Source organism: Paenibacillus sp. W2I17 (genome assembly GCF_030815985.1).
Taxonomy (GTDB): domain Bacteria; phylum Bacillota; class Bacilli; order Paenibacillales; family Paenibacillaceae; genus Paenibacillus.
On sequence record NZ_JAUSXM010000001.1, the window covers coordinates 5,188,267 to 5,303,609 of the forward strand.

At 45.7% G+C, this 115,343-nt stretch carries 99 protein-coding genes, 1 pseudogene, 1 CRISPR repeat array and 1 riboswitch (2 of these 102 only partly in view); of the genes and pseudogenes, 87 read left to right on the top strand and 13 right to left on the bottom strand.

Features of this window, described 5'->3' with window-relative positions; genetic code table 11:
- The 9 genes from QF041_RS23205 to QF041_RS23245 form a co-directional block, all read right to left on the bottom strand.
- Positions 1-1,131: the 5' portion of a PucR family transcriptional regulator gene (locus QF041_RS23205; RefSeq protein WP_307415852.1), read on the bottom strand. Its footprint begins 546 nt before the window's first position; only the first 1,131 of its 1,677 coding nucleotides appear in the window; its start codon is at positions 1,129-1,131; its stop codon lies beyond the left edge, outside the window.
- Positions 1,132-1,416: 285 nt separating this feature from the next.
- On the bottom strand, positions 1,417-3,009 hold the full coding sequence (locus QF041_RS23210) for a hypothetical protein (protein WP_307415853.1): 1,593 nt from the start codon (positions 3,007-3,009) through the stop codon (positions 1,417-1,419).
- A gap of 171 nt (positions 3,010-3,180) precedes the next feature.
- Entirely contained in the window at positions 3,181-6,417 is a 3,237-nt protein-coding gene (locus QF041_RS23215) for an efflux RND transporter permease subunit (protein ID WP_307415854.1), read from the bottom strand.
- A gap of 33 nt (positions 6,418-6,450) precedes the next feature.
- The gene (locus QF041_RS23220) at positions 6,451-7,398 is read right to left on the bottom strand and encodes a TetR/AcrR family transcriptional regulator (RefSeq protein WP_249912686.1); all 948 of its coding nucleotides are present in this window, start codon (positions 7,396-7,398) and stop codon (positions 6,451-6,453) included.
- A gap of 213 nt (positions 7,399-7,611) precedes the next feature.
- A complete protein-coding gene (locus QF041_RS23225; protein ID WP_256721316.1) occupies positions 7,612-7,743 on the bottom strand; it encodes a hypothetical protein in 132 nt (43 codons plus the stop codon).
- Positions 7,744-7,948: 205 nt separating this feature from the next.
- The gene (locus QF041_RS23230) at positions 7,949-8,263 is read right to left on the bottom strand and encodes a DMT family transporter (RefSeq protein WP_017691901.1); all 315 of its coding nucleotides are present in this window, start codon (positions 8,261-8,263) and stop codon (positions 7,949-7,951) included.
- The gene (locus QF041_RS23235) at positions 8,263-8,604 is read right to left on the bottom strand and encodes a DMT family transporter (protein ID WP_221825442.1); all 342 of its coding nucleotides are present in this window, start codon (positions 8,602-8,604) and stop codon (positions 8,263-8,265) included. The genes QF041_RS23230 and QF041_RS23235 overlap by 1 nt, the downstream gene beginning before the upstream one ends.
- Positions 8,601-9,224 (bottom strand): TetR/AcrR family transcriptional regulator, encoded by a 624-nt coding sequence (locus QF041_RS23240; protein WP_307415856.1) that lies wholly within the window; start codon positions 9,222-9,224, stop codon positions 8,601-8,603. The genes QF041_RS23235 and QF041_RS23240 overlap by 4 nt, the downstream gene beginning before the upstream one ends.
- 126 nt (positions 9,225-9,350) lie before the next feature.
- A complete protein-coding gene (locus QF041_RS23245) occupies positions 9,351-10,826 on the bottom strand; it encodes a phospholipase D family protein (protein ID WP_307415857.1) in 1,476 nt (491 codons plus the stop codon).
- A gap of 267 nt (positions 10,827-11,093) precedes the next feature.
- On the opposite strand from QF041_RS23245, the gene QF041_RS23250 reads away from it, so the two are divergent.
- From QF041_RS23250 to QF041_RS23320, 15 genes are all read left to right on the top strand, one after another.
- Positions 11,094-12,038 carry a MerR family transcriptional regulator gene (locus QF041_RS23250; protein ID WP_307415858.1) on the top strand — a complete coding sequence of 315 codons (945 nt, stop codon included), beginning with the start codon at positions 11,094-11,096 and terminating at the stop codon, positions 12,036-12,038.
- Between the two features lie 265 nt (positions 12,039-12,303).
- Positions 12,304-13,854 carry a phytoene desaturase family protein gene (locus QF041_RS23255; protein ID WP_307415859.1) on the top strand — a complete coding sequence of 517 codons (1,551 nt, stop codon included), beginning with the start codon at positions 12,304-12,306 and terminating at the stop codon, positions 13,852-13,854.
- Positions 13,851-15,314, top strand: coding sequence for a phytoene desaturase family protein (locus QF041_RS23260; protein WP_307415860.1), 1,464 nt, complete (start codon positions 13,851-13,853; stop codon positions 15,312-15,314). The genes QF041_RS23255 and QF041_RS23260 overlap by 4 nt, the downstream gene beginning before the upstream one ends.
- Complete coding sequence (locus QF041_RS23265) at positions 15,311-16,183, top strand: phytoene/squalene synthase family protein (RefSeq protein ID WP_307415861.1); 873 nt, start codon at positions 15,311-15,313, stop codon at positions 16,181-16,183. The genes QF041_RS23260 and QF041_RS23265 overlap by 4 nt, the downstream gene beginning before the upstream one ends.
- Complete coding sequence (locus QF041_RS23270) at positions 16,183-16,950, top strand: carotenoid biosynthesis protein (RefSeq protein ID WP_307415862.1); 768 nt, start codon at positions 16,183-16,185, stop codon at positions 16,948-16,950. The genes QF041_RS23265 and QF041_RS23270 overlap by 1 nt, the downstream gene beginning before the upstream one ends.
- Positions 16,919-17,680, top strand: coding sequence for a lysophospholipid acyltransferase family protein (locus QF041_RS23275; protein WP_307415863.1), 762 nt, complete (start codon positions 16,919-16,921; stop codon positions 17,678-17,680). The genes QF041_RS23270 and QF041_RS23275 overlap by 32 nt, the downstream gene beginning before the upstream one ends.
- A gap of 1 nt (position 17,681) precedes the next feature.
- Positions 17,682-18,830, top strand: coding sequence for a glycosyltransferase family 2 protein (locus QF041_RS23280; RefSeq protein WP_307415864.1), 1,149 nt, complete (start codon positions 17,682-17,684; stop codon positions 18,828-18,830).
- On the top strand, positions 18,827-20,308 hold the full coding sequence (locus QF041_RS23285) for a phytoene desaturase family protein (RefSeq protein WP_307415865.1): 1,482 nt from the start codon (positions 18,827-18,829) through the stop codon (positions 20,306-20,308). The genes QF041_RS23280 and QF041_RS23285 overlap by 4 nt, the downstream gene beginning before the upstream one ends.
- A 333-nt stretch (positions 20,309-20,641) precedes the next feature.
- Positions 20,642-21,709: a type 2 isopentenyl-diphosphate Delta-isomerase gene (gene fni / locus QF041_RS23290; protein ID WP_307415866.1), complete on the top strand. Its 1,068-nt coding sequence runs from the start codon at positions 20,642-20,644 to the stop codon at positions 21,707-21,709.
- A 785-nt stretch (positions 21,710-22,494) separates the two neighbouring features.
- Positions 22,495-23,376 carry a CRISPR system precrRNA processing endoribonuclease RAMP protein Cas6 gene (cas6, locus tag QF041_RS23295; protein ID WP_307415867.1) on the top strand — a complete coding sequence of 294 codons (882 nt, stop codon included), beginning with the start codon at positions 22,495-22,497 and terminating at the stop codon, positions 23,374-23,376.
- A gap of 705 nt (positions 23,377-24,081) precedes the next feature.
- Positions 24,082-24,957, top strand: coding sequence for a DUF6602 domain-containing protein (locus tag QF041_RS23300; RefSeq protein ID WP_307415868.1), 876 nt, complete (start codon positions 24,082-24,084; stop codon positions 24,955-24,957).
- A gap of 6 nt (positions 24,958-24,963) precedes the next feature.
- Positions 24,964-27,141 carry a Cas10/Cmr2 second palm domain-containing protein gene (locus tag QF041_RS23305; protein WP_307415869.1) on the top strand — a complete coding sequence of 726 codons (2,178 nt, stop codon included), beginning with the start codon at positions 24,964-24,966 and terminating at the stop codon, positions 27,139-27,141.
- Positions 27,117-27,890 (top strand): RAMP superfamily CRISPR-associated protein, encoded by a 774-nt coding sequence (locus QF041_RS23310; protein ID WP_307415870.1) that lies wholly within the window; start codon positions 27,117-27,119, stop codon positions 27,888-27,890. The genes QF041_RS23305 and QF041_RS23310 overlap by 25 nt, the downstream gene beginning before the upstream one ends.
- Positions 27,883-28,851 carry a hypothetical protein gene (locus QF041_RS23315; protein WP_307415871.1) on the top strand — a complete coding sequence of 323 codons (969 nt, stop codon included), beginning with the start codon at positions 27,883-27,885 and terminating at the stop codon, positions 28,849-28,851. The genes QF041_RS23310 and QF041_RS23315 overlap by 8 nt, the downstream gene beginning before the upstream one ends.
- 1 nt (position 28,852) lies before the next feature.
- Positions 28,853-29,701, top strand: a complete 849-nt coding sequence (locus tag QF041_RS23320; protein WP_307415872.1) for a hypothetical protein — start codon at positions 28,853-28,855, stop codon at positions 29,699-29,701.
- 179 nt (positions 29,702-29,880) lie between these two features.
- A CRISPR array of direct repeats spans positions 29,881-30,250; the repeat unit is 33 nt; unit sequence GTCGCACTCCGTTTGGAGTGCGTGGATTGAAAT.
- Positions 30,251-30,483: 233 nt separating this feature from the next.
- Here QF041_RS23320 and QF041_RS23325 read toward each other — a convergent pair.
- On the bottom strand, positions 30,484-30,720 hold the full coding sequence (locus tag QF041_RS23325; protein WP_105406827.1) for a helix-turn-helix domain-containing protein: 237 nt from the start codon (positions 30,718-30,720) through the stop codon (positions 30,484-30,486).
- A 243-nt stretch (positions 30,721-30,963) separates the two neighbouring features.
- On the opposite strand from QF041_RS23325, the gene QF041_RS23330 reads away from it, so the two are divergent.
- From QF041_RS23330 to QF041_RS23345, 4 genes are all read left to right on the top strand, one after another.
- Positions 30,964-31,320: a hypothetical protein gene (locus tag QF041_RS23330; RefSeq protein ID WP_307415874.1), complete on the top strand. Its 357-nt coding sequence runs from the start codon at positions 30,964-30,966 to the stop codon at positions 31,318-31,320.
- Between the two features lie 173 nt (positions 31,321-31,493).
- Entirely contained in the window at positions 31,494-32,837 is a 1,344-nt protein-coding gene (locus QF041_RS23335; RefSeq protein WP_307415875.1) for a transcriptional regulator, read from the top strand.
- A 6-nt stretch (positions 32,838-32,843) separates the two neighbouring features.
- On the top strand, positions 32,844-32,981 hold the full coding sequence (locus QF041_RS23340; protein WP_307415876.1) for a hypothetical protein: 138 nt from the start codon (positions 32,844-32,846) through the stop codon (positions 32,979-32,981).
- Positions 32,982-33,128: 147 nt separating this feature from the next.
- Complete coding sequence (locus tag QF041_RS23345) at positions 33,129-33,299, top strand: aspartyl-phosphate phosphatase Spo0E family protein (RefSeq protein ID WP_101313549.1); 171 nt, start codon at positions 33,129-33,131, stop codon at positions 33,297-33,299.
- An 82-nt stretch (positions 33,300-33,381) separates the two neighbouring features.
- Here the strand turns inward: QF041_RS23345 and QF041_RS23350 are convergent, their stop codons facing one another.
- Complete coding sequence (locus QF041_RS23350; protein WP_307415877.1) at positions 33,382-33,816, bottom strand: hypothetical protein; 435 nt, start codon at positions 33,814-33,816, stop codon at positions 33,382-33,384.
- 213 nt (positions 33,817-34,029) lie between these two features.
- Between QF041_RS23350 and QF041_RS23355 the strand changes: the two genes are divergently transcribed.
- From QF041_RS23355 to QF041_RS23615, 53 genes and pseudogenes are all read left to right on the top strand, one after another.
- Entirely contained in the window at positions 34,030-34,500 is a 471-nt protein-coding gene (locus tag QF041_RS23355; protein WP_307415878.1) for a GNAT family N-acetyltransferase, read from the top strand.
- A 192-nt stretch (positions 34,501-34,692) separates the two neighbouring features.
- Positions 34,693-35,793, top strand: a complete 1,101-nt coding sequence (ychF, locus tag QF041_RS23360; protein WP_017691917.1) for a redox-regulated ATPase YchF — start codon at positions 34,693-34,695, stop codon at positions 35,791-35,793.
- A 638-nt stretch (positions 35,794-36,431) separates the two neighbouring features.
- A complete protein-coding gene (prfA, locus tag QF041_RS23365; protein WP_017691918.1) occupies positions 36,432-37,499 on the top strand; it encodes a peptide chain release factor 1 in 1,068 nt (355 codons plus the stop codon).
- Positions 37,500-37,523: 24 nt separating this feature from the next.
- The gene (gene prmC, locus QF041_RS23370; protein ID WP_307417041.1) at positions 37,524-38,408 is read left to right on the top strand and encodes a peptide chain release factor N(5)-glutamine methyltransferase; all 885 of its coding nucleotides are present in this window, start codon (positions 37,524-37,526) and stop codon (positions 38,406-38,408) included.
- Positions 38,409-38,493: 85 nt separating this feature from the next.
- The gene (locus QF041_RS23375) at positions 38,494-39,714 is read left to right on the top strand and encodes an FtsW/RodA/SpoVE family cell cycle protein (RefSeq protein ID WP_076254008.1); all 1,221 of its coding nucleotides are present in this window, start codon (positions 38,494-38,496) and stop codon (positions 39,712-39,714) included.
- Positions 39,715-39,984: 270 nt separating this feature from the next.
- Positions 39,985-41,205 (top strand): FtsW/RodA/SpoVE family cell cycle protein, encoded by a 1,221-nt coding sequence (locus tag QF041_RS23380; protein WP_307415879.1) that lies wholly within the window; start codon positions 39,985-39,987, stop codon positions 41,203-41,205.
- A gap of 899 nt (positions 41,206-42,104) precedes the next feature.
- Positions 42,105-42,764 carry a stage II sporulation protein R gene (spoIIR, locus tag QF041_RS23385; protein WP_076254010.1) on the top strand — a complete coding sequence of 220 codons (660 nt, stop codon included), beginning with the start codon at positions 42,105-42,107 and terminating at the stop codon, positions 42,762-42,764.
- Positions 42,765-43,028: 264 nt separating this feature from the next.
- A complete protein-coding gene (locus QF041_RS23390) occupies positions 43,029-44,201 on the top strand; it encodes an L-threonylcarbamoyladenylate synthase (protein ID WP_373461358.1) in 1,173 nt (390 codons plus the stop codon).
- A 174-nt stretch (positions 44,202-44,375) separates the two neighbouring features.
- Entirely contained in the window at positions 44,376-44,936 is a 561-nt protein-coding gene (locus QF041_RS23395) for a manganese efflux pump MntP (protein WP_017691925.1), read from the top strand.
- Positions 44,937-44,994: 58 nt separating this feature from the next.
- Positions 44,995-45,567 (top strand): low molecular weight protein arginine phosphatase, encoded by a 573-nt coding sequence (locus tag QF041_RS23400; RefSeq protein ID WP_036612575.1) that lies wholly within the window; start codon positions 44,995-44,997, stop codon positions 45,565-45,567.
- A gap of 96 nt (positions 45,568-45,663) precedes the next feature.
- Positions 45,664-45,745, top strand: a riboswitch (ZMP/ZTP riboswitch).
- 141 nt (positions 45,746-45,886) lie between these two features.
- A complete protein-coding gene (locus QF041_RS23405) occupies positions 45,887-46,480 on the top strand; it encodes a TIGR01440 family protein (RefSeq protein WP_307415880.1) in 594 nt (197 codons plus the stop codon).
- A gap of 218 nt (positions 46,481-46,698) precedes the next feature.
- Entirely contained in the window at positions 46,699-47,946 is a 1,248-nt protein-coding gene (locus QF041_RS23410) for a serine hydroxymethyltransferase (protein ID WP_165980299.1), read from the top strand.
- 428 nt (positions 47,947-48,374) lie between these two features.
- Complete coding sequence (upp, locus tag QF041_RS23415) at positions 48,375-49,004, top strand: uracil phosphoribosyltransferase (protein ID WP_017691929.1); 630 nt, start codon at positions 48,375-48,377, stop codon at positions 49,002-49,004.
- Positions 49,005-49,228: 224 nt separating this feature from the next.
- Positions 49,229-50,386 carry a non-hydrolyzing UDP-N-acetylglucosamine 2-epimerase gene (wecB, locus tag QF041_RS23420; RefSeq protein ID WP_100528400.1) on the top strand — a complete coding sequence of 386 codons (1,158 nt, stop codon included), beginning with the start codon at positions 49,229-49,231 and terminating at the stop codon, positions 50,384-50,386.
- Positions 50,387-50,571: 185 nt separating this feature from the next.
- Positions 50,572-50,826 carry an AtpZ/AtpI family protein gene (locus QF041_RS23425; protein ID WP_024632723.1) on the top strand — a complete coding sequence of 85 codons (255 nt, stop codon included), beginning with the start codon at positions 50,572-50,574 and terminating at the stop codon, positions 50,824-50,826.
- Entirely contained in the window at positions 50,819-51,196 is a 378-nt protein-coding gene (locus tag QF041_RS23430) for an ATP synthase subunit I (RefSeq protein WP_062836961.1), read from the top strand. Before QF041_RS23425 ends, QF041_RS23430 begins: the two co-directional genes overlap by 8 nt.
- 45 nt (positions 51,197-51,241) lie before the next feature.
- Complete coding sequence (gene atpB, locus QF041_RS23435) at positions 51,242-52,060, top strand: F0F1 ATP synthase subunit A (RefSeq protein WP_221821822.1); 819 nt, start codon at positions 51,242-51,244, stop codon at positions 52,058-52,060.
- A 79-nt stretch (positions 52,061-52,139) separates the two neighbouring features.
- Entirely contained in the window at positions 52,140-52,364 is a 225-nt protein-coding gene (gene atpE, locus QF041_RS23440) for a F0F1 ATP synthase subunit C (RefSeq protein WP_017691934.1), read from the top strand.
- A gap of 113 nt (positions 52,365-52,477) precedes the next feature.
- Positions 52,478-52,966, top strand: coding sequence for a F0F1 ATP synthase subunit B (gene atpF, locus QF041_RS23445; protein ID WP_036612568.1), 489 nt, complete (start codon positions 52,478-52,480; stop codon positions 52,964-52,966).
- Positions 52,963-53,511: a F0F1 ATP synthase subunit delta gene (locus QF041_RS23450; RefSeq protein WP_036612565.1), complete on the top strand. Its 549-nt coding sequence runs from the start codon at positions 52,963-52,965 to the stop codon at positions 53,509-53,511. The genes atpF and QF041_RS23450 overlap by 4 nt, the downstream gene beginning before the upstream one ends.
- A gap of 16 nt (positions 53,512-53,527) precedes the next feature.
- Positions 53,528-55,042, top strand: coding sequence for a F0F1 ATP synthase subunit alpha (atpA, locus tag QF041_RS23455; protein ID WP_047840700.1), 1,515 nt, complete (start codon positions 53,528-53,530; stop codon positions 55,040-55,042).
- Between the two features lie 170 nt (positions 55,043-55,212).
- The gene (atpG, locus tag QF041_RS23460) at positions 55,213-56,085 is read left to right on the top strand and encodes an ATP synthase F1 subunit gamma (RefSeq protein ID WP_036612560.1); all 873 of its coding nucleotides are present in this window, start codon (positions 55,213-55,215) and stop codon (positions 56,083-56,085) included.
- 95 nt (positions 56,086-56,180) lie between these two features.
- On the top strand, positions 56,181-57,584 hold the full coding sequence (gene atpD, locus QF041_RS23465; protein WP_047840699.1) for a F0F1 ATP synthase subunit beta: 1,404 nt from the start codon (positions 56,181-56,183) through the stop codon (positions 57,582-57,584).
- A 62-nt stretch (positions 57,585-57,646) separates the two neighbouring features.
- Positions 57,647-58,051, top strand: a complete 405-nt coding sequence (locus QF041_RS23470; protein ID WP_091036299.1) for a F0F1 ATP synthase subunit epsilon — start codon at positions 57,647-57,649, stop codon at positions 58,049-58,051.
- Between the two features lie 607 nt (positions 58,052-58,658).
- Positions 58,659-58,916: a DUF1146 family protein gene (locus tag QF041_RS23475; protein WP_017691941.1), complete on the top strand. Its 258-nt coding sequence runs from the start codon at positions 58,659-58,661 to the stop codon at positions 58,914-58,916.
- 521 nt (positions 58,917-59,437) lie between these two features.
- The gene (gene murA / locus QF041_RS23480; RefSeq protein WP_017691942.1) at positions 59,438-60,784 is read left to right on the top strand and encodes a UDP-N-acetylglucosamine 1-carboxyvinyltransferase; all 1,347 of its coding nucleotides are present in this window, start codon (positions 59,438-59,440) and stop codon (positions 60,782-60,784) included.
- Positions 60,785-61,253: 469 nt separating this feature from the next.
- On the top strand, positions 61,254-62,594 hold the full coding sequence (gene spoIID / locus QF041_RS23485; RefSeq protein WP_307415881.1) for a stage II sporulation protein D: 1,341 nt from the start codon (positions 61,254-61,256) through the stop codon (positions 62,592-62,594).
- Positions 62,595-63,626: 1,032 nt separating this feature from the next.
- Positions 63,627-64,368: pseudogene (locus QF041_RS23490) on the top strand (peptidoglycan DD-metalloendopeptidase family protein).
- 170 nt (positions 64,369-64,538) lie between these two features.
- Positions 64,539-64,826, top strand: a complete 288-nt coding sequence (spoIIID, locus tag QF041_RS23495; RefSeq protein ID WP_024632710.1) for a sporulation transcriptional regulator SpoIIID — start codon at positions 64,539-64,541, stop codon at positions 64,824-64,826.
- Positions 64,827-65,045: 219 nt separating this feature from the next.
- Positions 65,046-66,044 carry a rod shape-determining protein gene (gene mreB / locus QF041_RS23500; RefSeq protein WP_076209800.1) on the top strand — a complete coding sequence of 333 codons (999 nt, stop codon included), beginning with the start codon at positions 65,046-65,048 and terminating at the stop codon, positions 66,042-66,044.
- Positions 66,045-66,144: 100 nt separating this feature from the next.
- The gene (locus QF041_RS23505; protein WP_105600129.1) at positions 66,145-67,029 is read left to right on the top strand and encodes a flagellar hook-basal body protein; all 885 of its coding nucleotides are present in this window, start codon (positions 66,145-66,147) and stop codon (positions 67,027-67,029) included.
- A 531-nt stretch (positions 67,030-67,560) separates the two neighbouring features.
- Positions 67,561-68,400, top strand: coding sequence for a flagellar hook-basal body protein (locus QF041_RS23510; RefSeq protein WP_307415882.1), 840 nt, complete (start codon positions 67,561-67,563; stop codon positions 68,398-68,400).
- A 12-nt stretch (positions 68,401-68,412) separates the two neighbouring features.
- Positions 68,413-68,637 (top strand): DNA-directed RNA polymerase subunit beta, encoded by a 225-nt coding sequence (locus tag QF041_RS23515; RefSeq protein ID WP_017691949.1) that lies wholly within the window; start codon positions 68,413-68,415, stop codon positions 68,635-68,637.
- A gap of 488 nt (positions 68,638-69,125) precedes the next feature.
- On the top strand, positions 69,126-69,557 hold the full coding sequence (gene fabZ / locus QF041_RS23520; RefSeq protein WP_036613058.1) for a 3-hydroxyacyl-ACP dehydratase FabZ: 432 nt from the start codon (positions 69,126-69,128) through the stop codon (positions 69,555-69,557).
- A 111-nt stretch (positions 69,558-69,668) separates the two neighbouring features.
- A complete protein-coding gene (locus QF041_RS23525; RefSeq protein WP_307415883.1) occupies positions 69,669-71,390 on the top strand; it encodes a phospho-sugar mutase in 1,722 nt (573 codons plus the stop codon).
- Positions 71,391-71,607: 217 nt separating this feature from the next.
- On the top strand, positions 71,608-73,629 hold the full coding sequence (locus tag QF041_RS23530; RefSeq protein ID WP_307415884.1) for a DUF5693 family protein: 2,022 nt from the start codon (positions 71,608-71,610) through the stop codon (positions 73,627-73,629).
- The gene (gene csaB, locus QF041_RS23535) at positions 73,605-74,786 is read left to right on the top strand and encodes a polysaccharide pyruvyl transferase CsaB (RefSeq protein WP_307415885.1); all 1,182 of its coding nucleotides are present in this window, start codon (positions 73,605-73,607) and stop codon (positions 74,784-74,786) included. The genes QF041_RS23530 and csaB overlap by 25 nt, the downstream gene beginning before the upstream one ends.
- A 7-nt stretch (positions 74,787-74,793) precedes the next feature.
- Positions 74,794-75,555 (top strand): WecB/TagA/CpsF family glycosyltransferase, encoded by a 762-nt coding sequence (locus QF041_RS23540; RefSeq protein ID WP_076319213.1) that lies wholly within the window; start codon positions 74,794-74,796, stop codon positions 75,553-75,555.
- 376 nt (positions 75,556-75,931) lie between these two features.
- On the top strand, positions 75,932-77,059 hold the full coding sequence (locus tag QF041_RS23545) for a glycosyltransferase family 4 protein (protein WP_036667762.1): 1,128 nt from the start codon (positions 75,932-75,934) through the stop codon (positions 77,057-77,059).
- A gap of 162 nt (positions 77,060-77,221) precedes the next feature.
- The gene (locus QF041_RS23550) at positions 77,222-81,121 is read left to right on the top strand and encodes an S-layer homology domain-containing protein (RefSeq protein WP_307415886.1); all 3,900 of its coding nucleotides are present in this window, start codon (positions 77,222-77,224) and stop codon (positions 81,119-81,121) included.
- A gap of 206 nt (positions 81,122-81,327) precedes the next feature.
- Entirely contained in the window at positions 81,328-81,669 is a 342-nt protein-coding gene (locus QF041_RS23555) for a hypothetical protein (RefSeq protein WP_047840687.1), read from the top strand.
- Positions 81,670-82,272: 603 nt separating this feature from the next.
- Positions 82,273-85,245, top strand: coding sequence for an S-layer homology domain-containing protein (locus tag QF041_RS23560; protein WP_307415887.1), 2,973 nt, complete (start codon positions 82,273-82,275; stop codon positions 85,243-85,245).
- A gap of 159 nt (positions 85,246-85,404) precedes the next feature.
- Positions 85,405-88,002, top strand: a complete 2,598-nt coding sequence (locus QF041_RS23565; protein WP_307415888.1) for a hypothetical protein — start codon at positions 85,405-85,407, stop codon at positions 88,000-88,002.
- 140 nt (positions 88,003-88,142) lie between these two features.
- A complete protein-coding gene (locus tag QF041_RS23570; RefSeq protein ID WP_307415890.1) occupies positions 88,143-88,736 on the top strand; it encodes a hypothetical protein in 594 nt (197 codons plus the stop codon).
- A 148-nt stretch (positions 88,737-88,884) separates the two neighbouring features.
- Entirely contained in the window at positions 88,885-89,157 is a 273-nt protein-coding gene (locus tag QF041_RS23575) for an alpha/beta-type small acid-soluble spore protein (RefSeq protein WP_017691962.1), read from the top strand.
- A gap of 255 nt (positions 89,158-89,412) precedes the next feature.
- Positions 89,413-90,615 carry a methionine adenosyltransferase gene (gene metK, locus QF041_RS23580; protein WP_036612510.1) on the top strand — a complete coding sequence of 401 codons (1,203 nt, stop codon included), beginning with the start codon at positions 89,413-89,415 and terminating at the stop codon, positions 90,613-90,615.
- Between the two features lie 216 nt (positions 90,616-90,831).
- The gene (locus tag QF041_RS23585) at positions 90,832-91,176 is read left to right on the top strand and encodes a hypothetical protein (protein WP_307415891.1); all 345 of its coding nucleotides are present in this window, start codon (positions 90,832-90,834) and stop codon (positions 91,174-91,176) included.
- 20 nt (positions 91,177-91,196) lie between these two features.
- On the top strand, positions 91,197-94,559 hold the full coding sequence (locus QF041_RS23590; protein WP_307415892.1) for a SwmB domain-containing protein: 3,363 nt from the start codon (positions 91,197-91,199) through the stop codon (positions 94,557-94,559).
- Between the two features lie 302 nt (positions 94,560-94,861).
- Positions 94,862-97,585: a stalk domain-containing protein gene (locus QF041_RS23595; protein ID WP_307415893.1), complete on the top strand. Its 2,724-nt coding sequence runs from the start codon at positions 94,862-94,864 to the stop codon at positions 97,583-97,585.
- Positions 97,586-97,632: 47 nt separating this feature from the next.
- Positions 97,633-98,793 carry a sensor histidine kinase gene (locus QF041_RS23600; RefSeq protein ID WP_074092506.1) on the top strand — a complete coding sequence of 387 codons (1,161 nt, stop codon included), beginning with the start codon at positions 97,633-97,635 and terminating at the stop codon, positions 98,791-98,793.
- Between the two features lie 7 nt (positions 98,794-98,800).
- Positions 98,801-99,523 carry a response regulator transcription factor gene (locus QF041_RS23605; RefSeq protein WP_026081439.1) on the top strand — a complete coding sequence of 241 codons (723 nt, stop codon included), beginning with the start codon at positions 98,801-98,803 and terminating at the stop codon, positions 99,521-99,523.
- Between the two features lie 357 nt (positions 99,524-99,880).
- Positions 99,881-100,258, top strand: a complete 378-nt coding sequence (locus tag QF041_RS23610) for a hypothetical protein (RefSeq protein ID WP_307415896.1) — start codon at positions 99,881-99,883, stop codon at positions 100,256-100,258.
- A 455-nt stretch (positions 100,259-100,713) separates the two neighbouring features.
- A complete protein-coding gene (locus QF041_RS23615) occupies positions 100,714-102,603 on the top strand; it encodes a helicase-related protein (RefSeq protein ID WP_483874694.1) in 1,890 nt (629 codons plus the stop codon).
- A 38-nt stretch (positions 102,604-102,641) separates the two neighbouring features.
- Here the strand turns inward: QF041_RS23615 and QF041_RS23620 are convergent, their stop codons facing one another.
- Complete coding sequence (locus tag QF041_RS23620) at positions 102,642-103,040, bottom strand: hypothetical protein (RefSeq protein WP_307415898.1); 399 nt, start codon at positions 103,038-103,040, stop codon at positions 102,642-102,644.
- A gap of 99 nt (positions 103,041-103,139) precedes the next feature.
- Between QF041_RS23620 and QF041_RS23625 the strand changes: the two genes are divergently transcribed.
- The 15 genes from QF041_RS23625 (at position 103,140) to fliT (ending at position 114,270) form a co-directional block, all read left to right on the top strand.
- Positions 103,140-103,610, top strand: a complete 471-nt coding sequence (locus QF041_RS23625) for a ComF family protein (protein WP_307415899.1) — start codon at positions 103,140-103,142, stop codon at positions 103,608-103,610.
- 243 nt (positions 103,611-103,853) lie between these two features.
- Entirely contained in the window at positions 103,854-104,261 is a 408-nt protein-coding gene (locus QF041_RS23630; protein WP_307415900.1) for a TIGR03826 family flagellar region protein, read from the top strand.
- A 174-nt stretch (positions 104,262-104,435) separates the two neighbouring features.
- Positions 104,436-104,720: a flagellar biosynthesis anti-sigma factor FlgM gene (gene flgM / locus QF041_RS23635; RefSeq protein WP_047840678.1), complete on the top strand. Its 285-nt coding sequence runs from the start codon at positions 104,436-104,438 to the stop codon at positions 104,718-104,720.
- Positions 104,721-104,731: 11 nt separating this feature from the next.
- Entirely contained in the window at positions 104,732-105,235 is a 504-nt protein-coding gene (locus tag QF041_RS23640; protein WP_211085529.1) for a flagellar protein FlgN, read from the top strand.
- Positions 105,236-105,254: 19 nt separating this feature from the next.
- Positions 105,255-106,811, top strand: a complete 1,557-nt coding sequence (gene flgK, locus QF041_RS23645; RefSeq protein WP_307415901.1) for a flagellar hook-associated protein FlgK — start codon at positions 105,255-105,257, stop codon at positions 106,809-106,811.
- 23 nt (positions 106,812-106,834) lie between these two features.
- Positions 106,835-107,755: a flagellar hook-associated protein FlgL gene (gene flgL, locus QF041_RS23650; protein ID WP_307415902.1), complete on the top strand. Its 921-nt coding sequence runs from the start codon at positions 106,835-106,837 to the stop codon at positions 107,753-107,755.
- Between the two features lie 18 nt (positions 107,756-107,773).
- Positions 107,774-108,343: a DUF6470 family protein gene (locus QF041_RS23655; protein ID WP_307415903.1), complete on the top strand. Its 570-nt coding sequence runs from the start codon at positions 107,774-107,776 to the stop codon at positions 108,341-108,343.
- 84 nt (positions 108,344-108,427) lie between these two features.
- On the top strand, positions 108,428-108,877 hold the full coding sequence (locus QF041_RS23660; protein ID WP_307415904.1) for a flagellar assembly protein FliW: 450 nt from the start codon (positions 108,428-108,430) through the stop codon (positions 108,875-108,877).
- A complete protein-coding gene (gene csrA / locus QF041_RS23665; RefSeq protein ID WP_145324363.1) occupies positions 108,878-109,123 on the top strand; it encodes a carbon storage regulator CsrA in 246 nt (81 codons plus the stop codon). It begins immediately after the preceding gene.
- Positions 109,124-109,268: 145 nt separating this feature from the next.
- Positions 109,269-110,102: a flagellin N-terminal helical domain-containing protein gene (locus tag QF041_RS23670; RefSeq protein ID WP_307415905.1), complete on the top strand. Its 834-nt coding sequence runs from the start codon at positions 109,269-109,271 to the stop codon at positions 110,100-110,102.
- 138 nt (positions 110,103-110,240) lie between these two features.
- Positions 110,241-111,470 carry a flagellin lysine-N-methylase gene (fliB, locus tag QF041_RS23675; RefSeq protein ID WP_307415906.1) on the top strand — a complete coding sequence of 410 codons (1,230 nt, stop codon included), beginning with the start codon at positions 110,241-110,243 and terminating at the stop codon, positions 111,468-111,470.
- A gap of 97 nt (positions 111,471-111,567) precedes the next feature.
- Positions 111,568-111,945 carry a flagellar protein FlaG gene (locus tag QF041_RS23680; RefSeq protein WP_307415907.1) on the top strand — a complete coding sequence of 126 codons (378 nt, stop codon included), beginning with the start codon at positions 111,568-111,570 and terminating at the stop codon, positions 111,943-111,945.
- A 15-nt stretch (positions 111,946-111,960) separates the two neighbouring features.
- Positions 111,961-113,496, top strand: coding sequence for a flagellar filament capping protein FliD (fliD, locus tag QF041_RS23685; RefSeq protein WP_145324355.1), 1,536 nt, complete (start codon positions 111,961-111,963; stop codon positions 113,494-113,496).
- Between the two features lie 41 nt (positions 113,497-113,537).
- The gene (gene fliS, locus QF041_RS23690) at positions 113,538-113,942 is read left to right on the top strand and encodes a flagellar export chaperone FliS (RefSeq protein WP_145324353.1); all 405 of its coding nucleotides are present in this window, start codon (positions 113,538-113,540) and stop codon (positions 113,940-113,942) included.
- On the top strand, positions 113,935-114,270 hold the full coding sequence (gene fliT, locus QF041_RS23695; protein ID WP_307415909.1) for a flagellar protein FliT: 336 nt from the start codon (positions 113,935-113,937) through the stop codon (positions 114,268-114,270). The genes fliS and fliT overlap by 8 nt, the downstream gene beginning before the upstream one ends.
- A 733-nt stretch (positions 114,271-115,003) precedes the next feature.
- On the opposite strand, the gene QF041_RS23700 is transcribed toward fliT, so the two are convergent.
- Positions 115,004-115,343, bottom strand: the 3' portion of a protein-coding gene (locus QF041_RS23700; RefSeq protein WP_307415910.1) for a hypothetical protein. It continues 221 nt past the right edge of the window; 340 of the gene's 561 nt are visible here — the last part of the coding sequence; the start codon falls outside the window, past its right edge; the stop codon is at positions 115,004-115,006.

Below are 115,343 nucleotides of genomic sequence, written 5' to 3' on the forward strand. Positions count from 1 at the left end.
GATAAGAATGATCTGGTGGTTCAGAACGGTGCTGTAGAGGGTGAAGTTCTCCCGAGCGAACACGGAACGGGCAACGATGTTGCGTTGGATCAATAATTTCTGAAGTTTGAGGCTGTCTGTGTACGCGGGGTTGCTGTCGAATAAGATTATGGTAGCTTTGCTCGTTGCGAGAAGGGGATTAACGGTGGATACATATTCATGGATTTCCTTCGTGGAGTGATGTCCGTTAAGCCAGTCAATGACCCACATATCTTCCTTGTAGCGGCGTTTCTCTTCCATGTATTTGGTTCGCATCCAGTCCTGGGCAATCGCGGCCGCGCATCGTTCCAGTGCCTGAATGACGAATTCATCCGAGGGTTTGATTGGTATGCTTGAATCTTGATCCGGCAGTTTTTGATGCCTCAGCACAAGGTCGGCAAAGGTGTAGTCTAACGCCTGAACAGGTATGCTGAGTGCATGCAATGTGTTATCTGACAGCTGCATTAAATTCGGAATATCCTCCCCCGCCAAATGTTCCCGCTGCAAAAACCAATCCTGCCGACGAGTCTCCAGCTGCTCTGGAGGGCAGTAGGGAACGGCACTTGCTTCCCCTTCAAGTGGATATAACGCCACGGCACATCCGGTTGTTCGTGACAATAATCGAAGCAGGGGTTGTACCCCGTCTCCATTCAGAAGAAGTTGGTTAAAGGAAGTGGTGAGACTATCGAGTTCAGCGATCATCCGCTGATGACTGCGAATCAAGGTGAAATGCAAGTCTTGCGTAATATCAATATAACGGACTTGTTCGTGGAACCAGATCAGCGGGAAATCCGCGGCGACTGCAATTTCTTTCATCGCACCGAGTTGCGATTTGGTGTGATCCCCCAGCTCCATGCAGAGTCCGGCAGCCCCGCGTGCAATTAACTGACGCAGAAAAGACAGACCTTGCTGCTCACCTTCCTGCCAGCCAATGCCTGTCGTCAGCACCAATTCCCCGCCATTGAGTAAGTCCCCTACCTCAGGAACTTCCATGATATGAACCCAGCGAACATACCGCTCCAGCGCACGATCACTGGCCAGAACTTCCGCCTTGCGAAACACAGGACGTTTTAACATGTCTCTGACTTGAATATGAAGCGTTGTCTCCCCCACACAACCACCGTCCTTCTCCAATAACATGTGATCTATCTGGAGTCTGGAATCCGTCAACTTGCATAATTAACCCATATTATAAGTCTATTTACAGCCGATGGGCTGAAATCTAACGTTACTTTGTTTCAAATGACAAATGGATCTCTACTTTTTGTGATTTTGATTAAAATGAAGAATTTATATGTCAGTCTATATGACGCTTATTTAATGATGAGTTCGCTATCATGAACGAAAAGTACTTCCGGACGATGCTTCATGGGTATCCGGAAGTACAAGTGAATGTAGTTATTCTGTTTGAAGGTTAGAACTTGAGTCGTTAAATTCAAATCCGTGTGCACCAGCATACGTAAATTTGAAACCAAGCTTTCGAAGATCTCCGGTAGACATATATAAATTACCAAAGGATTTCGGAAGATCCTTTTTGAATAGAGTCACAGCGTTATTGTTTTTTGTTAAAATGACATGCGTAGCATCTGTTGTCAGGGTTACCCCGGTTTGTTCGGCAAATGCTTTAATCGGAAAGTACGTTTTTCCTTTTAGCGAGAAGGGTCCCTGTCCTTTAAAAACAAGATATTTGCCATTGTAGATAAAAGGTACAGGATCGTTAAGTGAATTTAATTGTTCATAGCTGAAATTGTCCCAATAATTCTCTGGATGATTATAGGAGTTATAAAGGATGAACGTCTGATCATCTGCAGGTATGGCATAATCACTTGTTACTGAATAGAATACAGGTGGAAATGTGTTTGGCATGCCAGTGCTGTAATTAATCATCATTAAATCATCGGAGAACCATACTACGTCGCGACTTCCCAAACCATAATGAGGTTTGATTTCACGTACCAATTTGGGTTCGCCGGACAGGTCATATAGATACATTCTTAATTGCTGGAGTTTTCCCTTTTCCACGATTTCCTGGGAGAGCAACAGGTATTTTTGATTCGGTGACATAAAGGTCATCAGATATCCTTTGCCTTTGAACAGGATCTTTTTCTTTTTCCCCTTAGTGTAGCTGAGAGTTGTTGTGTTTTCAGAAAAAGGAGTGTATGTATGAGGCATGTATAGCTCCAATTGCTCTTTCTTAAAAGGAATGATTCTGCGTGTATATCCAATGCCAGACTCATCGGTAGAGGCCTGAATTGCCAGCTTCTTTAGTTGACCATCAATCAAGGTGAACATGGCTGGATTCTTTGAATCAGTACCACTAATAATGTGAGTTCCATAACTTGGATATTTTTCGAACCAGGGCATGAACCTCTCACCAACACCACTAAATCGGTTTGGATAACGTGTGGCTGTAGGAATGGGTTTGCTATCCGTAATGCGATACAAGTAGGATACCGGATTGCGAATAGAGTTACTTTCTAGCATATATGCACCTGCTGAAGGATATACGAACACCGTAGCGTCAGTGGGCAGATCCACAACTTTTCTCAATGTCTCAGTTTTGAGATTAAACTCAAACAGTACTCCACCGACACCATCCTCAGGATCGAGAATTCCATAGGCCTTCAATCCGGCAGGTGTCATCGTAAGTTCGCCTTGCCCCTGATTCCTCCAATTCATATCCATTGATGATTTCTTCATATTTTTGATTGGCGGCAGATTAAATGTAAACTTCTCATTCATTCGTTCACCCGTGTCAAAGCTGGTCGTACTCATTTTCACGGTCACAACCATTTGACCATTCTGTACATCTCCACTAAATATAGCCCGAAACCGTAAATGTTCCTTGGATGAGACCTGGGGGAGTTCCTTTTCTTCAATAGGTAAAGCGAGTGCTGTGCCTGGAATACCCACAACTGTGATAGAAATAAGAAAGATAACAAGTAAACAACAGGTGTAAAGTCTTGTTCTGGACCTAAGTAACATATACAACTATGACCTCCTATAGTTTGTTAAAATTAGAGCTCTCATTCAAAAAAAGCCCCTTAGCTTTATATCGGAATTGTTAACCATTCCAATATGCGCTAAGGGGCGAGAAGCTAAATATTATAGTCTGTATTTAAGTTGTACTTGAACCGTTAGATGAGAACGACTCTCTATTTCTTAATCTTCGATTCTTTTCTTTTTAAACTTCATCAGGAACTCATACACAATCGGTACGATAACCAGTGTGAGCAGCGTGGAGCTGATCAGACCGCCGATTACGGTGATTCCGAGTCCTTTGGAGATGATACCCGCACTCTCTTCGAGACCCGTAACCAGTGGCAACAGGGCACCGATGGTCGCGAGAGCGGTCATCAGAATTGGACGCAGACGAGTTGCACCGGCTTCCAGCAAGGCTTCACGGGTAGGTATACCCTCTTTTTCCTTGTGAATAACACGGTCGATCAACACGATGGCGTTGGTTACCACGATCCCGATGAGCATCAGTCCACCCATCATGGCGGAGACGTCAAGCGTACCACCAGCGATGAACAGACCTACCATAATACCAATAACCGTAAATGGCAGGGAGAACAGGATTGCGAATGGTGCCAATCCGCCGCCGAAGGTAACAACGAGCACGAAGTATACAATGGCGATGGCTGCCAGCATGGCGAGACCCAGTTGAGTAAAGGTATCATTAATCTGTTCGGTTGTACCGCCGAACTTCACTTCAACGCCATCAGGCAGATCCAGTTTGTCGATCTCAGCCTGTAAATTGCTCGAAGCTTTCTGTACATCGGAAGCCAGGATGTTGGCTGTGACTTGTACGACAACTTTACCATCAATTTGCATGATGGAGTTCGGGGACGTACCTTCTTCTACTTTGGCAACATCTTTGATTGGTACTTCGATGCCAAGCGGTGAAGTGACGGTTTCATCCTCAATTTCTTTAATGCTGCTGAATGTTTTGTTGTCTGTTTCTACATATACTTTGTACGTTTTGTTATCAATATCGACTTCCGTAAGCACAGGACGTTCCCGTGCCGGGCTGAGCGTCATAGCCAGTTGACCTGCAGTCAGGCCTAGGGAACTCAATTTCTCTTGATCTGCCACGAGCGTATACTGTCCGTAGGTGTCAGCGAGTGTTGTATCTGCTTTTTCAAAATTATCCTTATCCGCTTCAACCAGTTTCAGAATTTCATCCGATACAGGTTTGAGTTGCTCTACATTATCGCCATAGATGGACAGGCTCAGGCCGCTGCCACCCAGACCGCCAGACATGTCGAGCTCATTCCAGGTTCCTACGGTAACTTCCTTCTTCAGACCTTCGACAAGCTGTTCCTTCACTTGAGTAAAGTCTTTCGTATCTTCGTTATATTCAATATAGAATAGAGCCGAGTTGGAACCACCGCCACCCATACTGCTCAGTGGGTTACTTCCGCCGATGGAATATTGCATTTTCTCCAGACCCGGTTGTTCCAGCAACCACTTCTCGGCAACAAGTGCTTCTTTTTCGACATCTTCACGCAAAGCTCCTGTTTGTGGACTGTACGTAATGGTCACATATTTATCCTGTTGTTCCGGCAAGAAGCTTGCACCGATGAACGGGTACAGGAACAAACTGCCGACCAGCAGGATCACTGCAATACTGACTGTGATGAGTTTGTGTGACAGAGTCCAGTTCAGCAGGCGTTTGTAACCTTCCGCCATCTTGCCTGGTTTTTCTTCGTGATTCTGTTTGTTCTTCAACCCTCCACGGAACAGGGTGTGCGCAAGCATCGGCACAATGGTAATGGCCACGATCAGGGATGCCAGCAAAGCGAATACCATGGTCAGTGCAAATGGCGTGAATAACTCACCGACCATACCGCTTACCAAAGCCAGTGGCAGGAATACGGCAATTGTTACGATCGTGGAAGAAAGGATAGGAACAAACATCTCCCGCGTTGCTTCACGAACCAGTTCACGGCCTTTCAGTTTCTCACCTTTGAGTGTTAACCTGCGGTAGATGTTCTCGATAACAACGATGGAGTCATCGACAACCCGTCCGATGGCAACCGTCATCGCACCCAGCGTCATCATGTTTAAGGTAATATCCATCATATTGAGCGCAGTCAATGCCATGAGCAAGGAGAGCGGGATCGAGATAATGGAGATAATGGTTGAACGAATATTACGCAGGAAGAGCAGGATGATCAGGATGGCAAACAAGGCGCCAAAAACGGCTTTGCCTAGCATCGTGTTCACCGAGTCCTGAATCGGCTTACCTTGGTCGAGCAGGACAGTCAAATCAGCATTTTTGAACTGCGATTGCAACTCTTCCGCTTTATCTTTGACTGCGTTAACAACATCAACCGTGTTGGCATCGTTGGATTTTACAATGGAAATACCGATCGATTCCTTGCCGTCTGTCCGGGAAATGGATTCCGCTTGACCGATGACTTCGATCTTGGCAATTTCACTTAATTTTACTGTAGGGATACCAGCTACGTTGGCAGCACCTGAAGGGCTACCCACACCGGCATTACCGCCAGCAGCCTGGCCTGCAGTCTGGTCCGTTCCTTGTGAAGCACTTGGAGCGGTACCTTGACCAGCTTCACCAGTTGGTGCTCCAGAGCCTTGTGGAGCTGCGTTTGCACCATTGCCTGCGGAAGCACCGGCACCGCCGGGTACGACTGGAATGGCAAGGTTTTTCAGATCATCGATGTCGATGATGTTTCCATCTACGACAACGGCTTTCTGGGATTTATCCAGTTCAAACAGTCCAAGGGGCACACGAATGGATGAACCTTGAACGATGCCATTTACCGTATCTTCGGTCAGGCCCAGCTCGGCCATTTTGGCTTGATCAAACTTCAATTGAACTTCTTTCACAAATTGACCGGACACCTGAACCTGAGCTACACCGTCAATATCTTCGAGTGCAGGCTGAATATCCGATTCAACCAGTCTTGTCAATTGTTCCAGGTCACCGCCGTCCTTGTCGGACAGGCTCAGAGATACAACCGGGAAAGAGTTAATGCTGAACTTGGAAATGGTCGGCTTCTGCACGCTGTCAGGCAATTGAACTTCATTCAGTGCCTCACGAACGGTTGCGGTTGCGTTGGTCAGATCTGTTCCATAATCAAATTCGAGTGTAATAGATGCTGCATTTTCCATGGAAGTGGAGGTAACTGTCTTCACGCCATCTACATTACGTAGTTTTACTTCCAGCGGCTTCGTGACATCTTCAACAATTCCCTCCGGTGCAGCCCCCGGATCAATGGCAGTGACATTCAGAAACGGTACGTTGATGTTCGGGATTGTCTCTTGTTTCATCGTCAATCCGCTGTACAAACCTGCGAAAGAGATGATAATCGTCAGAATCCAAATCGCAAACTTGTTGTTCAGTGAAAAATTAATGATACCTTTCATACGATGGTTTCTTCTCCTCTCTGTTTCTCCTGTTTATGTGTGTGACGAGTCAGCCTGGATGAACCGGCTATACATGGCATCCAGAATATGCTGAAGCTCGGAGTGCAAAGGTTGAATGGCAGTTATGTTCTCCAGATTGTGCATCATACCCAGAATAATGGCACGCCGCGGCGTGAATTCCATCATCTCCTGCCGGAGAATGGCAATGGTCTCAAGTACATCATTCTTCGGTTGCCCAGCAGGCAATTCGGAGGCAGCAATATCCTGCATTTGCTTGATAATATGAATAGGATGCCGCATTACCGTGGAATCCGGATGAGGTTCGGTAATCCAGGCAGGCCAGTCCTCCAAAGGAATCAAAGGCAAAGGTCTCTGCTTAAGGAATCCGTGCGCTGCATAGTCCATCATTTGCAGTAAATTTGTTGCCATTTTGGTAACAGTAAGGGACGGCATCTCTGTAAACCAGATCTTGACGTAGGAGAGGAACAGCCCCTGTGTCAGCAAAATAAGGTCAATCGTATAAGGTTCAATCTCCGACCCGTACTGCTCCTCCAGCTTATCCTTAAACCAATGTAAGGTACGGACCTCCAGATCTCTTTGCAGCGGATGGCATTGTTCCTTGCGTTGCTGTTCATCATCCATCATCATGCTGCGCATCTGTACTCGCAGAAACTCCTTAAGTTCGGCAACATGGATGAGCAGTGTCTCAATCTGCTTTTGCAGACGTTCTCGAGAGGTAAGACTTGTTTCATGCTCAATCTGTGTCATCTCATCCATGAGTGTGTACATGCAATACTCCAGAGTACTGGCTTCTAATTCCTCTTTGGATTTGAACATGATGTAAAGACTGCCTTTGGACATCCCGCATAATTCTGCAATCTCTTGCATGGATGTTGCAGCACTGCCTTTGGATGAGAATAACTTGAGTGCTGTAGTAATGATGAGCTTTTTCTTCTCATTCATCTCATGTATAGGGTTCATTAACGATGCATTCACCTCATCAGGGAACTTGTGAGTTCTTGAATTGACTTTAAGGTCAAAATAAGTATAAACGATCTGGTTGAAGGAATTCAAATGGGAGTAAATTGGAAAATGTATATGGGGAAAAGTGGCTGATCAAAGGGAAGTAGAGACGGCAAGTAACAAGGTCCAGCTTGTATGTACGATAGGGATAAGGTATCAAGAGCGTTTGAGTTAGTTTCCTCCAGTGAAGGCGTACAAGGCGAGTATAATAATGGCGACTAGAGCGATGAGATAGAAGATGGCCATGCCGATCAGAAGGGTATACCCAGTATAAGAACCCATGCGTGCCAATAATTTTCTCATGACGACAACATCCTTTCTTACGTAGCAAAGTATAAAGAGGTTCCCTATTTATATCATTCCCCAAAAAAGACGACTTCCTGATCGAAGTCGTCTTTTTTTATATTACAGAATTTAATAGTGTTCGCCTTAAAGCTTTCTGTAAGAAAGCTTCTTCGGAAGCATATGCTATCACCGGAGATATAGAGTGTAACTTCATTTCGTTCCATTATGTGATCAGTTTCAGACCAACGGCTGCCACCAAAATCATCGCGATAAAAAGGATACGCTTTGCTTCTTTCCGTTCACCGAACAGGAACATGCCTGTTAACGTACTGCCGACCGTCCCGATCCCCGTCCACACGGCATACGCTGTGCCCATGGGAATGGACGTCATGGCGTAGGACAACAACGAGAAGCTGAACACAAACGACACCAGCATAAGTACGATGTATGGCCATCCTTTCTTGGTGGAAGCACCATTAATACCGATTACGCCGAAAATTTCACATATCCCTGCACCTACAATTGCCATCCAAGCCATTATACTGCACCTCCTTTGGCTTCTTGCTGATCCGTAACCAGCTTCAGTCCGATTACGCCGCAGAGCAGCAGCCCGATGAGCAATACTTTGGCCAAGCGGAACGGCTCACCGAACAATACCATTTCCGTAAGGACGGTACCCGCCGTACCAATTCCCGTAAAGACCGCATACACCGTACCCACAGGTAGCCTTTTGGAAGCGGCAATGATCAGTCCAAAGCTGATCACGATGGCAATCCCCGTTAAAGACCACTCCCAGGCATTCGAGGCATGTTTCAGCCCGCTTACCCAGACAATCTCAATAATTCCACCGATAAATACATATAACCAGTTGCGGTTCATGTTGTTAAATCTCCTTCCGGCACAACGCTTTGTGCCTCTTCGTTCAAATGATGAATGCCATGCCAAAATACAGGCCAGGCTGCTTCCAACCGTCTCTTGTACCGACGGGAACTTCCATAGATAATCTCCACGGTAATACCGTCGAGGAACGTCATAAATGCAATAGCGGCTTGTTCCGCGGGAAGAGGCGGTATATCTTCATTACGCATTGCCCTTTGCAGCAGACGAGTCAGTGCACGTTCCATACCATCGATAAACGGATACACCTGATCCATCACTTCGCCATACAGAGAAAGGGGTGGGTAAAAACAATTACGCAACATCAATCGAGCCGAAGCATGGGCATTGTATTCTTGTTCGAACCAGACCAGCAAGCCTTTCAGCCTCTGCTCCAATGGCAGATCCGCATGATCGCGGAAATATTCCAGTGTGTGCCGTTTCACCTCGTGAAAGGCAAAGGCCAGGGTGTGTAAAAACAAGTCATCCTTGCAGCTAAAATGTGCATATATGGACGGTTTTTTAATCCCGACTTCATCAGCAATAGCTCTCAGAGAAGCTCCCTCATAGCCATCTCTGGCAAAATGGAACAGGGCTGCATCCCGAATGGATTGTGCAGTCATTCAATCACCTTCCTAACGGTCGTTAGGTAATTATATTTTCACACTTCACATTCCCTGTCAAGATGAAAATATCCGCCTGCACAGTAGAGTACAGACGGACATAACAGTTATGAATGTGGTTTTTGATCAGAAGGTTGTAAAACCCAGAATCAGTTGCAGCTTATATAGGATACCTTTCAAAAACGTAGTCTTCTCCTGGAACTCATCCAGGTCTAACGTGAATTCGGCATCATTATTATTCCAAATACGCTCGAAATAATTCGCGATATCAAGCGTGAACTTATTGTCTGGAGGAGCAGCAATCCATAAATCATTCTCCAGATTGTAATCATTCAGGTTTCGAGGTGTGAAGTTGGTTGAACCCCCCAGGACAATATGATCTCCGGTTGCTTTGGCAAGATAGATCATCTTGGTATGGTATTGCTCTTTGGTGGTGTTATACCAGCGGATCTGAATTTTACCGTCGGATTTATCATGCAATTCAGCCGCGACAGGACGGTTCGGAATGCCGATCTTTTCCTGACCAAAGGCATTTTCATTTGGATCCAGTACAAGCCGGATCTCGGTTCCTCGTTTTGCGGCTTCCAGCAGGGCTTCCAATACTTTCGGCGAGGCCACATAGAACATGCCCATCCATAAGGTGTCACCTTTGCCAGCCTGATTGATCTCATGGAGTACAGCGTCATTCACTTTGCCTTCAGTTAAATAACGTATTCGCAAATCTCCCGTGTTTGAATCCGGGGAAGGCGCAGTATAGGACGGAACCTGACCTCCGCCTGAGATGTCGAGAATAGCTTGCTCTGACTGAAGAATATCGCCAATGATTGGGCCTGTTACTTCAAATGCAATGTTCGAGTGGTAGGCACTCGCATCATGAATATTGCCAGAAGAGACAATCGCCGTCTTCTCACTAACAACAACTTTGCGATGATTTGCTTTCACATTGAGCAGCTTGAGATAGGAACGGACCGTTACATCTGGACCATCCGTGGCCATCAGGTTTTTGATCCAGCCATCTCCGGATTGGCCGAACCATTGGAAGAAGGTACGCCAGACCGCAGAGTATACCGGAGTTGAATCACGCAAAGGGTCCACATCCGTGATGACCACATGAATGCCTGCTTGTTTCATTTGTTCCAGCAACGGATTGGGTGCTGAGTTATAGTTGGTATTTACTTCATCTGTAATGAACCAAATGTCCATATCAGGATGCTGATTTTTTTTGGCGACCAGCGCCTCGGTGAATTCAGTACTCACGGGAGGAAAGTTCTGTCCCTTGTGCTGATAATTATTGAACAGGAACATATCCACCAGGACAAACTGCTCTGCTTCCTCCACAATCTGCATCATGCGCTGGAAAATCTGCTGTTCATGCTCCATCTGTCCGTCGGAGGAAGGATAAGTGAGGTCATGCAGGAACTCGACTTGATCCACACGATACTCCGGACTTTCGTAGGAAATGCCCGTTGGTAATGGTTTGTAGGTCTGATAGAACATGACGGCGATGAGCCATAGGACCAATAGGACGAGTCCTGTTCGTATGTATGGAAATTTGCCGCGTGAAGACTTGCGGTCTGATGTATGGCGGCGTAATGAGACCAACGGTGGACTCCCCCTTCTGTACTTGCTGACTTCTATTACCACACGGGTGATAACGTTGACGCAGGAGAACCCGCTAGCATAACGAATGTAGCGGTAAAATGCATATGGCAAAATTGACATTATGCAATCGACAGGTGTCTGAGCGTTGTGTATAATGGGTGTATTATTTTTGTAGAATGTTAGGGTTTTTATATGCCTGACAAGGACGGGGAACCAATGATATAACCTTTGAAATCTGGACATTTAGGAAAGAAAGTGGGTAATAAGGTGTATTCCATCAAACAAGTCGCTGCCATGCTCGGTATCCCGACGGTGACGCTCCGGGCTTGGGAGAATCGGTATAGTGCGGTCACCCCTGAGCGGACGGAATCGGGTTATCGAATGTATACCGAAGAGAATGTTGCGGATCTGCGCTGGTTGAAAGAACAGGTTGAGCTACATCAGACCAATATTTCGGAAGCGGTACGGATGTTGAAAGTAAACAAATTAAATCCGCCCGAGGCTGTGCCCACGCCGATCATGGCTCCGGTGCCTACGATGGAAGAAGCCTACGCACGCATGGCAGATCAGATCTATGACTCGCTCTACAACTTTCAGGGTGAACGTGCCAATGGTTTGATTGATTTTGGGTTCACCATGTATGGGTATGACTCGATGTTCTATCATGTGTTGGTGCCCATTCTGGTTCGGGTTGGAGATGCATGGGAGCAAGGCAGGGCTTCGGTGGCTCAGGAACACTTCATGACACAGCTGATTTCACAGCGGTTTTATCAGTTTTTCCATCTGTTCCCGATCTATCCGCATCTGCCCAAAGTTCTGGCGTTGTGCCCGGAAGGGGAGCATCATCAGGTCGGGTTACTGTTGTTCTCTTTGTTTATGCGCAAAAATGGAGCGGAAGTACTGTATCTCGGTGCGAACACACCAGAAGAAGGTATCTTCCCGATTATCCGGGAGCAAAAGATCAAGTTGGTCTGCCTTTCGATCACAAGCCCAGGGCTTCTTGAACGGTGTGATCAGCTTATAGAGCGGATTAAAAACGAGTTTCCACATATTCGCTTCGTACTTGGTGGAAAGGGCTATGAGCGTGCAGAACATGCTCGTTACCCGCAATGGATTATGCCAGGGGATTCAGGGGATTGGCAGTCATGGATAGAACGTGAGTATCTCGCAGATCGACCACCTGGTGCGAGGTTTGGACAGGCACATAACTAAACATATCTTATCATTCAATGAATAGGTTAGAGTATAAGGGACATCCTTTGACGAAAGTGATCAAAGGGTGTTTTTTGTGTTTATATATGGATTAGTAGAGTGTTTTGACCGACGGGTCATTTTTTGGTTTACAAGGTCGTATAATATTTGTATTATATTTGTATAATGTTTTTGCTAGTTACCGCTTGAAGTGTTCTTGGGCGGTTTAATAATAGGTTAGGGGCTAAAGAACTATAGGAATTCCCTACATAGAAAGGTGAGTGGCATGATACCGAATCAACAACGCAAACGTGCAGCTGTCATTGGTGCAGGTCCAGGTGGACTTGCAGCAGCGATGTTATTGTCCGGTCAGGGGTACGAGGTAGATGTGTATGAGAAACAGCCAGTCATCGGGGGGCGTTCTGCCAGATTGGAACTGGGTGAATATCGATTCGACCGGGGTGCTACATTTTTGATGATGCCTCAGCTGATTGAAGAGATGTTTGACGTGGTGGGACGTAAGTTATCCGATTATGTGCATATGAAAGAGTTAACCCCACTGTACGCACTGAACTTTGGTGATAAGGTGTTCACGCCTTCTCGTAATCGGGAAGATACAGCTGCACAGATTAAGGAATTGTTTCCGGGTAATGAAGACAATTACCTTCGGTTCATGCAAGAAGAAGAAGTGAAGTTTGGCAAAGTCATGCCTTTGCTCCGTCGTCCTTTTGGCAAGCTGACTGACTATTTGCGCAAGGATGCGGTAACAGCTCTACCCAAGCTTGATGTCCACAATACAGTCTATGGAATCTTGTCCCGCTATTTTACAGACGAGCGTCTGCGCTGGGCATTTACATTCCAATCCAAATATCTTGGCATGTCTGCCTGGGATTGTCCGGGTACCTTTACCATACTATCGTTTATTGAGCATCACTACGGATTGTTCCACCCCATTGGCGGCGTGAATCGGATCTTCCAAGCCATGGCTGATGTCGTGGAAGAATACGGAGGACGAATACATACTTCCACCCCGGTGAAACAGGTCATCGTTCGCAATGGTCGTGCAGAAGGTGTGTTGCTTGAGAACGGTGAACGCATCGATGCGGACCATGTGGTGGTGAACGCTGACTTCGCACATGCAGTGAATCATCTGTTCGAACCAGGCGTGCTTAAGAAATATACCCCGGAGAAAATGAAACGCAAAAAGTATTCCTGCTCTACAGCAATGCTGTATCTGGGTGTGGATGGTGATGTGGACCTTCCCCATCACTCGATCTATTTTCCCGAGGACTACCGGTTGAACGTTGATGAGATTACAAAGCACAAAATGTTATCAGCCGATCCATCTCTATATATTCATAACCCTTCCAGACTTGATTCGACGCTGGCACCGGAAGGGAAATCTGCTTTTTATGTTCTTATGCCTACGCCTAACCTTACCGCAGACATTGATTGGGAGGCAGAACGGGAGAATGTGCAAGAGGCCATGATGAAACGCATGGAAGGTATTCCTGAGCTGGCAGACATACGCAGCCGTATTGAAGAATGTATGCTGTTCACTCCACTCGATTGGGAGACTGAACTGGATGTGTATCGCGGAGCAACGTTTAATATGGCACATAATTTGGGCCAGATGATGTATCTGCGTCCCCATAACCAGTTTGAAGAGTTGAAAAGTGTATGGCTGGTAGGCGGCGGAACACATCCGGGCAGCGGGTTGCCCACGATCTTCGAATCAGCACGGATCAGTGTCAGACTGATTCAGGAAGAGGACGCGCGCACAAGCTCTAAACCATCCTCGTACGTGAAGACGGCAGAAGCCGGAGGACATTCATGAAGCGGGCCGCTATTGTAGGGGCAGGGATTGGTGGACTTACTTCTGCGCTGTTATTGAACCGTCAGGGCTGGGATGTCACCGTCTATGAACGGGGGTCTCGCGTTGGCGGACGCATTGGATATGAGCAGGAAGGGGAATACCGGATCGATCAGGGGCCAACGATCGTGCTGCTGCCGGAGATGTTACTTGGCATACTGGAGGAAGCAGGCGTAGATCGTTCGAAGATTGAGTTACTTCGCTGTGATCCGTTATACAGAGTGCATTACCACAGTGGTCGTGTCATGACCAAGATGACCTCACGTGAAGAGCAGACGGCTGAGATTGAACGTTTATTCCCGGGTGAGAGCCGGGGATTCACACGATTCATGAAAGATATGGACACGTTGTTTCCGGCAGGCCGGGCAGCGTTTCTGGAAAGGGCTTTTCCGCGCAAAAGGGATTTCTTCACCCCTTCGCTCATGTCCCTCATGGGCAGATTGCGTGCACACAAAAGTGTCCGGAAAGCGGTAGGCGATTATTTTCACCATGAGGAATTGCTTGATGCGTACTCTCTGCAAAGTCTATACATCGGTGGATCACCGTTTGGGACGCCAGGCATCTACTCCCTTTTGCCTTACGCAGAGCATGAATACGGCATTTGGATGGTCAAAGGTGGATATGCAGCATTGCCGGCCATTCTGGAACAGGAACTGATATCGCGTGGTGGGCGTGTTGTGCTGAATTCCGAAGTGACCGGACTCACGATTGAAAATGGTGTGTGTAAAGGTATAGAAACGGCAGCAGGCGCAGAAAATGTGGATGCAGTTATCTACAATGGTGATTTCCCCCATCTATCAGGTTTGCTGGGACAATCACCAGAGGTAGCGCGTAAAAGAAAACCGTATCGTCCCTCTTCCGGATGTGTATTGCTCTATGTGGGCGTGGACAAAACCTGGGAAGATGCAACGACGCACCAGTTCTTCCTGCCACCGAGTCTTGAAGGTAGCTTACAGGAAGTATTCAATCAGCGACGCATTCCGGCAAAGTCCTCATTCTACGTATTTAATCCGGTCGCATTGGATGAAACTGCAGCACCTCAAGGACAGAGTGTATTATATTTCCTCATTCCGGTGCCTGATGCCGAAGGTGTCGACTGGGATCAAGAGAGCGAAGTATTGGCAGAACGTATACTGGAAGAAGCGGAGCAACGTGGATTTCCGGGACTTCGTGCAGCGATCAAGTGGAAAAAGGTACGTACACCCGCTGACGCAGAGCGAGACGGTCTCTATGGGGGCGGAAGCTTTGGTATAGCACCTGTATTGTTCCAGTCCGGTGTATACCGGCCGCAACCCAAACCATTCCCTAATATAAAGGGATTGTATGCCGCAGGAGCATCTGTACATCCAGGTGGCGGAGTGCCGATTGTAATGCAGAGTGCACGTATGGCCGTCAATCAACTCATGAAGGAGATGGGAACATGAATGAAGCGATTTTGAGCAGGTGTGAAGAGTTGATGCAAAAGGGTTCTTCCTCTTTTTATCAGGCCTTTAGAGGGCTGCCAAGTCCACGTCGGGAAGCGGTATATGTCATTTATGCCTTCTGCCGCATGATTGATGACAGTGTAGATGAGCCGGAACATTCACCCTATACGATACACGAAATCCATGATTTGTTTGATCAGTTGGACGACGCGGAAGGACATTTTATCTGGCCAGCACTGAGATGGTTGTTCAGCAGTTTTCCTCATCTGGATAAGGGGCCATTTTTCCGTCAGATGGAAGGGCAGCTCACAGATCTTAAAGTAACGCATTATACAACGTTGCAGGAACTGGAGCATTATTGTTATCTGGTAGCCGGAACCGTAGGTGAGATGTTGTTGCCTGTACTTCGGGATGATAACGGAGCGGAAGTAGCCATGAACGGGATTGCTTTGGGTAAAGGGATGCAGATCGTTAATATTATTCGGGATGTTGGTGAAGATCGGGCCAGAGTACGCCGGTATGTTCCGCTGGAGATCATGGAGAAGCATGGTTACACCGAGCAGGACTTTGAAGACGGAATCGTGGATGAACGTTTTATTGCCGTTGTTCATGAATTAAAAGCTGCAGCATTGAACTGGTTCCGTATTGGCATGGATCGTTTGGATACGTACCCAACGGAAAGTGCGTTTTCCATCGAGCTGGCAGCAGCTTTTTACTCCACCATTCTACACGCCGTTGAACGCAACGATTATGACGTATATACCAAACGGGCATATGTTAGCGATGAATTGAAACTGGAGATGCTGGGTGCGATTGTGAAACGTTACCCGATGCTGGCCTATCAAGCCTCCCGAACGGCGGTATCCTGATGATCCAGTGGCTTTACTGGGCGTGGTATGTCATTGGAGCAACCTTGATGCTAACGATCGGTGTGCCTGACGTATTATCTTTTTCAAATGGTTTATTTCTAATCTTCTACGCATTGTATGTGCTGGATCTGATCTATCAAGGGCGTAATCGGACAGGCCTGTCCGACCAGTCAGTCATCTGGCTGAAACCCGGACTCTGGATATCCTCTGTGATCATCTGGCTTGGAGGTATGGGCGTGGAGTGGGTAGGGGTTCATACCCATTGGCCCTTTGGTGAGTATGCTTACTCAGACTTCTTCGGAATTCATCTGTTCAGTGTGCCGGTTACGCTGGGTTTTGCCTGGATCGCAGTGGTGGGTAACTCGGCGCTGTTAAGTGGCGGGGGTTCAACTTGGACTGGCAAATTGCTTCGAGCAGTGAAGACCGGGTTCTGGGCAATTGTACTCGATCTGGTACTCGACCCTGTTGCACATGCGAGAGGATTCTGGGAGTGGCAGGCTCCAGGCGGTTTCTACGGTGTTCCGTGGACCAATTACATAAGCTGGTTTATCATGGGTGCATTCCTGTCCCTCTTCCTTCCGGCCATGCCTAATGACCGTAGCTCATTACTGTGTGCAAAATGGCTGTATCAGCTGTTTATTCTTCTGTTCGGCCTACTTGCTCTAAAGGAAGGAATTACGGGCAGCTTTATCATCGCCATTGCTGGGGTGCTTCTTGCCGAAGGGAGCTGGCTCTATGATTCGCGCCGTAAAATCAAAACCGTTTAATCGTATTTTTGCCTTATACAATCACTATTATCTGCTGCGTCGTCGCTTCCGCTCCTTCACGCTCACAGGGTCACTGGACCCGCAGGTGGATCTCAGGGACAACTCTCCGATTGATCCCAATCGCCCGGTGATTTACTTCATGAACCACAGCTCCTGGTGGGATGGTCTGCTGCTCTATCATGCGGCCAGACAGACATCGCGGGGAGATCATTATGTGATGATGGAGGAGCAACAGCTTCAGCAATATGCTTTTTTTCGGAAATTGGGCGCATATTCGATCAATAAGGAGAGTGCGTCCGGTATTCGGTCCTCTCTACAGTACACTACTGAACTGCTGGATTCGGGCAAAAGGGTCTGGATTTTCCCTCAAGGAGAAATTCTGCATCAGGAGGCGAGACCGATTCGGTTCCGTCCAGGCATTGGATTGTTGCTTCGTCGCTCCCCGAATGCCATCGCCGTACCGGTAACCTTGTGCCATGGGATGGTTCAGCATGATCTACCGGAAATATCGATGCTGGCAGGCCCTCCTGTGATGGAAGACTGGAAGGCGTGGAAGAGTGAAGAGATTGCCTCCAGACTCGGTCATGTGTTGGAACAGCAGTTAGACGATCATAGATCAGCGCTTGTACGGATGGGGCAGGGAAGTTTGCCAGATGCGCTTCCGCTGATTCGTCATGTACGTTCGACAAGTGAAAAATACGATGCGGCACGAAAGCGGGTGAACCGTTAGGATGAATGCATCTGAAATCTTCTGGATTGTGCTTACCTGCATATTGGGCGTACAGTTGCTGTTCGCTCTATGGAATGTCTCCTGTCTGCCCAAAGTGGGTTCATTCCGAGCAGACCGAATACAACCACCAGACCTGCTGGTCTCGGTGCTGATTCCAGCCAGAAATGAAAGACTACATATCGAAGGATGTCTGGAAAGTGTGCTTGCGAGCGATACATCGGGATTCCGGATGGAAGTGCTGGTGCTGGATGATCGCTCCGAAGATGAGACAGCGGCCATGGTACAAGCGATTGCGGATCGCGATGCACGTGTGCGTCTACTGCATGGTGTCGATCTTCCCGAGGGCTGGATGGGGAAATCCCATGCGTGTCACAGGCTGGTTCAGGAGGCCAAGGGAGAATGGTATATGTTCGTGGATGCGGATGTGCGTCTGGAGCCAAGTGCGATTCGGCAGACTCTTGCAGCAGGGTGTGAGCAGAGCGGGGGGCTGATAACCGGTTTTCCTTATCAGGTAACGAAGACGTGGATGGAGAAGCTTGTTGTGCCCATGATGGTCTTCACCATCATCAGTCATCTGCCCATTTTTATGATACGCAGATCATCCAGTCCGATGTTTGTGGCCGCTACGGGGGCTTTTTTGCTGATTCATCGCTCCAGTTACGAAGCATCCGGCGGTCATGCTGGTATTCAGGCACATCTGGTGGATGACATGAGTCTTGCCAAAGCGGTCAAGCGTGCAGGTCATCCGGTGATGCTGACAGACGTGCATGATGTAACAAATACCCGCATGTATCAGAACGGTGTTGAAGTATGGAACGGATATAAGAAAAACATGTACGAAGGTATGGGACGCAAAGACGTACTGCTGCTTGGCACGATGTTGATGTATACACTGATGTATATTGTGCCTCCGCTGGGCTTGATTATTGGACTCATGACGGGCAGTTCGATGTCCATTCTGTATGGATTGTTAGGAACATTACTGGGTATGGCTGTGAAAAGAGTAGCGGATCATGCTGGCGGACAACCCTGGTGGCTTGCCCTTCTGCAACCGGTCAGCATGGCCTGTGTCATTGCCATCGGACTTGCTTCCTGGCAGGCAGGCCGCTCCGGCAAGGGGTATGTATGGAAAGGTAGGCGGTACAGTTGAGAGGTAACGTCATTATAATCGGTGCAGGATTCGGAGGTTTGTCGTGTGCGATACGACTGGCTTCACAAGGTGTGCAGGTGACCATTCTGGAACGGCAGCAACACGTAGGTGGCAAGCTGCAGCAGATTGAGCGGGACGGGTATCATTTTGACCGGGGACCAAGCACGATCACGATGCCATCCACCTTTCGTTCAGTCTTCGACCATGCGGGAGTAGCAATGGAAGATTACGTACAGTTATATGAGTTAGAACCACGCACGCGTAATGTATTCGCAGATGGAACAGTGGTGGATTTGTCAGGTAATCGCGGGTGGATGAAGGAGCAGATCGCAGCGTACAGTCCGGAGGATGCGGCTCGTTATGATGCATTTATGGATGAGTCTGCTGCACTGTATGCGGAAGCCAATCGTCATTTTCTGGGTAAGTTGCTGCTGTCTCCTTCTGACAAATACAATCTCCAAATGCTGCGCAGCCTGCTCCGCGTACGGCCAATGGTGAAGCTGGATAAGTTGCTGCGTTCGTATTTCCAACATCCACATACGCTGGCTATGTTCGGACGGTATGCAACCTATGTGGGATCATCGCCGTATCAATCGCCTTCCATTTTTGCCATGATGGGTCATGTGGAAGCAGAAGTGGGGATCTACGGAGTCAAAGGCGGAACCTATCAACTGATCGAAGGAATGACCCGGCTGGCACGGGAAAAAGGTGTACAAATCATTACCGGCACAGAAGCCCGGCAGATTGTTGTTCGGAATGGAAAAGTGGCTGGCGTGGATACGGATCAAGGCTTCCGCGAAGCAGATCAAGTGGTTGCGAATGGAGATGTGCTTAGCGTAAATCGACTGCTGCTCGCACCGGAACATCGGAAAGAAATGAGCGATGCCCGCATACGGAAGTATGAGCCCTCCATTTCAGGATTTGTGACGCTGGCAGGTGTGAGAAGACAATATGATGCACTGCTGCACCATACGGTCTTTTTCCCGGAACGGTATGAACCGGAGTTCGACCATATTTTCCGTGACCGTAAAATGCCCGCCGATCCCACGATCTACATCTGTTACTCCGGTTATTCGGAAGAAGGCATGGCTCCGGCGGGAGCCAGTAATCTGTTCATTCTGGTCAATGCCCCCTATTTGTCGGATTCATGGAATTGGGAGCAGCAGACGGAACGTTACGGAGCGTTTGTGCTGGAACAATTGGCGGCGCGGGGAATTACCGGGTTGAATGAATCCGATGTGCTGATCCGGTACACACCGCGAGATATCGAACGGGATACCTTGGCGCATCAAGGGTCGATCTACGGCATCTCGTCCAATTCGGTGAAGCAGACCTTCATGCGACCGGGCAACCGAAGCAAAGATGTACAAGGACTCTGGTACGTAGGCGGAACAACGCATCCTGGAGGCGGAACCCCCATAGTGACGTTGTCCGGAAAGCTTGTTGGTGAGCAATTGGCATCGGAAATCTTGAGATAGTTCGTTGTGCAGGATGATGGAGTGAAATGTGTTCTGTTGATCCATGTGCGTGTGCATCGTCCGTGCTAACCAGCTTTGAAGGTGCGACAGATGATCCGTGCTTTTGAGTAGGCATAAAATAGTGGTGCTCCGGGATTTAAGTGAGACATTTGGTGTCGGGGCATCCTTTCAATAGATGGTTTGGAACGTTATACTGGATAGAGTTAAACTGCTGAGCTGCAATGCTTATAGGATTAATGTTTTTGTCTTTTGCAAAAGACGTATATACATAGAAGCTAGGAACAGGCAGGTTATCCTGTCGATCCGCACGATTCTCACATAGGAGGTCTCATCATGAATGAACAAGAGCGAGCCGGCGAACGGCTGCTTCCCGAAGTGGCTACGGGAGAACGGAAGCTAGAGCACGTGCGCCTCTGTCTTGAGGAGAATGTGGCAGGAGAAGGGGTAACCAGCGGTATGGAGCGGTTTGCGTTTCGCCATCACCCACTGCCGGAACTGGATTTTGAAGAGGTGCATCTGGAGACTTCGTTTATTGGCAAAAAAGTACGTACACCCTTGCTCATCAGTTCGATGACGGGTGGAAGCAAAACAACGGGCGCCATTAATGAGCGCCTCGCCCGAGTAGCAAACGCCAGAGGCTGGGCACTTGGCGTAGGTTCGATCCGGGCTGCCGTGGAACAGCCGGAACTTGCGAGTACCTTCGATGTGCGGCGCTGGGCACCGGACATCCCGGTCATTGCCAACCTGGGTGCGGTGCAGTTGAACTATGGTTTCACAACAGCTGACTTCCAGCGTGCTGTAGATATTGCGGGTGCGGACATGCTCGTGCTTCACCTGAACACCTTGCAGGAAGTTTTCCAGCCGGAAGGTAACACCAACTTCAGTGGATTATTTCAACGGATTGAAAACTTGTGTCGTGAGCTAGACGTACCTGTTGGTGTGAAAGAAGTAGGTTTTGGCATCGATGGCGTGACGGCTCAACGCCTATATGAAGCGGGTGTCGCGTTCATTGATGTAGCCGGAGCAGGGGGCACAAGCTGGGTGCAGGTAGAGAAGTACCGCAACAATAACCCGGTACGCCGGGCAGCTGCTGAAGCTTTTGCCGACTGGGGCATTCCCACAGCGGAGTGTATACAGGAAGTACGAGCGCTGAATCCTACTGGTGCCCTGATTGGCAGCGGTGGACTGTACACTGGCGTGGATGCGGCCAAAGCCCTCGCGCTCGGTGCGGATCTCGCTGGCTACGGCCGATCTCTGCTCGAATCCGCGGTCGCTTCGGATGATGCACTGAATGAGCGGTTGGAACAGGTCGAATTCGAGTTGCGTACCGTCATGTTCGGCATTGGTGCAGGGGGGATTGATGATTTGAAGCAGACGTCACGTCTTGTGGAACGGCGGTAGAGTGAGGGTGGAAATGCAGGTGCGAACCCCAAGCTCACATGATTTCCCTGGGGGATTCGCACCTCGAATTTTGTCGAAAACATCGTTTTCGTGACCTTTTGGCAACACATGTGTTCGTTGAAGGATGCTTTTTATCACAAATGTTTCTATAATTTGGTATAAATATTGAGAATACGTGATAATGTTTGGATTTGATGACGTTATTACGTGTGGTTTCGCTGTCGCACTCCGTATGGAGTGCGTGGATTGAAATATCTATATAGATCGTGAATGGTGACGGAAACAACGTCGCACTCCGTATGGAGTGCGTGGATTGAAATATGTTGACCCTTCTTTCAAATTACTGTGGTGGTTTTGACGCACTCTGTATGGAGTGCGTGGATTGAAATATCAATGTGTTGAGAGCGATCACGGATACCACAGTCGCACTCCGTATGGAGTGCGTGGATTGAAATTAAATTGTCAGTATAAAGAGGACATAAGTCTAAGTCGCACTCCGTATGGAGTGCGTGGATTGAAATGTCGATATAGGCTTCACCAGGTTGCCGAGCATCTTGTCGCACTCCGTATGGAGTGCGTGGATTGAAATCTCCTATGAATGTTATAAGTCCAGTACAGCCAATAGTCGCACTCCGTATGGAGTGTGTGGGTTGAAATCGTCCGATACCACCAGAATTATGAAGTAAACGTGGTCGCATTCTGTGACAGTGCATGAATCAAAAAATACCGAGATGCTGTAAGAAATGCCGCATCTGCTTTAACTAAATTTAGAATTGGAGTTACACATGAATAGAACATCATCTGTGTTCTCGCTAGAATATCTACCGTTACTCATTCGATTGCAATGCAAGGAAGACGCACGTCTGCCTGCATTTCTCGGGTCAACACTTCATGGTGTCGTAGGATGGGCGTTACCCAAACATCCAGAGTCGTATGAGTACCTGTTTCAGAATCGTCGACGGGGTGGAGCGAAACAGGATATTGTCAATCCATATATCATCGAGCCGCCAAGACCAAAACCAATGTATCTAAAAGGCGAGCTGTTGAGTTTTAAATTGTTATTACTTGGAGATGCGACTCAATATACGAAAGATGTAATTACGTCTCTAGTCGATTATCATATATATGGAGTTGGATCGGAGCGAAAGGTTTTTGAGCTGTTGGATATATTACATGGGGAGACGTACGAACCTTTGTGGCAAAAAAGAGCTTTAAATATGAAACCCGCTATTGCAGAAAATATTTCTCATCATGCGACCTATGATCATGCCTCATGGTGCTCTATTCATATGGTCACTCCTGTTCGGATTCGCCGTGGGGGTGCATTGGTGCAGGATATTGATTTTTCAACCATTACTCGGAATATTACGAGGAGAATAACAACGCTGACTGAACGTTATGGAGGATATATTCATTCAGATGTAGCTAATCATGCTGTAGAACGTGCAGGTGATGTCCGCATCACCTCCTCAGCGTTGTATTTGAACCAGATGCATCGATACTCCAATCGTAAAAAAGAGTCCCTTGACTGGAGCGGAATGCTCGGCGCTTTGACGTGCGAAGGCGAGTTATCGCCATTTATACCTTGGCTAAACGCGGCACGGATTTTGCATATCGGAAGAAATTCGACTTTTGGCTGTGGACAGATTGATGTAATATATATATAAGTTCCCTAGGGTCATCTGCTCGTGCGGTAAGGTGCGAACCCCAAGCTCACATGATTTCCCCGGAGGATTCGCACCTCATATTTTGTCGAAAACGTACTTTTTGTGACCTTTTGGCAATGATCTTTCTCTGTTGTTGGATGATTTGATATGAAAAAGATGAAGTTGCGTAATGGTTCTTCAATTTTGTAACGTTGTTACGTTTTTTTCGCTGTCGCACTCCGTATGGAGTGTGTGGATTGAAATTCTTTGACATATGCCATAGGCGATGCATTAGAGAGTCGCACTCCGTATGGAGTGTGTGGATTGAAATAAACCCGCCCTTGCCCCCACCAGCGTTGCAATGGAGTCGCACTCCGTATGGAGTGTGTGGATTGAAATTTCGTTATGGATTTAATAGCAATGTCAGACAATGGGTCGCACTCCGTATGGAGTGCGTGAATTGAAATATCAACTGCAACTTGCCACAATCCATCTTTACCGGTCGCACTCCGTATGGAGTACGTGGATTGAAATACGCCACAGAGTGCGTAGATTAAAGGTGTTGAGGTTGCACGCTGTATAGGGAATTCATATAATAACGAAAGATGCTATTTGGCGTAGGCCAGATGGCATCTTTTTTATGGGGTTTTAAGGAAAATATGATATTCTATGAATAGTTTTGCACAAGCAACTCATCGTTACTTTTACAAGAAGGGGAGTTACTACATGGCGAAGGAATTATCTTTTGAGGAGAAGAAAGAGAAGATGATTGCAAATGTTACAGGAAATTATACGCAAGTGGAAAGATCTATTGTGAATCAGCTCTATATGAAGCACGATCTGCATGGAACAACCGTTGGCTCCGAGCGGGAAATGATTTGGTCGCAATTATTTGAAATGATTATTCCCAAGAAATTTGTCATTGAACCTTCGGTATTCATCATTGACTCCCTTGGCGGAGTGTCCAAGGAAGTGGACTTTGCTATTTTGGATGAAACCTATACACCCTATATCTTCCGTTACGGCAAAATTAAATTCGTTCCCATTGAAGCAATTGCGGCGGTCATCGAATGTAAGAGTCATAGCCTGGATGCAAGTTCCATTGGGAAATGGGCTAAAAGCATTACAACTTTAAAAACCTCGGGAGACTCTATTGCTCGTATTGCGCCAGCTATTGCTGTGGGAGTAGATGGTGTCAAAACACAAAAATCGACTCGTCCGCTTCGCATATTATGTGCTTTGGAAGAGAATTGTGGGAATAATATCAAGCAGCATTTTGATTTTACATTACTCGCTTCCAGACCGGATGAGGGAGATGTACGGATTGATATTGAGTGTAATGCGGATGATACGTTATTTTCCTGGTTCAAGAGTCTTAATTTTCATGAATATGAAATGGATAAAGAACTGGAAGAGAAGACATTAGATCAGCTTCAATCTTTTTCACTCGAAAACTACAAGGTACACGATCAGAAGGGCCAAAATATTTCGCTGTTAACCTTTAATTTCCAATTGAATCAGTTATTAATGCTAATCAATAATCCTATTTTATTTCCGCATCGTGCCTATGTGAATTTATTTGACCAAAAAGTAAAGGATTGAATTCCAATGAACTCATACGTGGTAGCTGTATCAATGGACAAGGTGCAGTCTTTTCTATATGATGTGCTCCAAGCGCAGATCCAGGAGAAACAGAGTAATAACAGAACGTTAAAAACGATTATTGAATCCTCCCAATTCATTTCAGATCAGTTCTATCAGGATATTGGAATAGAGAGCAATGAGAGCAATGAGAGTTCATTTGCTGGAAATATTGATGAAACATTGCTCAAATGTTCCGGCATGTGTGTGTTTATAACTTCGCTTCCTGAGGATGAGATTGTTAGTAAGCTCAGGTCTTTGTTTGGAACGTATTACAGGAAATTGAGCGGGCAGCTTTTGATGAAGTATGTGTATTTTGAGGTGAGCGATCTCAAACCAAACTCGAAGCAGCCAGATCACGAAAACGACGAGCAATATCAATTAAAGGCCATCAAAGAAAGCAAAAAACGATTAAAAGGAAAAGCCTGCTTGAACTCCATCATTGCGCAGAATCAGGCGTTAATATTCGAATTCCACAAATCACCTGCCAAGGATGAGAATTGGAGCTTAACGTCATCCCCAGCGAATAATATGAATGGGTTCACGAGGACCATCAATAAACTATATTCTGAGCAGGATGATAACAACGAAAATCACTTCCGGGTGGCAGTTATTAAAGCCGATCTGGATGGGATGGGTACAGTCTTTGACCAAATTAATAATTATGAGACGTATACGCAGGTAAGCGAACTGTTATCCGAATACATATGTCTGAAGCACTTGCACAACAAGGTTAAACAGTATAAACGCAATGATCCCGAATTCAGGTTGTTCCCACTGTATATTGCGGGCGATGATATTTTCTTTGCCGTGCCGACCTCGAAGCTCGTGGATGGTGTTAACCTGTGCAGAGATATTTTGAAGCAGATTAATAGAGGACTCGGACAAATTAATCTTAATAGTGAGGCAGGGCTTCAACCCTTGTCGATGAGTATTGGGATTGATTTTACATTCAATCGTGAGCCAATCCGCTATTACTATGAACGAGTTCAGAAGCAACTTGATTGTGCGAAGTATGCACCGAGCATGGAGACCGTGGCGGGCATTGTTCCATTGTCATGCATGAAGATCAGTATGAATGAGTATGTGTTACATCGTTACGATCTGCCACCAGACAACTCAGGGAATTCCAATCAAACGAAGAGCAAAGATAGTCCGAAGAACAAATCCATGGAATCTGATGCGCCAAAACATAATTGGAATCACTTTATAAGCCAAGTCAAAAGGATTCAAAGTGCGATGGAGAAAGGCTTCACGGCGCATCACTTTTTCTACGGACTTCTCAGCAAGATTACAGATCCTGAAGTACGCAAAAGCGAAGTGAAATACAGCAATGCGGTGCTGTATCATGTGATTCCGCAGTACCTCAATAGTAACAGCGAACTATTAAGGGAGTCTGAGCTGCTTATTATTGAATCGATGCTTAAACATCTGATTGTCAAAACAAATAAGTGGGATAAGCCGAGTAAAGAAGGAAGGCTATATTTCAATTCAAATCAGCAACTGCAACTAGAGAAGTATGTTCGCTTACTGCTACTATTTTCCGATCCTCGCTTCAAGATTGTTCAGAATAATGATTCGAAAGGATTGGATAAGAAGGATTTTGATCATAAACGGGTGAGAGGTACGGTATTTAATAAAACATTACGTTATCTGTTCGATGAGAACCTGAGAAGAATGGAGAAACGTGAAGAGTTTAGAAATATTTTTGTAGAGAGGGGTACCTACACTCCTTTATCTAACGTTGGAAGCGGACGAGGTCAGAACTCTGGAAGGAAAAACGAGGTTGATGTTTATCGGACTCTACGTTTATCGAACTCTTTGCTCTATCGTTTGAAAGGCATGAAAGACATTCAACAGGTGGCAGACATGATTGAGGCAACGAACGCGCAGCAGCAAGAGGAAGTTAAAGTTCTTGAGAAAAAGCGTGAAGAGGAGCATAAAGCGCCACCGGGGTTGTTTTTTGATAAGCAAACATTTCTACGAATGGCTCGAAGCCAAGGGATGTGGAACTCGGACTACATCGACTCTTTGCTAATCTTCTACCAGTTACGGGAGCAATCCATTCAATTCAAAGTTCACCCGGCATACCCGAAAAAAAAGTCAGGAGGTAATAAAACATGGAAAAAGACCCCGAAAAGATGATAAAAAAGGTTGCAACGGAGCTTTCTGTACATGTAACAACACGTTCCAATCTCTTCATCGGCGGTTCCCCATCAACATTTGAAATCGGTGGTGTAGATCTGTTTACGGTTACGAACCAAGAGGGGCTACCGTATATTCCGGCTTCTTCGTTTAAAGGGACTTTGCGCCATATCGTCAGGGAAATGATTGAAAGTCATGGATATATAGAGGGAATTACTCAGGCATACACACAATACTTGATGGGACTTCAGGAGAAAAATATACAAGAATGCGAAAAATACGGCATTGATCAGAATCGGATTAAACGGATGAAAGAACGATATGACAAGGTTATAGGTAAGGTAAGTGCTGAGTATTTATTCGGGATTGAAGGATTCAACGATACGCCCAAGTTGCTTTTTAACGATCTGATGCCTTTAGGTGATAAACCTGTTAAAGAAGAGTGGTTCTCTATTGATTCCAAAAACAGTATTGAACTGAGTGACCTGGGAGGAGTGCCACAGGTTGCTGCGAACCCTCGAACATACAGAGTGGTACGTCCGGGAATTACATTCAAGGGAGACGTGTTGTTCTACAATATGGATAAATTGAAATTAGACGAGCAAAGCTTGGATTCCGAAATTCTTAGCTTTGTTAAAGAAGCTATGATCCGATTCAATTCAGGACATTATCGCTTAGGAAATTCGGGTAGTCGAGGGTATGGACGTGTGGAGATCCAATTCGATGAGGAGGATTCTTCACATGGCTGAATGGACATATTACCGAATCGATATGGATTTGATGGGGAGGTTAACCCAACTTCCGGATTCGCAGAAAATGTTCGGAGCGTTGGTACACCGATTCTCAGACATCTACTCTTCTGGCCAAGCAACACAATTGGTCAGTAAAGTAAAAGATGGAACATTGTCCTTGGCAGTATCCAGTATGTTTCCGTATGGGTATTTTCCTGTCCCATACACGGAATTAATGGATCAGTTGACTGCCAGTGGCAAGGGGAGTAAGCCAATCTATAAGGAATTGAAGAAGCGCCCATATGTGAAGAGAGCACAGCTTACTGAGATGATGAAGGAGCCTGAACAGGCGTGTGAAATTTATCCCTATGTGTATACCGAGTTTACACAGCAGATCCACGCGTCAATTGATAGTAAACGTCTTAATCTGCCAGGACTGGACCCTAACCTCTATTCGGTTCCCGAAGTGATTGTAAAAGAGGTTACTTCAAAGGGAGGACAGGAACATCCGATTCATACATTTTCGTTTTATCTTGCGATGGAAAGTTGTCCTGAAAGAGATATGTTGCTTGGCATGCTGGAAAAAGAAAAAGATGAAAGTAAGCAATTTATCCTTGGGCCTCGTGGTTCTCAAGGTTTGAATACATTCACGATCAGAGAACTTCAATTTGAAACGAGCGCAGCATCGAACGAGTCAGGGATTTACTTGAATTTGGGAATGCTGTTGCCGAAAAATATTGATTTTGAAAAGTCTAGTCTCAAGTTATTCACTTCAGAACGCAGACCGTACAATCCGCCGGGAGGTTGGGACTCGGGCGACGCTAGTAGGTTTATTAGTTTTATTGAACCGGGTAGCATCGTTTACGCACCTGATGGGATTGAATCGACTGGACATTCGATTGAATCCCCGTTTTATTCTCGTGATATTGTGTTTGGAAACTCCCTGTTATATCCGTTGTCTGATCAGGAGGGAGATTGAAATGTCACTACAACGATATCAATATCGTTTGAAAACCTTATCTAAGCTTGCCATGTCACCAAGGGATCATGAAGGATTATATTTAGCTGCTAAAGAGTTCAAAAGGGAAGATGTGATAAAGCACTTATCCTCAGAGAGTGCGAGTGACGAAAGTGATAGAGCCAACAAGGTGAATATCATCTATCCATTCTATCAATATGGAGCCTATTCCCCATATAATCCAATTAAGGCAGAATACTATATACCCGGTTCTTCACTCAAAGGTGCGTTACTCCCAAAAGGTGTCAACGATACGGTAAAGCGTTCATCGAAGTTAATGGTTGATGATATTCCAGTTGAGAGTAAGGATGTACGCTTAAATCAACTTAATAAGCTACAAAATATGTCAGAAGGAAGGACAGAACCTATTGTTCTAAAAGAATTCTTTCCCAATGTAGCTGTGGAGATACTAGAGGCAGAGTCTGACTATACTGGGGAGCTTTTTTATGAAGGTGATCTACATACAATGTTGCAGGCAGCCCAGCAACAAACGATGTGTAAACTTGCACAATTCATAGATAAGCTGGGTGTTGTTAGTGACGAAATCTTGGTGGATGATAATACAAAGCAACATGTTGTTCAGTTGAAAAAGAATATACAATCTTTGATTGATGATGATCGTGATAGATGTATTCTACTACTCGGAGGATACAAAGGACTTGCGTTATCTGGTGTATTTAAAAATGTTAAATTTGGTAAGGTTGATAGTGCGGTGTATGTGGATACGAACAAGGGTTTACCGTATGGAATGGTTGAAATTGTGGATTGTCAAGAATGGTCTGATCCAAGTGCGAACCTCAAGCTCACATGATTTCCCCGGGGGATTAGCACCTCAGATTTTGTCGAAAGCATCGTTTTCGTAACCTTTTGGCAACGGTTATGTTGAGTTTATACGTTGTTGTGGGATATAATGGATAAATTATTTGTAAGAAGTATTGAAAATACGTTACGAAGTTTAAATAATGGCACTTTATTGCGTGTATTTTCGCTGTCGCACTCCGTTTGGAGTGCGTGGATTGAAATAAAATGGAAGCAGGAGGGTAAGCCCGGTTATTCTCGTCGCACTCCGTTTGGAGTGCGTGGATTGAAATGTATTCGCCATGATCAGAAGATGTAGAAGTAGAAGTCGCACTCCGTTTGGAGTGCGTGGATTGAAATCTGTTGATTGTTGTTGAATTGGTGTATGCATTGTTGTCGCACTTCGTATGGAGTGCGTGGATTGAAATAACGCTTGTTTGATTTCTTCCTGCTTACTCATCGGTCGCACTCCGTATGGAGTGCGTGGATTGAAATATGCTATCTACATTATCGGCAGCTTGCTTCTCGAGTCGCACTCCGTATGGAGTGCGTGGATTGAAATAGTTATCAGATCGTTTGTTGATTGTTGCTGTGTTGTCGCACTCCGTATGGAGTGCAATTTATCAAATCCTTAAAGCGCCTTATCTATTTCGTGCTTGTTTTAACATAACCAGAAGTCAGAAGTAAGCCAAACAAACCGTCCAAAGTAAAAAATGGACGGTTTGTTTGTATTTTTCTTTGAAAGTGAGAAAGCGTCGCGCTCCCCGTTGATAATACTTGGCCCAGTTTGTTTATTTACACCTTGTCATCATCCGGTATGTACTCCAAAACATCTGTAAGAGTGTAATCATTTCCTGTCATTGCCCGTAGAGTGTTCACGATATTATTCAACGTATCTAAATCAAGCCTTTTCGTTTTTCCTTCGCACAGATCATAGATAAGGTTCGGTCTAACTTTTGCTTCTCTAGCCAGTGCATTTTTAGTGACGCTGGCTGCATCTAAAGTGTCGCCCAATCTTATTTTTATAGACATAGCCAATTCCACCTTTCACTTTAATGATAACCTAACGTTAAATGTTTTGAAATAATCACTTGACGTTTATCGTTAAACGTTATAAAGTTCGGATGTGTTATCAATAGACGTTAAACTTTTGGCGTTAAATTGTTCGTGGTTTTAAATCAAATTCAATAATGTTTTAAATTTACCTAATGGTTATTTCTTCATAATGATTATAAAGAATGAGTCTCATTCTTTTTAAGGGAGGGCAATAGTGTCATGAAAATCTCAAACCATTTTGAACGTGCTTTGTTAATCCTCGACACCTTTGACCAAGATCGAGAAATGTATATTTATCAAGGTTATGTCATGAATGAGCGCTATATCATTTATGTAGATGAAGGTACGTTATGGCTTCGGCATGTACAGAGAGTTACACATATAGATCATTTATATATTGATGGAGATACTGGAGGGTTAGTCCTGGCTGAGCATATCACAGGAAATGCAAGAGAGATGCTAGAGTCAATCGTGGACAGATTGAGTGGTATGGATGCGATGACATTTCTCACGGATGTCTTATTGTGGACTCCCGACCGTGTGGATATGAATTTGATGCTTGATCGCATACTATGACAAGGCTCTCCAGCCCTCTTCCAGGCTATTTTTTACAACATTTTAAGCAAAGCAGATAAATATCTTTATAATAAAAGTAAATTATTTACAAGTAAAATATTGATATTAAATTCAAAAATATAGTATTATTTAATTGACCATTGCTTAATTTTGCTTGGAAAGGTGGTGTACCTTTGAACTCAGTAGCCACAATACGTGATCATTTAGCAGACTACTTAAAAACGAACCATATGACACTCAATCAATTCTCTGAGATATCGGGAATCAACTCAGGGACGTTGAGTGGTACGCTGAACGGGCTGCGTACCATTGGCATGCAGCAGTTGGATCGACTAACTGCCGGGATGGGTTTAACAGAGGGTTACTTCTATGAATTATACATACATGAGTGTTTTGTACATACAAGCCCGGATTGGCGAAGACTGGGGCCTTTTTTATACCGTTGTGCCGAACTCGGTAAGGTCGATTATATGGAAGAAGCCGTTAATCTAATTATGGATAATCTTTCCTATGCACCGCTTTTGTTCGAGTTGGCTGAACAGTTATATCGTGAAGGGAAGTTAGAAGCGGCCAAGCCCTTGTATGTATGTGTAGCCGAGGGTGAGAAAATGCAACATTCTGAACGGTTGGCTCTAAGTCAGTATCGTTTGTTCACAATCGGGCTTTCCAAGGATCAGTTGAGCAATCTTACACTTGCAACGCAGTTTGAGTTTTTTGTAGATCGGCTTGATGAACCCTACCAGCTGGATGGATTGAACGATTTGATTAATGTGTATGCTTCGTTACGCCGATGGGATAAGGTGAAGAATCTTGCTGACAAGTTAAAATTAAAAGCAATGATCCATTATGAATTAGGGGTAACATCTGAAGAGCCCGAGGCTAAACCCAAAAAGCAGATTGTTTTTTACGTTTTGTACGCATATTTAGCGCTTGGAGAAGCTTGTTTCTACTATGAAGAATATGAAAAGGCACTTCAATATGTCTCTTTGTACACCGATTATAGCTGGGTAAATAATCCGAGCGACGAGGAAAATGTTGTTATTCGTCAGTTCGAAGAATGGGCAGAAGGTAACCGTTATCTATATAAATTAATGTCAGGAAAAACAGAGGTTATCCCAAGTTATATGAACTACATCTCGGAGAGAGAGAACGAAATCTTTCCTGCTTTATGTGCAATTGTGAATGCGGCAAATCGGTTTGATATCAACATTGATTCAGTTCTTGAAGCATATGACGCGTATTTCATGTACCAAGAACAGAGTAGCCGTATTGGGAAAATCAGCGAGCAATTTACGAATGATCAATATGGTACTTTGCTTGTGGGCCTAGGTACATACTATTTAAAACATCAAGATTATAACAGAGGATTTGAGTTGATTTTTAACGGTTTGGATTTTGTAATTAAAATTAAGAATAAAGATAGTGTTCTAGAGTGTATAAAAATATTTGAAGAATTTCGGTGTTTTGCAGTTGAAGAAGCTAAACTACGATATAAAAAAATGATTCGGGAGGTTTGATGACGAATGAAGATGAAATTGGCAGTATTGATAGTTACATGCAGTATCGCAGTAGGCGTAGTTGTTCCTATAACTCAACCTATCCCCGTTGAAAAAGACCGTCCAGTAATCATGACAACTAATGGCCATGGCATGGGAAGTTAACCAGCGTTTCTTAAATTAATATGAGCTGCTCCCTCAAGTAGAATGGTGAATTGTCTACGTTGAAGGGAGCTTTTTCGTGTTGGAGTTCGCCTGATTTCCTACTAATTAGCAGAATGGACTAGAATGTTACAACAGGGAGGGGTGAATATGGATTGTGGTGAGCTCAAGTTGCAGATCGAAGCAGCGAGACAAAAGCTCTATCAACTCAAGATGGACTATGGAAATCTGCTTCATCCTCATGTTATACAGCAATCTATGGTCCTGGATGATCTAATTAATCAATACAATCAGGTTAAAATAAAAAAGCCGATTGAATAATTCAATCGACTTTGGGCGAGAAACTTTGGCGGGTCGCTCGCCCCTATATTTTAACATAAGTCCACAGAGCGAAGTATCGTTATTACATACATTCATCTTTCACGGTGATATTCTCATTGGTTACAGTAATGTAGGAATTGCCGGACAAGTATTCCGTATAGCCGCAAACCGTTTTGTTATAGGTTTTTCCGCGGCTGTCCGTGAACGCCAAGGAGACGCCCCCCTCCCCGGAACGTTTCAGTTGCGGGGCGAATTTTACGTTTGCTCCGCTGGGAATATCCTTATCGAATACGTAGGTGGAGCCACTCTCATTGTTGTTTAACGAGTTGTCGCCTTGGACTAGGCTAGCCTGAATATTGGTGAGGTCATAGTCGGACTGATTGTGGATCGTGATTCTTAAGTGGCGAAAGGGATCGATTGCATTCAGAAAGCTCATAAAAGCGACGATGGCGATTCCGAGTATGATAACAGACAAGATAATCATTTTCTTTTTGGAGAATCGGCGACGTGTGTTCAATATGATCCACTCCTTTCCTATGAGGTATAAACGATAAGAAGAGATCAAAAGTTTTGATTAAAATGGATAAATATGAAAATTGAAAACCGAATCGTCAGAATAACTTCATGCGCTAAGCGAGAGAACAGGATACAATAAGATACTAGTAGTGCAAAAAGGACTGCACAGAGTTCATACATAATTAAGATCACTCTTAATAAGGAGGGGAATAACTTGAAACTTTCTCCAATGAATCAGGAAGATTATGCGAGTTTTCGCATTCGATCGATTAAGGATTTTGCAGAAGAAAAAGTAGAAGCAGGTACCTGGGCGGAGGAAGAGGCACAGCAACTGGCGGAGGAATCTTATGAACGTTATCTGCCAGAAGGCTTGAACACACCCGGAGCGTATCTCTACAATCTGGTGCATCCTGTGGACGGCAATGTAGGGTATATCTGGTTTAATATCACGGATAATCGTCGCGGGAAAGATGCTTTTTTGCTGGATATTGTGGTTGAAGAGGCGCACCGTGGTAAGGGATACGGAACAGAGACGATGCAGGCGCTTGAACAGACGGCCTTGAGTCTTGGCGTGGATCGCATTGGTTTGCATGTGTTCGGACATAATGTGCGGGCGAGCAGCCTGTATCGCAAGATGGGATATGAGGTAACGGACCTGACGATGTACAAGGAAATCAGAGGGTAAATCTAAAAACGGATAATCTAGGCCAAACTTAAGATCTGCGCAAAACGAATTATCCGCATTAACTGGGGATTTCGGGAAGCGGAAGGGACTCTGGTCGAATTGGCGAAGTTCCTTGATGCCTTGAGGTTTGTCATATATAATGTATAGGATTATCCATACCGAACAAGTAATCAATGAGGAGTTGTCATATACATGGCTTTGAAAGCAGGAATTGTAGGGCTTCCGAACGTCGGAAAATCTACGTTGTTTAACGCAATTACACAAGCAGGTGCCGAATCGGCAAACTATCCGTTCTGTACAATTGACCCTAACGTAGGGATCGTTGAAGTACCCGATGAGCGTTTGGACAAACTGACAGAACTCGTTGTACCTAAGAAAACAGTACCAACGGCGTTTGAGTTTGTAGATATCGCTGGTCTTGTTCGCGGTGCGAGCAAAGGTGAAGGTCTCGGTAACAAGTTCCTTGCCCACATTCGTGAGGTAGATGCGATTGTACACGTGGTACGTTGCTTTGTAGATGAGAACATTACACACGTCGATGGCAAAATTGACCCGGTAAGCGACATCCAGACAATCAATCTGGAGCTGATCCTGGCCGATATCGAGAGTGTTGAGAAGAAAATCGATCGCTCCAAGAAAAACATGAAGGGCGGCAACAAGACTGCCTCTCAAGAAGTAGAAGTATTGGAGAGAGTGAAGGCTGTTCTGTACGATGACAAGCCGGCACGCAGTATGGAACTTACGGATGATGAGCTTCTGATCGTGCGCGATCTGCACTTGCTTACCCTGAAGCCTGTTCTGTATGCAGCCAATGTAGCTGAGGATGAAATCGGCGATGTGGCGAATAATGCATACGTTCAAAAAGTAAGAGAATTCGCAGCTGCTGAGAACGCAGAAGTGGTGCCAATCAGTGCAAAGGTTGAAGAAGAGATTTCTGAGCTGGAAGGCGAAGATAAACAAATGTTCCTGGAAGAACTCGGTATCGAGGATTCCGGTCTGAACCTGTTGATCAAAGCGGCTTACAAATTGCTCGGTCTGTACACATACTTCACAGCAGGTGTACAGGAAGTTCGTGCGTGGACAATCCGTAAAGGTACCAAAGCGCCTGGCGCAGCGGGTGTCATTCACACTGACTTCGAACGTGGATTCATCCGTGCAGAAGTTGTTTCCTACGACGATCTGGTTGCAGCGGGTTCCATGAACGGTGCCAAAGAGCGCGGACAACTTCGTCTTGAAGGTAAAGAGTACGTTGTAAATGACGGCGACGTTATGCACTTCCGTTTCAACGTATAGGTTGTTACACGTTTATATGTAGATTCAATAACATGACCCTGCGACCTTCTCGTGAAGTTCGTGGGGTCTTTGACTTAGAGTTTTGCAGATGAGGAACAAGAAAAACCACCGGGATTAGGTTGGTCGGCTTGCAATCCGGTGGTTTTTCATTCGTTTGATTGAAATTCGCCGTGGTCGCCCACCGGCCTTTGTTAGAGAAGTCACGATGTTAGCGCATCGTGGCTTTTGTTTATTTTACATTTCGGAACAACATCGAACAACAATTTCATTTTGTATTTCGCAGCACCAAAAATTAGTTCATCCGCCTGCGGAACAGTTACTATTCAGAACCATAAGAATATGCTATAATTAAGAGTCGTATACCACGTTAAAATTCGCGCTTGAACAGATGAGCTTAAGCGAGTTTCATACAGGGTACGCGATTTCTTGATTTCACTTTAAAAGTAAAGGATTTGATGACGTTGTAGCGATGTTATACGTCGATCATACAGGAATGTGAATACATGCTGCGGTCAGGGGATTCGGTGAGAATCCTGTGCGTTGTGGAATATAGATTATAGATGTTATGAATAATGAAACCGAAATAATTATTAAAAACGATATTTGCATGGACAAAATAATGTGTGAGGTGACTATACATGTTGGATAAATTACAGGCGTTAGCCGACCGTTATGACAAGTTGAGTGAGCTTTTGTGTGACCCGGATGTGGCAAGTGACAACAAAAAGTTGCGGGAATATTCCAAAGAACAATCTGATCTGCAACCGACTTATGAAGCGTACAATGAATACAAACAGGTAAGTCAGGATCTCGAAGCTGCAAAGGAAATGCAGGGTGAGAAACTGGATGATGAGATGCGCGAAATGGTCAAAATGGAAATTGACGAATTGAGCACTCGCCAGAAGGAACTGGACGAATTGATTCGTGTACTCATGTTGCCAAAAGATCCGAATGATGACAAAAACGTTATTGTTGAGATTCGCGGAGCAGCTGGTGGAGATGAAGCAGCGTTGTTTGCAGCAGATCTGTACCGGATGTACACACGTTATGCAGATGCACAAGGCTGGCGTGTAGAGCTGATGGACGTTAATACAAATGATCTCGGTGGATTCAAAGAGGTTGTTTTCCTGATCAACGGACGCGGTGCTTATAGCAAAATGAAATACGAAAGTGGCGCACACCGTGTGCAACGTATTCCAACAACTGAGTCAGGCGGACGTATTCATACGTCAACTTCAACGGTTGCGGTTATGCCTGAAGCCGAAGATTTTGATATTGAAATTCATGATAAAGACATCCGTGTTGATACGTTCTGTTCCAGTGGTGCAGGTGGACAATCGGTTAATACGACGAAATCCGCAGTACGGGTAACGCACGTTCCAACGGGAATCGTGGCGACATGTCAGGATGGAAAATCACAGAACTCCAACAAGGAAAAAGCGTTGCAAGTTCTGCGTACACGTATCTTTGATATGAAACGTATGGAAGAGGAAGCAAAGATCTCTGTTGAGCGGAAGAGCAAAGTGGGAACGGGCGACCGTAGTGAGCGTATTCGTACGTACAATTTCCCGCAAAGCCGTGTGACGGATCACCGCATCGGCCTGACGATGCACAAGCTGGATCAGATCATGAACGGGGAGATTGAAGATATCTTGTCTGCACTGACAATTGCTCAGCAGACCGAGTTGATGGATAGAGGAGAATAATCTGTGACCCGCGCGCAGTTTGTCATGACGCCGGAACAGAGCTGTCGGGAAGCCTTCGTGGAGGCTTCCTCTTTTTTGGAGAAGTGCGGCGTGTACGAGCCGCAAAACAATGCCCGGCTGCTGTTGGAACATGTACTCGGCGTTTATGGCGCCGCGTATTACATGATGCAGCCGGAGCCTTTTCCCAGCGAGCATCGCAGCTGCTGGGAGGACGCCGTCACGCGCAAGGCTGCGGGTGAGCCGGCGCAATACATTATCGGCAGCCAGGAATTCTATGGGCTGCCGTTCGAGGTCACGCCGGCCGTGCTGATTCCACGGCCGGAGACCGAGCTGTTGGTCGAGGCTGTGCTGCGCGAAGCCGACCGCGTGTTTCCCGACGGCGCTCCGCTCGCCGTCGATATCGGCACGGGCAGTGGCGCCATCGCGGTGACGATGGCTTCACTGCGCCCGCGCTGGCAGGTTGGCGCCGGGGATCTCTCGGCGGCTGCCCTGCAAGTGGCCGCGCGGAACGCGGCCGCGAACGGGGTACAGATCGACTTCCGTGAAGGCGATCTCCTGGCCCCGTTCGCCGGGGCACGGGTGGACATCCTTGTGTCCAACCCGCCATACATCCCGGCGGCTGATATCGCCGGGTTACAGCAAGAGGTGCGCGATCATGAGCCGCGCATGGCATTGGACGGCGGTCCGGACGGGCTTGCACCGTACCGTATCATGCTGGAGCAGTTGGCGCTGTTGCCTGCGCCGCCGCAGATCATTGGTTTTGAGCTGGGCCAAGGGCAGGCTCGCGACATCGCAGCTTTGCTTGAAACGGCGGGACATTGGCCGGAAATTATCATTGTACCGGACCTTGCCGGAATCGAGCGGCATGTCCTGGGTGTTCGTACTTCGGAACAGGTGACGAAAATGTAAGGTTCTGCGGGTTTTCTTTTTGCCGTGAAATCCTCTACAATGAGATATACCGAAGATTTCTGAATGCTTGGGGGAACATAATTACATGCTGCACAAATTTAAAAAAATAGACTATTCTATTGTCTTTATACTCGTTATTCTGATGGGTATCAGTATTTTATCGATTTACAGTACAACGTTTGGTCGTCCAAAGCTGGAGGGACTCCCGAAAAGCGCAGTGATCTTTTATATTTTGGGTTTCGTAGTCTTTTTTGGGATGTCGATGATCAACTATAAATTCATAATCAAAAATTATTTATATATCTATGGCGTGGGGATGCTCCTGCTCATATTCGTTATGTTCTTTGGTAAGGAGTATTATGGTGCAAAAGGTTGGCTGTCCATCTTCGGGGTCAGTTTGCAGCCTGCTGAATTGTTCAAGTTATGCCTGATTGTGTTTTTATCGGCCTTTTTGGCCCGAAAGAAGAACCGTCCGCTCTATTTTGGACGTGACGTTATTCCGATTTCGCTCTGTGTTCTGCCGCCGTTACTACTCGTATTGCTTCAAAATGACTTGGGAAATGCATTAAGCTATGTAGTCATTCTTGTGGGCTTACTGTGGATTGGTAACATTAAATTTACGCATGCCCTCATTGGCTTTATGATCGCAGTGGCTGCTTTTATCGGTGGTACACAGGCGTATATTCATTACCATGATGAGATTGTTAAATTTCTGAATGACATTGGACGTTCGCACTGGGCGGATCGTTTTGACCCTTGGCTTGTACCAGAGCTGACCTCAAGAGATGTACTCTGGCAGACGTATAATGCAAAGCTTGCGATTGGTTCTGGTGGGATTACAGGCAAAGGTTATATGGAAGGCACAACGATTCAGTCGAATCGGGTGCCGCTGGCCTACGCTGACTCCATCTTTGTGCAGATTGGGGAAGAATTTGGTTTCATCGGTGCCTCGGTACTGCTTCTCCTGTACTTTATCCTGATTCACAGGCTGGTGCTGATTGCACTGGAGTGTAAGGATCGCGCGGGGCCTTATCTCATTGTTGGGATCATAGCGATGCTGCTTTACCAGATCTTTGTTAATATTGGTCCATTCATTGGTCTGATGCCGTTGACAGGAATTACGCTGCCGTTTATCAGTTCGGGTGGTACCTCCATTATGATCAACATGATTAGCATGGGTCTTGTAATGAGTATTAAGGTCCATACGGAAGAGAATGAGGATATTCTTGGCTCTGCGGAACAACCGAGTATTACGGATCTGGTGAGGAAATTGCTAAGACGCAAGCCATCCCAGCAGGAGCAATAACGTTTCTGAGTCAAACCGTGAAATAGCACGTCAGATTTATGTATATAAGCTAGATAACTATAGAACCCTGGAACAGACCAACCCAAGTTACATTGGGTGGATGTTTTGGGGTTTTTATTGTTTTTACGGCGTAATTCAGGCCGTTGAATAGTTCGTTTTTTAACCTGAAACGACCCTGATTTCCATTTTATTATCCAATTATATACAATGGTAATATTGAGTTCAATTGGAAATCATAGAATGCTAGATTTCAGGGGGATGGACAGATTCATGTTGAGAATGTTGAAAAAGATGGACGGTGTTATTCTTTTTGTAATGCTGTTGCTCATGATTATTAGTGTATTTGCGATTTATAGCGGAACGCAGACAGATGCCAACTTGGCGAATCATCATGTCAAAACGATGTATTTCTATGTGGCTGGGTTCATTGCGGTGCTTGTGATCGGGCTTGTGAATTACAAGTTATACGTGAAATATGCGTTTTATTTGTATGGCTTGGGGATCATACTACTGATCCTGGCCAATGTCCTGGGAAGTTCAATCAATAACGCCAACGGTTGGCTGAAGCTGGGCGAAAACTTTTCTTTTCAACCGGCAGAGTTGTTCAAGATGATTCTGATTTTGTTCCTCGCCCATTTGATCGTGAAGAGACAACGAGGCACGCTGAAATTTTGGAGAGACATTGTGCCGATTGGCTGTTGGGCGTTTATTCCGTTTGCCCTTGTTATGGCTCAGAATGATTTGGGGAATGCGCTGGGGTATGTGGTGATTTTGGCTGCGGTATTCTGGATCGGAAATATGAGGCTGAAGCACGCATTGATTGCACTGGCGATCGTGGGGGTAGCGTTCTTTGGTTTTGTCAAAGCCTATACCTTCTACCATGATGAAGTACTCACTTTTCTTGAGAAGATAAAACGTGAGCATTGGGCGGAGCGAATTGATCCTTGGCTTGTACCGGAAAAAGCTACCTCCAAAGCTTCCTGGCATACGAAAAATGCAGGTTTAGCCATCGGTTCAGGGGGCATCATCGGCAAAGGTTATTTGCAAGGAACATCCGTTCAGAGTGGACGAGTCCCCTATACGTATTCTGATTCCATTTTTGTTGTGATCGCAGAGGAGTTTGGCTTTGTTGGTGCATCCGTACTGATTCTGTTGTACTTTATCCTGATCCACCGCATGGTGCTGATTGCTCTGGCATGTAGAGATCGCGCGGGACCCGTCATCATTGTAGGTATTATCGGAATGTTGTTGTATCAGGTGTTTGAGAACGTGGGGGCGTTCCTCGGACTGATGCCACTCACAGGTATTACGTTACCGTTCATCAGTTACGGCGGCACCTCTTTGCTTATTAATATGGCTTGCATCGGTGTAGTCATGAGCATTAAGTTGTACGGGCAAGAAGAGGAGGATGAACTTCTGATGGGAGAGCAGCAACCCCGGTTGTCGGAACGTTTATGGAATATGCTCAAGAAAGAAAAAAGTGCTGTGTAAAGTAAAGCGGTGAGACGTATAACGTGATCGTTCGTAGGAATAAAGAGGTTGATTTGCCCTGTAACCAGGTGCGGATCAGCCTTTTTATCATGATGGGTGAGAAAGTTGAATGAGAGATGAGAGAAGCAACGCATTGGTGTCTTCGAGACTGCTGTAAGCTGAGGCGTACCTGTAAGAGTCGGGAGCAGCGTACATGGGCATGATGTGAAGCTTCAAGTGCCGGCTGTTAGGAGTTAAGAGTTAGGTGGTGTTAGGAGCTAACGAACCACAAACGTCTTATTCGGGGATTTGAAGTGTCCGGAGAAAGCTAATGAATCTGAGACACGTTATTACAACATAAACAGCCTTCTGTAGCGTGTTGATCAGATAACTTTGGGGAATAACGTGCCTCATGTTCCTTACAATTTCAAAAGAAGACCTGAAGGGCAAATAAGACGTCCTCGGTTCCTTAGAACATCGACTGGTCATTCACGAGAGTCATTCGCCCATGGTCAGCAACCCTGACTTCAAGGCTTTTTGGACGCTGACATTTGTCATCGTTTAACTTGCCTGGGTTTAAACACACATTCTAGTAGTACGTGCTCAAAAAGTTGGGTTTTCAGTACGGAGAAGATGGGATGAGGCTAGAAATGGAGTAGTGGAGCGTAGGATAAACTACGTGAGCAATCAAAATGGTTCCTTGGGAAACAACCTTCGTAAGCCTCCCGCTATTTCGGCTGAATTTCATATTCGACGTTGATGATGTAGCTAGGTATCCTTTGTAATTAATAGCGGACTTTTTGAACAATTTCTAGTAGATTTATTGCAAATGCTAGGTTTACTTCCGTCTCTACCGGGCATACTGATAGACATGAGAGAGTTGCAGGCAACGTGATCAGAGAGCCGAGGGGGAGAACGGAATGAGCAGAAGAATTGTAAAGCAAATTGGACTTATTATTGTATGTCTTATGATGATTATCATGATGTGGGAAGGTCAGAAAACGGATGCAGCTGTGGCGGCCACAGCAATTCCGGAACAATCGATTCGCTTGCGTATTCTAGCAAACTCGGATGCACCGGGAGATCAATTGGTGAAACGCGAGATTCGGGATGCTGTCGTTGCTCAGATGGGCGAGTGGGTAGCCGAACTGGAGAATCCGCAAAGTCTGGATGAAGCGCGCAAGGTTATTCGTGAGCATTTGTCCGAGATTGAGAATAGAGTAGGAGAAGAGTTGGCCAGTCGCGGTTTAAATTATGAGTATCAGGTGGAGCTGGGTTCCGTTCCGTTCCCGACCAAACTATATGGTGGCACTGTGTATCCTGCCGGAGATTATGAAGCGGTTCGGATTACGCTGGGCGAAGGAAAAGGTCAGAACTGGTGGTGTGTGTTGTTCCCGCCGTTGTGTTTCATTGATGCAGGGACCGGGGATGCACTGGCGAAACCTTCAACGGTATCAGCCGCAGCGGCTGAACCAGGAGATGCAGAAGCATCTGTGCAGGGAGACACACCGGAAGCGAGATTCTTTCTGTGGGATATGGCTGTGAAACTGTGGAGTTGGGTAACTGGATTATTCGCATAACAACGTATTTATACTACGAATAAGGGCGACTTCGATCTAGGGAGCTGCTCTTTTGGTATGAATCGGTGGCGAGGTTATAGTGAGACTCATGTGTGGAGTGAAGTGTGAAGGGCATCCGAGGCGGTACAGGTATGTTATAATTACTTATATTGAATATGGATATGAACTAACCTACTTGAAGTTTAGGAATGATGATATATGAGCAGAGAAAACGAACCAGTGCAACACACCTCTGAGATGAGGGATGGTAGAGAAGAACGTGATATGAAAGCTCCGGGAGAGCTGGTCACTGAGATGTGGGATGTACGCGTCTTGGTGAGCGCTGAGAACGATCACGGATTGGGTAATATTGAAATGTTGGATGTGAAAAAGGGGAGCGCCGATCAACAGGCGCTCGCCGATTTGCAGACTGCCGCAGCCTGCATTCGTCAAGGTCAGACGGTAGCCTTTCCGACCGAGACGGTCTATGGCCTGGGTGCTGATGCGCGTAGCACAGCAGCCGTGGAGGCTGTATTTGTCGCCAAAGGCCGACCTTCCGACAATCCACTGATTGTGCATATCGCGCACCGTGACCAGTTGGATACTCTGGTCACGGAAGTGAACGAAACGGCGGAAGCGCTGATGGCGGCCTTCTGGCCGGGACCACTGACGCTGGTGCTGCCGGTTAGGCCGGGGGCGGTGTCCCCACGTGTCACCGCCGGTCTGGACACGGTGGCCGTGCGCATGCCGGACCATCCGGTGGCCTTGCAGTTGATCGCGGCGGCGGCATGCCCTGTGGCTGCGCCAAGCGCCAACCGTTCCGGGCGGCCAAGCCCGACACTCGCGTCTCATGTGCGCGAGGATCTGGATGGCCGCATCGGCGGCATCGTGGACGGCGGCCCCACCGGGGTGGGCGTCGAGTCCACGGTTGTGCAGGTCGGTGACGACGGTACCGTCACCATTCTGCGTCCTGGCGGCATTACGGCGGAACAACTGTCCGCCGTTGCCGCCCGTGTCGCCACGGACCCCGCGCTACTCGCGGAGGGGGCCGATGGCGTGGGCAGCCCGGCGCCGCGCTCGCCGGGCATGAAGTACACGCACTACGCACCCGCAGGGGCGCTGTGCGTGGTAGAGGGGCCGCCCGCAGCGGTGGCGGCCTGGATCAGCGCCGCCCTTGCAGAGGCGGCGCAGCGCGGAGAGCGCACTGCGGTGCTGGCGTTCGCCGAGCACGCGGAGCAGTACCGCGCCGATGCCGTGTTCTCGCTGGGTGACGCCAGCGAGCTGGAAGAAGCAGCGCGCCGGCTATACGCCGCGCTGCGTAGCTGCGATGAGCAAGGCGCCACATATATTGTGGCTGAAGCCTGCTCACGCGAAGGGCTGGGAGCAGCCGTCATGAATCGGCTGCTCAAGGCTGCGGGGAACCAACTCATACAAGTTGGCAACCAGCGCCCCTTATAATCTCTCCTGATCATATATCAGGAGAGTTGCTTAACTTTTTCCAAAACAAAATCAAGATTCTATAAAGCCGGCATCTGACCAGAGGTCCGTCGCCGTTTGCCTTTCATCGGTCATGTTTAGGTCCTTGTCCGCATATCGTGTACAAGAACCTTTACGTGACTTGGGGGTATGGGGATGTGGGATGTGTCTGCCCATGTGGGGCAGTTGGTAACCATTTTGATCATGGCTGTTGCGCTTGGCCTCGATGCGTTCTCACTCGGGATCGGAATTGGCATGAAGGGCATTCGGCTGCGGGATGTATTGCGAATCAGTATTGTAACGGCTCTATTTCATATCATCATGCCGCTCATCGGCATGTATATGGGCAAATACGTCAGCTCCCTGCTCGGTGACATTACGACGTATGCGGCAGGTGGATTGCTTGTTTTGCTGGGTGCTCATATGATTCTGAATGCATTCCGTGAAGGCGATACAAAGCTGGTGGACCACCGTTCCCTGCTCGGCGTTGTGTTGTTCTCCCTCAGCGTAAGTGTGGATTCGTTCTCCGTTGGCGTTTCCTTAGGGATGTTTAGCAGTGATCTGATCTTGACCGTACTTGCTTTCGGTGTTTGTGGCGGGGTGATGTCGGTTATGGGGCTGCTATTAGGCCGTCGGGTGAGCCAGAATCTTGGGGATTACGGCGAAGCTATTGGTGGCGCAATCTTGCTTGCGTTTGGACTTTTGTTTATATTTTAGAATAAAACGCGAGTAATCATATCATTCGCATCATATGTAAAATGGGGAGGCTAACACAATGAAACATATTTTATTCGTATGTACAGGAAATACGTGCCGCAGCCCCATGGCAGAGGGGCTTTTGCGAAAACTGGCATCGGAGCGCGGCATTCAGGTAGAGGTTCGCTCCGCAGGTGTGGCAGCAACGTCGGGTATGCCGATTTCCCGACATGCTGAAGCGGTTTTGAGAGATCATAACGTTGAAGGTCCACCTCATTCCACACAGCTTAGCTCTAATTTGGTAGGTTGGGCCGATCTGGTTCTTACATTAACACGGAGTCATAAGCAGCATGTCATGCAGGTTTTTCCCGATTCAGTCCACAAAACTTATACATTGAAAGAATATGTGGAGGATGATGAACAGGTATTAAGTGATGTTCAGGAGTTGGACAGCCTGTTTGCAACGCTTGAGATGAAACGTGCCCTTGGGCAAGAGATCCTGGCATCGGAGCGTGAGCGAGCCATTGAGATTAGACAACGAATTCCAAGTTTCGACATCTCCGATCCGTTTGGGGGAAGTCGTGATGATTACAATATAGCTGCAGCTGAGATTCGGACGGCATTGGACCGGCTTTTGGATAAGTTGGGTTAAATCTGATCCTGCGGGGCAGGTTATAGAAATAGGACACGTGATGTAAATTAACCGTTGATTTTAGACGCGGGTTGTTTTATGATGAAGGGGAAAACAGGGATCCGGTGTAACTGGCGACGAAGTGGGCATAACCACGATGGAGCACCGGAACAAACGGCCGGTCGCCTGGGCAAAAGAGCAATTCTGCGTTACCCGCAGACTGCTCTTTTTTTCGTCTTTCATCTGATTATTCGCTATAATAGTACCTGAGATGCCGTGCAAGAATACGAAGGACAGCCAAGAGACAGCGGGCATGATTTTATCGGGAGGCGATGATAGGATGACTATAGAGTTAGATTCGGAACAACCCGGATTGCAGGAACAGACCTCGTCTATTCTGCATGAACTGGCGCTTGCCGGACAGCTTGGGCCTGGACAGATCGTTGTGATCGGTACAAGCACAAGTGAAGTCGCAGGCGCTCGGATTGGTACGAGTGGTGCCATTGAAGTGGCGCAGCAGCTACTTGCGGGTATACGCGAGGTGCAGGAGGAATTCGGTTTTGACACGGTATTCCAATGTTGTGAGCATCTGAACCGTGCGCTGGTAATGGAACGTTCTGTGCTTACTCGTCTTGGATTGACCGAGGTTGGTGCAGTACCCGTGCCCAAGGCCGGAGGTTCAATGGCATCCGCAGCATATCGTTCGCTGAACGATCCATGCCTGGCTGAACATGTGCAGGCCCATGCGGGACTGGACATTGGGGAGACGATGATTGGGATGCATCTCCGGCATGTAGCCGTACCCTATCGTACAGCGCTCCGCTATGTTGGAGATGCTCGTGTAACCACAGCGTTGACCCGTCCGAAGTTGATTGGCGGCGAACGCGCGGTGTATCGTATGGAAGAACAACCAGATTCGACATTTTGTGACTAACATATAAAGCGAGACTAATTGGGTTACACTCCTGACTTTGATTGCATCACCATCTTCCGATCGCTGTTATCCCCAGATTTTTTAATTCCCTATTTAAAGGGTAAATCCGGTGATAAAGGCGACCACTTCGTTTCTTCAGATTGGTGTTGCACTCGCCGTTTTCGTGTAAACATTAGTTTCACTTTATAACTTCACTTATACCTGGGAGGAATTTAATCATGGAACAATTGCGCAAGAATGACCCGGCAGTACTGGAAGCGATGAATCTTGAACTGAAACGTCAACAGAACAACATCGAACTGATTGCATCCGAGAACATCGTAAGTGAAGCAGTAATCGAAGCATTGGGATCTGTTCTGACCAACAAGTACGCTGAAGGATATCCAGGAAAACGTTACTATGGCGGTTGTGAGCATGTGGACATCGTTGAAGACATCGCGCGTGATCGTGCCAAAGAATTGTTCGGAGCAGAACACGTGAATGTTCAACCTCACTCCGGTGCACAAGCGAACATGGCAGTATATCTTGCAGCGTTGAAACCTGGTGATACTGTACTTGGTATGAACCTTGCCCATGGTGGACACCTCACACACGGTAGCCCGGTTAACGCATCCGGTTTGCTGTACAACTTTGTAGCATACGGCGTACAGGAAGATACATTCCTGATTGATTATGATGAAGTACGCAAAGCGGCTTTCAAACACCGCCCTCGTCTGATCGTTGCAGGTGCAAGTGCATATCCGCGTACCATTGATTTTGAAAAGTTGGCTTCCATCGCCAATGATGTAGGCGCTTTGTTCATGGTGGACATGGCTCACATCGCAGGACTGGTTGCTGCTGGTTTGCATCCAAACCCAGTTCCGCATGCGCATTTCGTAACAACAACAACACACAAAACGCTGCGTGGACCTCGTGGTGGTATGATTCTGTGCCGCAAAGCGTGGGCAGCAGCGATTGATAAAGCCGTATTCCCTGGTTCCCAAGGTGGACCTCTGATGCACGTGATCGCTTCCAAAGCGGTAGCATTCGGTGAAGCACTGCAACCTTCGTTCAAAACATATGCACAGAATGTTGTGAAAAACGCACAGGTTCTGGCTGAAACACTGATCGCTGAAGGATTGAACATCGTATCCGGTGGTACAGATAACCACTTGATGCTGATCGACACACGCAGTGTGAACATCACAGGTAAAGAAGCTGAGCATGTGCTCGATTCCATCGGTATTACCGTGAACAAAAATGCAATTCCATTCGACCCTACAAGCCCGTTTGTAACGAGCGGTATTCGAATTGGTACACCTGCTGCAACTTCCCGTGGCATGAACGAAGAAGCGATGGTTGCTATTGGTAAGATCATTGCCAAAACGCTGAAAAATCCAAAAGATACAGCGAAGCTGGATGAAGCTCGTGCAGAAGTGACTGCACTGACTGACCAATTCCCGCTCTATACCGATCTTAAATACTAAAAGACTTTGCTCATGGTGTTTGTATTTGAGATGTTCTTAAAATGGGATACAAAAAAACGAAGCAGACAGAATGAGACCGCAGAAGCGAAGCGTTCGCCTTTATCCCCGGATTTTTCCCTTGTTAGAAGGAAATAAAAAAAATCTGGGGATAACAGCGATCGAAGGATCATTCTGTAGGCGGAGTGCCATTGTATTCATCATTTTCATTTTCTCAACGACATAACAGCAAGAGCAAAACAGGACCGGATGGATCATTTTCCGGTCCTGTTTTTTATAGGATTCGGTAATCTGTAATGATTGGGTGCCCTTTGATGGTGTAATTCGTTGTTGGTGATGATATAATATACAGGATTTATCGAGCCCATGAATGGTGGCTAGGTATATTTGGAAATGCTGAACATGAAGAACTTACCGGAGGGACAAATTAGATGGGAAAATTAGTAATATGTGATCACCCTTTGATTCAACACAAACTGACGTTTATACGCGACATGCGTACGAATACGAAAGATTTTCGTGAATTGGTGGATGAAGTAGCAACGTTGATGGCTTATGAGATTACAAGAGATGTTGAACTGGAAACGATTGATGTACAGACACCTGTAGCTGCAACACAAGGTAAAGTTATCTCTGGACGTATGCTCGGACTGGTGCCGATTCTGCGCGCAGGACTCGGAATGCTGGATGGCGTTGTGAAATTGTTGCCAGCAGCAAAAGTTGGACATGTTGGTCTGTTCCGTGACCCGGAAACACTGCAACCGGTAGAATACTACACCAAACTGCCTACAGACGTAACAGAGCGTCAATTGATTGTAATTGATCCGATGCTGGCAACGGGTGGTTCGGCAATTGCAGCTATTGACGTGCTCAAAAAACGTGGCTGTACCCAAATCAAGATGATGAACCTGGTTGCAGCACCGGAAGGCGTAAAAGCTGTACAGGATGCACATCCCGATGTGGACATCTATGTAGCAGCATTGGACGACCGTTTGGATGATCATGGTTATATCGTTCCAGGGCTTGGAGATGCAGGAGACCGTCTTTACGGCACTAAATAAGCATATCGCATGCTTTGTAAGAGGTTGTTCAAAAAGTCCAATTTTGATTACGAAGGATGCCCAAGGGCATCATCGGCATCGAATATGAAATTCAGCCGAAATGTCCGTTGCTCACGTAGTTTTCCCTACGCTCCGCTACTCCATTTCTACCTTCATTCCATATTCTTGGTACTGAAAAACCGGACTTTTTGAACATGAACTTATAGAAAAGGGGCTTTGCTCGAATGTCCAACAAAATTAAAGTCATGACGATCTTCGGGGTGCGTCCGGAAGCCATCAAGATGGCTCCGCTTATTTTGGAATTGCAGAAACACCCTGAGTCTATTGAATCTATTGTTTGCGTAACTGCGCAGCATCGCCAGATGTTGGATCAGGTACTTGAAGTTTTCGACATTCATCCCGATTATGATCTGGATGTAATGAAAGACCGTCAGACATTGAATGAAATTACAATTCGTGTGCTTGGCGGTCTGGAACCAGTGTTAGCCGAAGCTAAGCCGGATATTGTACTGGTTCACGGGGATACATTGACTACCTTTGTAGCGAGCTACGCAGCATTCCTGCAACAGATTCAGGTAGGGCATGTGGAAGCGGGGCTGCGGACGTGGAACAAGTTGTCTCCATATCCGGAAGAGATGAACCGTCAGCTGACGGGAGTACTGGCTGATCTACACTTTGCGCCTACGGATTGGTCTTCTTCCAATCTTGCCAAAGAAAATAAATCAGAGTCTAGTACGTACGTCACAGGCAACACGGTAACAGATGTGTTTCAATATACAGTACGGGAGGACTACACACACCCGGTACTTGATTGGGCCCAAGGCAAACGCCTTGTGCTGATGACAGCTCATCGCCGTGAATCTCAGGGCGAGCCTCACCGCAACATTTTCCAGGCCGTCAAACGGATTGCCGACGAATTCGAAGATATTGCCATCGTGTACCCGGTGCATCCAAGTCCTGCTGTGAAGGAGCCGGCTCACGCGATTTTGGGGAATCATCCCCGTATTCAATTAATTGATCCACTAGACGTGGTGGATTTGCATAACTTTTACCCGCACACTCACTTGATTTTGACCGATTCAGGCGGTTTGCAGGAAGAAGCGCCTTCGTTTGGTGTGCCTGTGCTCGTATTGCGCGATACAACAGAACGCCCGGAAGGTATTGAAGCCGGAACGCTGGAATTGGTAGGTACCGAAGAGGAACGTGTGTATGAACGGACCAAAGCTCTGCTTACAGACAAAACCCTGTATGAAAGCATGAGTCAGGCTGCCAATCCATACGGTGATGGACATGCTTCGGAAAGAATTGTCAATGCGATTTTGCACCATTTTGGTGTAAATAGTGAGCGTCCGGAATCATTTCACAGAAAATTCAAAAAATAATACATTTTTTCTGACGGATTTATAAAGGGCAAGCATACAGTTAAACTGTACGGTTTACGCGGGTTTATGGGCTTTGAGGGTCTGTATTCCCGTCGTTTTCCCCTTTAAAACGCTAAAATCATTCAATTGACAAAGGCTCTCATCATTCAGTAAAATTAACTGGGATTGCAAGGGTGGCGTGGAAAATGGCCGATTCGAACAAACCAAATTCATCCCGTAACCATGACGATAATGTATGGAAAGCGATGGGACTCGTGACAGCTTTTGGGATCGAGATTGCCATTCTCGCTGTTGCCGGATATTACGCTGGCTCCTGGTTGGACAAGACCATTGGAGGTAACGGAATATGGATCGCCGTAAGCGTTCTCTTTTTTCTTGCGGCAGGCGGTGTAAGCATCTACTTTATCGCGAAAAAATTCATGGGGGAAAGTGATGAGTGAACTAACCAGATACCGCAGATCGATGACTGTTTTCATCATGTACTTTCTTATGATTTGTTTTCTCGCAGCGGCCTTTATGCCACGTGTGGAGACAATTGCTTTGGGACTGGCCCTGGGTACAGGAATTAGCTGGATCAATGCATTTTACTTGGGCTACAAAGTAAGGAAAATGTCTGATGATGCGGCAGAAGGTAACTTGAAGCGTGTGAACCTGGGATTTTTGACAAGAGCGGCACTCGCTGTGCTCGGTATATTCATATCGATGCGCTTTCCGCAGTACTTCAATACATATGCGGTTGCAGGCGGTCTCGTCATTGCACAATTTTCCTTACTGATTATAGGGATTGTCCATTCCCGCAGAGCAGAATGATGTTAAGGGCTGCAGCTTTCAAGTCGAGAAAGGGGTGAGAAAAATATGCATGAAGCTCCAATTATTATGCTTGGCGGATTTCGACTGGATCTATCGGTTCTGTTGATGCTGGTAGTTACAGGTGCAATTGTTTTTATTTTTGCTGTACTGGCAACACGGAGATTATCCGTTGAAAATCCCGGCAAGCTGCAAAATTTTATGGAGTGGGCAGTAGAATTCGTCCGCAATCTGATTTCCAGCACAATGGATATGAAGAAAGGTAAACATTTTATCTCTCTCGCTCTTTCCATGATTATGTTCATTTTTGTAGGGAACATGCTCGGCCTTCCGCTCGTGGCTGTATCTGAGGTAACAGATGTTAATCAGGCACAGGTATTCGGTAAGCCGATTGTTACAGCGGTGGAGGCGTTTGAAAAAGCGCATGCCAAGGACCCTGAAGCACACCCGCACGTTGAACTGGCCTGGTGGAAATCACCAACAGCCGACTTGTCTGTAACGATGGGACTAGCTCTTGTAGCGTTCCTTGTATCTCATGGACTAGGATTGTTCCGCAACACAAAAGGATATCTCCAGCATTACCTGAAGCCATTCGCCTTGTTCTTGCCAATCAACTTGATTGAGACGGCATCCAAGCTGTTGACACACGGTATGCGTCTATTCGCGAATATCTTCGCGGGTGAGGTACTGATCGCAACGATCCTGAAACTGACCACATTTAAAGTGTTTGGTGCTATTGCAGCGATTCCGCTACTTATGGTGTGGCAAGGCTTTAGTATCTTTATCGGCGCGATCCAGGCATTTGTGTTTGTTATCTTGATGATGGTGTACATTTCACAGAGCATCGAGACGCACGACGAGCATTAAGTTTCAAGCCCTACGAAGATTTCTTCACCAGGCTGAACAATAAAAAAATTCGATTTATCATTTTAAGGAGGATATACAAATGGGAGCAATGGCATTAATCGCAGCAGCAATTGTTGCAGGACTGGGCGCGTTTGGCGCAGGTATTGGTAACGGTATGGTAATCAGCAAAACGGTGGAAGGTATTGCCCGTCAACCGGAAGCAAAATCCACTCTTCAAACAACAATGTTTATTGGTGTAGGTTTGATCGAGGTATTGCCGATCATCGGTGTGGTACTCGCGTTCATGTTCTACGGTATGGCTTAATTAAATTTTAAAGGTTTGGCGGGGAAGGCCATAGCCATCCGCGCCTTCTTTTTAGGTAATGTCCGTTCTAACGGACGACGTTTCAAGGATACCTCCAGGAAGGAGTGAACAGATTGAGTTTCATATGGGAAAATACGCTTCTTGCGATTGTTGCATTTGCAATTTTATATTGGCTGCTTAGCCGTTATGCCTTCGGGCCTTTGTTCTCCATTATGGAAAAACGTCGTGAACTCGTGATGACGCAGATGAATGAGGCTGCACAGACTCGGGAACAGGCCATTGCCTATGTGGAGGAACAAAAACAAGCTCTTGAGCAAGCACGTCAAGATGCTTACGACATCATTGAACAGTCCAAACAAACAGGTGGCAAACAAGCTGAATCGATTTTGGCTGATGCAAAAGCTGAAGCTAATCGTCTGAAAGACGATGCAGTACGCGAAATCGAGAGCGAGAAGAACAAAGCAGTCGCAGCACTTCGCAGCGAACTGGGTACAGCTTCCGTTCAGATTGCATCCAAGTTGATCAAAAAAGAAGTTGAGAACGGTCCTGCACAAGAAGAGCTTGTGAACCAATACCTCAATGAGGTAGGAGGCCGACAATGAGCCGCGATACGATAGTTGCCAAGCGTTATGCGAAAGCATTGTTCGAAGTTGCTCTTCAGCAACAGCAGGTGCTTGAGGTTGAACAGGAACTGGTTGCAGTAGTCAGTGCATTGACCGGAGATGCAGATATCGAGAAATTTATCGTATCCCCTAATATTTCTGATGAAGCCAAGCAGAACGTAATTCACTCAAGTCTTGATGGCAAGGTATCCGATTCAGTCCTTCGTACAGTCTTGTTGTTGATTGAGCGCGGGCGCGTTGAATTGCTGGGAGACTTGCTGAATGATTATCGGAAGATCCAAGGTGAGTCGCTGGGCATCGCTGATGCACGTGTCTATTCGACTTATGCGTTGAATGATGAAGAAAAAGAAGCGGTAGCCCGTGAATTCGGTGGCCGTGTGAATAAAAAGATTCGTATCGAGAACATTGTTGATCCGACTCTGCTGGGCGGATTGAAAGTCGCCATTGGCGATACGATCTATGACGGCAGCTTGGCTGGCAAGCTCGAACGTCTTGAGCAGTCTTTTAACAGACGAGTACAGTAGATTGGGGTGAGGACACTTGAGTATCAAACCAGAAGAAATCAGTACATTAATTAAGAGCCAAATCGAACAATACAAGACCGATATCGATGTAGTCGAAGTCGGAACGGTAATCGAGGTTGGTGATGGTATCGCTCGTGTTTACGGACTTGAGAACGTCATGTCCAACGAGTTGGTTGAATTCCCAAGCGGTGTTATGGGACTCGCCATGAACGTCGAAGAAAGCAATGTCGGTGTCGTTATCCTGGGACCTTACTACGATATTCGTGAAGGTGACCAAGTGAAACGTACTGGTCAAATCATGCAAGTGCCTGTAGGCGAAGCATTGATTGGACGCGTTGTGAACCCGCTCGGTATTCCTGTAGATGGCAAAGGGCCAATCGCTACAACGGAATTCCGTCCGGTTGAAGGTAAAGCACCAGGCGTAATGGATCGTAAATCGGTTCATGAGCCGATGCAAACAGGGATCAAAGCCATTGATGCAATGGTTCCAATCGGTCGTGGACAACGTGAGTTGATCATCGGTGACCGTCAAACAGGTAAAACATCAATCGCGATTGATGCGATCCTGAACCAAAAAGGTAGCGGCATGAAGTGTATCTATGTGGCTATTGGTCAGAAACAGTCTACGGTTGCTCAAGTTGTGGAAACTCTTCGTCGCAAAGGCGCAATGGAGTACACAATCGTTGTAACTGCAGCAGCTTCCGATCCATCACCACTCTTGTACATCGCACCGTATTCCGGTTGTTCGATGGGTGAGTACTTCATGTACAAAGGCGAGCACGTTCTGGTTATCTATGATGACTTGACCAAACAAGCCTCTGCATATCGTGAGCTTTCCTTGTTGCTTCGTCGTCCACCGGGCCGTGAGGCTTATCCGGGTGACGTCTTCTACCTGCACTCCCGTTTGCTGGAGCGTGCTGCGAAGCTGAATGATGAACTTGGTGGTGGTTCTTTAACCGCACTGCCGTTTATTGAAACACAAGCTTCCGACGTATCTGCATACATCCCAACGAACGTAATCTCCATCACGGACGGACAAATCTTCCTGGAAGCTGACTTGTTCAATGCTGGACAACGCCCGGCGATCAACGTAGGTATTTCCGTATCCCGTGTCGGTGGTTCTGCTCAGATCAAAGCGATGAAAAAGGTTGCAGGTTCCCTGCGTCTCGACCTCGCTCAATATCGTGAGCTTCAAGCGTTCTCCCAGTTCGGTTCCGATCTGGATAAAGCGACTCAGGCCCGCCTGAATCGTGGTGCGCGTATGATGGAAATCCTGAAGCAAGGTGTTAACCAGCCTCTGCCTGTAGAACAACAGGTTGTCAGCTTGTACACTGCGGTTAAAGGATTCCTGGATGAGATTCCAACAGGTGATGTTACTCGTTTCGAGCGTGAGTTCCTCGCGTTCATGGAGAGCAGCCATCCGGAGATTCTTGCATCCATCCGTGATACTAAAGAATTGACTGCAGACAACGAAAATGCACTGAAAGGTGCAATTGAGAAGTTCAGAAAGAGCTTTGCTGTCTCTGTCTAAATAAATGATTGCAGGTGCGGAGTTGTCTAACCGATTCCGCATGTCTGCATGTAATACTTTGACTCTGTCAAAAAAGATGATGCTTACGATGTAGTTTTGACTCTGTCAAAACTAGTGGTGATGCTTACGAAGTAACTTTGACTCTGTCAAAGTTTTGAGGTGGTGAAATCATGGCAAAAGGCATGCGCGAAATTAAGCGGCAAATTAAAAGCGTACAAAGCACCAAGCAGATCACCAAAGCAATGGAGATGGTAGCTGCTGCAAAACTGCGTAAAGCGCAGGAAAAAGCAGAAGCAGCCCGTCCTTATTCGGAGAAACTGAAAGAAGTTGTAGCTAGTATTGCATCAAGCACGCAAGGCATACAGCACCCGATGTTGGAGAGCCGTCCGGTCAAAAAGACAGCTTACCTGATCATTACATCGGACCGTGGTCTTGCAGGTGGATACAATGCGAACGTTTTGCGTCAGGTTAACCAGACGCTTAAAGAGCGCCACAACTCCCAGGATGACTACGAATTGTTCGTCATTGGACGTAAAGGACGCGATTACTTCAGACGTCGTGAAATTGCGATGGCATCCACAACAACGGATCTGTCGGATTCGCCTTCATTTGCAGACATCAAATCCATCGCACACGAAGCTGTTCATGGGTTTGAACTGGCTGAATTTGATGAATTGTACATTTGTTATAACCGCTTTGTGAATGCGTTGACCCAGATTCCTACGGTAGAAAAACTTCTTCCGATGGAAACACCTGAGGTAACTGCTGCGGAAGGACCAACGGCAAGCTACGAATACGAGCCGTCTGCTGAGGCTGTACTGGAGGTTCTGCTTCCGCGTTACGCGGAAACGCTGATCTATGGTGCACTTCTGAACGGTAAGGCAAGTGAGCTGGGTGCGAAAATGACGGCAATGGGTAATGCAACCAAAAATGCATCCAAACTCATTAACGACTTGTCATTGACATACAACCGTGCCCGTCAAGCGGCGATTACGCAGGAGATTACGGAAATTGTGGCAGGTGCCAACGCAGCACAAGGCTAACCGTTTTTTTATTAATGAAGGCTTGCAGAGCAAAGATAAACGAACGGTACATTATTTTTGCAAAAGTAGCAGGCTTGTAGGAGGGGAACGTTAAGATGAACAAAGGACGCGTTGTGAGCATCATGGGTCCGGTTGTTGACGTCGAGTTTGATCGCGGCGGTCTGCCGGAAATCCTCAATGCCATTACGATCACTACAGTAAGTGAGAGCGGCGTTAGTGTAAACCTTACACTCGAAGCTTCGAAACATCTGGGTGACAACCGAGTACGTTGTATTGCGATGTCCTCCACGGATGGACTTGTTCGTGGTATGGAAGCTTTAGATACAGGAGCACCAATCTCTGTACCCGTCGGAGAAGCAACACTGGGTCGTGTATTTAACGTACTCGGCGAAGCAATTGATACTGGCGGTGCCGTAGCTGCTGAGCACAAGAACCCGATTCACCGTTCAGCACCTGCATTTGATGAACTGACTACCCAAGCAGAGATGCTGGAGACAGGAATCAAAGTTATCGACTTGCTTGCTCCTTACGCTAAAGGTGGTAAAATCGGTCTCTTCGGTGGTGCCGGTGTAGGTAAGACGGTAACCATTCAGGAATTGATCAACAACATCGCACAAGAGCACGGCGGTATCTCCGTATTTGCGGGTGTTGGTGAGCGTACACGTGAAGGTAATGACTTGTATCACGAGATGAGTGATTCCGGCGTTATCAACAAAACAGCAATGGTCTTCGGACAAATGAACGAGCCTCCAGGCGCACGTCTTCGTGTAGCCCTCACAGGTCTGACGATGGCGGAATACTTCCGTGATGAAGAAGGCCGTGACGTGTTGCTCTTTATCGATAATATCTTCCGTTTCACCCAAGCGGGTTCAGAAGTATCTGCCTTGCTTGGACGTATGCCTTCCGCGGTAGGTTACCAACCTACGCTGGCAACAGAAATGGGTCAACTGCAAGAACGTATCACATCAACGAAAAAAGGTTCTGTAACATCCATCCAGGCCATCTACGTGCCTGCGGATGACTACACTGACCCGGCTCCTGCAACGACGTTTGCTCACTTGGATGCAACGACGAACTTGGAGCGTAAAATTTCCGAGATGGGTATCTACCCTGCGGTAGATCCACTGGCTTCCAGCTCCCGGATCTTGTCCCCTGAAGTTGTAGGTGAAGAACACTACAGCGTAGCTCAAGGCGTTAAACGTATCTTGGCACGTTACAATGAATTGCAAGATATCATTGCAATCCTGGGTATGGACGAGTTGAGTGAAGAAGATAGAGCGCTTGTATACCGTGCTCGTAAAATCCAACGTTTCTTGTCCCAGCCTTTCCACGTTGCTGAAGCATTTAACGGTATTCCGGGTAAATACGTTCCAGTTAAAGAAACGGTGCGCAGCTTTAAAGAGATTCTCGAAGGTAAGTATGATGATCTTCCGGAAGCAGCTTTCCTCTTTGTTGGTACAATTGAAGAGGCAGTGGAGAAAGCCAAAACACTGGTTTAGTCTGAATCCAGGATTGTCCTTATGAAGCGGGCTATCCTTCGGATATTTCAGGAGGGATGGAATTGAGCACCTTTTTGTTGGAAATCGTAACACCCGAGCGTTTGGTCTATTCAGAACAGGTGAATAGCATTACGGCTCGTGGTATTGAAGGGGAACTGGGTATTCTGCCAGGTCATATTCCTATGGTTACACCTTTGCAGATTGCACCGATCTATATCCATAACGGAAAAGAAAATAAACGAGTTGCTATCGGTGGCGGGTTTATTGAAGTACGTAAAGATAAGGTTGTTGTACTCGCAGAGAGTGCTGAATTCCCGGAAAACATTGATGTGGATCGTGCGCGTGCGGCGAAAGAGCGGGCAGAACGTCGGCTTGCAAGCCAAAGCAATCAGGACCACTTTGATCACCGTCGTGCAGAGATTGCGCTGCAAAAAGCGGTTAACCGGATTAATGTGTTCGGCAAATAAACGATTCTTGGAAGCCCGGCGGCTTAGTCTGCCGGGCTTTTTTGAGTTTGTTTGATAGAATTGTTTTATCGAATATATCAAAATGGCTGACTACAAATCCATCCTATCCCTTTAGTAAACAGAAGTATTTTAAGAAAAATATTCACCGATTATGAGGACTTGAATAGAATGTAGGACTAAAGTAGTGGGCGTATTTACCACTAAGAGAACCATTTTTTTTCATGAGTAAATTTAAATTATTTCCGAGGAAATGACAGAATCGATATCGAAATAGCGCTCTTTTATGTCGTTTTAGTCACAAAATCCCGGCATTTTAAAATTAAAATATTTTAGAAGTGGAAATCAATGTAATTGACAATGTATGATGAAAGAGCCTATATTCCATAGAGTCAGCAGAAGCAGGAAGCTGCGTAGTAGATTCCATAGTCATGCACAGCCGCATTGTTGCTGCTCGGTGATTGGGCATCAGGAGATTCCTGCCTGGCAGGAGTAAATCTGACAGTACGCTCAGTATGTTGTGCTTAAGACATTCCAGTATACTAACAAGTTATGGGTGCCGGGCATATGATATGCTGATCGCTGCAACAAATGTGGAGGTAAAGAATATATGGATACTGATCTGACGAATCAGGTGAACCAAGCGTTAAGCACCAATGGCTTGGTCTCAATCATCGTCTCCCTGTTATGTATAGCGTTGTCTTGGTGGGCTTTGACAAATCTCAAACTGGATTTAATCATCAGGCAACCACGAGGTGCTCAGGGAAGACTGTTGCATTTGTTGCTCGCCATCATTTTGGGGCATGCCGTTGCTGGCTTTGTCATTGACTACTTGTCCTGGACTCAAATGTTGCGTAATTTGTTTTAATGTTGAGATGGTTGGTTAATCATCTGTTAGGTTCTTCAAGCTGCTCATTGTCGAATAACATCGATTAATTGTGTTAACAATTAGAGTATGAGTTGTCGGTAAAGAAATTAAGAAAAAAATGTGACGTAAAATTGGTTGAATTTGAGATGTTTTATGTAAAAATGCTTGTATCGTACAATTCAACAATGTTATGATGGAAGTTAGGGAATTCACAATTGTTCACTTATTTTGTAGTTATAAACGGGATATCCGGTTCATGCCGGCTAATAACCATCCCACTCTGTCTGTTCTGATGCTCTGCTGGCTTGTAAGACACTTATTTTACATGCTGAATAGCAAGATGCACGGCACATGGTATCATTGATATGGATTATAAAAACCAATTCTTTTCTGAACAGACATCTGTGGCAATATGCCAGAATATGTCGAAATTCCACACACAGCAACAGTCCTTTCTAGCATAGTGGGGCTTACGTATTCCGGAATGAAGAAAAGGGAATAAAAGCGCGGAGGGAACCATGATGAGCAAATTTATCGTCCGCGGTGGCAAAAGGTTGACCGGAAGTGTCAAAGTTAGCGGCGCTAAAAATTCTGTTCTTCCGATCATCGCTGCCTCTCTCTTAGGGGAAGAAGGACAAAGCGTTATTATTGACGCGCCTCCTCTAGACGATGTGATGACGATTAACAAGGTGTTGGAATCGCTGGGAGCGGGAGTTACATACCGGGACGAAGTGATTACCGTAAATGCGGAGAAACTTACTTCCTGTGAAGCCCCGTATGAATGGGTAAGTAAAATGCGGGCGTCTTTCCTGGTCATGGGGCCTTTGTTGACTCGAATGGGTCATACAAGAATCTCACTTCCTGGTGGATGTGCCATCGGTACACGGCCTATTGATCAGCATTTGAAAGGTTTTGAAGCCATGGGCGCAGAGATCAGCTTGGGCCAAGGTTATATCGAAGCTCGTAGCCAAGGTCGGTTGCGTGGCGCGAAAATTTATCTGGATGTGGCTTCCGTAGGTGCCACTCAAAATATTATGATGGCTGCAACATTGGCCGAAGGTGTAACTGTTCTGGAGAACGCGGCGAAAGAACCTGAGATTGTGGATCTTGCCAACTTCCTGAATGGGATGGGTGCCATCGTACGTGGTGCTGGTACTGGAGTGATCCGCATCGAAGGTGTGGAGAAACTGACAGGCGTAACACACACCGTTATTCCGGATCGGGTAGAAGCTGGTACGTATATGGCTGCTGCTGCAATTTCTGGTGGGGACGTGTACATTGAAGGTGCAATCTCTGATCATTTAGGCTCCGTTATCGCGAAGCTTGAAGAGATGGGTGTAACAATCCAACCGGATGAGAATGGCGTGCGTGTAATCGCAGATCGTCCTCTTAAGGCTGTGGATGTGAAAACATTACCATACCCAGGATTCCCGACAGATATGCAATCCCAGATGATGGCACTCTTGCTTGCATCTGAAGGAACAAGTGTCGTGACAGAGACTGTTTTTGAAAACCGATTTATGCATGTGGATGAATTCCAATTGATGAATGCGGAGATCAAAGTTGAAGGACGTTCGTCCATCGTCACAGGTAATGCCAAACTGAAGGGTGCCAAAGTAACAGCTACCGATTTGCGTGCGGGTGCCGCACTCATTATTGCAGGTCTTGTTGCTGAAGGTACAACGGAAGTGGGCGGTGTTCATCACATCGACCGTGGCTATGTACATCTCGCTGAGAAGCTTAACGGACTTGGCGCTGACATCTATCGGATCTCGGTTGATGAGCCTAAGCTGGAAGCAACCAAAGCACCTAGTGAAAAAGTGGAGAAAGAAGTACCGATGTTTAAGGTGCAACCAACTTTGGCTTAACACTGGATTGAATAGAAAAAATATGGTCCCCCTATTATGAGTCACACAGTTGTGTGGATTATGAATGTGAAGGAACGTATATTGTAAAAAATGATAAAGCTAAGCCATCTGGCTTGGCTTTTTTTGTGTTTACTTTTAAGAAGGCAACGAGATATTTGATACCTGATTCTATTAATAGCTGGTCCTAACTTGTATAGCATAACATCGTATTCTGTATCGATTCTGAACCAAATGAAAGAGCGTACTTTATATAGAGTGTCGGTTCTAATTAAATACCGATATTCAGCGACAGATCAACGTTTCTAAGATGTACATAGCAAAAGAAAACAAGAAATTGAACAGAACGAAAAGGGCCTCGTTTCTCTCAAATTAGGTTCTATCAGATCAAGCCAGCTCATAACCTAAACTATGGATTTGAACAACACGACCGGCACATGACCGGCCATAGATAACGGAGGGTTATATTCGAATGAAAGAAGCTCGTGTACAGGTAAAGGTACCCCTTGTCCCTCGTCCAGGTATGCAAGAGCCGGAGGGAAATACCGTTTCTGGAGTGGAAAAAGACAAGCCTGCCCCATTGAACCTGAGGACTGTTCCATCACAGCCTGCAAGTTTCTCCAATCCAGGACGGGTGTCGACAGATGAGCTGAACCGAAAGACAACCGAGCACATTCATATACCTGTTATTGAGCTGGACCAATTCCGCCGAGTGAAGCGTCGCCGAATGCGGACATTTGGACGAAAACCCCGATGGGGACGCAATACGAAGCGATGGCAACCCGCAGCCGCTGTATCTGCCTTATTGGCAATGGCGTTGCTGATTCCGGTAATTCTGGTATGGCCACGGACAAGCGAATCACCAAAACCGATCCCTGCTCCAACAGATTCAAGCAGTACAAGAACCCCAGCTCCTGCGCCAGCCGTTCCTGTTACCTACCCTGAACCTAAAGTGCGTGTATACCTGTCTGCAACGGGCACAACGATGAATCTGCCATTGGAAGACTATGTTACCGGGGTTGTGGCAGCTGAGATGCCAGCGGAATTCAGACTGGAGGCGTTAAAGGCGCAGGCAATAGCTGCTCGTACATTTATCGTGCGTAGGTTAGCTGCGAGTGATACAAGCGGTGTGCCATCAGGTGCGGCGGATGTGACGGATACGGTCAGCCATCAGGTGTTTATTCCGCCAGATCAGGTGAAAGCGGATTGGACGCGTCTAGGGAAGGCGAAGGAATGGGAGAAGCTGCAACAGGCTGTGCGCGAAAGTCGAGATACGGTGATGACATATCAGGGCAAAGCGATCACCGCCTCCTTTTTTTCTACAAGTAATGGGTATACCGAGAATGCGGAGGATGTATGGGGGAACGCTGTGCCGTATCTGCAAAGTGTAGACAGTCCGTGGGACAAAAACTTGGCACCAGGATTCAAGCAGACCGTTACCTTGAAGCGTAATGAGATTCTGCAGAAGTTAAACCTGGATGCCATTCCGGTTACCGCCCAGAAGGGTGGATCGTGGATGGAAGTATTGTCTACAACCAAAGGGCATCGGATTAAGGAAATGCAGATCGCAGGTGAAACATTCAGCGGACCCGAGGTGCGTAAGCTGCTTGGATTAAGATCCAGCCAGTTCAGTTGGAAGACCACAGGTGACGAAATCCAGATTACAACGTACGGGTACGGTCATGGGGTTGGCATGAGCCAATGGGGAGCAAACGGCATGGCGCAGGAGGGACACACGGCCACCCAGATTCTCAAACATTACTATACAGGCATTTCATTCGGACAGGCATCCAAGATGCTAGCAGCGAAGTAGGAGCGATGAACATGGATGGATAAAGCGAAATAATTCGAATGGGTAGGAATATGTGCGAATGTGTGCAAAAGTATGGGAATGAGAGCAGTTTAGGTTTGGAACTCATCAGGCTTCCCATATACCATTGGCGCGCTAACGAATCTGAGAGGCCTTATTAAGGTGTATCACAATGAATGAAAATTCTAACGAATCTCAGACACGTTATATCACGATATACCACCGAACTGATCCGATAATAGCGCCCAAAAGGTAATTAGCGTGTCTACGGTTCGTTAGAATTCCTAAGGCACGATTTCCCCACCAATAAGGCCGCCTGAATTCGTTAGAAATATTTTATATCTAATCATTAGCAAAATTGAGGGTACTGCCATTCACTACATGCTCATTCGCAATAAGCAGCCGAACCAAAACCAAAATCAGAACGTTGAAATCAAGTTTCCAAGCCCTAAGGTTAAAAAATTGATTTATGTTCCCTGTCTACCAAGCAACTTCTAACTATACTGTAACCAATCATGATTCAGCTTCTTTCAAATCTAGATGTTAAATGGAACAGTCAGTATTGACGCGCCTTGTCTATCTCTAATCTCACATCTCACTTTAAAGAACCTAGGCATCTTAAATCTGTATTGTCCAGTCACATCCTATATCATTTCGCTCTCACCGATAAATGCACTTCATAGAAGGATTAGCCTCTACAGCCAATCCAGACCAGTCTACCAACACCCATTCCGGAGCTTTCGAGATTTGGCTATATATGCGGAGAGTGCTAGCCGTATGGGAGCGCAGGGGACAGAAAAGACCTGTAGAAACAAAGTGTCCGCCTTTACTACCGGATTTCACCTTTGAAGAAGGTGATAGAAAAATCTGGTAGTAACCAGCGGTCGAAAGGTTTTCTGGCCCCGAAGCGGCGCATGCACTAACACTCATTTCCAATATATATATAGCACTCTCTGAAACCTCCGTGAAAATAATTAGAGTCGCGCGTGTATAAAAGAGTTGCACCCGGTAACACTTGTTACTGAGGTGATTAACATGAATGAACAAAACAAAAAAACAATCCAAGAAGAAACTCCTAAAACAACTCAAGGGAGTACCGGCTAGTCAGCCCTCTTCATGGAAAAGAGCAATGTCCAAACGCTGGGTCTTCCCGGCAGCCTACATCGCAGCAGCAGGCATTATACTAACCTTAGTGTGGGTCTATCAGGGCACAGGCGACAAAACGCTGAACTCGGACCCTGCTAGCGGGGTAGTTGAAACAGGCGCATCGGCGGGTACAGAAGGAACAGCAGTAGGCGGAGAAGAAGAAAGTGTGGAAGTTGTTGCAAAGTCGGAGAATTTTGTATGGCCGGTAGCGGTACCGTCCGAAATTTCGGTAGTAAAACCTTTCTATGATAGCGAAGCTTCAACCGAGGAACATGAAGCGGCGATGGTGCAGTACAATGATACATTCATCCCGAACACGGGTGTGGATCTGGCACGTGGGGATAACAAAACGTTTGAAGTCAAAGCAGCACTCGCCGGTAAAGTTACCCGGGTTGAGCAAAATCCGCTCACAGGTCAAGTTGTGGAAATCACACACAGCGATAACCTGAAAACGGTATACCAAAGCTTGGCAGACGTCAAAGTGAAACAGGACGACGAAGTGAAACAGGGAGATGCGATTGCATCCGCTGGCGTCAATGAATTGGGTAAAACGCTTGGCAACCATCTTCACTTTGAAGTGTACGAAGACGGACAGCCGGTTAACCCTCAAGGATATCTTCCGGAAAAATAAATGAATTTTACCGCAGCAACATGATGGGCAGGGGGTTGAACCTCTGCTCTTTTTGTGCTTTTCAGAAAATAATGGGACCTTCGAAGCTTGTCACACCTCTAAACCGCGAATATATAGGCATGCTCCTCATATAATGTACCAAACTATCCACACAGTAGGGAGGCGGGAGCGTGCACGATTACATCAAGGAACGGACCATCAAAATTGGTCGCTGCATTGTTGAGACGAGGAATACGGTCCGTACCATAGCCAAAGAATTCGGCGTGTCAAAGAGTACTGTGCATAAGGATCTGACGGAGCGTCTGCCGGAAATCAACCCTGATCTTGCTGACCAGGTGAAACACATTTTGGAGTATCACAAGTCCATCCGCCATTTGCGGGGCGGTGAAGCGACCAAAATTAAATACAAAAAAACGAGTGGCAAGAAACGTGAGGTGTTGGCTTCCGCCAAATCGTAAGCATCTTCACAAAGACGTAGGCCAAAAAGCTCACACATGCATTGAATCCCTCCCCTGAAGTATGATATGTTAAAAGCTGGTACAGGATCGAATTATGACATCTTATCAGCCCGATTTTTACATATATATGTTGCACTTTGTCGAACGAGCGGTGACGTGATAAGGGACTCTTTTTCACAGGATACGCTGACCAAATAATATCACTTTGGGGGCTCTTTTATGTTTAGCAAGGATATCGGTATTGATCTTGGCACGGCCAACGTGCTTATTCACGTGAAAGGAAGTGGGGTTGTCCTCGATGAACCTTCCGTCGTGACCATTGAAAGAGATACGAAGCGTGTCCTTGCTGTTGGGGAAGAAGCGCGTCGTATGGTGGGGCGTACTCCAGGTAACATTGTTGCCATTAGACCGCTGCGTGACGGCGTTATTGCGGACTTCGAGATTACAGAAGCGATGCTCAGACATTTCATTAATCGTGTGGGTGCAAGAAGCTGGTACAGCCACCCTCGGATTTTGATTTGTGCACCAACGAACATTACTTCCGTGGAGCAGAAGGCCATCCGTGAGGCGGCAGAACGCAGCGGTGCCAAAGAAGTGTTTCTGGAAGAAGAGCCGAAAGCGGCAGCGATCGGTGCGGGAATGGATATTTTTCAGCCGAGCGGCAATATGGTCGTGGATATCGGCGGCGGTACGACTGACGTTGCAGTCCTTTCTATGGGCGACGTGGTTACCGCCTCTTCTATTAAAGTCGCAGGGGACAAGTTCGACGAAGCCATTATCAAGTTTATCAAAGCCAAGTACAAGCTCATGATCGGAGAGCGGACCGCTGAAGATCTCAAAATTGCGATTGGTTCCGTGCATCCGGATGGAGGCCAAACGGAGATGGATATTCGCGGACGCGATATGGTATCCGGTCTGCCAGTTACCGTAACGGTATCGGGAAAAGAAGTACAGGAAGCACTGTGGGATTCCGTGCAATCCATCATCGTTGCAGCGAAGTCAGTATTGGAACGTACACCGCCTGAATTGTCAGCGGACATTATCGACCGTGGTGTTGTATTGACTGGCGGAGGTGCATTGCTGAACGGACTGGACGAGCTTTTGTCCAATGAATTGCATGTACCGGTATGGGTGGCGGAAGATCCAATGCACTGTGTCGTGAAGGGGACAGGCATAATGCTTAATAATTTGGATCAGGTGGTTAAGAAAAAGTTCTAATCTGCCGATATAAATAGCAAAGGTTCGCCATGCTCGGAAAGCAGAACGGACAAGCAGCCAACCTGTGACAGGGCAAGCGCTTGAGGAGAGGGGTTAATTCATGTTAAGAGGTCTGTACACCGCTACTGCGGGAATGATTACGCAACAACGCCGCCATGACACAGCAACACAGAATATCGTAAATATGAACACCACGGGATACAAACAGGTGAACAGCGTAAGCCGTTCCTTCCCGGAAATGCTCATTACTTTGGTAGGCGGAGATGCAAATCTTCCAACAAAGCGGCTGGGCAAGCTGAACACGGGGGTGTTCGCGGAAGAGAGTTTGTCCATGAATTTGCAGGGGACCATTATGGAGACTGGGCAGAAAAATGATTTTTCCATTTCATCCAATATGACTGTCAATGATCCGCAGACTGGACAACCTGTCCCGTTTGACGCATCAGGCAAATTTGTACGGGCCGACGGCACGGTGACTTACCAGCCTCAGGCGTATTTTACAGTTCAGGATGCAGAAGGTAACACTGGATATACACGCGATGGTCACTTCGAGATTACAGGAACGGGACAATTGCTGAGCTCAACAGGTTCACAAGTGTTGGATAATAATGGACAACCTGTAGTGTTGACAGGTTCTGTGGAGCAATTTAAAGTGGATGAGCAAGGCCGTTTGGTAGATGCAGCAACGGGTGCACCGACAGGGGTTACTCTTGGCATTAGTGTCATTGACCAGCCGAATCAACTGGTTCGTCAGGGTAATGGCAATTTCAGTCTTAGCGATGCAAACGGGGCAACGTCCCGGATGATGGCTGCCGGTGATAATGTGCAGATCCGTCAGGGTTACCTGGAAGGTTCGAATGTTGATGCTTCACAGGCAACGGTTGATATGAACGCCGCATTCCGTGCGTATGAAGCAAACCAGAAGATCGTACAATTCTACGACCGCAGTCTGGATAAAGCCGTCAATGAAGTCGGGCGTGTATAACGCCGACGTTTAAATATAACCGCGCAGCGGAGAGCCAAACTCCCTTTGTGTAGCAAAGCAGAGAGGCTCACGCGAAGCGCAAGAGCCTAAACGCTTCCGAGCCTATGCGAGGAATGCGTAGCAGTACCTGAGCGCAGCGACGGTCTCGACAGTCCTTTGCGAAGCAAAGCAGGGAGAGACCTCGCGGAGCGCAAGAGCCTAGACGCATCCGAGCCTATGCGAGGAATGCGTAGCAGTACCTGAGCGAAGCGACGGTCTCGACAGCCCTTTGCGAAGCAAAGCAAGGAGAGACCCCGCGGAGCTACACGCCGCATAAAGAGCGTGCCGTGCTATGATTCAGCCATGTGAAACTATGGCGGAAATCATAGCACGGCAGTCGCGGCGCACACACACCACCGCCACTTAGCAAGATCGTACCCCACTTACCTAATCCGCCTGTTTCGGGAGTCCAGAGGGCAGCGCCATCTGGGGCCCTCCCTACTAGGGAGGGTTTGGGAGGGTGGACAGGACACAAGGGAGGGTATACCACCAATGAATAATTCCATGATTAGTGCCAAGGTGTCCATGACTGCGATACAGCAGCGTCTGGATGTCATTTCCGATAATATTGCCAACGTGAATACGGCAGGCTATAAGAGCAAGCAAGCGGCCTTCGAGGATGTGCTGACCCGGGTTCAACAACAACCGGACAAGTACAAACTGGATGGACGTTCCACACCGATGGGATATAACCTCGGTTTTGGTGCTCGTTTGGCAGATGTAACGAAGGATATGTCTCAGGGCTCCTTGAACGAGACTGGCCTTCCGACCGATCTGGCCATTGAAGGAAATGCGATGTTTGCAGTTGAAGCGAATGGGGAGAAAATGTGGACACGTCAGGGTGCATTTCATTTTGTACCTGATACAAGACCTAAGCCTACTCCGAATTCACCTGATATGATGGTGATGGTCAATGGCGAAGGCCACTTTGCCCTGGATCGTCAAGGCAATCGTATTACGGCACCGAATAATAGCAAAGTTGCTTTTGATGAAAATGGCAACCTGTTAATCCGACGTGGTAATGCGGCAAATGCAACCATTGGAGCACAGCTGCAAGTTGTAGACATTGAACGCCCTGAGGGGCTCGTACAGTATGCGGATAACCTGTTTGGACTGGATGTGGGATTAACCGAGGATGATGTATTTGGCGCTGATGCAGCTACACGTCAAGCAGCTGCATTGATTCGTCCAGGATTTCTGGAGCAATCCAATGTGGATCTGACACAGGAGATGTCTCTGCTTATGCAAGGACAGCGGACATATCAGCTGGCGGCAAAGGCGTTAACTTCAAGTGATTCCATGTTGGGTCTTGCCAACAATATGAGAGCGTAAAAGGTGAATGTGATGACAGAAACACAGCAGCAGAACAGTAAGCCGGAGAAAAAGGAAGTCAAGAAGAAGAAGAGTGGATGGCGCATCGCAAGATGGTTCCTGGTTCCGGTCCTGCTTGTTCTTGCCCTCGCTGGCGGAATGGTAGCTGGATATGTGGTACTGGGCAAACAGGATATCGGTTCCGTATGGCAATGGAGTACATGGGAACATGTATATAATCTGGTGTTCGCTCCATAATGTAACGAGTAAAGCGAAAACTCCTGCGCAGGCAGGAGTTTTCTTTTTGACGTTGAAAACAGTATAATGATGGATGACGTTTGACGTCACAAAAGAGGCCTCCCCTGCGAAAGACATTCGTCATCGCGAAGAGAGACCCCTTATCTTAACCTTCACTCCTGCAGTCATGAAGGATATAACTAGTGTTAACCGAAAATATGCTTTCCATACAAAATTTAAAAATTAAAAACCCATTTATATGAGCTTCGACTTGATCATAATGAGGTTTTCCATGTCCGCACTAAAGTCAGTGAAGGGAACGGAATCGTTCGAAAGAAGCGAAGCGCTCGCCTTTGTTTCCGAATGGTATCCATCTGAATATAGTTCAGAAACATTAGGAAACAACAGCGATCGAAAGAACGATCCGTAACCGTAACGGTCACCTATGCGCACATGAAAAATCCATGATGAAGAACGCTCATATAAACATCCCGAGAGGAGATTACACTGTGCTCGATATCAAACAGATTCAAGAAATCATCCCGCACCGCCCCCCGTTTCTGCTGGTGGACAAGATTCTAGAGATTGAGGATGGCAAACGTGCCGTTGGTTTGAAAAACGTAACCATTAACGAACCTTTCTTCATTGGTCATTTCCCAGAGTATCCGGTAATGCCGGGTGTACTGATTACAGAAGCGCTGGCGCAAGTTGGTGCAGTAGCCATTCTGAATTTGGAAGGCAACAAAGGAAAAATCGGCTTTTTGGCGGGACTGGACAACTTCCGATTCCGTGGACAAGTTGTGCCCGGAGATACGTTGATTCTGGAAGTGGAGATTACACGTCTGAAGGGTTCTATTGGTAAAGGTAAAGCAACTGCCCGAGTGAACGACAAAGTGGTCGCTGAAGGCGAGATCATGTTTGCACTGTCTGACCCAAGCTGATTACATACGTGAGCATTTACATCATGCAGGAACGTAGACGGACCGAATGATGCAAGATGCTGAAGTAACTCAGCACACCTGAATTTATATAGACGGAAGGGGTTTATTGGAATGGAACAGTTAAGCACAGCAGCAGCAGAAACGTTGCAGCAATGGTTGGAGGATGCTTCGATTGATGAAGCAACGAAACAGGAGCTTCGTGACTTGCAGGATCAGCCGAAAGAGCTGGAGGAACGTTTTTACAGAAACCTGGAGTTTGGTACAGGGGGATTGCGCGGAGTCATTGGTGCCGGAAGCAACCGGATGAACCGCTACACCGTAGGTCGGGCAACGCAAGGATTTGCGCGTTATTTGCTTGAGCAGCATGGTGACCAAGAAGGCAAACCTTCTGTTGTCATCGCTCATGATTCCCGTCATTTCTCACCTGAATTCACACTGGATGCTGCGCTTGTACTGGCTGGAAACGGCATTGTAGCCAAGCTGTTCCCATCCCTGCGTTCAACTCCTGAGTTGTCATTCGCAGTGCGTCATCAGAAGGCAACTGGCGGAATCGTTGTAACAGCGAGTCATAACCCACCGGAATATAACGGATATAAAGTTTACAATCATGAGGGCGGTCAATTGGTACCGGCTGAAGCGGAAAAAGTCATTCAGTACATTCAGGAAGTACCTTCCCTTGCTGACGTGAAGAAACTGACGCAAGAAGAAGCAGAAGCTCAAGGGCTCCTGATCTGGTTGGGTGAAGACCAAGATCAAGCGTTTGTGGATACCGTAGCAAGCCGCAGCCTGAGCCGCGAACTGATCCAATCCGGCGTTGGCCGTGATTTCAAAATCGTTTACACACCGCTTCACGGAACAGGTAACATCCCTGTACGTCGCGTGCTGGAGCAGATCGGATTCGAGCAAGTGCACATTGTAGCTGAACAAGAACAGCCGGATGCTGAGTTCTCCACCGTGAAATCCCCTAACCCGGAAGAACGCGAAGCGTTTACGCTTGCAATGAAGCTGGGAGAATCCGTGGGCGCTGATATTCTGATCGGAACAGATCCGGATGCAGACCGTATGGGTGCTGTGGTGAAAGACAATGATGGCAAATATTTCGTCTTGTCCGGTAACCAATCTGGTGCCATTATGGTACATTACCTGCTCAGTCGCCTGCAAGAGACCGGAACACTGCCAAGTAACGGTGCGGTTGTCAAAACGATCGTAACAAGTGAGATGGGTGCTGTTATTGCTGAACATTACGGTGCAGAAGTGATGAACACACTGACAGGCTTCAAATATATCGGTGAAAAAATGAACCAGTTCGAAGCAACAGGCAGTCATACATTCTTGTTCGGATATGAAGAGAGTTATGGCTACCTTTCCGGTAACTATGCCCGTGACAAGGATGCTGTCCTTGCCTCGATGCTGATTGCTGAAGCAGCTGCGTATTATAAGAGCCAAGGCAAGACATTGTATGATGTCTTGCAAGAGCTGTACAACCAATTCGGATACTTCCTGGAGAAGCTGGAGTCCCGTACGCTGAAAGGCAAAGACGGCGTTGCTCAGATTCAAGCCAAAATGACGGATTGGCGTTCCAATCCGCCACAAGAAGTAGCGGGAATTGCTGTACAAGATGTACTGGACTACTCCCTTGGTCTGGACGGTCTTCCAAAGGAGAACGTACTGAAGTTCATTTTGGCAGACGGTTCATGGTTCTGCTTGCGGCCTTCAGGAACAGAACCGAAGATCAAAGTATACTTCGCTGTGCGTGGAGAGAATTTGGAAGATGCGGAAAGCCGGATCGAGCGTCTGGTGACTACAGTGATGTCGCGTGTAGACGCACAATAATACGAATGCAACAATGAGCAAGAACATGAGAAGGCCTCTCCGCACCGTAAGGTTGGTTGGCGGAGGGGTTTTTCTTTGAAATAAAAGTGTAGATGGTTCTAGCATATATGAGGGCTTGTTGACACAAGCTGTTTGTAACCTATTGTATGAATGTTAAATGAACGAATTACTTGAGCTGAACGTGCATTTGGTTCCAACACTTGAGGAGGTACATGTAGTGCGTCAAAAATGGCTTTATTGGAATAACGCTTCTCGGAAGTGGTTGTGGCTCGTCGTTATCATCGGTCTGGTCGCGTCCATCCCTGTAATCAGTGATCGGGTGCAGACAGAATCTTCTGCCAAAAAGGTGGAGCTTGTCTTCAACTATCGAGGTCTGCTGGATATTTCAGCCTATCAGGCACATCCGCAAGATTTCATGAATGAACAATTGACTCGTCTAAAAGATGCAGGCGTAACAACGATGGCTGTGTTCGAAAGTACATTGGACGAGCTGAGAAAGACACGCCGACTAATGGTATATAATGGCCAGGATCTCGCGAACCTGACCAAAGATGTGATCCCTTCTAATGCAAATTACACGTATGTGTTATTTACATCGGAGGAAAACGCACAGACGTATACCCCTATTATTGAACAAACGTTCGCTGATCGGCAGATTCCGGTAGTACCTTGGGAATATGAAGGTCGTAGCGGCTTAATATTGCAGACTCCTCCGGAGAATGCCAACATGCAGCCTTTGCAGCCCGATCCGGTTGCCGTGAAGATGCTGCGTGATAAAGGGTTCTACATTTTGCCGCGGATCTCGGACAGTGTGCCATACAGCCAGGAATCGATGGAGCGCTTGCTTACCTTCTTCGAAGAGAATGGCGTAAAGCGTATCTTGTTTGATGGTGATGCTGTGAAAGGGTACAATGATAATGAAGAGATGAAAAGTCTCGACCAATTCGCACAGTTGCTGAACAAGCACAATATTGGTCTTGCAGCCATCGAGAACTTGAAGAAACCGCAGTCTGGATTCCAGACCCTTGCGTATAAAACGGATTACAACGTTACGCGTTTGTACTCGCTTAGTGATGGAGATGCCAATCTGGACGTAGATACAATTGCTGACCGTTTTGTTCTGGCAACCAAGGATCGCAACATTCGTATGCTCTATATGAATGCATCGCCAAGCCGGAATACAGCAAAGGCCATGATTACAGATCCAATTGAGAATCTGATCAACAGCCTGGGTGAGCCGGGTCATGCGGTAGAACGCATGGCGAAGCATGGATTTGAACTAGGACAAGCTGAGGCATTTACAGTTAAGGATTCTTCAATCCAGCGTTATGCCAAACTGGTTGCTCTCGTTGGTGCAATTGCCATGATTGCACTTATGGTTTCTTATTTTATCCCACTACTGACCTTGATCGCATTTGTGGTTGCTTTGGTGGGCAGTGCAGGATTGTTCCTCTTGAAACCAACGCTGCTGGAGCAAGGAATTGCCTTGCTTGTGGCAATCGCCGCGCCGACCATAGCGATGGTGCTGGCCGTTCGTACAGTGAACTATCAGCAACAGCGTCAACCTGACGCATCTGTGAGTCGTCGTTTGAAACAAACGTTGGTGTTATATGTAAGAACTTCGATTCTGTCATTCCTGGCGGTACCTTTTGTCATCGCGTTGCTTAACAGTATTACGTACAGTCTGGTCATTAACCAGTTCCGCGGCGTGAGTCTGTTGCACTTTGCACCTATGGCACTGGTAGCGATCTATATTGTGTTTTATCGTGGTTCAGGTTCGTTCTCTATTAAGAAAATTAAAGAAATGCTTCGTATGCCAATTAATGTTTTGATGGTTGTTTTGGCACTTGTTGCTGCCGTTGTTGGATACTATTACTTGAGCCGTACAGGCAACTCGGGTTCAGTAACACCATTGGAGATGTTCCTTCGTACCACGTTGGAAGATACGTTCGGTGTACGTCCGAGATTCAAAGAATTTATGCTGGGACACCCGCTATTTATCGTTGGCGTGTTCGCCGCTTTAAAATATCGTAAAGTCATCTTTGTGCTCATTATTGCAGCGATTGGACAGTTGTCCATGGTGGATACGTTCGCGCATATCCATACGCCGGCTGTATTGTCACTCATTCGTGGAGTGATGGGATTGGGACTTGGCTTAATCTTCGGTATCATTGCTGTGGGTGTGTGGCAAGTAGCGGAAGGATGTTGGAAAAAATGGTCACCACTTCTAAAAAGTTAGTCATCTCGGGGTATTACGGATTCCGCAATAGCGGAGACGAAGCGGTGCTAAAGTCGATTTTGACAGCGCTGGAAGAGGAAAGCCAAAGGTCGAACATAACCATTGAACCGATTGTTCTCTCGGGTGATCCCGAGTCGACAACCGCCATGTACGGTGTGCGCTCCGTGCATCGTATGAAATTGAAGGAAGTCCGTGAAGCACTCAAGGAGAGCGACGGGTTAATCAGTGGCGGAGGAAGTCTATTGCAGGATGCAACTGGACTGAAATCCATTCCTTATTATCTGGGTGTAATCAAGCTGGCCCAGTGGCTGAAAAAACCAACGTTTATCTATGCACAGGGGATTGGCCCTGTGAATCGTAAAATTTTTAATCCAATGATCAAATCAGTCTTCAAGGCCTGCACCTATGTATCCGTTCGGGATGAACAATCTGCAGACTACCTGCGTGGGCTCGGGTTACAGTGGAATCAGATCCATGTTGTACCCGACCCCGTAATGGGTTTGCCATTACCTGAAACAAAAGTTGAGAGGGGCGCAGGTGCTGTCTCAGCAAATGCTGCTACTCAAGCTAATCGAGTGGAACCTTCAACTGGAGGACATACCAAGCTTCCTGTGATCGGCGTATCGGTACGTTTCTGGGAGTCAGACCGGAAGGAACTTACGGCTATTGCCGCCGGATTGAAAAAACTGTGCTCCAAAAGAGCGGTGCACTTGCGTTTTCTGCCATTTCATTTGCCGGTTGATGAACAGGCATCACGATTTCTTATGGAAATGCTCGGTGATGTGACCAGCAAAGGCAGCGAGATTAGCATCACAGAAGATCTGACCGATCCTCAGCTTATGCTGGAGGAAGTCAGCAAGTGTGATCTCGTCATCGGTATGCGCCTGCACAGTCTGATCTATGCAGCTTCGCAATATGTGCCTCCGGTGGGTATCTCGTATGATCCGAAAATTGATCAATTCCTGCTTCGTCTGGATAGTGAACCAGCAGGCAATACGGATACACTCGATGGCGACAAGCTCGCCAAGACGGTTGTTGGACTGCTGGACCAACGTTCACAGTGGTTGAAGGAACATGAAGAAGGCATCACCCAACTGAAGCAGGAAGCCAGAGTGCCTGCACAGCAGATCATTAACTATTTAGGCCGCAAAGGATGAGATAAAGATGAGTCAGACCGGATCAATACCTACCGTTTCAATCTACGGCATTCCTTTTTCCAAACTGACGATGAAAGAAACGGTAAAGGTTCTCCAGGAAGCTGTGCTGTCCAAGCAGACACCACATCAGGTCATTACAGCCAATCCAATTATGGTTATGGCCGCATTGGAAAATCCCGCAATCATGGAAGTCATGCAAGCTGCGGAATTGATTGTTCCTGATGGAACAGGTGTCGTATGGGCTGCAAACTATTGTGGAGATCCTGTAGCTGAGCGAGTGCCGGGTTTTGAGCTTTTACATGAATTGCTGCGTGTTGGAGAAAACTATCGATGGGGCGTATATCTGCTTGGTTCCACCCCTGAGGTGATTCAAGAAACGGCAGTTCGGTTACAACAGCAATATCCGGCGATTCGAATTGTGGGTTATCGCGACGGTTATTTTGGTCCGGCTGAGGATGAACAGGTCATCGCTTCCATTCGGGAAGCGGCACCTGATCTGTTGTTTGTAGCACGTGGGGCGGACACCCAAGAACCGTGGATTCACAAGCACAAAGATGCACTACAGGTTCCTGTAACCATGGGCGTTGGCGGCAGCTTTGATGTGATTTCGGGCAAAACCAAACGTGCGCCTATGCTGTTCCAAAAGTTAAGACTGGAGTGGTTCTATCGCTTATTGCGTGAACCAAGCCGGGCTGGACGGATGCTTGCGCTTCCGAAATTCGCTGTTAAGGTGATGCGTGACAAAGAAAACGTGACGAAAGTCCGTTAAAAACAGGTAATTGCGAGATAAATGCGTGTTTTTGCTAGAAATTGAGGATGGCTTTTCAGGTGTGATGAGCGTATAATTCATTCCGGATTACATGTGTGCCACTCAAATGAAACTTTAAGTTGCACGTTGCCACTTCGATGTCAGAATAACCTTTTGATCGCTGTTATCTCTGGATTTCTTTTATCTAACCTTTTCAAGGTTGAAATCCCGCGATAAAGGCGAACGCTTCGCTTCTACAGGTTATTTCTGCCCTCTCCGTTCTGGTGCAAATGGCATTTTTCATCAAAAGTGACTAACAAAACATTTTTATATATAAAAAGAGATCAGGGGATTTATAATTTCGTACAGGTATTATAATTGGGGGTCGAATGTTCAAATGGTAGCGATCTTTATCATTGGATTTATCGTGTCAATGGGACTGGCTCTTGCCCTGACACCACTTGTCAAAAAGTTCGCAGTCCGCATTGGCGCAATGGATACGCCGAATGCACGTAAAGTACACACACGGATCATGCCACGTCTTGGTGGTCTGGGGATATTCCTGGCCTTTATTATTACAGTTGCTGCATTGCTTCCGTTTGTATCTGCATGGTTCACAACTCGGGACATGAGTTTTGTTAGTGCGTTTCTGATTGGTGGAACGATTATCGTGCTGATCGGAGCACTCGATGATCGGTTTGAACTGTCGGCCAAAGTAAAGTTGCTTGGTCAGATCGTGGCTGCTTCTGTCGTTGTATTCGGATTTAATATCCGGGTAGATTTCGTTAACATTCCTTTTCAGGATTCCTATTCTTCACTCGAAGCTTGGGTATCCATTCCCCTGACGATCTTCTGGATCGTTGGTGTAACGAATGCGATTAACCTGATTGATGGTCTGGATGGTCTGGCTGCCGGTGTATCTGGTATTGCAATTGGTACCATTGCCGTGATGTCCTTCCTGATGGGTAACATGATGATCGCCTTGATGTGTCTTGTATTGCTGGGTAGTATTATCGGATTCCTGTTCTTCAACTTCCACCCGGCTAAGATCTTTATGGGGGATACCGGGTCACTATTCCTTGGTTTCTCTCTGGCGATGTTATCCATGCTCGGTTTCAAACAAATTGCTATCGTGTCCTTTATTACACCGCTGATCATTATCGGTGTGCCGCTCTCGGATACCTTCTTCGCGATTATCCGTCGTGCGGTACAACGGAAACCGATTTTCGCACCGGATAAAGGTCACCTGCATCACTGCTTACGTGAACTTGGATTCAGTCACCGTCAGACGGTACTGATCATTTATGGAATTGCCGCATTCTTCGGAGTTCTGGCGATTATCCAATCTTCCGCTGCTATGTTCGAAGCGAACTGGGTAACGTTTGTGGTCATCTGTATCATGATGTTCTTCCTCCAGGTGGGAGCAGAAGTCATCGGGCTTGTTAGCAAGACGAGAAGACCGGTTATTAACTTCCTGATGCGCATGCGCGTCAAGCTGAATCCGGAGACCCGTTCGAAATCATAAATAGATAAATGTAATGGTTATAGCTATTCTTGAATATTATTCCAGACCCAACCTTATCCCTTGTGGATAAGGTTTTTTGTTTATTTTGAGATTTTTACTAAATAATTGGAACCTTTTGCCGATATATAATGGTAACTGACTTAAAAGAGGAGAGATGATTGAATGCAACGTACGAAGAAGCCGTTAATCTGGCTGATGATGGTGGCACTGGTTGTATCTCTAATACCAGCTGGCCTTGCACCAGTCGCATCGGCGGCGGGACAGACAAGTTACTTTACTCCTGATAATGCTGGGAATGTCCAATTGAAAGATACAGTAGGCCTCAAATTGACTGGAACCGGCACGGATGTGCTATCACGTTCAACTGCTTTTGTGGTAACTAGTAGTGAACAGCCTGTAACTGGTACGTTCACCAATGTTACAGGCTCCACTTTGGGGGCCAACGTTCAACTCATGAATCTTAAAGACGGAACTTGGGTTCCAGATAGCACACGAGTAGCACCAGCAGTTGTAACCGTTGATCCGGATCGTCCGGATAACCGCTTTAAAGCAACACTAACATTGTTTGCCGGTATGAATAAAGTTACGTTCACAGGTTCACAAGGACCAAGTGAAAGATCAGAGAGTTTTTATATTTTGTATGATTCTGTTCCATATATTGAAAAATTGCAAGTTCTTGGAGGAGCAGACAACCTTGATCTGAATGAAGGATCTCAAGTGGTCGTAGATACAGGCGAAGTAACACTTAGTGGTGTTGCCAAAAACTCATCCAAAGTTACGGTTTCCCTGAATAATGGTGAGTCTCTTCCAACCGCTTTGCAACCGGATGGACAATTTTATTCTCCGATGATGCGACTGAAGGCTGGTTTAAATGATGTGAAAATAACTATTGAGAGTGGCGTGGACAAGAACGTCTTCAATTACTCATTGTTATACTATGATGAAACCAATCCATACTCTAAATTGGATCTGATAGAGGGCGTGGCTCCAGGTGCTTTGGCTCAAAGCATGTTATCTACTAGACCGACTTATGGAGGAAATCCTGCGGAAGCCAATGTGAAGGTGGAATTGCTTGTCCCAGACGATGAGACAAATGCTTTACCACAAATTACAATTGATGGTGCAATCAACTCTACAATTATTCCAAATGTTGTACCGATACCGAGTGTTGGAGTCAATACACCGTCCTATGCTTTGATTTCTTTTGATATCCCATCGATTACTTTTACCAGCTCCGGAACTCCTGCGGAATTGGATCGTTTGCAGAATCACTCACTTACTGTGAAATATGGTAAAAGCACGGCAACAACAAATATGAACTTTCAGTATTTGGAAAATGAGACAGTCATTACAGATCTGAAGTATCTCAGAGATTATAAAGGAACAGGTGCAATTCCTGATGGTGTGCCTTTGACAGGTGCAAGTGTCAATGCGGCGGATTTCTACATTTTGGTTGAGACAAGTAGAAACCCAAACGGTGCAGTGTTATCAGCTGAGTATCTTCCAAGAGGAACTAGTGCGATAGATCTGCAGTTCGTTCAGCAAGTTACGCCAACCAAATATATTTATCAAATTAAAGGCTTCAAAAACGGAAATCAGACAGTTCAGTTTAAATTTGATGGATCGGCGTCAAGTCGCAATGCAACCATTTCGTTTGCATCCAAAAATTATATTTTCGTAAGTAATTTATCGGATGGTCAAACATATGATATGAACTCAAAGGCGACCGATGAAATTACAGTTGAAGGTAAATATGTAGATTTTGCGACACTGGATAGCAACTTCTTCGTAGCTGAAATTTTTGCAAATGGTGTCAAAGTATATTCTACTCATCCCCAGAATCCAACTGGGACAACAGCACCACAACAATTGCTTACCTTGGGTAGCGATGGTAGCTTTAAGGCTATTATTAAAGTAGACGGAGACACGGGACCTCTTTACTTCGGGGAGAACCGTATTGTACTTACAGGTACCGGTACGGGAGATAAGGGGCAGTTAAACGAAGTTTCCAAAGAATTGCGCATTTATATCAATGACAATAATGTGTCTACCATTAAAAATCTACAGCCGTCACCAAGTAGAGCTCGTTCAACATTTTTGGAACCCTTTAATCCTGACGATCAATGGGTGAAGAATTTATTCAACCTTTCCACCGATTTTACATTTGCTGATAAGAAGTACACCACAAGTCTTAAAAATTTCGATTTGGCTATTCGTGGTGCAGGAGCTACCCGTATGAGTCTGAGTATGGGTACCCAAAATATATTTACACTGAACATACCAGAAGGGTCTGCCGGAAGTACAACATGGGAAGACCCAGAAATCTCTGCTGAGTATGCTTTGAACAACGGTACAGTTATTGTTGATCGTACCGGTAGACAACAGGATTTTGTAGTACGTCTAAGAGATTTGAAGGCAGAAACTCCGGGCACATATATCTATACCCTTGACCTGTATAACAAAACTGGTGCTAAAACAAGTCAAAAGATTGAAGTGGTAAGGGAAGCTGCTGGTTATCGCATTATATCCCCACAACCCACTTCCGGTAGCCAAATTGTCGTTAACAAAAACTTTGTTCACTTTGATATTGAAGCTGAGGGAGCAACTTCGATTGTCATAGACAAAGAAACGGCTAAAAAACTTCAAGGAACGGAATCTGACCGTTTTGCTCTCGACTATGTTGGACTCAAAGCGGATAAAGTGAATAAAATTAAACTTACTATTGATCGTAGTGGTGTAAAGACCACCGATACAATCGAGGTGTATTATACGAGTGCTGCAGGTGTGGATTCACAGTATATGGCACCTAAAGTTGCAAATAAATACTCTGCATTCAACAAGCAATTAGAGCTGAGTTTTCCAAAAGGGACAGTAATGGAGAGTACAGACAATAGTGGAATTGCTAAGTTTTACCCGAATAACAAGTTGCTATTTGGTATTGCAGACCCGAATACGGGAATTGTGGAACGTCGCAATGACTATGGCAGTATCGTTGGTTTTAAAACAGAGGATGGAGATCCTAATCCATTAAGCGTACCAGACGAATATTATAGAAGATTCTCTGCTATAACAGGTGATTCTGTAAACTTTAGTCCAATCTCAGAGATTTATTGGATTAGTGGTGGTCTCGGAGAATCTGGAACCAGAGGCACTGATAATTACAAGGAGCCAACGAATGGGATTGGTCCGTATACTTTGGATTCTTTGTATGGTAATCCTTTGACGCCTACTGAACGCAAAATTAAACCCTCTGTTCGTGGTTCGTTGACATTGACATACGATTCAAATGTCGTTGATGATGCTGGTTCTACAATATCGGTCTTCTACTACTCTCCAAGTCGAGAATGGAAACGAATCGGTGGAGAAGTTGATTCCAAGAAACACACAATTACTGTACCATTTGATAATTTTGGTTATTACAAAGTAATGAAATTGAGAAGAAGTTATAACGATATTACGAACCATGGATGGGCCAGAAATATTCTTAATGCATTGTATGCCAAAGGCTTTATGACACCATTGCGATTTGAACAATTCGGCACAGATGATCGGACATCCAGAGGTGAGTTTGCTACACTTCTGGTAAAAGGATTGAATTTGCCTATCACTTCGGACAGCAGAAGAACCTTTACGGATGTAGCTCCTGGAACGAGTTCCTTCACTTGGGATTATGACAGTATTGAAACAGCAGCTAGAGCAGGGATTATTACCGGTTTGACCGATGGAGTATTTGGTCCGGACCGTCCTCTCACACGTGAGCAGGCAGCTGTTATGATTGCGAGAGCGCTTGAACTCAAATTAGCCACAAATGATAGTAAACTCCAAAGTGCATTGGCCAAGTCTTTCATTGACTCAGGTAGCATGGAAAACTATGCGGGACCTTCGGTACAAGCTGTTACCAAAGCGAAGATTATGGAAGGCTCACCAGTCACAGTAACAGGTCAGAGCAAACCACAATTTGCATTTAATCCCAAAGGCAATCTGACACGTGCAGAAGCGGGTAAAATTGCAGTTGAATTGCTCAAAAAGAGCACAAAAGTATTCCCTAAAAACTTAAGCTAGTTTTGAGATGGATTAATGCATTTTAGGAAGGACCTGCCCCTCATTCTGCAAGGGGTGGGTTCTTTTTATGACTGTGAAGCAACTGATATAGAACTCTTTTATAATAGAAGAGATCTGTTTTTTACCAATAACTATTTTTGTAATTTGTTAGAGATTAAGATACAATAACGGTAAATACACAATGATCTAGAGGGTGAAGTTAGCTAATGAAACCGATTTATTCGAGAGCCCAATTGGGTTACATGAAGGCAAAGACACAGTTCGAGAAGCAGGCAGTCATTCTGGAGAAAAAGTTGGAAGATACACGTAAGAAAGAGGAGATCTCTCAGGAAGTAATGGAAGGACTTGTACAGTCCACTGGCTTCCATGATGCGTATAACAGTCTGGTTCTGGCCGAGAATGAATTGATTGAATGGTCTCACACCACGATGAAGCATGAGAAGACATACCGGGAGAACAGACAACCAATTGACGATATGTATCTGAGATTGAATAGTGATCCTAATATGCGTGCTCAGATTATTGAATTGGCAATGAAAATTCGTTAATCGTTAGCTTATAGCAATTGTAGTGTTTCAAGAAGAGGTGCCCCGAGGGGCACCTCTTCTTTTATTTTTAATTTTGTAGAATTTGTCGCTTCATCGTGGAAAATAACGGGTATACATAAACGACTAAATCATTTCTTACGCAAGATGTTCTTAGAAAATATCGTGATAAGTACAGCTGTGATAAAGGTTTCAAACCTAATAAAGACCCGCACTGCATCAATACATAAATAAATTCAAAACTTTTTTTGATGAATCCGCAACTTTTTGAAATCTGCTGCGTTTAAGATGTAGAGTCGAAAACATTGGGCAACTTACCAAGAATGACCTCGTGAAGAATCTTGTCTATTTATTAGAAAAAATTGCTTTACGGCACGAGAGACCCATTGTATAATACGTAAGGTAGGATTAGGAAACTACTCTATTTACGTATGATTCTATCATTTATTTTTGTTTACAAGTTTCTGTGATATGCTCACAGACATCATTTATATTAACTTGCTCATAACTCTGGAAAGGGGGTGCGACAATAGAATGAGGAATACGAGCGACCCTATTAAAGAAAATTCCAATGTTATGAACGCCCAAGGAGGAGACAAAAAGGTTATGAAGAAAATTTTATCCGTAGCACTGTCTACAGCAATGGCATTCTCAATGTTTGCATCTGTAGCATTCGGTGACACAGCAGTAACACCACAACAACAGTTTGATGCATTGAAAGCAAAAGGTATCTTCAATGGTTACCCAGATGGCACAGCTGGTCTGGACAAAGAGATGACTCGCGCTGAGTTCGCAAAAGTTATCACTAAATTGCTTGGTTTGAAAGAGATCACTGGAACTCTTTCTTACACTGACAAAAACTACACAGCTAAAAACTGGGCTGTACCTTACATCGAAGCAGTAACTGCTGCAGGTATCATGGAAGGTAAAAACGTAGAGAAAAAAATCTTTGACTTCAACGGTAAAGTGACAGTAGCTGAAATGGCTACAATCTTGACTCGTGCACTTGATCTTGAAATCCCAACTGAAACTAACAACAATGCAGCAGCATGGGCTAAAGGTTATGTTCAAGCAGCGATCAACGCAGGTCTGATCGACGCTAACGCTAACTTCTCTGGTAATGCTTCCCGTGAATTGTTGGTAGGTGCAGCTTACTCCATCGATCAAGCTCAAAGCATTAAAGTTGAATCTTACACAGTATCCGAAGCTGGTAAAGTAGTTGAGTTCAAAATCAGCGACGGCGAAACTGTAAAAGTAACTTTGGATAAAGCTCTTGAAGCTAACAAAGAAACTGAAGTGAAATTTACTTACAAAGATAAAACTTTCACTGAAAAAGTTACTTATGTTGTAACTGCAGCTCAAAAAGTTGTTAGTGCAACTGCTAACAACCTTAAACAAGTTGTTGTAACATTTGATGGTGATGTTGATGCTGATAGCGCTGAGCTTGAGTCTAACTACACAGTAGACGGATTCAAATTCAAATCTGCTACATTGTCTTCTGACAAGAAAACAGTAACTTTGTTGCTGCCAGCAGAGCAAACATTCACTTCCCAAAAAGCTTACAAGTTGAATGTAAGCAATGTTAAAAACTCTGACAAATCAAAAGTGTTCAAAGAGACAGTAACAGTGACTCCAGTTGACACTACTTTGCCAGAAGTTTCAGAAGTAAAAGGCCTCGGAACTAAAGCTTTCAAAGTTGTATTCTCTGAGCCGGTTAAAGCTTCTTCTGTAAACACAACTTCTAACTTCCGCATCGACGGTAAAGCAATTTCTGGATATGTTAACTTCACTTATCCAAGTGTTGCAGTTATCACAACTGACCTGAGCGTTGGTAAACACACATTGACAGTAAATGGTGTTGAAGACTATGCAGGTTACAAACTTCTGCAAAAAGAAGTTGAGTTCGAAGTAGTTGAAGACACTACAGCTCCAGAAGTAGTTAGTGCTAAAGCTACAAACCTGAACAAAGTAGAAATCGAATTTAACGAGTCTGTTAAATCCGTGAGCAAAGCTTACCACACGTCTTCTGGTAAAACAGGAACTGTTACTGTTGAAGATAACAAAGTAACTGTTGACTTCGAAAACGACAACAAGCTTAGCTTGGGTGAAAACACAATTACTTTGGAAGGCGTAACAGACTATAGCAACAACTCTGCTACACGTACTTCTAAAGTGACTCCAGTGATTGACACTACTCGTCCAGAAGTTGCTTCTGTAACTGCTGAAGTTTACAACAACAACCACGTATTCACTATTGAATTCAGCAAAGCTGTTGAAGCTACTGATGTTGCGAAAACAGCAAACGCTAACTTCACTTTGAAGAATGAAAAAGGCGAACTGGTTACAACTAGAGGCTTCACAGCTGCTGGTCACCCAGTTAATGCTCCTAAATTCGTAGATGGCACTGGTAACAAACGTGTACAAATCACTACAATCGGTGAGTTGCCACAAGGTAAATATACTTTGGAAATCGCTGGTATCCGTGATATCGCTGCGATTGCAAACACAATGTTGCCGTACACTACTACTGTAGATGTAAGTGACGTTGCTAAACCAAAAGTTAACGATGCTTGGTTCGTTCAAGAAAACACTGGTAATGGATCTTTGAAAGATCTGGATATCTACGTTACATTCAGCAAAGAAATGGCTGTAAGTGGTAACGGTAGTGCGATTGATCCAAACAAATATAACTATCAAATCGGCAATGGTCCTTTGTTGCCACTTCCTAACAATACTGAGGTAACTCAAGTAAATGCACAACAAGTGCGCATTTCCTTGCCTGCCAAAGAAAATGGATACTTGGCTGCAACTGATACTCTGAATCTGCGTATCGCTAATGTAGCAGATACTAAAGATAACTACATCGCTGGAAACGTAGTTTCTACGCCTGTTGTAGCTAAAGACTCCAGAAAAATTGGTGTTGAGTCAGCTAAAGCTGTATCTGACAAAAAAATTGAAGTTCAATTCAATGGATACTTGTCCTCTGTAAGTGCAAGTGACTTCGCTATCAGTGCGACTAGCGCAACTTACGGTTTGAAATTGAACAGTGTTGAGACTAAAGATGGTAACACTTTGGCTCACTTCGAAATCACTACAGGTCAATCTTTGGATGCAACAGCTTCCACAGCTAACTTTGTTACGATTCGTTCAGTTGAAAACATCCAATCTGTAAGTCCTAATGGTATTAAAGTTGGTACTGTTAACGAAGGCTTGACAGATGGTATCGCACCTAAATTGGCAGCAAACAGTAATTTCAACGTTGTTGAAGGTGCAGTTCAAGCCAATGGTAAGAGACAATACACAGCTACATTGACATTCAACGAAGCTTTGAATGTTGCTAACAATACTACTGGCTTCTTGGCTCGCCTTGGCGGATCTGAAGCTACCGTTACTGCAGTTGCTGCTGGCACTAACAGTAATGAAGTAGTAGTTACATTTGAAGCTGCTGGTACTACACAGTTGACTGGTTCTTATGTAGAACTGTACCTCAATTCTACAAATGCAACTAACAAATTTGTAACTGACAAATCCGGTAACGCTGCTGATGCTTCTAACGTTTCCGTACAAAGACAGTACTAATTTATAAGTTTTTTAGAAAAGACCCTTAGAGAAATCTAAGGGTTTTTTTTATTGTGGTTTATTCGATAAATCACAACAACATCGTAACTTTCTACCTTTCCCAAACGTTTATACTATAAGAGCAATAAGAGCAACAAGCAACTTATGGGAGGTTTGGAAGTGGATCAAAAGAAAATGTTTGTGAGCTTGCTCGCGAGTGCGATGTTGATTAGTTCAACGGCTGGCATTGCTATGGCGGCGAGCACAACCAATAAAACGTCTGCCACCAGTTCAAATAGCAGCACATCGAAGAAAACGACATCAACCACGAAACAGGTTGTACATACACTCGGTAACCTATCGGCTGTTAAAGTGACTGCACGAAGTTCCGTAAGATTAACAGATGTAAATATCTTGGCGCAGGACGATGGCAATGTGGTTACGTATACGTTGTCTTATAAGAACAATGACAGCACCCCAATGATGATGCTCGATTACTGGAGCAAGGTGAAAACCAAGGGTGGAACATCGTTCGCACCTAAACTGATTGCGAAGGATCAGGAAAAGAAAACGGTCGCCCCTGGATCAACAGTTGAGTTGACCTATGTCATGAAAGTGGGTCGCGAGGTGAAACTCAGTGATCTGAACTTCCTCATCGTGAAATGGGATTTCAGTCAAGCTAACTATGAACGTACGCTGGGTAAGTTTAACGTGCCCGCATCCTATAGTATTACCACACCTGTAGGCAAACCAAAGACGGTTCGTCTAAGCGATTCTGCCGTGAAGGTGAAAGTATCAGGTATTAAAGTGTTTCCAGGTGAGGATAAGAAACAGTATGTGAAAATTGGCGTGAATTTAAACAATATTAGTTATAAATTGCTTGAAAATCCGAATATCAAATGGATCTTGCGTACACCAAGTGGAACCAACTATCCGTTAACTCCGGATAAAGACAACACGAGTGTCAGCATCCAGGCTCAAGCTAATAAGGCCCTCAGTTTGATGGCATCTCTTCCTACGTCAGTGAAGCTTCAAAAGTCTGAGTTGTTGCTGGTAGAAGAACAGGGTGAAGAAAAGAGTGTTCTGCCTGTTGCTGCATTGCAATTGCCAGAGGCTAGCAAAACGAATGTAGAGGTTGCTGCCAATCAACCAAACATTATTTCAGTTGAAGGACAACGACTATCCACATTGCTTGAATCCGCTAAAGTCCGAATCGATGATGGTGAGTATAGCCTTAATCTTCAAATGAAGCTCAAGAATGAAGGTAAGAAAGCCATTAAGGTGCCGACATATACCTTCGAGGTACGAAATACAGACGGAACAGTCTATCCGATTGAAACTAAAGCATTGGATACATTGAAGTTGAACCCGGGTGATATCAAGACCATTAAGCTCAGTGCAACCCTTCAGGGTGATGGAGATACGAGCAAAATCAAGTTGTATGTGATGAGTCCGGTAGACAAAAATGAAAGCACAGAATCCACAACATCTTCTCCTACAAATGGATTTGTCTTCTCCTATCCTGTAGGTGTCTATGGGATTCCTGAATCGGTATCCAGTGGAGATGGATTGACAACCGAAACGGTCATTAAGAATAACAAAGGTACATTTGGTGTGTCTTTTGGATCGTTACAGCGGTTGCCGTGGCTTGATAGTGATATTATTGCCGCAAAAGTGACCATTCGTAATGCAGGTAACAAAACAGTTCAACTTCCTGAACTTGAAGCAATGTTTATGATTGATTCTGCTGAGATTGAAGGAGACAAGAAGTTAATCTACACACAAAGTGGCAAGCTACTTGGAGCTGGCATGACAACCGAGGCTTACCTTTTGACCAAGATTCCTTCTGAAATACGTATATCTCGTCTCGAACTTAGTCTAAACGAGAAAGTTAGTGAAGAAGAGACGAATGAGTGGATTACGTTAAATACGTCTGGATTAATTCCGCCTGTATCTTATGTTGGAAGCGGCAAGACATACACATCGGGTACTGCTGATAAAGAGACCGAAATGGGTGTGCGGAGAACGATTCGTTATCCGGGAACGTCATCGGACATCGTATATACCGAATTCGAGATGACGAACAAATCACTACGTCAAAGTGGTCTCGGTAAACTGGTAGGTTACTTCAAAACATCGGATGGCCAGTATTACAGAGCAACAGCGAAGCAAGCAGAGCGTCTGCCTGGACCTGGTCAAAAGTCGATTGTTACGTTCTGGGCTAAGATTCCGAAGTCCGTTACCTTCTCAGACCTGCGCCTGATTGTGGGTGAAGGTATTGCAGACAGCAAGTTTGTAACGGGTGAAGGTGAAGCGACTGCTTATGTGAATGCTCTGGCATTTGAAGTGCCGCCAACCTCCATTAGTGTTCAAGGCTCGTTGACCAATATTGATCTTTATCCTTACTCTTGGACTGCCAACAGTGTGAGAGCATATCTGGCAGGGAGTTCGTCTGTACAGATCGAGATGAATTACAGCTTATCCCGTAATGAAGAGATTGAGATGGGTGAGAACGAGCACAAGTTAATCCTTACAATGACGGACCAAGCAGGTAAATCATATGAGAAAGAGCTGACTTTGGGAACCGATCTGAAAGTGGGAACCAACCAGACACTGAGCTGGAGCGTAGAAGATAGCTTCTACGAGAAGTTGCGTGGTGGTTCGTATCGCTTAAGCGTAGATGATCAGTTCCAGGGACAACGTCTTCGTCTTGCAGAACAGAGCTACGGATATGATTTGACCAAGCTTCCGAAGGAAGAACCTGTCGATTTGAGATAAATGCAGATATTCGAATAATTGTTAGATTTGTCCACAAGACCTCGTTTCTTCCCCAATGGAAACGAGGTTTTGCTTGTCGCATCCCTATTTTTTCTCTATAGTTAAAGTTAATAGATTACCAGAGGAGGAAAATGATTCACATGAAACCTTATATGAAAGTATCCCTCGCTGCGCTCGCCATTGGTGTTGGCGTCTGGGTTGGGTCGGTATACAGTAATACAGCCATCGGTGCAGGTACAAGCCAGCCAGGAACAGCAGATGATCCGGTTGTAACAAAGAGTTATGTAGATCAGCAGATCCAACAGGCTTTGGGCGGTAAGATCCCGACTGGAGGAGGAAGTACCAATACGGGAACAGACAGCAATGCAGGAAATGGTAACAACACTGGCTCTACAGGAACCGGGAACTCCGGTAGCACAGGTGGAAACACATCCCTTCCTCCACTGGTCTCGGGCGCTTCTGATGCCGTTGAGATCGTAACCGTGAAGCCGGGTCAACAGCTGATCGGGAAGTCCGGCGCGGAGTTCATTGTACGTAGCGGCAAAGCTGTGATCGTCAGTGAGGGTACGAATGGTGTAGCTGATCTGACGGACGGGATTGACCTGACGAATGGACAGGCAGCGCCGACCAATCACCTGCTCTCTTTTCCAAGGGATGGACGGGGGATCACGGTCTTGGAAGGAAACAAATACAGCTTAACCGTAATGGTTCGTGGTGGATATACTCTGAAATAGTTTTTGTAGCTGTTAAAGGAATTATTCATTAGTCATACTTTTCATTTGCTCAGATTACCCAGTTCTAACAAACATTAATACGGCTAGCGTGCCTTCTTCCTGCTCACTCTATAACTGTTGACAATCAATTAATGGAGGTGCAGGAATCATGGCTAGAAGCAATCGCAAAGTGGTACCCGAAAGTCGTCAAATGTTGGATCAAATGAAGTATGAGATTGCTGCAGAGTTTGGTCTCAATGTAGGTTATGGTGGCAGAGGTTTAGCTGGTGCGGATACAGAATTTGGATCTGAACTGGGTGAAGTGAGTGATCACTCCTATGGGCAATACAAAGGGTGGGGACATCTGACTTCCCGCGAGAATGGATCCGTTGGTGGAGAGATCACCAAAAGGCTAATTCGTCAGGCAGAGCAGCACTTATAGGGCATTTTCCTTCCCCCATTTTGTTTGACACGTCTTGACAAATACGTTAAGATGGCACTTGAGGTATGCAACCTTTTCCACTAGGGAAAGGTTGATTTTCGTTTGAGGCAATTACCTGAAAAATCCTTATCTTCGGTACTGCGGACCCTGCGTCCTTATTCCATTTTGGAAAGCTTCGAGGGTACAGTGAACGAATCGCTGTCATGTTTTGTTCGGGCAATCGCCATACTACTAGTTATGGGAGGTTGAAACTTCATGTCTGTTAAAGGCCGGCATCTATTTACATCGGAGTCTGTAACCGAAGGACATCCGGATAAAATCTGCGATCAGATCTCAGACGCCGTATTGGACGCGTTCTTGGCAAACGACCCCAATGCTCGCGTAGCTTGCGAAGTTTCCGTAGCCACAGGCTTAGTGCTTGTCATCGGTGAAATCAGTTCAGCTTCTGAATACGTGGACATTCCGTCCATCGTTCGTAATACAATTAAGGATATTGGCTACACACGTGCCAAGTTCGGTTTTGATTATAACACTTGTGCAGTTCTGACTTCTCTGAATGAGCAGTCTGCTGATATTGCCCAAGGCGTTAACGCAGCGCTAGAGAACCGTGACCCGGAACAAGTTGCTCGTGAAACAGAAAACATTGGTGCAGGTGACCAAGGTCTGATGTTCGGTTTTGCAACGAACGAAACACCAGAACTCATGCCTTTGCCAATCGCATTGTCTCACCGTATCGCACGCCGTCTGGCGGAAGTGCGTAAGAACGGTACATTGGAATATCTTCGTCCGGATGGTAAAACGCAAGTAACGATTGAATACGACGGTGACAAACCGGTACGTGTGGATACAATCGTTGTGTCTACTCAGCACGCTGAAGAGACTACGCTGGAGCAGATCCAAAAAGATATCAAAGAACATGTAATCTTGCCTGTCGTTCCAGCTGGATTGCTGGATGAGCAGACTAAATATTTCATCAACCCAACAGGACGTTTCGTTATTGGCGGACCTCAGGGAGATGCAGGCCTTACTGGACGTAAAATCATCGTAGATACCTACGGCGGTTATGCACGTCACGGCGGTGGTGCGTTCTCGGGTAAAGATCCAACAAAAGTAGACCGCTCCGCAGCATATGCGGCACGTTACGTAGCGAAAAACCTTGTAGCTGCAGGTCTTGCAGACAAAGTTGAAATCCAGCTCGCTTACGCGATTGGTGTAGCCAACCCGGTATCGATCAACGTGGATACATACGGAACTGGCAAAGTCAGCGAAGAGAAATTGGTTGAGCTCGTGCGTAACAACTTTGATCTTCGTCCGGCTGGCATTATTCGTATGCTGGATCTGCGTCGCCCAATCTACAAACAAACGGCTGCTTACGGTCACTTCGGCCGTACAGATCTGGATGTACCTTGGGAACAAGTGGACAAAGTAGACCTTTTGAAAACTCAAGCAGGTCTGTAAGCTTCTGTTCAACACGTGTAGAAGCCCAAGATTCCTATAAGGAATCTTGGGCTTCTTTTTTTGCATTAGTATTATGGATATCTCTTCATTACAAAAAAGGAAATTATATTTACATATAATAACTATTCGCTAATCAAATATTTCCTTTTTGCCGAAATACATAAAGAGGTCTATACATGGAATAAACAGTTGAATCTGGATGAGGAGGAACGAAAGGTGAGTATAAAAGGAATGATCCGCAAGGGGATCATCGGATTGTTAATTGTATTATTGACTACGCAAGGTTGGTATAGTGGTTTGGGGTTGAAAGAGAGTACTGCATATGCAGATGACGATTTAACGGGTTTGGGGATTGAGTCATCTATGCCAGCATTAGGTGCTCGAAACGTTGATAGTACATTACCATTTAGTCTTGTCTTCAAGAAGCCAGTAAGAAAAGTTACAGGTACGCTAGAGAACATATCCATATACAGATTACCGGAGAACAAGCTGGTTGCAGAAGTTCCTGTGAATTCTGCAGTAAATGTTTTAGCCGATTCCGCTGATATCCCAGGTGTGTAGGAAAAATCATTAATTTTCAGTTGAACGAAGCATTAAAAGGTGGGCACTACGCCATTCGAATCGGAGCGAAATCCTTTGAATACGGAGATAATGAGCCTTTTGATGGCTTAAATGAAGAAGCTTGGTCATTCTATACCTTGGGACTAGGGGCTACGACTATAAATTCTTTATTCCCAATTAACGGTGCAGTTTCTGTTACTCGTGATTCAAATTTACAAGTAACTTTTAGCAATCCAATTGATGCTGGTGTGGGAGAAATCGTAATTTACGAAGGTGGCGTTGAGTTTGAGCAGTATGACATGGCTCTACCGCAGTCTCGTGTCGTGATTAGCGGCAATACGCTTACAATTGATCCCGTGAAAAGTTTTTCCAATAATGCTACATACTCAGTTGACATAGATCAAGGAGCTTTAAGAGACAAGGCAGGGAATGATGTCGCTGGAACAGGAATTAACGGGTGGCAGTTTACATTTTTTCAATCAGACCCAACTTCCTTAGTGGTATCTTCTCTATCACCATCTAACGGAGCGAGTGGAGTCGCGCTGACAGGAGAGCTGACAGTTACATATAACAAAGAGCTTGATCCTCGCTATCCCGGATCAGTAACGCTAAGAAATGCGAGCGGAGCAGTAATAACAACATCTACGTCTGTCAATAGCTCGAATCATCGACAGCTGCGAATTATCCCATCGAGTAGTCTAACTAGCAATACAAGCTATACCGTGGATATTCCAGGAGGACTGTTGCGAGACAAATCAGGTAATCTGTATACAGGACTTAACGGAGCCACATCGTGGACATTCCGTACACAAACGTTAGATCGAACTGCTCCTGTTCTCAAAACCTCCAAAATGTACAGTAATACCATCATTCGTCTGACCTATGATAAATTGCTCTCAAGTCTTGATCCTCTGCCATCCAGTTTCTCCGTTACTGTTAATGGGGAGTCACGTAGTGTATCTACGTCTTATGTGTCTGGAGATAGTGTTTACGTAGTTCTAGATACAGGTGTAGCAGTAGGACAAGTGGTTCGCATTGGATACTCCCCTGGATCATCAACGCGCAAAATTCAGGATTTATCTATGAATTCGGCAGCTGCCTTCGGAGCCAGAGATGTGGAAAATAGTTTGGAATCAATCATGTCCAAACCTAGAGAAGGCAGCGTCTATAACAGTACGCTCAATCTCTATTATCCTGAGACCGTATATATTAACTCTAGTGAAGCATACAAACAATTCAGCGTGACTGCAGATGGAACTTCTGTGGGTGTAAGTAGCATCTCAACCAATAACAGTTCACTTGTCACTCTTAACCTTAGTCGTTCGATCACAAATGGTGAGGTTGTTCGTGTATCCTATCAGCCGAGTGAATGGGCTGTAAAGGACAGTCGGGGTCAAGCGCTTGCTGGATTTAACGAATTTTACGTTCGTAACAGTATTGATACGAAGAACCCAGAGTTCCAAAACGCTGAGGTCAGCGGCAATAAACTGTGGATTCGCTACAACGAACCGCTAAGTAGATCAAATAAACCTTTGAAAAGTCAGTATTCGGTACTGGTAGACGGGAAAGCTGTATTTGTCAATGATTCGGAAATTGAAGATGATCTCGTGACACTGACATTGGCCTCGTCTGTCACTGATACACAGACCGTGACACTATCTTACGTTCCTGGAACGAGCCGTCTAACAGACCTAAACGGAAACCCGGCAGGATACTTGAATTTAACCCCCGTGACCTACACATATGGAAATGGAACGATTCTGTCTGGTGTGTTACAAGGAGACACGATACTTATTAACTTCCGTAATGCTTTAAAGACAGAATCTGCATTAAGTCCAGCTCAGTTCAGAGTACAGATTGGTAGCAATAACGTAGCTGTTAGCTCCGCATCGGCATCCGGCTCAGTTGTTACTTTAAAGTTGCCCACTTCTGCATCTGCAGGACAAACAGGAATCGTTAGTTATACACCGGGTGCAGTTTCGCTTCGGGATGCTCTTAATACTGAAGTAGATGCTTTTGGTCCACTGACATTGCAAATAAAAGAGGTAGATACAGTTACACCCACACCCACTGCTCCATTGAAGGGCCGTCCCTCATGGATTAGTGAAGTAGGTGCAGCTGAATCCGATTTTGGACAATCAATGTACATTATGAAAAGTGATACAGCTGCTGTCGAAACTATAACTTCACGGAACAATCGTCCAACACGGCAGTTTACCATTGATGAGACCAAGCTTGCCCAAGCATTTGAATATGCGTATTCTAGCGGGAAACTAAATCAACCCATCATGTTCGAAGTTCCAGAGAGTGAAGCAACAGCATCTGTGGGAATCCCGTTCCATACGCTCTCTCGGATAGCTGCAACTTACCGCACGGGTTCATTTGGCATTAAATATAGTGATAGTGTCTGGCTTGTGCCCTTGTCACAACTGGAAGTTGTGGCTATGGGACAAAGTGCAGGGATAACAACAGCCCCTGGTACTGCCATATTATATGTGCAGTTAGAGGCTCTTCCTATATTCTCCTTAGGAACGTTAGAGTATATGTTAACAAGTTCAAACGCTCAGCGACTGGCTAACGTGACAGAAGTTCATATTGAGCTCTATAACGGAAATACCGGGCAAACTGTAGAACAGAATATCAAAAGTCAATTTTGGATGCAACTTCCTGGAAACACGTCAACAGTCTTATCCGGATTCACTGCTGTGGATTCGAACACACAGACGTTATCCTATATACCAACAACTTTCAGAACTACAACATCTGGAATGGTTGCTAGAGGTAAATTAAACGGTAATCAGATCGTAGCCCCCGTGACTCATTTGGTAAGCTTCCCGAATGCAAAACCATGGGCACGAGATGCTATTACAGAGTTGGCCTCCAAGTGGATCATAAGTGCTGATAATCTTACTGCATTTAAGCCAGATATGAAAATCACTAGAGCAGAGTTTGCTGAGTTGATTGCCAAAGGATTAGGGCTAAAAGGCAATCGTGCAGCTGCACAACAGTTCCGAGATTTGAATGCAAACAGTTCAACTTATGCATATATAGGCGCTGCAGTGGAGGCGAAAATTATTGAGGGTGTTGGCGATAATAAATTCCAACCCAATAGATTCATCACCCGGGAACAAATGGCCATTATGTTGATGAGAGCAATGAATTATGCTGGGCAATCAGCACCCCTTCAACTTTCAGTTGAGGATACCTTATCTAAATTCAAGGATAAGAAATCTATTAAATCCAAGGACATTGTTGCCAAAGCAGTACAGACAGAAATTATTAATGGTGTGTCGGATACTGAATTTAAGCCGCTGGCACATGCAACAAAAGCACAAGCGGCAGTCATGCTAAAACGTATGCTAAATAGAATTGGTTATCTGTAACCGGTAATCTTAAAGACATAAACAATGTTAGGTATCTAAAAAGCACATCAGCCGAACTACTCACGCTGATGTGTTTCTTTTTATATTGACCAATATATGAATGAATGGAATATTCATCGGAGATATGACAGAGTGCTATTTTCAAAATCTATGCATGCTAATATAGGGGGCAAACGTAACTTTTTCCACAAAAAGCAGTCTATTAATAGAAGAGTATACTAGAGATCTCGCTATCGGCTGCCTACTTGGCAGTGTTCGTGATGTCTAAGATTGATATACAAGATGGGAGAGACGTTTCAGACATGCTGGGGAAACATGGGAAACAGCTGGAAGACGTTAAGGGCAGTAAGGTGAAGAAATGGGCAATTGTGACGCTGGCGGGTGTGATCTGGATTGCACCGGTGATGAGCGCAGGCGGGCAGATGTGGTCAGGCACTTCGTGGCAATCGGTGGCCGCTGCAGCATCTACAAATACAAGCAAGTTGAGTGAAGAAATTCTGACTTCGGGTGCGAAGCTCATGAAATACAGATATACAACAACACGTTCCGGTTCCAAGGTCAACGTACTGGCGGATGTAATCCAGGTGGATCTGCAGAACCCGTATGTGAAGCTGGATGTAATGACAGGCAAGGGCGGTAATCTGAACAGTAAACAGAGCACAGGTGCCATGGCCAAGGAAAATGGTGCAGTAGCTGCTGTAAATGGCGATTACTTCAATGTATCCGGGGAACTCTCGCCAATTGGTGGACAGGTCTCCGATGGCGTTCTGGTCTCCACACCTTCCGAACTGTCAGGCATGTATGCCCTCACGGTGACCAAGGATGGCAAACCGATGATCGATGAGTATTCTTTTGACGGAACAGTGAAGGCGCAGGATGGTTCAACTTTTGCTTTGCGTGGGATAAATAAAGAGGATTATACGGTAGAGTCGGGTGCGGTGAAGTATAGTCATGCCAACTCGATGTATATTTATACACCGGCATGGACCTCCACCAAACGTCCAAATGACCCTTCCACAACGCCAACAGAGGTACTCGTTCAGAACGGAGTAATTACCCAAATCTCGGATAAAAAAGCGTTAAACATGACGGTGCCGCAGGATGGGTACATTTTGCGTGCGCATGGAACAGCAGCAACATGGATCATGAGCCATCTATCCGTTGGGCAAACCTTGGATGCGGATTACAAGTTAAAAGCCAAAACAACCGGACAATCGGTTGATCCAAGTAATCTGGAGATGATGATTGGCGGTCACACCATTCTTGTGAACGGTGGAAAGGCAGCATCCTTTTCCCGTGATATCGCATCTTCCGGCATTGGTGGCATTCGTGCCAGAACGGCAGTAGGATACTCCCAGGATGGTCGGTATGTCTACATCATCGCCGCGGAGAAAAACAGTAACAGCAGCGGGATGTCGCTGACGGAACTGCAATCCTTTATGACCAGTGTGGGTGTCTGGAAAGGCATGAACCTGGACGGAGGCGGCTCCACAACAATGGTAACCCGTCCGTTAGGTGAGCAAACCGCCGGTCTGACGTTCAACACAGAGTATGGCACCGAGCAACGTCAGGTTGTAAACACGCTAGGTGTGTTCTCTACGGCTCCTGTAGGTAAACTGAAGGGCTTCGCCGTGAGTGGCAGCCAAACGTTGCTGGTGGGGCAAGAGGGCAAGTACACAGCCAAAGGATATGACACATACTACAACCCGATTGCAACAGGCGATATCAGCATGTCCTGGAAGTCCAGCAACAACGGCATCGTGAGTGTCAGCAATGGCACGATCAAAGGTGTGAAGCCAGGCACAGCAACGCTGACGGCAACGAGCAATGGAGCTTCATCCTCCATTAAAGTATCGGTACTGGGTGGAAGTGAACTGGCTTCCCTGACAGCAGGATCAGGTCTCGGTTCGCTCAAAGCGGGCACAACGATGTCGATTCCAGTAACGGCAACGACGAAGAGCGGACAAAGTGTTACGGTTCCGGCAGACTCGCTGACATGGGAATTTATCGGATTCAAAGGTAAAGTTTCTGCTGACCAATTAACCGTCTCTTCTGTCAATTCTGGTGCACAAGTAGGATATGCGATTGGTCGTTATGATGGTTACAGCACGGTCGTTGTACTCTCGGCTTCTGCCAGCGAAACGATCTGGGAGAACTTCGAGAACGTGAATTATCCGATTAACTTCACAACGAACGCAGCGGGTGTAACTGGTACGGCAACCGTTACAGCAGGAACTGGTGAAAAAGCCGGCTCCAATGTGCTGCAACTTGGTTATGATATGACTGCTGGAACAGGCAAAATGTACGCTTATGCACAACTGAATGGCTCTAGCGGTAGAGAGGTATCTGCTGCAGCTACATCAATGTCGATGGATGTTATGGGAGATAAAAGTCTGAACTGGCTGCGTGCCGAATTCACGGATGCCAATGGCAAAACGGTATATGCCGATCTCGCCAAGGCGATTGACTGGAACGGGTGGAAGAAGCTGAGTGTGGACCTGAACGGACTGAACATCGCCTATCCGGCGAAGCTGAAGCGGGTCTATGTGGTGAACGTGGAAGAAGGTCAGGATGAGCGTGCGAAATCAGGTACGGTTGCTTTTGACAATATCGCATTCACGATGCCTTCCAAGTCCAGTGAAGTAGGATTGCCTACGGGTACAGCTTCGCTCGTGCTTGGACAGAAATCGATGACGGTGAACGGAACGAAAAAAGCCATTGATGCAGCACCGGTCCTGAAAAATGGTACGACGTATGTGCCAATCAAACATGTTTTGGACGCTTTTGGTGGTCAGGCAAGCTGGGATAGCAAAAATCAGCGGATCACGGTATTACGTGGTGGCAAGCTGATTGATCTGGTTGTAGGGCAGAAAGAATTCACTCTGAATGGTAAAAGACAGAGCGCAACTGTTGCACCTTACGTAATAGGTGGTAGGACTTTAGTCCCGCTTAGACTCGTTTCCGAGCAACTTGGTCTGACTGTAAAATGGGAACAGAAAACGAAGACCGTTACCATCTCATCGTGATATGGTATGATATATACCGGAAACGATAGAAATGGAGTCGAACAAACGTGGATTTACAAGCCGATGCCATAGACCGCGTCATTAAAAACGCCATACAAGTCATGGAAAACAGCAAATATCAAATGTTCGAAATTATGGACGCAACTCGCGATGAGCTGAAAACACTCAACGAGGAGTTAAAGTCGGTGCTGAAGGAAACGGCGGAAACGATCGAGAAAGTAGATCAATTGGAGCTGAACTACCGCCGTTCCCGGATCCGGCTGACTGAGGTTAGCCGCGACTTTGTCCGATATTCCGAGCATGATATCAAGCAGGCGTATGAGAAAGCAACACAGCTGCAGCTGGATCTGATGATTTATCGTGAGAAGGAAATGTATCTGAAGGCCCGTCGGGATGACCTACAGAAGCGTGCCAAAAATGTGGAAGCTTCTGTGGAGCGTGCCGAGACCATCGGTTCGCAGATGGGTGTTGTACTCGAATACCTGTCAGGTGAACTGGGTCAAGTGACCCGGATCATCGAATCTGCCAAAAATCGACAAATGATTGGTTTGAAAATAATTTTGGCCCAGGAAGAAGAGCGGAAACGTATTGCTCGTGAGATTCATGACGGGCCTGCGCAGATGCTCGCCAATCTAGTGCTTAGGACGGAAATTGTAGAAAGAATGCTCATTAAGCAGGATTTTAAGATGGTCCAGGCCGAAATAGTAGATTTGAAAGGCCAGGTTCGTTCCAGTCTTGAAGAAATGAGAAAAGTTATTTTCAATCTGCGTCCTATGGCACTGGATGATCTGGGACTGATTCCAACGCTTCGGAAGTACGTGCAGGATTTTGAGGTAAAAACGAAAATCCGGTCGCTTTTTGAAACAAGAGGTAAAGAACACCGTTTATCTTCTGCGATGGAGGCAGCGATCTACCGCCTCGTGCAGGAAGGTCTGTCGAATGCTGCAAAGCATGCTTATCCCACTTATGTTGTAGTGGAAATTACATACCAGGCTCAGCTCGTCAAAATTGTCGTTCAGGACAATGGGCTTGGGTTCAAACCGGAGCTTCTTGCGAAGAAAAGCAAGGATCATACCCACTTCGGTCTGATTGGGATGAGAGAACGGGTGGAACTGTTAGAAGGAAGAATAGAGATTGAATCAGGAGAAAATCAAGGAACCAAAATAGTGATTCATATCCCGACAAACGTGGATAAGGGAAAGGAGTAGCAGGATGATGGAAAACCGTGATACTGGTAAAGCATCGATTAAAGTTCTTTTGGCTGATGATCATCAGCTGTTCCGTGAGGGACTGAAACGCATTTTAAATATGGAGGACGACATTGAGGTCATCGGCGAATGCGGCGATGGAATTCAAGTGCTCGAATTCTGCAATCAGGATAAACCTGATATCGTATTGATGGATATCAACATGCCAATCGAAAACGGGGTTGAAGCAACGGAGAAATTGCGTGAGCTGTTCCCTGATGTCAAAGTGATTATCTTGTCCATTCATGATGATGAAAGTTATGTATTTGAGACGCTTCGTAAAGGGGCTAACGGATACTTGCTGAAGGATATGGAGGCCGAGTCTCTGATCAATGCGATTCGTTCCGTGCATGAAGGACATGCGTTCATACATCCGAAAGTAACAGGCAAACTAATCATGCAGCTGCGTCGTATGACGTATCTTAATGAAACAGGGGCAATGAGTGAAGGAGCTTCGAAGGAGGCAGGTGTTAAATTTGTTGCTGGCGACAATAACCCGCTTACACGTCGTGAGGCTGAAGTGCTTCGCTTGATGGCAGAAGGTAAGAGCAATAAAATGATTGGTGAATTCCTGTTCATCAGTGAAAAAACAGTAAAAAACCATGTCAGCAGTATTCTGCAGAAGATGGAAGTGGACGACCGTACTCAAGCTGTTATCAATTCGATCAAATATGGTTGGGTTACGCTCTAATACCTTATGTTTTTCGTAAAGCAGTATTCTTACGGTAAGTCAGTCCATTGGTTGATTCAACCTAGACGAAGTATAGATTGGTGTTCACTCTCGCCCTTTCCAGAATGTTGGATTGGTCTGCGGGTTAATGGACTTTATCACTGCAAATGAGCAAAGTGTAAGGTTGTGCGGAACATATGTTCAAGCTTAGGCGTGAATGAATGACCTGGCCTGTCTTTCTTCGTCCGGTGTCGATCAGCGTGGAATATGAGTGATAGGAAATGCAAGTGTAACCCTTCAGGAAGTACAGCATATACTTGTTGTATACAGGGATGTTCGCCATGGGTGAGCATGACCTTCCGAGGAGGTGCAGTTGCCATGGTTGCTCATCTGACTATGATTCTGCTCATATACTTCCTGGCGGCAATGGCCGTTCATGCCATGCACCAGCGCCATCTTTCCCGTCCGGAATCTGAAGGTTTCGAGCAGATTCTGCTCATCCCTTCCAATCAGGCAGGGCGGATCGAAGGCATTGTAAGAGAACTTTGCCGGGAATTATTATACCGTGGTAAGAGCTTCAGATTAACCGTTGTTGCTGATCGTGCAGAAGCGGAAACGATTACGATTATTGAAAAGCTTATGCAAAGGCAAGGCATGGAGACATCTTATCTGCCTGCTGTCCCTGCTGATATTGAACGGGTAGCACAGACCGATCACACGTTTCGCCTGATTGATTTGCGTGAGTCAGAGCAATAAATCAGCATGTGAACGGGAAATGGGATTAGCATTTCGCAGATCTACAGTGAAAAGATTACAGCAGAAGCTGTAGTCTTTTTTTGTAATTGTAGCCAAGTCTGCTTTTAAATTAAAAATGGGTTTTTATGCAATCTATGGTTATTGTCTGGGTTTTGACGAGTTCATGAGTATTAAAATAAACTTTTCGAAGTCAGAACTCTTAATTTAAAAGTATAGACGATTCAGATTGGAAAAAGTTTCGCAATTTTATAGAAAGATTCTGGTTATTAGCAGAATTGTATGATGGATCATGTTGTGTAACTAACCTTGTGATGTAAAGGTTCAATTGGTATAGTGATAAGTAGATTGATCATACGAAGATGGAATATGGACATGAAGCACATGCTCCGGCGAACAGCCGGGTTGGCATGTGCTTTTTTTGCGTTCGGAGAATGTGCGATGGGGGAGGAGAGTAAATGAAGGTTGCTTTATATGTGTGCCGTTTAGGGGAAGGATGGAGCATGATGTTATCACTCGACATTCGAGTGGATGTGGCTTGGTGGCTGGAGGGAGGAAGTGGGCGACATGTGCTGCGCTGGCTGCTGTTAGACAAAGCGTTACCGTTAAGTCAGGCATCCTGGTTGGTTGAACATTTTGAGATGGAGCGAAGTATGGATCAGTGGGGCCAGCGCGATTGGCAGAGTTATCTTGCACGGAAGCTGGATGTGTATGAATTGGCCTCGGGGGAAACAGAGGCCAGAAAAGGCATAGCGGGCAAAGCGGGGAGTGTCGCTGCGCGTGGTGCTTTGGTAGGCGGGATGCCCGAGCCGTATCCCGCCGGGCAGTGGGCTCAGCTCGAGCGGGACGCGGCCCTGCTGGCTGAGCGTATCAGCGGCCGCCAATTACTGGCGGCCGAGGCGGAGGCGTTGCTGGCGGATACCGCCCAGCCGCCAGAGGAGTCGCACGCGGCTGCGCAGCTCGCGCGCTTGCATGGGCGGCTGAGCATCACAGCCGCCCTCGAAGCGCCTGCCACGCGCCGTCGGCACGCGTGGCTTGGACGCGCGCGGAGCGCGCCCCGCTGCCACCGTTGTGGCAGCGAAGCCAGGCAGCGCGTGCCCTGCGCTGCCTGCGGCCTGGCGGCGTGCGCCTACTGCGAGGATTGCCTCGCGCTGGGGCGCAGCCGTGCTTGTGCGCTGCTGCTACGCAGTGCAGCGCAAGGGGCCGTGCCACGACGCGGCGAAGCACCGCGTGGCACGGCCTTGGCCCCCACCGGCGGCGGGCTCGCCCGGTGGGGGCTTAGCGCAGCGCAAAGCGCGGCAGCAGCCGCGGCGCTTGCGTTTTTGGCCCGGCCGCCCGCAGGGGATGGGCCGGGGCGGTTCTTGCTGTGGGCCGTGACCGGGGCCGGTAAGACCGAGATGATTTTTCCATTGCTCCAACATACATTGGATCGTGGTGGAGGAGCTTTGGTCGCTACGCCGCGCAGGGATGTGGTACTGGAACTGGCCCCGCGCCTGGCGAAAGCTTTTCCGGACACCTCACTCGCTACCCTTTACGGAGGCAGTGACGAACGCTGGAAAGACGCTCAGCTCACGCTTGCGACCACACATCAACTGATGCGTTTTTATCAGGGATTTGATCTCGTTATCATCGACGAACTTGATGCGTTCCCTTATCACAACGATCCCATGCTCGCTCACGCGGCGGCATCCGCCTGTAAACCGGACGGGAATTTCGTCTATCTATCTGCTACACCGCCAGCTCGGCTCCAGAGGGAAGCAGCACAGGGGAAACTAACTCATGCTAAAGTTCCAGTACGTTTCCACCGTCATCCTTTGCCCGTGCCAAGCTTGATCAAGATGGTTACCGTTGCTGAATGTATTAAGAAACGAAATCTTCCTTCTACCTTGAAGACTAACATCCAAATTTCATTGAAGCGCGACGCTCAGGTATTTGTCTTTGTAACACGCATTGCCCAGATTGAGACGTTTGTGAACCTGATGCGTCGTACTTTTCCCGGAATCCATATCGAAGGAACCTCATCTCAGGACCCTGATCGCGCTAGCAAAGTTATAGCCTTTCGTGAGTGCACAATTCGTTTGCTCGTAACGACAACAATTCTGGAGCGTGGCGTTACCATTCCGCGCAGTGATGTTTTTATATTGGATGCAGACAATGGTCTCTTTGATGAAGCGTCGCTGGTCCAGATGGCAGGTAGAGCAGGGCGTTCGATGGATGACCCGGCGGGTAGAGTGGTTTTTGCATCATCTCGTCGGACACGTTCACAGGTGAAGGCCGTTGCACAGATTCGGAGAATGAACACCATCGCTCGTCGCAAAGGTTACCTGCATCCGCCATCCCAGACATAATTTTCATCTGCCTAAATATATGAATTAGCATCCATATTTCAAAGTACACACAGCGTATATTTCCTACATACCATTAGATTCTCCAGACCAGATTGGAGGTTTACACGATTATGTTTAACTGGCTCAGCAACATGACCGATCACGCTCAACACCTTACCCAACGCCTCCACCATCTGCTCGCCCCACCGGGAGCGACTTGTCTGACATGCGGCACTCGGGCGATCCTTTCCTCGCTCTATCCAGGTATATGCCCACGTTGTGTGAAGCAGATTCCATGGATTCGTTCTATCCGCTGTCTGCGTTGTGGTCGGGGTGTCGGATGCCCGGACTGTGCTCGTCCACATATGCAAAACCGTTCTTTTATCTCCAACCGCAGTGCCGTACAATACAACCCTCTTATGAAAGAATGGATTGGAATGTACAAATTTCGAGGCCATGAAAGATACGCGCCGCTCCTAACCGCGCTGTTGATTCAAGCCTTTCAAGCGATGAGTGATGAACAGAATTCTGCTTTGGCAAAAGAACCCCCAGCCCTCGTGGCTCATTCCGCCACACATGCTCAACAAACGAAGCCGCAATGGCGGCCTGACGCGGTTACCTATGTCCCGGTGAGCAGCGAGCGTCTGACCGAGCGCGGCTTCAATCAGGCGGAGCGGCTGGCTGCTGGGCTCGCCACCGCCTGCAGCCTACCCATCGTTGATCTGTTGCAGCGCCAGATCAACACCACCAAACAAAGCTTCAAATCACGCGGTGAGCGTATTGAAACGATGAAGAACGCTTTTTCCATCAACCCGGATGGTATGCATCTAATTGAAGAGCTATACAGGGGATCTCATCTGCCAACACAAAAGGGCATGTCACATGCCAAACCCATACAGATACTGCTGATTGATGATATATACACAACAGGGAGCACGTTGGACGCTTGTGGGCGGGGTATTCTAAATGCTGGCTTCTACATGGAGATTCCGGTCGAGATTTACACACTGACACTGGCAAGATCCTAATTAATAAATGGGACTTTTAATATATTTATGGAATAATTTTATTTTTAATGTACGAGTAGCATGCTCCACGGGAGGAGAATGGAGCGATATTTTAAGCAAAATGGCCATGAGAGGGATTTCGTATATGTGCATCATGTGCCCCTCTTTTGTTCTGTAAATAGACTATGGCTTCATCAGAGAAAATAAGGTAATGTATAGTTATTATCTATTCGGAAATGGAAGTTTGAGAGGGGCGTTTTAGCGATGAATCTAGGTAATTGTCCTCGCTGTGGTAAATTATATGCGTTGAATTTTCGAGATGTATGTTCAAACTGTATTAAGGAAATAGAGAAGGAATATCAGATTTGTGTAGATTATTTGCGCGAGAACAAAGGTACCAACATACAGGAACTATCTGATGCAACAGAAGTTTCAATTAAAAACATTACCAAGTTCATTCGTGAGGGACGAATTTCCATCGAGAATGCCCCGAATATGATGTATCCTTGTGAAGTATGCGGTACATTGATTCGTGAAGGTCATATGTGTGATTCTTGCCGCAATCGTTTAACGAAAGACTTGGCAGGAGCAGCTCGTGAAGTAGGTCAGAAGGATAACAACAATGTAGGCGGACGAACCTACAATGCTGTCGACAAACTACGCGATTCATAGGAGCGAGGGCTCAAATACATGTTTTGCTATAACAAATGTTTTGAAACGTACCGATAAACTTATTAAAGATTATCGGTTTTTTTTATTATCCTAATCATTTTGACAACATAAAGATTAAAGTAAGAAAAACGTATATCGTCGTAAAAACCTAATGTGGAAGGAAGTGCAAGTTAAATGAAAATCAATGAACCGAGTAGAATTGGCGCCATCAATTCATATCAAAGGAACGTTGAATCCAATCAGCAGGCTGATGCCAAGAAGAGCCGCCGTAAGGACGAGGTATCCATTTCTCCGGAGGCGATGAAGATGCTTGAGGAACAAAGTCGTACACAGGATGCAGGACGCATACAACGGATACAGGAACTCAAAGAACAGGTGAGTTCGGGAACGTATCAGGTAGATAGCAGCAAGCTTGCTGACAAGCTGCTGCCGTATTTTAAGTCTTTTGATAAGGAATAGGTGATCACGTAATGGCAGCACTGGACAGATTGATTGCAGTTTTGCAGCAAATGGAACAAAGTCACCGCGATATGCTGGCACTTAGCGAGGTCAAGAGACAGGTTATTGTCAAAAATGATGTAGATGAACTCATTGCCCTCCTCAACAAAGAATCTCGTTTCATGAAACAACAGGAGCCATTGGAGATCGAACGGCAGAGTGCAGTACACGAACTGCTACAGGAGCGTGGAATCAAATCTATGCTGAACCTGAATATTACTGAGATCTCGAAGCTGATTTTTGATCCGGCTGATAAACTGCGATTGCTTGAAGTCCAGAAGAAGCTGGCGGGAACACTGCAGGAGTTAAAAGAAATTAATCAATTGAACCAAATGCTGATCGAGCAATCCTTGATGTTTATTGATCTCTCAATGGATATCTTCGCTTCTCGACCAGAACAGGATGCCACATATCAGCATCCTGCTGATAAGAACGGTAATCCAGGGCGAATCGGTCTGTTTGACACGCGTGCCTGATTAATTAGGGGGAAACCAGGTGACATCTACATTTCATTCAATCGAAACGGCTAAACGCAGTTTGTTCACACAGACGACAGCTCTTAGCACAACAGGTCATAACATTTCCAATGCCAACACGGAAGGTTACTCACGCCAAAAGGTAAACATGCAGGCATCTATTCCAATGGAGCCATTTGCATTTCTGCATAGCACAACACCAGGGCAGCTCGGTACAGGGGTAGAGTTCGACTCCATTACACGTGTGCGTGAGAAATTCCTGGATGACCAGTATCGTAATGAAAATACCAACTTCGGGAGTTGGTCCATTCAACGAGATACTCTTGAGAAACTTGAAGCTATTGTAAACGAACCATCAAACACTGGTTTTCGAACCGTTATGGATAATTTCTACAAATCATGGTCAGATCTGAGTAAAAATCCTGAGGATGTCACAGCACGGCGGATCGTAAAAGAAACGACGTTGGCTCTGACCGATGCGATGAATCAGATTAGCCGTCAACTGGATGCACTTAGCGAGGATCTTGATAGTAACATTGCTGTGAAAGGCAATGAAATTCAGGGCTACCTGGGTAATATAGCGAACCTTAATAGTGCCATTGTAAAAGTCGAGTCTCTTGGCGACAATGCCAACGATTTACGTGACCAACGTGATCTGATGACAGACAAGCTTTCCAAAATCATGAATGTTACCGTTACGGATTCTCCGCAAGGATACCAGATTCAGATGAATGGACAGGCACTAGTCACTGGCGGGGCGGTACAAGTAGCGGTTGATCCTGCTTTTCTGAATGCTGCGTATACAGCAGGCACGCTCACCAACGGTGAGGTCCATGGCATGATCAAGTCCAGAGACACGTTGGTGACGGATTATCAGAAACAAATGGATGACTTAGCTAATACGCTTGCCAACGGAGATATGCAGATTACGCTGCCAGCAGGCTCCGTCCTGCCAGATAATACTGTTCTGGATGGAGTGACATATACTGGAGCTGCACGTACACTGACCGCTGATTTGACTGTTACGGTTAAAGGCTTAAACGGTTTGCATCAATTGGGATACAGCATGGATGGAACGACTTCTCCTGGATTGCCATTTTTCACATCATCTGATGGTGGAACCGCGATCACTGCTGGCAATATTTCTTTGAATGCAGCGATTCTGGCTGATCCGAATAAGATTGCGACATCTTTAAGAACAACTACTGATGCCTCAGGCACAGAGACTGTAATCAAGGGGAATAATACACTGGCGAATCTACTTGCCAATCTGAAAGATACGCCCATGAAGTCTGCTGATGGTTTACGTAATGCAACGGTTGGTGCTCAGTTCAGTGCCATTGTGGGACAACTCGGGGTCCAATCTCAGGAAGCGGCACGTCAGACATCAAATTCGGAGTTTCTTGTAGAACAAGTAGATACTCGCCGTCAATCGGTTAGTGGTGTTTCTCTGGATGAAGAGATGGCTAACATGATCAAATTCCAGCATGCATACAGTGCATCAGCACGTTTTATGACCACATATGACCAATTGCTTGATAAATTGATTAACTCTACCGGTACGGTAGGCAGATAATAGAAGGGAGTGACTAGAAGACAATGAGAATAACAAATAATATGCTTAGCTCACAGTTGATTCTTAACCTGAACCGGAATGCGCAGCAGATGAACAATACGCAAACTCAATTGGCCACAGGCCGTAAAATCAATAAACCGTCTGACGACCCTGTAGGGATTACATACTCCCTTCGTTATCGTGCCGAGCTGTCTTCCAACGAACAGTATCAAAAAAATGTGGATAGCACGATTTCATGGTTAGATTTTAATGATACAGTAATGGATCAGGCGGGCAGTGTAGTTGAACGTTTAAGGGAACTAACGGTGCAGGCAGGGACTGGAACCAACCCACAAGCTGCACTGGATAGTATTAATGAAGAGGTAATGCAACTTAAGGCACAACTCGTTGATATTGCAAACAGCACGTTGAATGGAAAGTATGTATTCAATGGTGAAACCTACGATGTGAAACCGTATGATTTCCCTGTCAGTGCTGACGGTTCGTTCGATACAACCAATGCTGCTTCCGTCGTTACTGATTCAGGTAAAATTAATTTTATCGTGGGAGAGAGTATCCAACTTCCAATTAACGTAACCGGTAATGAAGTATTTGGTGACTCTACAGAAGCTGATAATCTATTTGTAATCTTTAATACGATTAGTCAGGCTCTCGCCAGTGGGGATCAGAAGGAAGTGTCGAATCAGCTTGCAAACATTGATACTCGAACAAACAAGATGCTTGCGATCCGTGCAGAGATTGGGGCGAAAACCAATCGCGTCGAACTCATGCAAGGTCGATTAAGTGATCTTGAAGTGAACTTAACGGATTTGCAAGCCAAGGTTGAGGATGCAGATTACGCTGAACTATCAATTAAGTCTAAAATTCAAGAAAATATATATAATGCTTCACTTTCCGCTGGTGCTAAAATTATATCCCAGTCATTAGTTGATTTTCTTAGATAACAAAGGAGAGATCATCTAATGAGTACTCTTCCAGTGGTACAAATTCACACAACGCCCACGCTATTGCATATCGATGCGGACATTGGGCAGTATTCAATTCGCCAGCCGAAGGCAGAGGTCCAGCTCCATACCAAGCCTAGTAAATTAACGGTGCAAAGCCATGCAATAGAGCTGAATGTGGACCAATCCAAGGCTTTTTCTGCCTATCATGGTGGGAATATGATCGATATGAATGCCCGAATATATTCGGGTATTCAGCAATTATTCATGCAGAATATGGCTGAGCGTGTTCAGCAAGGGAATGAGCTGGCGGCTATACACAAGCCAGGCAATACGATTGCGAATATTATAGGGACCAATTGGAAGTCCAAGCCCTTCCCCGAAACAAGAACGCCCGCCTCTATGGATAACGTGGATATACGCATTGAGACGCGTGCACCAAGTGTTCGTTTCGAAGCGGCTGTCTCTGAGATGAACGTCATCGTAAATAAACCTGAGATTGAGTATCAGCGTGGCAAGTTAGACATTTATGTTAAGCAGTATGCTTCTATACAATTCACTCCAACTGCTATAGATCTGGAGTTATAAGCTATAATGAAAGCTATAGACGGTCATTCGTATGCCTGCTATAGCTTTTTTTGCATCAAAAAAACTATCGCCAAGGAGGCGTTTATGATTAAGATTCAGACAAGCATGTGGGGAGAAGTAGAGGTTCAGGACGAAGATGTATATCAATTCCCGAAAGGTTTACCTGGGTTCGATGAAGAGACTGAATTTGCATTGGTTCCTTGGGAGGAGACGCCTTTCAGTTATTTACAATCCACAAGGGAGCCGGGACTGGCATTCCTTTTGGTAAATCCATTTACTTTCGTACCAGATTACTGCTTTGAATTGGGAGAGGTAGATAAGGAAGAACTGGAGATTATAGAGCAAGTATCCGTGTATTCTATGGTGACCATCCATTCGCAGGCGAACAAATCAACAATGAACCTGCTTGCACCCGTAGTTCTTAACCCCGAGCAGCATGTAGGGAAACAAGTCGTGCTCCATCAGTCTTCTTACGATACACGCCATCTGATCTGGGCAGAAGACGATGCCAAGTCAGTGAAGGGTGGAGTGTAAATGCTGGTATTATCACGTAAAAAAGGCGAGTCTATTATCATTCAGGATCAGATTGAAGTGACTGTGCTCGCTGTAGAGGGAGATACAGTGCGAATTGGAATCTCCGCTCCCAAGCATATTGATATATTCAGGCAGGAAATATATGCATCCATTCAAGAGACGAATCGGGAGTCTGCAACCCCGCTTGCAGCCAATATTGAAGCCTTTATGGAACGTCTACGAAATACAGAACTCAAAAAAGATTAAAAATATTCCAATTAGCTATAAACAGTTGCTCACCTTCCGCCGATATATTATATAGACGCTGCTTCGGCAGGGCGGCCGACCTTAATGTCGCGGCGTTTACCACAAGGATGTGGAACTAACTTAATTTCAGGGAGGAAATACTCTAATGATTATCAACCACAATATCGCAGCAATGAACACTCACCGTCAGCTGTCCGTTAACACTACCAACACTAACAAGTCGATCGAGAAGCTGTCTTCGGGTCTGCGTATCAACCGTGCAGGCGATGACGCTGCTGGCTTGGCAATTTCCGAAAAAATGCGTGGACAAATTCGTGGTTTGGACATGGCTGCCAAGAACTCACAAGATGGCATCTCGCTGATCCAAACAACTGAAGGCGCACTGAACGAAGTGCATTCGATCCTGCAACGCCAAAGAGAACTGGCAGTTCAATCTGCTTCGGATACAAACGTGACAGCAGATAGAACTGCTTTGAAAGATGAATTTGATCAGCTTACAGAAGAAGTCGGACGTATCAAAGATACGACAGAATTCAACACAATGAAGCTGTTGGATGGAAGCGCAGGGACTGCTGGCGTATTGAAGCTCCAAGTGGGTGCGAATGCTACTCAATCGATTGACCTGGATCTGGGTAAAGCCGGAGTAAAGCTGGATGCTATTGAGACAGCAATCACAGGTGCAGACATCAGCACACAAGCTGGTGCGGATACTGCGATTACTACACTTGATACTCAGATCGCTTCCGTATCTTCGGGCCGAAGCTACCTGGGTGCCGTTCAAAATCGTCTGGAGCACACAATCAACAACTTGAATACTTCGTCGGAAAACCTCTCTGCTGCTGAATCTCGTGTTCGTGACGTTGATATGGCGAAAGAAATGATGGCACAAACCAAAAATAACATCTTGGCGCAAGCTTCGCAAGCGATGTTGGCACAAGCAAACCAACAGCCACAAGGCGTTCTGCAATTGCTTCGTTAATTTTAAAAGCTTGTTTGGAAAAACCAGAGCATCCAGCTCTGGTTTTTTTATGTTTATTTGTTGTAAAGGGTTATAACCTGGGGCTTTTTTTCCGATATCTATAATAACAATGTTTTAAAAGAAAGGAAGTGACCTTTAGTGACTCAAACTATTCTTGCGGCACAGTATATGCAAAAATTTACCTGTATCGGTTCAGCTTGTGAAGATAGCTGCTGCTCAGGCTGGCGAGTAGATATTGACGAAAAGACTTATAAAAAATATCGTAAAGTGAAACATGCGAAGTTAACTCATATGTTCAAAGAATTTGTTTCCAGAAATCGATCAAATCCAAATAAATTTAGATATGCTAAGCTCAAAATGGATGATAATCATAGCTGTTCATTTTTAAATGAAAAAAAATTATGCTCGATTCAATTAGAATTAGGAGAATCGTATCTTTCTAAAGTTTGCAGCACATATCCACGGAATATTAATAGAGTGGATGAAGGGCTTGAAAAATCAGGAACAGTGTCTTGTCCTGAAATTGCCAGATTAGCTTTGCTTAATCCTGATGGGATTGAATTTGATCAGATAATTCAAAATGGAGAGGCAGAATCTAGCCGTCATAGAGTGTTGCATACCCAAAATGAAAATGCGACTCCAATTGCTGAATATTTCTGGGATTTAAGAATTTTCACCATACAGATTTTGCAGGATCGAAATTATGAGCTTCAGAATCGTTTGATTTTTTTGGGGATGTTTTACAAGAAACTTGATGAGTATGTGAAAGCGAGTCGTTATAAAGAGATTCCTGATTTGATTGCTAGTTATAAAGTTATGTTTAATGATCTAAGCTTGAAGTCGTCTTTCGATAAAATTCCTGTTCAACAAGTCGTTCAAATGGAACTAATCAAAAAGATTGCCGAGCAAAGATTCGTTTACGGAATTTCAAGCAAACGATATCTGGAACTATACAATAAGGTAATGCATAGTTTGAAGGCTTCTGAAAATTCTCTTTTGGACGAAAAAGCTGCTGCATATGATCGTGCTTTTCACTCTTACTATCATCCTTTCATGTCAGAACACGAATATATTTTGGAAAATTATCTGGTCAACCATGTTTACCAAAATCTTTTCCCTCTTTCTGGTTTTGATGAGATCTTCGACAATTACGTCTTGCTTGTCATCCACTATGCGATTATTAAATTGCATCTTATCGGACTTGCTGGTGCGGAAGAAGGTCTTAGTCAAGAGTCGATAATTGCTACAATTCAGGTTTTTTCTAAAGTAGTTGAACATAATAGTTTGTTTTTAAGTGGGATCTTTAATCTCTTAAAAGAGAACGGTTTTACAAGTATGGCTTACATGTCTGTATTGATCAAAAACTAACTTCAAAAAAGCGAATTTTCGGAATTCCTAAACCATTCACTCCTCATTGCCGATAATAAGGAGTAATGAGTGAATTTGAATGTCGGAGGGTTTGAAGATGAATATTCAGTTTTCGATGTCAGCCAAAACTAAGTCTGAGGTATCACCTGCGATTGCCGGCTTGGGGACTCTTGGAACACTTGTGTCCGCTTCCCATGGAACTAAGGATTTGAACAGTCTTGAACAACAAGGACTTGTTACTGCTTCTTTAGGGCAAGAGCAATTGATTAGCCGCATCGAGAAGGCAGTAAAAGCGTTAGAAGGTCCGCAAACTACCCTGGACATTAGCATTCACGAAAAAACAAATCAAATCATAGTGAAAGTGCTTAACAAAGAGACTGGTGAATTACTACGTGAGGTTCCGCCTGAAAAGACATTGGATTTAGTAGCTAACATGATGGAGCTCGCTGGAATTATTGTTGACGAGAGAGTATAAGAGGGAGGGAAATTAATGGTTACAAGAGTTAATGGCTTTTCAGGTATGGATATAGATAGTTTGGTCAAAAGCATGATGGCATCCAAGCGAATTCCTTTGGATAAAATGAATCAAAATAAACAGGCTCTGCAATGGCAACGAGAGACTTACAGAGAAGTAAACAGCCAACTGTTTGATTTCGGGAAAAACAAGTTGACAGCTCAAGCTAGTGGTTATCGTAATTCGGCTGCTCTCAACACGCAAATTGCAACTATGAAAGATAGCAGTGGCAATATGGTTGATTCGGCAAGTTCAGCCGTTAAGGCTGAAGCACTGGCTTCGGCTAATGGTGTTCAGATGGATGTAACAGTTACGAAGTTGGCTACAGCAGCCAAAATCGAAACACCTCCAAAGTCCGGAATAAAAAATACAGATACTTTAGCAACTCTAAAAGGCTCTAGTGATCTTACTGAGCAGTTCAAGGTTACAATCAACGGAAAGACCCTTGATTTTAAGGCTACTGATCAACTTTCTTCTGTTCTTTCCAAAATTAATGCTGATCCGGATATGAAGGTTAAAGCTGCTTTTGATGATTTATCAGGGAAGCTCATACTTACGTCTAAAATAGAAGGCTCAGCTAGCAAAATTGAGATTCCTGGGGCTTTAAAACCTGAAGTTAGCGGAGACTTTGCAGTAAACAATAGTTTTTTAACACTGTTCGATACACAGCAAAATTGGACTGATAAGTCAGTTGCAGCAAAGGGGGAGCAAGCCGAGTATTCAATTAATGGTGGGGGAGTATTGAAAAGTGATTCAAATTCTGCCACGCACAATGGAGTTAAATTGACGTTCCAAGGTTTAACTGCTGATAAAGGTCCTATTACTGTAACAACCAAAACGGATCCTACTAAGGCGCTGGAAACAGTCAAAGCCTTTATTGAGGATTACAATAAATTGATCAATAATTTAAATACGATGATCAGAGAAGAAAAATTCAAGGACTTTCCTCCTCTTACAGAGGAACAACGTTCTGCTATGAGTGAAACCGATATTACAGCTTGGGAGAAAAAAGCTAAAAGTGGTCTACTTAAGAATGACCCCTTCTTAAAAACAATGCTTAGTGAGATGCGATCAGCCCTGCAGGTTCCTGGCTTAAGCTCAATGGGCATATCGACTAAATATTATTATGAGAATGGTAAACTCCACCTAGACGAACAGAAATTCAAAGAAGCTATTGAATCGAATCCGCAGCAATTAACTGAGTTATTCCTAGGGACAGGAGAAAATGTATCTCAATCCATATTCGGTAAATTAGCAGCTGCTGCAGATAAGGCAATGGATAGTATTTCTAAGAGAGCGGGTACATCAAAGTTTGACGGAAGCACCACGGTTGCTTTTAAACCTGAAAGCATCATGGGTAAACAAATGGAAGACTATAATAGTCGTATTAAAAGAATGACAACTCAAATGAGTGCTGCTGAAAATCGCTATTACAAACAATTTGCAGCTATGGAAGCAGCAATGACCAAATATCAATCGCAACTCTCACAGTTAACAGGATCAGTCGGTTAATTCAATTCACAATAATAATTATGTAAAGGGTGAATGAGAAGATGATGACTTCCCCACATGAGAAATATCGCCAAAATGCAGTTCAAACTTCTCCTGCACAACTTCTAATCATGACTTACGATGGAGCAATTCGTTTTGTGAAAACAGCGATTCATGGAGTCGAGAATGGAGATATTGAAAAAGCAAATCTCTTTTTCGGAAAGGCTCAGACGATCGTATTTGAACTTATGGCTACTTTAGACCGCTCTTATGAAATATCGGAAAGTTTATTTTCCTTATATGAATATATGAATCATCTTCTAATTCAAGCCAATATCAAAAAATCCAAAGAACTGGCCGAAGAAGCTCTCGGCTACCTGTGTGATCTAAAAGAAACCTGGATCGAAGCCAGCAAACTTGATTCTGCGACTCCGGCGCCTTCCGTAGGGAGTGCGGTTAATGTCTGATTCGATCAGACTTCTCGAAGAGCTGTCGGAAGATATCCAGAGCAGGCTGGGTGCGCTGACTTATGAAGAGCTCTCCGAACTGATGGACCGAAGACAGATCATCGTGGATCAGATCGAACAGGAAGCGTCGGAAAGTCCGCTAACAGAAGTAGAAAAACAGTGCATAAGAGCAGTTATTGGCCGTGATACGACGATTCAAGTTCGCATTAATTTCTTACTCAACGAAGCGGCTCATTGGATGAAGCAGCGCAATCAGGCTAAAGCACAGCGAAGTGTCTATGAAACAGCCTATACGCCAGATGCTTATCTGATGGATAGTCGGAAATAGAATGTAACAACAAGGCATATCGGTGCTTTGGAGACAGAGGAGATATGCAGCTTCTGTTTCCACTTGCCGGATGTCTTATTTATTTTGCGGATTATCGGAAGAACTTGATTCAAACGCGTAGAAACCAGTTATTTAACTCATAGTTTAAAGTTTGTCTAACCACCTTAATGGATCAATATCTTTTACTAGAATATATTTGAATAAAATCATTTTGAGGACTCTTCAAGCAGACTTCGTCTAGTCATTTGTGAATCTGAAATTACTAGTGAGGTTAAGAAACGGTAGCTCGGATCATGTGCTAAGGTATTTTTGTTGTACGGCTCTGCGGTATTCATTCGGAGTCATTTATAGATCCTAATCAGATATATCTCTTCATACTCATCGAGATAATGGAAGGAAAGCGTGTTAGGACCGTATATGTAGATCATGTCACATCCACCTTCCGCTTCGTTCATATACTCATGCTGCGGCTTCCCTAGCCATAACTTCACCATATCAGGATACAGGTATTGTTGCCCGGGAAACAAATTGAACACCCATGACTCTTGAACTGTTGTCCAGTTCATGCAGATAAGAATCAAAACCGATCGCGTTCTGAGAGTACACATAGTATGCTCCCCATTCACCGTTCTCCTTGTAATGAGCCCTCTTTAATCTACTGCGTAGAGACTTATGAGTCATCCCTAGCTTAAACTGGGCTGATTGGGTAGTATCCCTTTCATAGCCGAATTCTTCATATTTTCCAGATAGGCACGATCTCCAACCCCTGAATTAGGCCATCTGCTTGCTCGAAGCTAACATATCGGGTATCAATTAACCGTAGCTGTAATTTACTGATATTCAGTTTGAAGGTTTCGATTTCATTTTTAAAAACACTGTTATTGTAGAATCTGAACTGTACCCTGGCATCAGACAGCATACGTACAACATCATCTCTGCCGGCAGAGAAGGAGTTATCAATCTTTTTACCCTTGCTATCTACGAATGTTAGCGGTTGTAATACGTTTGAACGTACAATGAATGGTTTAGCTAAGTTGAAGTTAGAGGAACCCCAATCAGTAATTAGCAGTAGT

What these genes read in the sequence shown, in the direction of transcription:
- QF041_RS23375 (WP_076254008.1), top strand. Translation starts at nt 38,494, where the DNA reads ATGCTGCACAAATTTAAAAAAATAGACTATTCTATTGTCTTTATACTC.
- QF041_RS23555 (WP_047840687.1), top strand. Translation starts at nt 81,328, where the DNA reads ATGAAACCGATTTATTCGAGAGCCCAATTGGGTTACATGAAGGCAAAG.
- fliS (WP_145324353.1), top strand. Translation starts at nt 113,538, where the DNA reads ATGATGACTTCCCCACATGAGAAATATCGCCAAAATGCAGTTCAAACT.
- QF041_RS23405 (WP_307415880.1), top strand. Translation starts at nt 45,887, where the DNA reads ATGACTATAGAGTTAGATTCGGAACAACCCGGATTGCAGGAACAGACC.
- QF041_RS23260 (WP_307415860.1), top strand. Translation starts at nt 13,851, where the DNA reads ATGAAGCGGGCCGCTATTGTAGGGGCAGGGATTGGTGGACTTACTTCT.
- QF041_RS23345 (WP_101313549.1), top strand. Translation starts at nt 33,129, where the DNA reads ATGGATTGTGGTGAGCTCAAGTTGCAGATCGAAGCAGCGAGACAAAAG.
- flgL (WP_307415902.1), top strand. Translation starts at nt 106,835, where the DNA reads ATGAGAATAACAAATAATATGCTTAGCTCACAGTTGATTCTTAACCTG.
- QF041_RS23400 (WP_036612575.1), top strand. Translation starts at nt 44,995, where the DNA reads ATGAAACATATTTTATTCGTATGTACAGGAAATACGTGCCGCAGCCCC.
- QF041_RS23640 (WP_211085529.1), top strand. Translation starts at nt 104,732, where the DNA reads ATGGCAGCACTGGACAGATTGATTGCAGTTTTGCAGCAAATGGAACAA.
- QF041_RS23235 (WP_221825442.1), bottom strand. Translation starts at nt 8,604, where the DNA reads ATGAACCGCAACTGGTTATATGTATTTATCGGTGGAATTATTGAGATT.
- QF041_RS23615 (WP_483874694.1), top strand. Translation starts at nt 100,714, where the DNA reads ATGAAGGTTGCTTTATATGTGTGCCGTTTAGGGGAAGGATGGAGCATG.
- QF041_RS23310 (WP_307415870.1), top strand. Translation starts at nt 27,117, where the DNA reads ATGGAAAAAGACCCCGAAAAGATGATAAAAAAGGTTGCAACGGAGCTT.
- QF041_RS23270 (WP_307415862.1), top strand. Translation starts at nt 16,183, where the DNA reads ATGATCCAGTGGCTTTACTGGGCGTGGTATGTCATTGGAGCAACCTTG.
- QF041_RS23450 (WP_036612565.1), top strand. Translation starts at nt 52,963, where the DNA reads ATGAGCCGCGATACGATAGTTGCCAAGCGTTATGCGAAAGCATTGTTC.
- atpB (WP_221821822.1), top strand. Translation starts at nt 51,242, where the DNA reads ATGCATGAAGCTCCAATTATTATGCTTGGCGGATTTCGACTGGATCTA.
- QF041_RS23300 (WP_307415868.1), top strand. Translation starts at nt 24,082, where the DNA reads ATGGCGAAGGAATTATCTTTTGAGGAGAAGAAAGAGAAGATGATTGCA.
- flgM (WP_047840678.1), top strand. Translation starts at nt 104,436, where the DNA reads ATGAAAATCAATGAACCGAGTAGAATTGGCGCCATCAATTCATATCAA.
- csrA (WP_145324363.1), top strand. Translation starts at nt 108,878, where the DNA reads ATGCTGGTATTATCACGTAAAAAAGGCGAGTCTATTATCATTCAGGAT.
- QF041_RS23545 (WP_036667762.1), top strand. Translation starts at nt 75,932, where the DNA reads ATGGTAGCGATCTTTATCATTGGATTTATCGTGTCAATGGGACTGGCT.
- QF041_RS23230 (WP_017691901.1), bottom strand. Translation starts at nt 8,263, where the DNA reads ATGGCTTGGATGGCAATTGTAGGTGCAGGGATATGTGAAATTTTCGGC.
- atpE (WP_017691934.1), top strand. Translation starts at nt 52,140, where the DNA reads ATGGGAGCAATGGCATTAATCGCAGCAGCAATTGTTGCAGGACTGGGC.
- QF041_RS23215 (WP_307415854.1), bottom strand. Translation starts at nt 6,417, where the DNA reads ATGAAAGGTATCATTAATTTTTCACTGAACAACAAGTTTGCGATTTGG.
- QF041_RS23410 (WP_165980299.1), top strand. Translation starts at nt 46,699, where the DNA reads ATGGAACAATTGCGCAAGAATGACCCGGCAGTACTGGAAGCGATGAAT.
- QF041_RS23570 (WP_307415890.1), top strand. Translation starts at nt 88,143, where the DNA reads ATGAAACCTTATATGAAAGTATCCCTCGCTGCGCTCGCCATTGGTGTT.
- QF041_RS23240 (WP_307415856.1), bottom strand. Translation starts at nt 9,224, where the DNA reads ATGACTGCACAATCCATTCGGGATGCAGCCCTGTTCCATTTTGCCAGA.
- QF041_RS23670 (WP_307415905.1), top strand. Translation starts at nt 109,269, where the DNA reads ATGATTATCAACCACAATATCGCAGCAATGAACACTCACCGTCAGCTG.
- QF041_RS23395 (WP_017691925.1), top strand. Translation starts at nt 44,376, where the DNA reads ATGTGGGATGTGTCTGCCCATGTGGGGCAGTTGGTAACCATTTTGATC.
- prmC (WP_307417041.1), top strand. Translation starts at nt 37,524, where the DNA reads ATGACGCCGGAACAGAGCTGTCGGGAAGCCTTCGTGGAGGCTTCCTCT.
- QF041_RS23610 (WP_307415896.1), top strand. Translation starts at nt 99,881, where the DNA reads ATGGTTGCTCATCTGACTATGATTCTGCTCATATACTTCCTGGCGGCA.
- atpD (WP_047840699.1), top strand. Translation starts at nt 56,181, where the DNA reads ATGAACAAAGGACGCGTTGTGAGCATCATGGGTCCGGTTGTTGACGTC.
- QF041_RS23510 (WP_307415882.1), top strand. Translation starts at nt 67,561, where the DNA reads ATGAATAATTCCATGATTAGTGCCAAGGTGTCCATGACTGCGATACAG.
- QF041_RS23325 (WP_105406827.1), bottom strand. Translation starts at nt 30,720, where the DNA reads ATGTCTATAAAAATAAGATTGGGCGACACTTTAGATGCAGCCAGCGTC.
- spoIID (WP_307415881.1), top strand. Translation starts at nt 61,254, where the DNA reads ATGAAAGAAGCTCGTGTACAGGTAAAGGTACCCCTTGTCCCTCGTCCA.
- QF041_RS23660 (WP_307415904.1), top strand. Translation starts at nt 108,428, where the DNA reads ATGATTAAGATTCAGACAAGCATGTGGGGAGAAGTAGAGGTTCAGGAC.
- fliT (WP_307415909.1), top strand. Translation starts at nt 113,935, where the DNA reads ATGTCTGATTCGATCAGACTTCTCGAAGAGCTGTCGGAAGATATCCAG.
- QF041_RS23575 (WP_017691962.1), top strand. Translation starts at nt 88,885, where the DNA reads ATGGCTAGAAGCAATCGCAAAGTGGTACCCGAAAGTCGTCAAATGTTG.
- murA (WP_017691942.1), top strand. Translation starts at nt 59,438, where the DNA reads ATGAGCAAATTTATCGTCCGCGGTGGCAAAAGGTTGACCGGAAGTGTC.
- prfA (WP_017691918.1), top strand. Translation starts at nt 36,432, where the DNA reads ATGTTGGATAAATTACAGGCGTTAGCCGACCGTTATGACAAGTTGAGT.
- QF041_RS23390 (WP_373461358.1), top strand. Translation starts at nt 43,029, where the DNA reads ATGAAAGCTCCGGGAGAGCTGGTCACTGAGATGTGGGATGTACGCGTC.
- QF041_RS23330 (WP_307415874.1), top strand. Translation starts at nt 30,964, where the DNA reads ATGAAAATCTCAAACCATTTTGAACGTGCTTTGTTAATCCTCGACACC.
- wecB (WP_100528400.1), top strand. Translation starts at nt 49,229, where the DNA reads ATGTCCAACAAAATTAAAGTCATGACGATCTTCGGGGTGCGTCCGGAA.
- QF041_RS23655 (WP_307415903.1), top strand. Translation starts at nt 107,774, where the DNA reads ATGAGTACTCTTCCAGTGGTACAAATTCACACAACGCCCACGCTATTG.
- QF041_RS23255 (WP_307415859.1), top strand. Translation starts at nt 12,304, where the DNA reads ATGATACCGAATCAACAACGCAAACGTGCAGCTGTCATTGGTGCAGGT.
- fliD (WP_145324355.1), top strand. Translation starts at nt 111,961, where the DNA reads ATGGTTACAAGAGTTAATGGCTTTTCAGGTATGGATATAGATAGTTTG.
- QF041_RS23550 (WP_307415886.1), top strand. Translation starts at nt 77,222, where the DNA reads ATGCAACGTACGAAGAAGCCGTTAATCTGGCTGATGATGGTGGCACTG.
- upp (WP_017691929.1), top strand. Translation starts at nt 48,375, where the DNA reads ATGGGAAAATTAGTAATATGTGATCACCCTTTGATTCAACACAAACTG.
- QF041_RS23505 (WP_105600129.1), top strand. Translation starts at nt 66,145, where the DNA reads ATGTTAAGAGGTCTGTACACCGCTACTGCGGGAATGATTACGCAACAA.
- QF041_RS23225 (WP_256721316.1), bottom strand. Translation starts at nt 7,743, where the DNA reads ATGAGAAAATTATTGGCACGCATGGGTTCTTATACTGGGTATACCCTT.
- mreB (WP_076209800.1), top strand. Translation starts at nt 65,046, where the DNA reads ATGTTTAGCAAGGATATCGGTATTGATCTTGGCACGGCCAACGTGCTT.
- QF041_RS23540 (WP_076319213.1), top strand. Translation starts at nt 74,794, where the DNA reads ATGAGTCAGACCGGATCAATACCTACCGTTTCAATCTACGGCATTCCT.
- cas6 (WP_307415867.1), top strand. Translation starts at nt 22,495, where the DNA reads ATGAATAGAACATCATCTGTGTTCTCGCTAGAATATCTACCGTTACTC.
- spoIIR (WP_076254010.1), top strand. Translation starts at nt 42,105, where the DNA reads ATGAGCAGAAGAATTGTAAAGCAAATTGGACTTATTATTGTATGTCTT.
- QF041_RS23430 (WP_062836961.1), top strand. Translation starts at nt 50,819, where the DNA reads ATGAGTGAACTAACCAGATACCGCAGATCGATGACTGTTTTCATCATG.
- QF041_RS23305 (WP_307415869.1), top strand. Translation starts at nt 24,964, where the DNA reads ATGAACTCATACGTGGTAGCTGTATCAATGGACAAGGTGCAGTCTTTT.
- QF041_RS23680 (WP_307415907.1), top strand. Translation starts at nt 111,568, where the DNA reads ATGAATATTCAGTTTTCGATGTCAGCCAAAACTAAGTCTGAGGTATCA.
- QF041_RS23560 (WP_307415887.1), top strand. Translation starts at nt 82,273, where the DNA reads ATGAAGAAAATTTTATCCGTAGCACTGTCTACAGCAATGGCATTCTCA.
- QF041_RS23525 (WP_307415883.1), top strand. Translation starts at nt 69,669, where the DNA reads ATGGAACAGTTAAGCACAGCAGCAGCAGAAACGTTGCAGCAATGGTTG.
- QF041_RS23425 (WP_024632723.1), top strand. Translation starts at nt 50,572, where the DNA reads ATGGCCGATTCGAACAAACCAAATTCATCCCGTAACCATGACGATAAT.
- QF041_RS23340 (WP_307415876.1), top strand. Translation starts at nt 32,844, where the DNA reads ATGAAGATGAAATTGGCAGTATTGATAGTTACATGCAGTATCGCAGTA.
- csaB (WP_307415885.1), top strand. Translation starts at nt 73,605, where the DNA reads ATGGTCACCACTTCTAAAAAGTTAGTCATCTCGGGGTATTACGGATTC.
- QF041_RS23595 (WP_307415893.1), top strand. Translation starts at nt 94,862, where the DNA reads ATGCTGGGGAAACATGGGAAACAGCTGGAAGACGTTAAGGGCAGTAAG.
- QF041_RS23265 (WP_307415861.1), top strand. Translation starts at nt 15,311, where the DNA reads ATGAATGAAGCGATTTTGAGCAGGTGTGAAGAGTTGATGCAAAAGGGT.
- QF041_RS23275 (WP_307415863.1), top strand. Translation starts at nt 16,919, where the DNA reads ATGATTCGCGCCGTAAAATCAAAACCGTTTAATCGTATTTTTGCCTTA.
- QF041_RS23280 (WP_307415864.1), top strand. Translation starts at nt 17,682, where the DNA reads ATGAATGCATCTGAAATCTTCTGGATTGTGCTTACCTGCATATTGGGC.
- QF041_RS23220 (WP_249912686.1), bottom strand. Translation starts at nt 7,398, where the DNA reads ATGAACCCTATACATGAGATGAATGAGAAGAAAAAGCTCATCATTACT.
- QF041_RS23630 (WP_307415900.1), top strand. Translation starts at nt 103,854, where the DNA reads ATGAATCTAGGTAATTGTCCTCGCTGTGGTAAATTATATGCGTTGAAT.
- QF041_RS23515 (WP_017691949.1), top strand. Translation starts at nt 68,413, where the DNA reads ATGACAGAAACACAGCAGCAGAACAGTAAGCCGGAGAAAAAGGAAGTC.
- QF041_RS23380 (WP_307415879.1), top strand. Translation starts at nt 39,985, where the DNA reads ATGTTGAGAATGTTGAAAAAGATGGACGGTGTTATTCTTTTTGTAATG.
- QF041_RS23620 (WP_307415898.1), bottom strand. Translation starts at nt 103,040, where the DNA reads ATGGCCTCGAAATTTGTACATTCCAATCCATTCTTTCATAAGAGGGTT.
- QF041_RS23315 (WP_307415871.1), top strand. Translation starts at nt 27,883, where the DNA reads ATGGCTGAATGGACATATTACCGAATCGATATGGATTTGATGGGGAGG.
- atpG (WP_036612560.1), top strand. Translation starts at nt 55,213, where the DNA reads ATGGCAAAAGGCATGCGCGAAATTAAGCGGCAAATTAAAAGCGTACAA.
- fni (WP_307415866.1), top strand. Translation starts at nt 20,642, where the DNA reads ATGAATGAACAAGAGCGAGCCGGCGAACGGCTGCTTCCCGAAGTGGCT.
- metK (WP_036612510.1), top strand. Translation starts at nt 89,413, where the DNA reads ATGTCTGTTAAAGGCCGGCATCTATTTACATCGGAGTCTGTAACCGAA.
- ychF (WP_017691917.1), top strand. Translation starts at nt 34,693, where the DNA reads ATGGCTTTGAAAGCAGGAATTGTAGGGCTTCCGAACGTCGGAAAATCT.
- QF041_RS23475 (WP_017691941.1), top strand. Translation starts at nt 58,659, where the DNA reads ATGGATACTGATCTGACGAATCAGGTGAACCAAGCGTTAAGCACCAAT.
- QF041_RS23320 (WP_307415872.1), top strand. Translation starts at nt 28,853, where the DNA reads ATGTCACTACAACGATATCAATATCGTTTGAAAACCTTATCTAAGCTT.
- QF041_RS23605 (WP_026081439.1), top strand. Translation starts at nt 98,801, where the DNA reads ATGGAAAACCGTGATACTGGTAAAGCATCGATTAAAGTTCTTTTGGCT.